The sequence below is a fragment of the Halomonas sp. MMH1-48 genome, from assembly GCF_022348105.1.
Classification (GTDB): domain Bacteria; phylum Pseudomonadota; class Gammaproteobacteria; order Pseudomonadales; family Halomonadaceae; genus Vreelandella; species Vreelandella piezotolerans.
The window spans coordinates 1-113,236 of record NZ_JAKRFL010000006.1; the positions used below are offsets into that span (position 1 = coordinate 1).

Annotated in this window: 101 protein-coding genes and 9 tRNA genes (1 of these 110 cut by a window edge); 56 read left to right on the top strand and 54 right to left on the bottom strand. The window is 58.6% G+C overall.

The window, feature by feature from the left end; all coding sequences use genetic code 11:
- Window positions 1-73: 73 nt before the first annotated feature.
- Window positions 74-1,996 (bottom strand): chemotaxis protein CheB, encoded by a 1,923-nt coding sequence (locus tag MHM37_RS07375; protein WP_239296265.1) that lies wholly within the window; start codon window positions 1,994-1,996, stop codon window positions 74-76.
- A 243-nt stretch (window positions 1,997-2,239) separates the two neighbouring features.
- On the opposite strand from MHM37_RS07375, the gene MHM37_RS07380 reads away from it, so the two are divergent.
- Together MHM37_RS07380 and MHM37_RS07385 are read left to right on the top strand one after the other, a co-directional pair.
- Window positions 2,240-6,214: an EAL domain-containing protein gene (locus MHM37_RS07380; RefSeq protein ID WP_239296264.1), complete on the top strand. Its 3,975-nt coding sequence runs from the start codon at window positions 2,240-2,242 to the stop codon at window positions 6,212-6,214.
- 173 nt (window positions 6,215-6,387) lie between these two features.
- A complete protein-coding gene (locus MHM37_RS07385; RefSeq protein ID WP_168444442.1) occupies window positions 6,388-6,558 on the top strand; it encodes a hypothetical protein in 171 nt (56 codons plus the stop codon).
- A gap of 60 nt (window positions 6,559-6,618) precedes the next feature.
- On the opposite strand, the gene MHM37_RS07390 is transcribed toward MHM37_RS07385, so the two are convergent.
- The 8 genes from MHM37_RS07390 to grxD form a co-directional block, all read right to left on the bottom strand.
- On the bottom strand, window positions 6,619-7,077 hold the full coding sequence (locus MHM37_RS07390) for a YcgN family cysteine cluster protein (protein ID WP_239296263.1): 459 nt from the start codon (window positions 7,075-7,077) through the stop codon (window positions 6,619-6,621).
- A gap of 31 nt (window positions 7,078-7,108) precedes the next feature.
- Entirely contained in the window at window positions 7,109-7,687 is a 579-nt protein-coding gene (locus tag MHM37_RS07395; RefSeq protein ID WP_239296262.1) for an ACP phosphodiesterase, read from the bottom strand.
- A 25-nt stretch (window positions 7,688-7,712) separates the two neighbouring features.
- Window positions 7,713-8,006 carry a YcgL domain-containing protein gene (locus tag MHM37_RS07400; RefSeq protein WP_153842435.1) on the bottom strand — a complete coding sequence of 98 codons (294 nt, stop codon included), beginning with the start codon at window positions 8,004-8,006 and terminating at the stop codon, window positions 7,713-7,715.
- Window positions 8,003-9,136, bottom strand: coding sequence for a ribonuclease D (rnd, locus tag MHM37_RS07405; RefSeq protein ID WP_239296261.1), 1,134 nt, complete (start codon window positions 9,134-9,136; stop codon window positions 8,003-8,005). The genes MHM37_RS07400 and rnd overlap by 4 nt, the downstream gene beginning before the upstream one ends.
- 47 nt (window positions 9,137-9,183) lie before the next feature.
- Window positions 9,184-9,795 (bottom strand): recombination mediator RecR, encoded by a 612-nt coding sequence (gene recR / locus MHM37_RS07410; RefSeq protein WP_139525617.1) that lies wholly within the window; start codon window positions 9,793-9,795, stop codon window positions 9,184-9,186.
- 3 nt (window positions 9,796-9,798) lie between these two features.
- Window positions 9,799-10,125 (bottom strand): YbaB/EbfC family nucleoid-associated protein, encoded by a 327-nt coding sequence (locus MHM37_RS07415; RefSeq protein WP_139525616.1) that lies wholly within the window; start codon window positions 10,123-10,125, stop codon window positions 9,799-9,801.
- A 48-nt stretch (window positions 10,126-10,173) separates the two neighbouring features.
- Window positions 10,174-12,081 (bottom strand): DNA polymerase III subunit gamma/tau, encoded by a 1,908-nt coding sequence (gene dnaX, locus MHM37_RS07420; RefSeq protein ID WP_239296260.1) that lies wholly within the window; start codon window positions 12,079-12,081, stop codon window positions 10,174-10,176.
- A gap of 160 nt (window positions 12,082-12,241) precedes the next feature.
- The gene (gene grxD, locus MHM37_RS07425) at window positions 12,242-12,592 is read right to left on the bottom strand and encodes a Grx4 family monothiol glutaredoxin (protein ID WP_139525614.1); all 351 of its coding nucleotides are present in this window, start codon (window positions 12,590-12,592) and stop codon (window positions 12,242-12,244) included.
- A 218-nt stretch (window positions 12,593-12,810) separates the two neighbouring features.
- Here grxD and argF point away from each other — a divergent pair, with 218 nt between their 5' ends.
- On the top strand, window positions 12,811-13,731 hold the full coding sequence (gene argF, locus MHM37_RS07430) for an ornithine carbamoyltransferase (RefSeq protein ID WP_139525613.1): 921 nt from the start codon (window positions 12,811-12,813) through the stop codon (window positions 13,729-13,731).
- Window positions 13,732-13,850: 119 nt separating this feature from the next.
- Here argF and MHM37_RS07435 read toward each other — a convergent pair.
- Window positions 13,851-13,926, bottom strand: a tRNA-Ala gene (locus tag MHM37_RS07435).
- A gap of 174 nt (window positions 13,927-14,100) precedes the next feature.
- Between MHM37_RS07435 and uvrY the strand changes: the two genes are divergently transcribed.
- The 7 genes from uvrY (at window position 14,101) to nadB (ending at window position 19,431) form a co-directional block, all read left to right on the top strand.
- Window positions 14,101-14,751, top strand: a complete 651-nt coding sequence (uvrY, locus tag MHM37_RS07440; protein WP_139525612.1) for a UvrY/SirA/GacA family response regulator transcription factor — start codon at window positions 14,101-14,103, stop codon at window positions 14,749-14,751.
- A gap of 46 nt (window positions 14,752-14,797) precedes the next feature.
- Complete coding sequence (gene uvrC, locus MHM37_RS07445) at window positions 14,798-16,612, top strand: excinuclease ABC subunit UvrC (RefSeq protein WP_239296259.1); 1,815 nt, start codon at window positions 14,798-14,800, stop codon at window positions 16,610-16,612.
- 98 nt (window positions 16,613-16,710) lie between these two features.
- Window positions 16,711-17,259: a CDP-diacylglycerol--glycerol-3-phosphate 3-phosphatidyltransferase gene (pgsA, locus tag MHM37_RS07450; protein WP_239296258.1), complete on the top strand. Its 549-nt coding sequence runs from the start codon at window positions 16,711-16,713 to the stop codon at window positions 17,257-17,259.
- Window positions 17,260-17,357: 98 nt separating this feature from the next.
- Window positions 17,358-17,432, top strand: a tRNA-Gly gene (locus tag MHM37_RS07455).
- Window positions 17,433-17,463: 31 nt separating this feature from the next.
- Window positions 17,464-17,537: transfer RNA gene (locus tag MHM37_RS07460), tRNA-Cys, on the top strand.
- A 39-nt stretch (window positions 17,538-17,576) separates the two neighbouring features.
- Window positions 17,577-17,663: transfer RNA gene (locus MHM37_RS07465), tRNA-Leu, on the top strand.
- 181 nt (window positions 17,664-17,844) lie between these two features.
- Complete coding sequence (nadB, locus tag MHM37_RS07470; protein WP_239296257.1) at window positions 17,845-19,431, top strand: L-aspartate oxidase; 1,587 nt, start codon at window positions 17,845-17,847, stop codon at window positions 19,429-19,431.
- Window positions 19,432-19,435: 4 nt separating this feature from the next.
- Here nadB and MHM37_RS07475 read toward each other — a convergent pair whose 3' ends face one another.
- Both MHM37_RS07475 and MHM37_RS07480 read right to left on the bottom strand, forming a co-directional pair.
- Window positions 19,436-19,834, bottom strand: coding sequence for a hypothetical protein (locus MHM37_RS07475; RefSeq protein ID WP_231125524.1), 399 nt, complete (start codon window positions 19,832-19,834; stop codon window positions 19,436-19,438).
- Window positions 19,794-20,087: a succinate dehydrogenase assembly factor 2 gene (locus MHM37_RS07480; RefSeq protein WP_139525608.1), complete on the bottom strand. Its 294-nt coding sequence runs from the start codon at window positions 20,085-20,087 to the stop codon at window positions 19,794-19,796. The genes MHM37_RS07475 and MHM37_RS07480 overlap by 41 nt, the downstream gene beginning before the upstream one ends.
- Window positions 20,088-20,305: 218 nt before the next feature.
- On the opposite strand from MHM37_RS07480, the gene MHM37_RS07485 reads away from it, so the two are divergent.
- The 3 genes from MHM37_RS07485 (at window position 20,306) to lapB (ending at window position 22,197) form a co-directional block, all read left to right on the top strand.
- Window positions 20,306-20,602: an integration host factor subunit beta gene (locus tag MHM37_RS07485; protein ID WP_139525607.1), complete on the top strand. Its 297-nt coding sequence runs from the start codon at window positions 20,306-20,308 to the stop codon at window positions 20,600-20,602.
- 95 nt (window positions 20,603-20,697) lie between these two features.
- Window positions 20,698-21,003 carry a LapA family protein gene (locus MHM37_RS07490; RefSeq protein ID WP_139525606.1) on the top strand — a complete coding sequence of 102 codons (306 nt, stop codon included), beginning with the start codon at window positions 20,698-20,700 and terminating at the stop codon, window positions 21,001-21,003.
- Window positions 21,004-22,197, top strand: a complete 1,194-nt coding sequence (gene lapB, locus MHM37_RS07495; protein WP_239296256.1) for a lipopolysaccharide assembly protein LapB — start codon at window positions 21,004-21,006, stop codon at window positions 22,195-22,197. It begins immediately after the preceding gene.
- Here lapB and pyrF read toward each other — a convergent pair whose 3' ends face one another.
- Window positions 22,198-22,899, bottom strand: coding sequence for an orotidine-5'-phosphate decarboxylase (gene pyrF, locus MHM37_RS07500; RefSeq protein ID WP_239296255.1), 702 nt, complete (start codon window positions 22,897-22,899; stop codon window positions 22,198-22,200). It abuts the gene before it with no gap.
- Window positions 22,900-23,173: 274 nt separating this feature from the next.
- Here pyrF and MHM37_RS07505 point away from each other — a divergent pair, with 274 nt between their 5' ends.
- The gene (locus MHM37_RS07505; protein ID WP_139525603.1) at window positions 23,174-23,458 is read left to right on the top strand and encodes a ComEA family DNA-binding protein; all 285 of its coding nucleotides are present in this window, start codon (window positions 23,174-23,176) and stop codon (window positions 23,456-23,458) included.
- A 66-nt stretch (window positions 23,459-23,524) separates the two neighbouring features.
- On the opposite strand, the gene prpF is transcribed toward MHM37_RS07505, so the two are convergent.
- From prpF to MHM37_RS07530, 5 genes are all read right to left on the bottom strand, one after another.
- A complete protein-coding gene (gene prpF / locus MHM37_RS07510) occupies window positions 23,525-24,703 on the bottom strand; it encodes a 2-methylaconitate cis-trans isomerase PrpF (protein ID WP_239296254.1) in 1,179 nt (392 codons plus the stop codon).
- A gap of 79 nt (window positions 24,704-24,782) precedes the next feature.
- The gene (gene acnD, locus MHM37_RS07515) at window positions 24,783-27,422 is read right to left on the bottom strand and encodes a Fe/S-dependent 2-methylisocitrate dehydratase AcnD (protein WP_239296253.1); all 2,640 of its coding nucleotides are present in this window, start codon (window positions 27,420-27,422) and stop codon (window positions 24,783-24,785) included.
- Between the two features lie 31 nt (window positions 27,423-27,453).
- On the bottom strand, window positions 27,454-28,581 hold the full coding sequence (prpC, locus tag MHM37_RS07520; protein WP_139525600.1) for a 2-methylcitrate synthase: 1,128 nt from the start codon (window positions 28,579-28,581) through the stop codon (window positions 27,454-27,456).
- 55 nt (window positions 28,582-28,636) lie between these two features.
- A complete protein-coding gene (gene prpB / locus MHM37_RS07525) occupies window positions 28,637-29,536 on the bottom strand; it encodes a methylisocitrate lyase (protein WP_139525599.1) in 900 nt (299 codons plus the stop codon).
- Between the two features lie 12 nt (window positions 29,537-29,548).
- Entirely contained in the window at window positions 29,549-30,334 is a 786-nt protein-coding gene (locus MHM37_RS07530) for a GntR family transcriptional regulator (protein ID WP_139525598.1), read from the bottom strand.
- A gap of 252 nt (window positions 30,335-30,586) precedes the next feature.
- Between MHM37_RS07530 and pabB the strand changes: the two genes are divergently transcribed.
- Together pabB and MHM37_RS07540 are read left to right on the top strand one after the other, a co-directional pair.
- Entirely contained in the window at window positions 30,587-31,945 is a 1,359-nt protein-coding gene (gene pabB, locus MHM37_RS07535; RefSeq protein ID WP_139525597.1) for an aminodeoxychorismate synthase component I, read from the top strand.
- A gap of 118 nt (window positions 31,946-32,063) precedes the next feature.
- Window positions 32,064-32,684 carry a phosphoadenosine phosphosulfate reductase family protein gene (locus MHM37_RS07540; protein ID WP_139525596.1) on the top strand — a complete coding sequence of 207 codons (621 nt, stop codon included), beginning with the start codon at window positions 32,064-32,066 and terminating at the stop codon, window positions 32,682-32,684.
- A 93-nt stretch (window positions 32,685-32,777) separates the two neighbouring features.
- On the opposite strand, the gene cysB is transcribed toward MHM37_RS07540, so the two are convergent.
- Entirely contained in the window at window positions 32,778-33,752 is a 975-nt protein-coding gene (cysB, locus tag MHM37_RS07545; protein ID WP_139525595.1) for an HTH-type transcriptional regulator CysB, read from the bottom strand.
- A gap of 276 nt (window positions 33,753-34,028) precedes the next feature.
- Here cysB and trxA point away from each other — a divergent pair, with 276 nt between their 5' ends.
- The gene (gene trxA / locus MHM37_RS07550) at window positions 34,029-34,412 is read left to right on the top strand and encodes a thioredoxin (protein WP_009722702.1); all 384 of its coding nucleotides are present in this window, start codon (window positions 34,029-34,031) and stop codon (window positions 34,410-34,412) included.
- Window positions 34,413-34,474: 62 nt separating this feature from the next.
- On the opposite strand, the gene MHM37_RS07555 is transcribed toward trxA, so the two are convergent.
- A complete protein-coding gene (locus MHM37_RS07555) occupies window positions 34,475-35,596 on the bottom strand; it encodes an AI-2E family transporter (protein ID WP_239296252.1) in 1,122 nt (373 codons plus the stop codon).
- Between the two features lie 194 nt (window positions 35,597-35,790).
- Between MHM37_RS07555 and MHM37_RS07560 the strand changes: the two genes are divergently transcribed.
- Window positions 35,791-36,621 carry an SIMPL domain-containing protein gene (locus MHM37_RS07560; protein WP_139525593.1) on the top strand — a complete coding sequence of 277 codons (831 nt, stop codon included), beginning with the start codon at window positions 35,791-35,793 and terminating at the stop codon, window positions 36,619-36,621.
- Here the strand turns inward: MHM37_RS07560 and serS are convergent.
- The gene (gene serS, locus MHM37_RS07565) at window positions 36,563-37,840 is read right to left on the bottom strand and encodes a serine--tRNA ligase (RefSeq protein WP_239296251.1); all 1,278 of its coding nucleotides are present in this window, start codon (window positions 37,838-37,840) and stop codon (window positions 36,563-36,565) included. The two genes, MHM37_RS07560 and serS, sit on opposite strands and share 59 nt — an antisense overlap.
- A gap of 243 nt (window positions 37,841-38,083) precedes the next feature.
- Here serS and MHM37_RS07570 point away from each other — a divergent pair, with 243 nt between their 5' ends.
- The 3 genes from MHM37_RS07570 to MHM37_RS07580 all read left to right on the top strand — a co-directional run bounded on the left by MHM37_RS07570 (window position 38,084) and on the right by MHM37_RS07580 (window position 43,230).
- A complete protein-coding gene (locus MHM37_RS07570; RefSeq protein ID WP_153842425.1) occupies window positions 38,084-39,337 on the top strand; it encodes a dicarboxylate/amino acid:cation symporter in 1,254 nt (417 codons plus the stop codon).
- A gap of 111 nt (window positions 39,338-39,448) precedes the next feature.
- Entirely contained in the window at window positions 39,449-40,039 is a 591-nt protein-coding gene (locus MHM37_RS07575; RefSeq protein ID WP_239296250.1) for a DUF4202 domain-containing protein, read from the top strand.
- A gap of 89 nt (window positions 40,040-40,128) precedes the next feature.
- Window positions 40,129-43,230 (top strand): FAD-binding and (Fe-S)-binding domain-containing protein, encoded by a 3,102-nt coding sequence (locus MHM37_RS07580; RefSeq protein WP_239296248.1) that lies wholly within the window; start codon window positions 40,129-40,131, stop codon window positions 43,228-43,230.
- A 43-nt stretch (window positions 43,231-43,273) separates the two neighbouring features.
- Here MHM37_RS07580 and trpC read toward each other — a convergent pair whose 3' ends face one another.
- The 5 genes from trpC to MHM37_RS07605 form a co-directional block, all read right to left on the bottom strand.
- Window positions 43,274-44,077 carry an indole-3-glycerol phosphate synthase TrpC gene (trpC, locus tag MHM37_RS07585; protein WP_239296246.1) on the bottom strand — a complete coding sequence of 268 codons (804 nt, stop codon included), beginning with the start codon at window positions 44,075-44,077 and terminating at the stop codon, window positions 43,274-43,276.
- An 8-nt stretch (window positions 44,078-44,085) separates the two neighbouring features.
- Entirely contained in the window at window positions 44,086-45,105 is a 1,020-nt protein-coding gene (gene trpD, locus MHM37_RS07590) for an anthranilate phosphoribosyltransferase (RefSeq protein ID WP_139525587.1), read from the bottom strand.
- Between the two features lie 36 nt (window positions 45,106-45,141).
- Window positions 45,142-45,747, bottom strand: a complete 606-nt coding sequence (locus MHM37_RS07595; RefSeq protein WP_239285861.1) for an aminodeoxychorismate/anthranilate synthase component II — start codon at window positions 45,745-45,747, stop codon at window positions 45,142-45,144.
- 98 nt (window positions 45,748-45,845) lie between these two features.
- On the bottom strand, window positions 45,846-48,662 hold the full coding sequence (fdhF, locus tag MHM37_RS07600; protein WP_239296244.1) for a formate dehydrogenase subunit alpha: 2,817 nt from the start codon (window positions 48,660-48,662) through the stop codon (window positions 45,846-45,848).
- Window positions 48,659-50,398, bottom strand: coding sequence for an NADH-ubiquinone oxidoreductase-F iron-sulfur binding region domain-containing protein (locus tag MHM37_RS07605; RefSeq protein WP_239296242.1), 1,740 nt, complete (start codon window positions 50,396-50,398; stop codon window positions 48,659-48,661). Before MHM37_RS07605 ends, fdhF begins: the two co-directional genes overlap by 4 nt.
- Window positions 50,399-50,686: 288 nt before the next feature.
- Between MHM37_RS07605 and MHM37_RS07610 the strand changes: the two genes are divergently transcribed.
- Window positions 50,687-51,604 (top strand): zinc ABC transporter substrate-binding protein, encoded by a 918-nt coding sequence (locus tag MHM37_RS07610; RefSeq protein WP_239296241.1) that lies wholly within the window; start codon window positions 50,687-50,689, stop codon window positions 51,602-51,604.
- 12 nt (window positions 51,605-51,616) lie between these two features.
- On the opposite strand, the gene MHM37_RS07615 is transcribed toward MHM37_RS07610, so the two are convergent.
- Window positions 51,617-52,285 (bottom strand): phosphoglycolate phosphatase, encoded by a 669-nt coding sequence (locus MHM37_RS07615; RefSeq protein ID WP_239296240.1) that lies wholly within the window; start codon window positions 52,283-52,285, stop codon window positions 51,617-51,619.
- A 135-nt stretch (window positions 52,286-52,420) separates the two neighbouring features.
- Here MHM37_RS07615 and MHM37_RS07620 point away from each other — a divergent pair, with 135 nt between their 5' ends.
- Complete coding sequence (locus MHM37_RS07620) at window positions 52,421-53,719, top strand: NAD(P)/FAD-dependent oxidoreductase (protein ID WP_139525581.1); 1,299 nt, start codon at window positions 52,421-52,423, stop codon at window positions 53,717-53,719.
- Window positions 53,720-53,776: 57 nt separating this feature from the next.
- Here MHM37_RS07620 and rpe read toward each other — a convergent pair whose 3' ends face one another.
- A complete protein-coding gene (rpe, locus tag MHM37_RS07625; protein ID WP_139525580.1) occupies window positions 53,777-54,475 on the bottom strand; it encodes a ribulose-phosphate 3-epimerase in 699 nt (232 codons plus the stop codon).
- A gap of 253 nt (window positions 54,476-54,728) precedes the next feature.
- Between rpe and cysP the strand changes: the two genes are divergently transcribed.
- The 5 genes from cysP (at window position 54,729) to MHM37_RS07650 (ending at window position 59,222) form a co-directional block, all read left to right on the top strand.
- Window positions 54,729-55,766, top strand: a complete 1,038-nt coding sequence (gene cysP, locus MHM37_RS07630) for a thiosulfate ABC transporter substrate-binding protein CysP (RefSeq protein WP_153842416.1) — start codon at window positions 54,729-54,731, stop codon at window positions 55,764-55,766.
- Between the two features lie 9 nt (window positions 55,767-55,775).
- Window positions 55,776-56,630: a sulfate ABC transporter permease subunit CysT gene (gene cysT / locus MHM37_RS07635; protein WP_139525578.1), complete on the top strand. Its 855-nt coding sequence runs from the start codon at window positions 55,776-55,778 to the stop codon at window positions 56,628-56,630.
- Window positions 56,630-57,457, top strand: coding sequence for a sulfate ABC transporter permease subunit CysW (cysW, locus tag MHM37_RS07640; protein WP_139525577.1), 828 nt, complete (start codon window positions 56,630-56,632; stop codon window positions 57,455-57,457). The genes cysT and cysW overlap by 1 nt, the downstream gene beginning before the upstream one ends.
- Complete coding sequence (locus MHM37_RS07645; protein WP_219863243.1) at window positions 57,454-58,548, top strand: TOBE-like domain-containing protein; 1,095 nt, start codon at window positions 57,454-57,456, stop codon at window positions 58,546-58,548. The genes cysW and MHM37_RS07645 overlap by 4 nt, the downstream gene beginning before the upstream one ends.
- A gap of 80 nt (window positions 58,549-58,628) precedes the next feature.
- Window positions 58,629-59,222 carry a YajG family lipoprotein gene (locus MHM37_RS07650; protein WP_139525575.1) on the top strand — a complete coding sequence of 198 codons (594 nt, stop codon included), beginning with the start codon at window positions 58,629-58,631 and terminating at the stop codon, window positions 59,220-59,222.
- Between the two features lie 8 nt (window positions 59,223-59,230).
- On the opposite strand, the gene MHM37_RS07655 is transcribed toward MHM37_RS07650, so the two are convergent.
- The 3 genes from MHM37_RS07655 to MHM37_RS07665 form a co-directional block, all read right to left on the bottom strand.
- Window positions 59,231-59,863, bottom strand: coding sequence for a thiopurine S-methyltransferase (locus tag MHM37_RS07655; protein WP_139525574.1), 633 nt, complete (start codon window positions 59,861-59,863; stop codon window positions 59,231-59,233).
- A 31-nt stretch (window positions 59,864-59,894) separates the two neighbouring features.
- Window positions 59,895-60,530, bottom strand: coding sequence for a TIGR04211 family SH3 domain-containing protein (locus MHM37_RS07660; RefSeq protein ID WP_139525573.1), 636 nt, complete (start codon window positions 60,528-60,530; stop codon window positions 59,895-59,897).
- 85 nt (window positions 60,531-60,615) lie between these two features.
- Window positions 60,616-60,945 (bottom strand): DUF1820 family protein, encoded by a 330-nt coding sequence (locus MHM37_RS07665; protein WP_009100748.1) that lies wholly within the window; start codon window positions 60,943-60,945, stop codon window positions 60,616-60,618.
- Window positions 60,946-61,153: 208 nt separating this feature from the next.
- Between MHM37_RS07665 and MHM37_RS07670 the strand changes: the two genes are divergently transcribed.
- The 3 genes from MHM37_RS07670 to MHM37_RS07680 are packed head-to-tail and all read left to right on the top strand — an operon-like array spanning window position 61,154 to window position 65,218.
- Window positions 61,154-62,377 (top strand): carboxylate--amine ligase, encoded by a 1,224-nt coding sequence (locus MHM37_RS07670; RefSeq protein WP_139525572.1) that lies wholly within the window; start codon window positions 61,154-61,156, stop codon window positions 62,375-62,377.
- A 30-nt stretch (window positions 62,378-62,407) separates the two neighbouring features.
- Window positions 62,408-64,432: a hypothetical protein gene (locus tag MHM37_RS07675; protein ID WP_139525571.1), complete on the top strand. Its 2,025-nt coding sequence runs from the start codon at window positions 62,408-62,410 to the stop codon at window positions 64,430-64,432.
- A 33-nt stretch (window positions 64,433-64,465) separates the two neighbouring features.
- On the top strand, window positions 64,466-65,218 hold the full coding sequence (locus MHM37_RS07680; RefSeq protein WP_239296239.1) for a TlyA family RNA methyltransferase: 753 nt from the start codon (window positions 64,466-64,468) through the stop codon (window positions 65,216-65,218).
- Window positions 65,219-65,221: 3 nt separating this feature from the next.
- Here MHM37_RS07680 and mscK read toward each other — a convergent pair whose 3' ends face one another.
- Window positions 65,222-68,557 carry a mechanosensitive channel MscK gene (mscK, locus tag MHM37_RS07685; RefSeq protein WP_139525569.1) on the bottom strand — a complete coding sequence of 1,112 codons (3,336 nt, stop codon included), beginning with the start codon at window positions 68,555-68,557 and terminating at the stop codon, window positions 65,222-65,224.
- 177 nt (window positions 68,558-68,734) lie between these two features.
- On the opposite strand from mscK, the gene MHM37_RS07690 reads away from it, so the two are divergent.
- The 4 genes from MHM37_RS07690 to MHM37_RS07705 all read left to right on the top strand — a co-directional run bounded on the left by MHM37_RS07690 (window position 68,735) and on the right by MHM37_RS07705 (window position 70,852).
- Window positions 68,735-69,766 carry a phospholipase A gene (locus MHM37_RS07690; protein WP_139525568.1) on the top strand — a complete coding sequence of 344 codons (1,032 nt, stop codon included), beginning with the start codon at window positions 68,735-68,737 and terminating at the stop codon, window positions 69,764-69,766.
- A 75-nt stretch (window positions 69,767-69,841) separates the two neighbouring features.
- Window positions 69,842-70,174, top strand: coding sequence for a DUF883 family protein (locus MHM37_RS07695; protein WP_139525567.1), 333 nt, complete (start codon window positions 69,842-69,844; stop codon window positions 70,172-70,174).
- Window positions 70,174-70,569 (top strand): phage holin family protein, encoded by a 396-nt coding sequence (locus MHM37_RS07700; RefSeq protein ID WP_153842412.1) that lies wholly within the window; start codon window positions 70,174-70,176, stop codon window positions 70,567-70,569. Before MHM37_RS07695 ends, MHM37_RS07700 begins: the two co-directional genes overlap by 1 nt.
- Window positions 70,553-70,852, top strand: a complete 300-nt coding sequence (locus MHM37_RS07705; protein WP_219863233.1) for a YqjK family protein — start codon at window positions 70,553-70,555, stop codon at window positions 70,850-70,852. The genes MHM37_RS07700 and MHM37_RS07705 overlap by 17 nt, the downstream gene beginning before the upstream one ends.
- Window positions 70,853-70,947: 95 nt before the next feature.
- Here MHM37_RS07705 and MHM37_RS07710 read toward each other — a convergent pair whose 3' ends face one another.
- The gene (locus MHM37_RS07710) at window positions 70,948-72,132 is read right to left on the bottom strand and encodes an NAD(P)/FAD-dependent oxidoreductase (protein WP_219863231.1); all 1,185 of its coding nucleotides are present in this window, start codon (window positions 72,130-72,132) and stop codon (window positions 70,948-70,950) included.
- Between the two features lie 196 nt (window positions 72,133-72,328).
- Here MHM37_RS07710 and MHM37_RS07715 point away from each other — a divergent pair, with 196 nt between their 5' ends.
- Together MHM37_RS07715 and MHM37_RS07720 are read left to right on the top strand one after the other, a co-directional pair.
- Window positions 72,329-73,393, top strand: a complete 1,065-nt coding sequence (locus tag MHM37_RS07715; protein WP_153842410.1) for an efflux RND transporter periplasmic adaptor subunit — start codon at window positions 72,329-72,331, stop codon at window positions 73,391-73,393.
- Window positions 73,393-76,533, top strand: a complete 3,141-nt coding sequence (locus tag MHM37_RS07720) for an efflux RND transporter permease subunit (protein ID WP_239296238.1) — start codon at window positions 73,393-73,395, stop codon at window positions 76,531-76,533. Before MHM37_RS07715 ends, MHM37_RS07720 begins: the two co-directional genes overlap by 1 nt.
- 74 nt (window positions 76,534-76,607) lie before the next feature.
- On the opposite strand, the gene MHM37_RS07725 is transcribed toward MHM37_RS07720, so the two are convergent.
- Complete coding sequence (locus tag MHM37_RS07725; RefSeq protein ID WP_139525562.1) at window positions 76,608-77,021, bottom strand: DUF3617 family protein; 414 nt, start codon at window positions 77,019-77,021, stop codon at window positions 76,608-76,610.
- A gap of 160 nt (window positions 77,022-77,181) precedes the next feature.
- Here MHM37_RS07725 and MHM37_RS07730 point away from each other — a divergent pair, with 160 nt between their 5' ends.
- A complete protein-coding gene (locus tag MHM37_RS07730; RefSeq protein ID WP_139525561.1) occupies window positions 77,182-77,391 on the top strand; it encodes a CPXCG motif-containing cysteine-rich protein in 210 nt (69 codons plus the stop codon).
- A gap of 17 nt (window positions 77,392-77,408) precedes the next feature.
- Here MHM37_RS07730 and MHM37_RS07735 read toward each other — a convergent pair whose 3' ends face one another.
- The 4 genes from MHM37_RS07735 to MHM37_RS07750 all read right to left on the bottom strand — a co-directional run bounded on the left by MHM37_RS07735 (window position 77,409) and on the right by MHM37_RS07750 (window position 81,571).
- Window positions 77,409-78,251, bottom strand: a complete 843-nt coding sequence (locus MHM37_RS07735; RefSeq protein WP_139525560.1) for an ABC transporter permease subunit — start codon at window positions 78,249-78,251, stop codon at window positions 77,409-77,411.
- Window positions 78,248-79,159: an ABC transporter permease subunit gene (locus tag MHM37_RS07740; protein ID WP_239296268.1), complete on the bottom strand. Its 912-nt coding sequence runs from the start codon at window positions 79,157-79,159 to the stop codon at window positions 78,248-78,250. The genes MHM37_RS07735 and MHM37_RS07740 overlap by 4 nt, the downstream gene beginning before the upstream one ends.
- A 31-nt stretch (window positions 79,160-79,190) precedes the next feature.
- Window positions 79,191-80,372, bottom strand: coding sequence for a polyamine ABC transporter ATP-binding protein (gene potA, locus MHM37_RS07745; RefSeq protein WP_239296237.1), 1,182 nt, complete (start codon window positions 80,370-80,372; stop codon window positions 79,191-79,193).
- Window positions 80,373-80,467: 95 nt separating this feature from the next.
- Complete coding sequence (locus MHM37_RS07750) at window positions 80,468-81,571, bottom strand: polyamine ABC transporter substrate-binding protein (RefSeq protein WP_139525557.1); 1,104 nt, start codon at window positions 81,569-81,571, stop codon at window positions 80,468-80,470.
- Between the two features lie 351 nt (window positions 81,572-81,922).
- On the opposite strand from MHM37_RS07750, the gene ahpC reads away from it, so the two are divergent.
- Together ahpC and ahpF are read left to right on the top strand one after the other, a co-directional pair.
- Window positions 81,923-82,486, top strand: a complete 564-nt coding sequence (gene ahpC, locus MHM37_RS07755; protein WP_139525556.1) for an alkyl hydroperoxide reductase subunit C — start codon at window positions 81,923-81,925, stop codon at window positions 82,484-82,486.
- Window positions 82,487-82,665: 179 nt separating this feature from the next.
- Window positions 82,666-84,222 (top strand): alkyl hydroperoxide reductase subunit F, encoded by a 1,557-nt coding sequence (gene ahpF / locus MHM37_RS07760; RefSeq protein ID WP_139525555.1) that lies wholly within the window; start codon window positions 82,666-82,668, stop codon window positions 84,220-84,222.
- A 100-nt stretch (window positions 84,223-84,322) separates the two neighbouring features.
- Here ahpF and moeB read toward each other — a convergent pair whose 3' ends face one another.
- From moeB to hemA, 5 genes are read right to left on the bottom strand one after another with little or no spacing between them, the layout of a single operon-like run.
- Window positions 84,323-85,078 carry a molybdopterin-synthase adenylyltransferase MoeB gene (gene moeB / locus MHM37_RS07765; protein WP_239296236.1) on the bottom strand — a complete coding sequence of 252 codons (756 nt, stop codon included), beginning with the start codon at window positions 85,076-85,078 and terminating at the stop codon, window positions 84,323-84,325.
- A 4-nt stretch (window positions 85,079-85,082) separates the two neighbouring features.
- On the bottom strand, window positions 85,083-85,583 hold the full coding sequence (locus MHM37_RS07770; protein WP_139525553.1) for an Lrp/AsnC ligand binding domain-containing protein: 501 nt from the start codon (window positions 85,581-85,583) through the stop codon (window positions 85,083-85,085).
- Window positions 85,584-85,613: 30 nt separating this feature from the next.
- Window positions 85,614-86,462 (bottom strand): peptide chain release factor N(5)-glutamine methyltransferase, encoded by an 849-nt coding sequence (prmC, locus tag MHM37_RS07775; protein WP_239296235.1) that lies wholly within the window; start codon window positions 86,460-86,462, stop codon window positions 85,614-85,616.
- A complete protein-coding gene (gene prfA, locus MHM37_RS07780; RefSeq protein WP_239296234.1) occupies window positions 86,462-87,550 on the bottom strand; it encodes a peptide chain release factor 1 in 1,089 nt (362 codons plus the stop codon). The genes prmC and prfA overlap by 1 nt, the downstream gene beginning before the upstream one ends.
- The gene (gene hemA / locus MHM37_RS07785; RefSeq protein WP_239296233.1) at window positions 87,547-88,857 is read right to left on the bottom strand and encodes a glutamyl-tRNA reductase; all 1,311 of its coding nucleotides are present in this window, start codon (window positions 88,855-88,857) and stop codon (window positions 87,547-87,549) included. Before hemA ends, prfA begins: the two co-directional genes overlap by 4 nt.
- A gap of 228 nt (window positions 88,858-89,085) precedes the next feature.
- Here hemA and MHM37_RS07790 point away from each other — a divergent pair, with 228 nt between their 5' ends.
- The 9 genes from MHM37_RS07790 to MHM37_RS07830 all read left to right on the top strand — a co-directional run bounded on the left by MHM37_RS07790 (window position 89,086) and on the right by MHM37_RS07830 (window position 96,504).
- Window positions 89,086-90,897: a tetratricopeptide repeat protein gene (locus MHM37_RS07790; RefSeq protein ID WP_239296231.1), complete on the top strand. Its 1,812-nt coding sequence runs from the start codon at window positions 89,086-89,088 to the stop codon at window positions 90,895-90,897.
- A gap of 86 nt (window positions 90,898-90,983) precedes the next feature.
- A complete protein-coding gene (lolB, locus tag MHM37_RS07795; protein WP_153842401.1) occupies window positions 90,984-91,634 on the top strand; it encodes a lipoprotein insertase outer membrane protein LolB in 651 nt (216 codons plus the stop codon).
- Between the two features lie 58 nt (window positions 91,635-91,692).
- The gene (gene ispE / locus MHM37_RS07800) at window positions 91,693-92,553 is read left to right on the top strand and encodes a 4-(cytidine 5'-diphospho)-2-C-methyl-D-erythritol kinase (protein ID WP_153842400.1); all 861 of its coding nucleotides are present in this window, start codon (window positions 91,693-91,695) and stop codon (window positions 92,551-92,553) included.
- Window positions 92,554-92,583: 30 nt separating this feature from the next.
- A tRNA-Gln gene (locus MHM37_RS07805) sits at window positions 92,584-92,658 on the top strand.
- Between the two features lie 59 nt (window positions 92,659-92,717).
- Window positions 92,718-93,659, top strand: coding sequence for a ribose-phosphate pyrophosphokinase (locus tag MHM37_RS07810; RefSeq protein WP_026001771.1), 942 nt, complete (start codon window positions 92,718-92,720; stop codon window positions 93,657-93,659).
- Window positions 93,660-93,755: 96 nt separating this feature from the next.
- The gene (locus MHM37_RS07815) at window positions 93,756-94,397 is read left to right on the top strand and encodes a 50S ribosomal protein L25/general stress protein Ctc (protein ID WP_139525546.1); all 642 of its coding nucleotides are present in this window, start codon (window positions 93,756-93,758) and stop codon (window positions 94,395-94,397) included.
- Between the two features lie 188 nt (window positions 94,398-94,585).
- Window positions 94,586-95,167, top strand: coding sequence for an aminoacyl-tRNA hydrolase (pth, locus tag MHM37_RS07820; protein WP_239296229.1), 582 nt, complete (start codon window positions 94,586-94,588; stop codon window positions 95,165-95,167).
- Between the two features lie 104 nt (window positions 95,168-95,271).
- On the top strand, window positions 95,272-96,363 hold the full coding sequence (ychF, locus tag MHM37_RS07825) for a redox-regulated ATPase YchF (protein ID WP_139525544.1): 1,092 nt from the start codon (window positions 95,272-95,274) through the stop codon (window positions 96,361-96,363).
- Window positions 96,364-96,427: 64 nt separating this feature from the next.
- Window positions 96,428-96,504: transfer RNA gene (locus tag MHM37_RS07830), tRNA-Met, on the top strand.
- A 79-nt stretch (window positions 96,505-96,583) separates the two neighbouring features.
- On the opposite strand, the gene MHM37_RS07835 is transcribed toward MHM37_RS07830, so the two are convergent.
- Entirely contained in the window at window positions 96,584-97,888 is a 1,305-nt protein-coding gene (locus MHM37_RS07835) for a M18 family aminopeptidase (RefSeq protein WP_239296228.1), read from the bottom strand.
- Between the two features lie 138 nt (window positions 97,889-98,026).
- Between MHM37_RS07835 and MHM37_RS07840 the strand changes: the two genes are divergently transcribed.
- On the top strand, window positions 98,027-100,120 hold the full coding sequence (locus MHM37_RS07840) for a carboxy terminal-processing peptidase (protein ID WP_239296227.1): 2,094 nt from the start codon (window positions 98,027-98,029) through the stop codon (window positions 100,118-100,120).
- A gap of 74 nt (window positions 100,121-100,194) precedes the next feature.
- On the opposite strand, the gene MHM37_RS07845 is transcribed toward MHM37_RS07840, so the two are convergent.
- The 4 genes from MHM37_RS07845 to MHM37_RS07860 all read right to left on the bottom strand — a co-directional run bounded on the left by MHM37_RS07845 (window position 100,195) and on the right by MHM37_RS07860 (window position 101,072).
- On the bottom strand, window positions 100,195-100,575 hold the full coding sequence (locus tag MHM37_RS07845) for a metalloregulator ArsR/SmtB family transcription factor (RefSeq protein WP_239296226.1): 381 nt from the start codon (window positions 100,573-100,575) through the stop codon (window positions 100,195-100,197).
- A 143-nt stretch (window positions 100,576-100,718) separates the two neighbouring features.
- Window positions 100,719-100,794, bottom strand: a tRNA-Asn gene (locus MHM37_RS07850).
- A gap of 38 nt (window positions 100,795-100,832) precedes the next feature.
- A tRNA-Asn gene (locus tag MHM37_RS07855) sits at window positions 100,833-100,908 on the bottom strand.
- An 88-nt stretch (window positions 100,909-100,996) separates the two neighbouring features.
- A tRNA-Asn gene (locus tag MHM37_RS07860) sits at window positions 100,997-101,072 on the bottom strand.
- 188 nt (window positions 101,073-101,260) lie between these two features.
- On the opposite strand from MHM37_RS07860, the gene miaB reads away from it, so the two are divergent.
- The 5 genes from miaB (at window position 101,261) to lnt (ending at window position 106,741) form a co-directional block, all read left to right on the top strand.
- Window positions 101,261-102,604 carry a tRNA (N6-isopentenyl adenosine(37)-C2)-methylthiotransferase MiaB gene (gene miaB / locus MHM37_RS07865; RefSeq protein WP_239296225.1) on the top strand — a complete coding sequence of 448 codons (1,344 nt, stop codon included), beginning with the start codon at window positions 101,261-101,263 and terminating at the stop codon, window positions 102,602-102,604.
- Window positions 102,605-102,690: 86 nt separating this feature from the next.
- Window positions 102,691-103,779: a PhoH family protein gene (locus MHM37_RS07870; RefSeq protein WP_139525540.1), complete on the top strand. Its 1,089-nt coding sequence runs from the start codon at window positions 102,691-102,693 to the stop codon at window positions 103,777-103,779.
- Window positions 103,776-104,240 (top strand): rRNA maturation RNase YbeY, encoded by a 465-nt coding sequence (gene ybeY, locus MHM37_RS07875; protein ID WP_139525539.1) that lies wholly within the window; start codon window positions 103,776-103,778, stop codon window positions 104,238-104,240. The genes MHM37_RS07870 and ybeY overlap by 4 nt, the downstream gene beginning before the upstream one ends.
- A gap of 110 nt (window positions 104,241-104,350) precedes the next feature.
- Window positions 104,351-105,235: a transporter associated domain-containing protein gene (locus MHM37_RS07880; RefSeq protein WP_139525538.1), complete on the top strand. Its 885-nt coding sequence runs from the start codon at window positions 104,351-104,353 to the stop codon at window positions 105,233-105,235.
- Between the two features lie 48 nt (window positions 105,236-105,283).
- Window positions 105,284-106,741, top strand: coding sequence for an apolipoprotein N-acyltransferase (gene lnt / locus MHM37_RS07885; protein WP_239296224.1), 1,458 nt, complete (start codon window positions 105,284-105,286; stop codon window positions 106,739-106,741).
- Window positions 106,742-106,831: 90 nt separating this feature from the next.
- Here the strand turns inward: lnt and phaC are convergent, their stop codons facing one another.
- The 5 genes from phaC to prmB form a co-directional block, all read right to left on the bottom strand.
- Window positions 106,832-108,685, bottom strand: a complete 1,854-nt coding sequence (gene phaC / locus MHM37_RS07890; RefSeq protein ID WP_239296223.1) for a class I poly(R)-hydroxyalkanoic acid synthase — start codon at window positions 108,683-108,685, stop codon at window positions 106,832-106,834.
- A 104-nt stretch (window positions 108,686-108,789) separates the two neighbouring features.
- On the bottom strand, window positions 108,790-109,200 hold the full coding sequence (locus MHM37_RS07895; protein WP_139525535.1) for a phasin family protein: 411 nt from the start codon (window positions 109,198-109,200) through the stop codon (window positions 108,790-108,792).
- A gap of 150 nt (window positions 109,201-109,350) precedes the next feature.
- Window positions 109,351-109,722 carry a hypothetical protein gene (locus MHM37_RS07900; RefSeq protein WP_239296222.1) on the bottom strand — a complete coding sequence of 124 codons (372 nt, stop codon included), beginning with the start codon at window positions 109,720-109,722 and terminating at the stop codon, window positions 109,351-109,353.
- Between the two features lie 60 nt (window positions 109,723-109,782).
- Window positions 109,783-110,874, bottom strand: a complete 1,092-nt coding sequence (aroC, locus tag MHM37_RS07905) for a chorismate synthase (RefSeq protein ID WP_239296221.1) — start codon at window positions 110,872-110,874, stop codon at window positions 109,783-109,785.
- Window positions 110,875-110,887: 13 nt separating this feature from the next.
- A complete protein-coding gene (gene prmB / locus MHM37_RS07910) occupies window positions 110,888-111,847 on the bottom strand; it encodes a 50S ribosomal protein L3 N(5)-glutamine methyltransferase (protein ID WP_239296220.1) in 960 nt (319 codons plus the stop codon).
- A gap of 150 nt (window positions 111,848-111,997) precedes the next feature.
- Between prmB and MHM37_RS07915 the strand changes: the two genes are divergently transcribed.
- Window positions 111,998-112,561: a Smr/MutS family protein gene (locus MHM37_RS07915; RefSeq protein WP_153842392.1), complete on the top strand. Its 564-nt coding sequence runs from the start codon at window positions 111,998-112,000 to the stop codon at window positions 112,559-112,561.
- A 17-nt stretch (window positions 112,562-112,578) separates the two neighbouring features.
- Here the strand turns inward: MHM37_RS07915 and MHM37_RS07920 are convergent, their stop codons facing one another.
- Window positions 112,579-113,236: the 3' portion of a patatin-like phospholipase family protein gene (locus tag MHM37_RS07920; RefSeq protein WP_176558202.1), read on the bottom strand. Its footprint extends 359 nt past the window's final position; only the last 658 of its 1,017 coding nucleotides appear in the window; its start codon lies beyond the right edge, outside the window; its stop codon occupies window positions 112,579-112,581.

Genomic DNA, 113,236 nt, shown 5'->3' on the forward strand with positions numbered 1-113,236 from the left:
CCACTCGGAACTGGACACCGCGCCGGACGGTCTGGCTGAACCCGGACCGGGAAGACCCGCTGGTTCAACGCGATCAGCGATTAGAAGCCGCCTGATTCCAGGTTCCAACAAGCTTGACAGGCATCGCGGCGCCATCGAGTAAAGGTGGCTCCATGAGCTGGTCGAGCGGCATTCGAGTTGGCTTTTCGATATCCGCCAGCGGTGCCAAAACGATCAAGATACGCCGCTCGTCTCCTTGGTCGGTAAGCCCACGAACGCTGAGCTGCCACCACTCATCGTCAAGCCGCCGACGTCGCCCTAGCTGTGGCGTTCGCTGTTTGTTGAACTGGTGTAACAAGGACATCAGTTCACCGCAAAAAGGGTCGATCATGACATCCTGAATGCCCACCTGCGTGCGTCCGGCAGGAAAGCGTAAGAAACGTTTTACCTCCCCGGCGGTATGCTGAACGTTACCCTGAGCATCGCATAAGGCCACGGTGATCCCCATGTGCGCAACTAGGGCATCCAATAGCTGCTGCAGGTCTCGATCTTGGCGCTTCACGGGAGACATGATGCTTCTGGACGTCGGCGCGTTATTCATGATCTCGTGACTTTCGCCCTGTTTGGCAAATAGTCGTTCGCGACGGTCGACTGGAGTAAACAGTGGCTCACAGTGTCCAATGCTCTCGGAACGCCCTAAAAACAGAGTGCCTTTTACCCTGAGACCAAAATGGAAGCGCTGCAGGACTTTAGACTGAAGCTCACTATCGAAGTAGATCAAGACGTTCCGGCAGGTAATCAGACTCAAGCGCAAAAAGGGTGGGTCGTCGACCAAATTGTGCTTTGCAAACACAATCATATCCCGCAAGGTTTTGTTCACTTCATAAAAGTGTTCGAGGCGTGTGAAATAGCGGGCCAATAGGTCGGGCGATAGCGCCTCTAATGCAGCGCTTAGGTAACGACCACGCCGGGCTATCTCTAGTGCATATTCGTCAATGTCCGTGGCAAAAATCTGCACCACCACGCTGCTATCGAGCATGCGCTTCGCTTCAGCGATCAACAGCGCAAGGGAGTATGCCTCCTCGCCGGTCGCACAGCCCGCTACCCAGATACGCAGCGGGCCCGCATCGGCCTCTTCTACCATGGAATGAATCACTCGTTTGAGCGCGTCAAACGCCGTGGTATCTCGAAAAAAAGCCGTTACGGAGATCAATATATCGCGTCCAAGCTGTTCAAGCTCAGAGGGGTCGCGCTCCAACAATGCAACGTACTGCTGAATGTCCGCGACGTGAGTGGCCACCATACGACGGCGGATCCGGCGACTCAACGTGCCCAGTTTGTAGCCGGAAAAATCCAGATGGCGACGCTCTTTTAACAACGAAAGCACCCGCGGAGGCACCGCTATTTGGTTTCCTTCGAGGCTCGCGCACTCTAGGCGCGCCAACTCAGACAGCCGAGCAGCCATCTCGTCGACGTCGAGAATATAGTCGATGACCCCGGCATCAATCGCCGATTGGGGCATCCCATCGTACTTGGCGCTACTTGGCGTTTGCACCATGGTGATGCCACCGGCGGCTAAGATCGCCCGCAACCCGGCAGTGCCGTCCGATCCCGTCCCAGATAGCACGATGCCGACGGCAGATTCATGTGCATCACTGGCTAATGATGAGAAAAAATCGTTGATTGAGGGCTTAGGCACGATATGGGGCAACGCGGGCGTCGTGTGAAACGCACCTTCTTTGATCGTCGCGTTGGTGTTGGCGGGCACGACATAGATGACCCCTGGCTCAGGGCGCTGTAGATGTTCGAGCCTCACCACCTGCAGCCGTGTTTCTCGGCTGAGGATTTCCACCAGCATACTCTTGTGATTAGGAGACACATGCTGCAGCACAACAAACGCCATAGGCAACGCAGGGTCGAGCGGTCGGATCAGGTTGGAAATGGCTTCGAGCCCGCCAGCCGAGGCTCCGACCCCTACCACAATGGGCGGTACAGGCGCAGAAGTTGCAGCGGTCATGAGGTGTCCTTGCAAATCGAGAGGTCTTTCCCCAGTCTACACAGCTCTATGGTAAAGCTATATGTCCCCAACCGATAAACTATAAACGCAGTCGCTATTTAGCGTTGATAGGCGCACCTTGTAGAGCCGACTTTCGACGGATGGCGCCTTGCCAGCCTAGGGGATCGCTGAGAGTATTGGCCTGTACTGTGCAATCGCTATATCGATATCGATTCCCACCCTGTTTTAGGTGGCCGCTGCCTAATGGATGTCAATAACCGTGAGTTAGCGTTACAGACGGGCCTACTCATGCTGTTAACCACCACGGTCATTATCGGTGGTGCCAGCTTGATATTTGGTACTGTGCCTCGCCTGCCCCAGCCGCAAGCACTGGCGATACTTCCCGATAGTTCGCTCGTCATCCTACTCTCGGGATTGGGCTTGAGCGCCGTCATGGCAAACGCCCCTCGCTGGCGACGTATCGCGGGCATTACCCTGTTGTTGTTGGCGCTTTATACGGCTATCCATAACACCTTTGCTGGCAGCTCGGGCGTCTCTTGGCTCACCGGGCAGCCCAGGCTACCCAGCCAAGCCGCGCCTATTTCTCTGCTCGCGGCGTTCTGTTTATGGGTCGGACCCAAAGGTGCCTGGCAACGTCGCATATGGCAGAGCGGGGGGATGGTGCTGTGGGGCATCGGTGCAATAACGCTCCTCCACAATTTAGGTGTCGCACTGCCTAACTGGCTGCCTCGCGCCAGTGCTCCGTTACCCGCTTTTTTGTGTTTCTCGTTTGGCTTGGCCATGATCATGGTGAGTCGGCACGTCCCACACTTGGCGGCCTCGTTGAGCAAAGCCGCTGTTGCTGCAGGCATCGTGGGTGTAGCGCTGAGCATGAGCGCTTGGTTTTTATTGAGTTGGAGTCAGCATGCCACCATCCGCACAGAAGCAGAGAACACGCTCGCCAGTGTCACCACCAGTGTCGAACGTACACTGAACTCACGTGCCGTCATCCTTGAACGTCTCGCTGAACGCTGGCAAAACCTGCCCGAAGAGGAGACCTTTCGCCAACAGGAAGTGGCTCGCTACTGGCGTGATTATCCCAGCATCCGCGCCCTGGCCTACTTCCTCCCCTCAGCGCGAGACGTCTGGCGACATGCTCAGCAGGAAAACGAACTTTTATGGCTGGATGACCAGCTCGTCAGTCAGCCGGTATTACGCTGGCTGAATCAGCCACGAACCGTTCAGTGGCTCTTTCCTGATCCACAGCGCCCTGATATGGCTCTTTTGGCAGTGGCCCCCTCGGTCGAGGAGCGGGCTCAGCTCGTGGCCGTCATCGATATAGCCTATCTCATTACTCAAGAGACCCAAATTGCGGATCAAGCTTTCTCGCTTTCGATCAGCCATGCAGGCGGTTCCATCCTCTCAGCCGACACCGCGACAGATGAGCAAGAAGCACGACCACAGGACGCCCCCCTTAGCGAACAGCGCCTTGGGCTGCCAGGTGATGCGGCGCTAAACTTGAGCCTTTGGCCGCGCCCTTCACCTACGTTCGATGTCGCTCAATTCCTTGCTGCCAGTATCGGCATAGCGGGTTTGCTACTCACCTATCAACTGGTGCTTAGCTTCGCCTTGATCGCGGCAAGAGCTCAGCGGACACGGGAGCTTGCCAAAGCCAAAGAGGCACTGGAGGATCAGCACCGCATTCAAGCCATGATTGCTCGCGACGAGCCCTGCAGCGCCACCCTTCTGCAAATTTGCCGTCTCTTGGAACAACAAAGCCCACACTGCCACGCGGCCATATGGCGGCTAGACAACACAGCGACCTACCGAGTGGAAGTACTCTCCAGCAGTCTACCGTTTGCCCTCCAAGACTCGCTATCCTTCAGCGAGAGCCTCGTCACGCTGGCCAGAGAACTACATCAGCAAGGGCAATCGACGACGCGTCTTACCCCAGATACCAACATGTCGCTGACGTTTACCCAAATGGCGGCCGAGAATGGGTATGTTTGCGCCGACGTACATATCATAAGCGGCTCAGAGGCACTGCCTTTGGGCGTGGTGGTACTGCTGTCGCAGCAGATGCCCGCATCGGCAGCCAACCACACCGCCGATACCGAACCAACGCTGCTACCTAGCGCTCTGCGATTAATGCGTTTGGCTATCGAGCGTTATCACCACCAGCAAACCCTACAAGACAGCGAACAGCGCTTTCGCTCACTGTTTACTCAAAATCCAGACGGCGTGTTTTCGCTCGATATCGACGGCCACTTCCTCAGCGTGAACCAATCACTCCTGACGCTGATGGGCATGAGCGAAGCCGATATCATCGGTCAACACCTTGACAGTTTCGTGCCCACCGAGCAGCGCGAATCGATCGACGAAGTCTTTGGCCAGGCGCTCACCGGCGTGGCACAGCGTATAGAAATCGAGCTTCCTAGCCAAACGGGGCAACTGCACTTCGTCGATATCTCGTTTCTACCGACAGTGGTCATGGAAACGGTGGTAGGCGTGTACGGCGTGGTAAAAGAGATGACCGCCCTGCGTTTCAACGAGGCGCAAATGCGTATCTTTCAGCGCAGCCTGGAGGCGAGCAGTAATGGCGTGTTGATTTGTGAGGCTCGCGGCGACGACTTCCCGATCATTTACGTTAACCCCGCCTTCGTTGCGATCACCGGCTATGAACTCGACGATGCCCAGCAACAAAATTATGACTTTTTAAAGGGACCAGATACTGACCCCAAACAGGTACAAGAGATCCAAGACGCGCTCACCCGTCAGCAAGACATCAGCTTGACGATTCGTCACTATCGTAAAGATGGACGCGCATTCTGGAACAACGTGTTCATATCCCCCGTGCGTGCGCAAGATGGCAAAGCGACCCACTTTGTGGGCATTATCAACGATATTTCAGAACGAAAAGATCACGAAAACGAGCTGGCATTTCATGCCACGCACGATGCGCTTACTGGACTTGGCAACCGGGCGCTGTTCGAAGATCGTTTACGCCATGACGTCGACTTAGCCAAGCGACACCATCAGCAGCTCGCCGTGCTGTTCATCGATTTGGACGAATTCAAGCCGATCAATGACACCTTGGGCCATGCCATCGGCGATCAAGTATTGATCCACGTGGCACGTCGTTTGGAGGACGTGATTCGCCCTTCGGATACGCTTTGTCGCTTTGGCGGCGACGAATTCGTGCTTCTGCTGCCTGATTTGGACGCTCCCCATCAAGCACAAGAGGTGGCCGAACGCTTGCTCTTAGAACTCGCCCAGCCCTATCGCATCGACCGGCACGAACTCTATCTCTCGGCGAGTATCGGTATCGCGCTCGGCGATGAGGGCCTCGATAATCCGGCGGCTCTGCTTCAACAGGCAGACATGGCGATGTACAAAGCCAAACAGCAAGGGCGAAATACCCAGCAAATCTTTACACACGATATCAATCAGAAGTTGACACAGCGCGTCACGTTGAGAAACGACCTTCAAGAAGCTATCAGCCAAGAGCAATTCGAACTGCATTATCAACCACTGCTGGGTCGAGAGGGCGATGTACGCGGTTTCGAGGCGCTTCTTCGTTGGAATCATCCTGTCAAAGGCCCCATTTCACCTGCGCTATTCATTCCCATCGCCGAGGAGACGGGACAAATCATCGGCTTGAGTCAGTGGGTCATGGAGCGTGCCGCCCAAGACTTCATGAAACTGCCACCAGATCTACCAAGCGACTGCCGCATGGCGATCAACCTATCTCCCATGCAATTTCATCGCCCTAGCTTTTTGAGCTCGCTACGCAACACCCTCGACGCCGCAGGTCTCCCGCCCACCGCACTGGAGCTGGAACTGACCGAAGGTATTTTAATGAACGACACCGACGCCGCCATCGATACGCTGCACGCGCTACGAAACATGGGGATCAGTATTGCGATCGATGACTTTGGCACGGGGTTTTCGAGTCTTAGCTACCTACGCCACTTACCCATCGATAAAATCAAGATCGATCGCAGCTTCATTATCAATATTGGTGACAACGGCAAAGATGCAGCCGTCGTGCAGGGAATCATTGCACTCGCTCATCATTTAGAGCTCACCGTGGTTGCCGAGGGTGTCGAAACCCGCCAACAGGAGCGACATTTACTGTCGCTGGAGTGCGACGTGCTACAGGGGTATTTGTTCGCCAAACCCATGCCATTCAATACCCTCATTGGTTGGCTAGCCAAGCATAGGACTCCCCAAGGGTGAGTCTTGACACCAGCAAACCAGCAGCGCCGAGGCGCTGCTTTTTTATGAGTACGTGTTGGCGTCGAGTTTATTTATGAAAACATTTTCCATAAAACTTCACAGGGCGCTTTTTTTACGTCATACTAGCCATAAGTTTCATATACCAACGTCTAACCAACATGACGAGGCACACCATGAATTATCAAGATAAGTTTCTGACCATCTGGGACGCACCGGTCACATCAGCGGCGCAAGAAAAAGCCAAGCAAAGCGTTCAGCAGCGTGCCAACAGGCCTCAATCTTCGGCGCTGAAAGAAGCGTTCCTAACGATTTGGGACAGCACGAAAAGCAAAACCGCCAGCTAACCCAGAGGGCAGCTAGCGGCCGAATTGCCAAGGAAGGCAAACACCACAACGAGCATCACATCATGTCATCGGGATCACGGCAATAATGTGCTCTTCGAGATATTTCTCTGGCACGTCATCCTGCGACACGGCAAACCCACGCACACTCACGCCTTTGCGGTGCACCCGCTCGGCATCGTTACTCAACAATGGGTGCCAACCCGCCAGCTTTCGCCCTTCCGCTACGCGCCGATAACCACAGGTTTGCGGCAACCAAGTAAACTCTTTGACCAGCGCAGGCGTTAGCTGCGTACAATCCGGCACGCTGTCAAAGCGGTTCTCATAATCACTGCACTGACAGCTATGGGTATCCAGCAGCCTACAAGCTACGTTCAGAATGGCGAGCTCTTTCGTCTCGTCATCGTGCAGCTTGAGCAAACAGCACTGGCCGCAACCATCACACAGCGCTTCCCACTCGGGCTGATTGAGCTCTTCCAGCGGGTAGCGCTCCCAAAAGCGCTCGCGAAGCGCGGTATTCATCTCTTATCACCTCAGCAAACCGTTACGTCTATTAGTGACTACTCTCAGCGCCATCGCTGGTTAGCTCTGCGCGGCACTCGCTCCACAGTCGACTGAAATCGCGTTCCAGTGCAGCGTAATCTTCACGCAGCCAGGGAACGAGCTCGGCCAAGCGGTTAGTGCCTGACAGCCGCTGCCCAATGCCCGATACCGCACGGCAGGTAAAGTCGAAATCCGCATAGCGGCGGAGCCAGTCTTGCTCGACCAGGACCGGCATCATCGTCGACAGCCGCTGGGGTGCAGGCCAAGCACTCAGTAGACGATAGCAGCGCTCGACCAAGGCGTGCTGCTCTGTGCCTGCATGCTGGCGGGCAATGAAGTGATCCCAGACGATATCCAGCGCAATGCCCGCGTAGCGTCGCTGCGTCTTCGGGGCACGCCGTTTGGCCAACAAAACACTCGGGTGCTGATCTACCCAGGCATCCACCCGGCGATGATGGCGAATACCGCCTGCAACACTCGGCGACCACCCAGAGAGATCGCTGCCTTTTACGCCATCGGCAATCAAATTGCCGTACAAAAAGCCATCGTCGCCTGGCTGTGCCAGCCAGGCGTGGGCCAGAAAGTTCATAATGCCCTACGCTGCCTTCGTTCGTTCACGAGCGGTCAGCTGACTGTGCTCGATGAATGTCGAGTAAGTAAGGCTCTTTGGCAGGCGGCATTTGCAAATAAAACCCCTGTTCATCGATGGCCGTCATTACGTCGGCTGCTTTGACTCGGGCAAGCGTCTTGTCCGCCGTCAGGATCATGGTCAGCACGGGCAATGGCTTACCAAACGTAGCCATCAGCGCGTCAGGCACACTCTCCAGACCTTGACGCTTGTCCACATAAAGATACATTTCGTCTTTGCGCGAACTTTTAAAGATCTCGCAAAGTAACTTTTCACTCATAAAGATGACTCCTCGAGCGCTTGGTGAATCGCCTGGGTAAGGCAGCGGGCCCGCCAGCCGCTAAGCTCCGTCAGCGGCTGGTGCGCGAGCCGCTGCATGACCAGCGCCTCGATATCCCGTCGGCGCAGTAACATTTCAGGCGCGATGTTCAGCTCAGACGCCGTTTCCGTCACCACGCCTTTGATGATTTTGAATCGGCGTTTGAAAGCAGGTTGCATCGGGTCAGGCCAGGGTGTTGGCAACGCGTTATCGGGACAGTGAAGCGCCTGTTTGACGAGCGCCAACAGGGCATCGCCCTCTTTTTTGACCAGCGACGGTTTGACGCCGTCTATCTCGGCGAGCTCATAGCGGTTTTTAGGCATCTTCTCGGCGATGGCAAACAGCAGCTTATCGCTCACCAGCCAGTTACGCGGCAGATCGCGGCGACGCGTTTCACCCTCACGCCAGATGGTCATCAGCCGATACGCCTCGAGTTGGCGTGGTGAAAGCCGCCACAACTGACGCTGGCGAGTATACCACTGACCATCGTTCTCCTCGCTGCGCCCTGCCTGCTCAATCAAATGGGTGCACTCGCTGTCTAGCCACTCCCGTCGTCCTAGACCGTCCAGTTTCTCAGATTGAAGTTGCCATACCTGGAGTAGATAGATGACGTCCAGCGCCGCATATTCACACTGAGACGGCGTCAACGGCCGCTCCAACCAGTTGGAGCGCGTTTCTTCTTTTGGCAGCGTCTCACCTACCCAATGCTCGACCAGCTTTTGATAGCCCATGCCGGGGTTTTCCCCCAAAAAGGCCTGCGCGACTTGGGTATCCACCAGCGGTGTAGGGAGAACGCCCGCCCAATGCTGGAAAACCTCCAGATCTTCGCTGCAAGCATGCAGCAGTTTCACCGCATCGTTTTGCAGCAGCGCTTTGAACGAGGCCGTGCAGGGCGTACAGAGCGGATCGACCAAATAAGCGACGTCATCACTGGCAAACTGAATCAACGCTGGGACGGGGAAGAAGGTGTTTTCGCGGAAAAACTCGGTATCGAGGGCAATGACACTAGCACCGGCCACCGCTTCACAGGCGGCATCCAATGCCTCGGCATTATCAATCCATTGATATAAAAAAGAGCTTGAAGAGGACAAAGCAGTTTTCCGGGTTGGCACAACCGCATCAGCGCTTGCGTTTCTTGTCAGTATTCGTCGCTAGCGAAAGGCTGGCGACCGTTAAAGGCGCGACTCAGTGTGCCACCATCGACATACTCCAGCTCACCGCCCATGGGCACCCCGTAAGCAAGACGCGAGAAAGCGACGCCATAATGTGCTAACTGAGACGCAATGAAGTGGGCGGTCGCTTCACCTTCTACCGTGGGATTGGTCGCCAACACCACTTCACGAACGCTGCCCTCGGCCACGATACTCTCGAGCACATCGAGCCCAATAGCGTCTGGCCCAATACCGTCGAGCGGCGAGAGATGGCCATGTAGCACGAAATAGCGCCCTTGAAAGCCACCGGCCTCTTCGATCGCTAGCTGATCAGCAGGGGACTCGACGACACAAAGTAGCGCATCGTCTCTGCGCGGACTCTCACACAGCGCACATATCTCGGCTTCAGTCAGTGTTCGACAGCGCTGGCAATAACCGACCTCATCGATCGCTTGCTGGATCACGGCGGCCAAACGCTTCCCCCCCGGGCGCTCACGCTCCAAGAGATGCATGGCCATACGTTGAGCCGTTTTCGGCCCAACGCCGGGCAGCACGCGAAAGGCGTCCATCAATTGCTCGACAAGCGGAGAAAAACGCATGGTTTAGAAGGGCATCTTAAAGCCAGGCGGTAAATTCAGGCCGGCCGTTGCTTCTTCCATCTTCGCTTTAGAGTTGGCTTCTACTTTGCGAACGGCATCGTTCACTGCGGCGGCCAGTAAATCTTCCAGAAGCTCCTTGTCTTCTTCCAGCACGCTAGGATCAATCGTCACATCAATGACATCGTGACGGCCGTTCATGGTGATTTTGACCATCCCAGCGCCTGCCTCACCATGTACCTCCGCCTGAGCGACTTCTTCTTGTACACGCTGCATTTTTTCCTGCATTTCTTGGGCTTGCTTCATGATGTTGCCCATTCCGCCTTTGAACATGCGGTGTTCTCCTCAATCATTGAAACGGATAAAGATAGCCGGTGGCCATTAAGAGCGTGCCGCTGGCGTCGGTTTGACGGACGACTCAATGAGCGTAGCCCCAAACGCCTGCTGTAGCTTCTGGATATTGGGGTCGTGATGCAATAGATCAACTGCCTGTGCGTGGTGCTCCTGCAGCAGGCGTTCTTCTTGCTGGCGAGGCGTTTCCAGCGCCGTGTCTAGCTCGGCGACGCTGAACTGAAGCTTTCTTGTCAACCCCAACGCCTTGAGCGCACGCTCGATTCGTCCATTGTGCACATCGGCTTGCATGGCCGACTGACTGGGGTCGAGCCGCAGTATCACGGTCTGCCCATCATCGCTCTCCAACTGGCAATGTGCCGCCAAATTGCGCGTCAAGCCTCCCAAGCCCAACGCGTCAAAATGGGCTAACCACGTCTTATGGTCCCAACGACCAAGCTCGGTCACGGGTTCGGGTGTGACTTCAGACGTAGCAGCAACCAAAGAGGCGTCATGTGGCTCTGGCTCTGGCTCTGGCTCTGGCTCTGGCTCTGGCGCGAGCGTAGCCGTATGTTCCACTTCTTCAAGCGACCAGGGCGGGGGCTCCGACTCGTCTCGTTCGGCGCCAGGCGGCAAAGACGAGGCCGAGGCCACATCATCCTCATGAGCCGCTGAGGCCTGCACCTCAGCAGGCGCCAAGGACGAGTCCCCGGCGACTTCGGATGCAGGCTCAGACTTTTTTGCGCTAGATCCGTCGACAGAAGTAGCGGTCTCGGTTGATGCCTCGGCGGGTGCGCTCGTATCGGAGGCGGGCTCGCGGCGTAGCGGTAACGGCGTTACCGGCGGTTTCGGCACGCCCTGGGGGCGGAAGGCCAGCATACGCAACAAGGTCATTTCCAAGGCGCTGCGCAAATCCGGGGCATGCACCATGTCGCCACGTCCCTGAATACCAATCTGGTAGTAGAGCTGAATGTCTTCGGCGGTAAAACGGCTGGCCAACTGCTGGATCTGCGCACGATCACCGTGACTGTTATCCACAGCATCGGGCACCATCTGCGCCACGGCCAAGCGATGAAGAGTGGCCGTCAGCTCGTCTAACACGGCGGCAAAATCCGGCCCCTGTTCGGCCAACTGCGCCACTTCCGCCAACAGCTTCTGCACGTCCACATCTGCCAAGGCATCGACGAGCGCGAGCACATGGCGATGATCCAGCGTACCCAGCATGGCCGCCACATCGGCGTGCCGAACGGCGCCTTGGCCGAACGCAATCGCTTGATCGGTCAGACTCATAGCGTCACGCATGGAGCCTTCGGCGGCTTTGCCCAGCAGCCAAAGCGCGCTCTCGTCGTAATCGACGCCCTCTTGCCCCAGCACGTAGGTCAAATGCTCGACGACACGCTCAGGCGGCATGTGCTTGAGCGTAAACTGCAGACAACGTGACAAAACGGTGGCCGGGAGTTTCTGCGGGTCGGTCGTCGCCAGCAGAAACTTGACGTGGGGCGGGGGTTCTTCCAGCGTTTTCAGCAGCGCGTTGAAACTGCTGGTGGACAGCATATGTACCTCGTCGATGAGATACACTTTATAGCGCCCTTGTGTAGGCGCGTACTGGACATTATCGAGCAGCTCGCGGGTGTCTTCCACTTTGGTACGCGAGGCAGCATCGACTTCGATCAGGTCGACGAAGCGCCCCTCGTCGATGGCTTGGCAGCTATCACACTGACCACAGGGGGTCGAGGTAATGCCTTCGTCGCCGCGCCCATTCGCCGTGCAGTTGAGGCACTTTGCCAAGATGCGCGCCAGGGTGGTTTTGCCGACGCCTCGCGTGCCGGTAAAGAGGTAGGCATGATGCAAACGGCCCTGATCAAGAGCATTGACCAGGGCGCGTTGAACATGGGCCTGGCCCACGAGCTCGTGGAATGTACGTGGCCGCCACTTGCGGGCCAGAACCTGATAGCTCATTGAGCAACACTTCCTTTGGCGGGCTGACAATCGGTGCGACGCGGCCCATCGTGAACCGCGTTTGCTAAGAGTAAGCGCTTAGTGCTTGCGCACCATTCTAGCGGCTGCACCGCAGCCCGCCAACCGCCGGGCGGTCTTCAAACGGCTTGTGGCATCACGCTCAAGCGTTTTCACCACCTTCGGCGGCTGCAGCGCGCTGGGCGGCTTCTTTGACGAGTTTTTCCAGCTCGCCGTTTTGATGCATTTCGACCACGATATCGCAACCGCCAACCAGTTCGCCCTCTACCCACAGTTGCGGAAATGTCGGCCAGTTGGCAATTTTGGGAAGTTCTGCACGGATATCCGGATTGTCCAGAACGTTGACGAAGGCAAAGCGCTCACCGCAGCTCATCAGCGCCTGAACCGTCTGCGCGGAGAAACCACACTGGGGCAACTGAGGTGTGCCTTTCATGTAGATCAGAATCGGGTTTTCGCTGATTTGACGCTGAATGTTTTCGGCAGTCGTGCTCATGATGTGCTCCTAACGAGTGTTGTGTTCCGCGCCAGTCTACGCCATCCGCTCACTGGCTTTAACCCCATGACCGGCAGAGTAAGGTAGGCGCGGCTGCCGCCAATACCCGAGCAAACGACTCGGTCTTAACGCGTGGCCGCCATTCTACGCATGCTGCTCGCGTTGCGCATCCCCTGCCGCATCGCTAGGATGGTGTTTTTGTGTGGAGAGCAGTCATCATGGCGACACGCCATTTCCTTACTTTACTGGATTTATCCCCAGACGAGCTGGCGTATTTGATCCAGCGTGCCATCAAGATCAAAACGGATTTGAAAGCCAACGGTCCGGTTTATACACCGCTGCCCAACCGCACGCTGGCAATGATTTTCGAAAAATCCTCCACGCGTACTCGTGTCTCTTTCGAGACGGGTATGGCGCAGTTTGGTGGCCACGCGCTCTTCCTCTCTCCCCGCGATACCCAGCTGGGCCGCGGCGAGCCCATCGAAGATACCGCTCGCGTGCTCTCTGAAATGGTCGACGCCGTGATGATTCGCACCTTCTCCCACGAAGGATTGGAAACCTACGCCAGTGCCAGCAGCGTGCCGGTGATCAATGCGCTCAGCGACGACTATCACCCCTGCCAACTGCTGGCAGACGTCATGACCTGGACCGAGCTTCGCGGCAGCGTGAAAGGCCGTACCGCCGTATGGGTGGGCGATGGCAACAATATGTGTCACTCCTGGATCAATGCCGCTCGCCAGTTCGGCTTCCATTTGAGGGTATGTTGTCCGAGAGGATACGAGCCTCGCGCTGACATCATGGAAGCGGCTGGCAACTGCGTCACGCTACTCCACGACCCCAAAGAAGCGGCCAAAGACGCTGACTTGATCACCACCGACGTGTGGGCATCGATGGGCCAGGAAGCAGAGCAAGCAAAGCGCGAGGCAGATTTCGCCGACTTTCAAGTCACCGAAGCCATGCTCGATACCGCCAAGCCCGACGCCCTCTTCCTGCACTGTCTACCAGCTCACCGCGGCGAAGAGATTAGCCATACACTGCTGGACGACCCGCGCGCCGTGGTTTGGCAAGAGGCAGGCAACCGCCTGCACGCCCAGAAGGCACTGATCGAATTCCTGCTGCTCGGGCAAATCGAAGGCTAAGCTCTTCGAAGCCTAAGCTCTGGTGCTTTCCACCCACATCCGGGTGGAAAGCAGAGGAGCAAAGCTCGAGAGCAGGCATACAAAAACGCCGCGTTATAAATAACGCGGCGTTTAAAATTTGGTGGAGCCTAGCGGGATCGAACCGCTGACCTCAACACTGCCAGTGTTGCGCTCTCCCAGCTGAGCTAAGGCCCCAATCACTGCAGCAACCTGCAGCGGAGCGAATACTAAGCGACAAGCAGTGCAAGGTCAAGGTTTAAAGTAAACAAGCATCAACTAATTCTCCTTTGCCAAGAGCTGTGGCACTCTATAGTTTCGCAGCACGCGTATCGCCCGAGCCAACGATGACTACCTGCAGGAGCCAGACCCTTGATCAACGTTTTAATTGCCGATGATCACCACCTGGTGAGAACCAGTATCGCCCACCTGCTCAACGAAGAGTGCGATATCAAGATCGTGGGTGAGGTTGACGATGGCGAAAGCGCCGTGACTCAGTGTCGCCAGTTAAAGCCTGATATCGTGCTCATGGATATCCGCATGCCGGGAATCGGCGGGCTCGAAGCCACACGCCGTATCCACCGCACCTTGGCCGATGTCAAAGTGATTATTCTTACCGCGCATTTGGAGGATAGCGTGCTGCGACGGATGCTCGAGGCCGGCGCATCAGGCTTTCTTAGCAAAGGGGCAGACGCCGTTGAAATGACCGAAGCCATTCGGCAGGTCTTCCACGGACGCCGTTATGTCAGCCAAGAGATTGCCCAGCGGCTTGCCTTGGCGCACTTCACTGACGAGGATAACCCCTTTAGCCACCTCTCCCACCGTGAACTACAAATAGCGCTGATGATCGTCAACTGCCAGCGTGTACAAGACATTTCCGATCGCCTGCACCTGAGCCCAAAGACCGTCAACACGTACCGTTACCGCCTGTTTGACAAGCTGCAAGTCGCCACGGACGTCGAACTCACTCACCTTGCCTTACGCCACGGGCTCGTCGAGGGCTTTGACGCGATCCTGGGATAGACCTACCATCGCCTCTTCTGACGTTTGAGAGCGCCGATGCCCAGCCATGACTTTTGATGCCAAGCAGTTTCTAAGCTCCGTCAGCTCGTCGCCGGGCGTTTACCGCATGCTCGACGAGGAGCAAAATACGCTCTATGTAGGGAAAGCAAAACGCCTGAAAGCTCGGCTGGCAAGTTATTTCCGTGGCCAACTCAATGCGAAAACTCAGGCGATGGTGGCGCGCATTGCCGACATTCAAATCACTGTGACCCGCAGTGAAACCGAGGCCCTGTTACTCGAACAAACGCTGATCAAGGAACTTCGCCCGCCCTATAACATTCTGCTGCGCGACGATAAGTCGTATCCTTTCGTCTTCGTCACTGACCGCCACCCCTACCCGGCTCTGGAGTACAAGCGTGCACGCCAGCGTCGCGATGACGGCCGCTACCTAGGCCCTTACCCCAGCAGCGGCGCGGTCAAGGAGAGCCTCACGCTGATGCAGAAAATATTCCGCATCCGCAACTGCGAAGACAGCGTCTTTGCCCACCGTTCTCGTCCTTGCTTGCAGTATCAAATCCAGCGCTGCAGCGCCCCATGCGTGGACTATATTTCCGAGGAAGAGTACCGGCGAGATGTGGAGCACGCCGTCATGTGCTTGGAAGGCAAGAGTGAGCACGTCACGCAGCTATTGACTCAAGAGATGGAAATCGCCAGCCAGGCGCTCGACTTCGAAGAAGCCGCTCGTCTGCGCGATCAAATTCAGCAGCTGCGTCAGCTTCAGCAGCGCCAATTCGTCGATAACGAGAGTGGCGATGCCGATGTGTTTGCGCTGGCCCAGCGACCGGGTGCACTCGGCATCTCTATCCTAAGCGTGAGAGATGGACGCTTACTAGGCGCGCGCCATCACATGCCAAAAAACGATCTCGACCTACCGCCGGAGATGCTGTTGACCGAAGTCGTCAGCCAGTACTACTTTGGACAGCCCCATAATGTTCCTGGGGAAGTGATTACGAGCCACCCCCTAGAGGATAGTGCGCTGATTGCCGATGCGCTCTCGCAACTGGCAGGCAAAAAAATCAGGGTCGCCAGCCAGGTACGCGGACATCGCGCCCAGTGGCAGCACTTGGCCATGACCAACGCCGAGCAGCAGCTCGCCTCACAGCTTGCCAACAAGTCTCAACTGACCCAGCGTTTCGAGGCCCTACAAAGAGCGCTCGGCCTTAGCAGCCTGCCAGAACGGCTGGAGTGCTTTGACATCAGTCATAGTCAAGGCGAGGCGACGGTAGCGTCATGCGTCGTTTTTGATCATCAAGGCCCGCGTAAGAGCGACTATCGCCATTTTCGCATCGAAGGCGTTGCCGCCGGGGATGATTACGCTGCCATGCAGCAAGCGCTCACTCGGCGGCTGAAGCGAGTAAAAAGCGGTGAAGCGGTGGCTCCAGACATCTTGATTGTGGATGGCGGCAAAGGGCAGCTCAATATGGCGCGTGGCGTATTGAACGACTTAGCCGTCACCAACATCGTGCTGCTGGGCGTCGCCAAGGGCACTACCCGTAGAGCGGGTCTAGAAACGCTATTCTTAGAGACCAGCGATAACCCGTTACCGATGGACCCTGCTTCCCCAGCGCTGCACCTGATACAGCACATTCGCGACGAGTCGCACCGCTTTGCCATTGCCGGGCACCGCGCCGCCAGAGACAAAGCGCGGCGCACCTCTACTCTGCAAGACATCCCCGGCATTGGGCCAAAACGGCGGCGCGAACTATTGCGCTTCTTCGGGGGGCTACAGGGCGTACAAAAGGCAAGCCGCGATGAGCTGGCCAGAGTGCCTGGCATCAACGCCGCGCTGGCTGAGACGATTTATACGTCATTGAACGGATAAACGCGTTCTTAACATGGATGCAATGCGCTAAGGGGGATAGAATGACCCCACGCTTCACTCCGACTTTCATGATTCTCCGGCAAGGATCGCGCCCTGCGATGAATATACCCAACATACTCACACTGGCAAGAATCGTTTTCATTCCGCTACTGGTCGTACTGTTCTATCTACCCTTTAGCTGGAGCATGCCAGTCGCTGCGGGCTTGTTTGCCCTTGCTTCCGTGACGGATTGGTTAGACGGCTACCTCGCCCGTCGCTGGAATCAATCCACTCCCTTTGGCGCTTTCCTAGACCCTGTTGCAGATAAGCTCATGGTCGCCGTGGCACTCGCCCTGCTGATCGAACGCTTTGACACGCTGGTCTTGACGCTCCCAGCCTTGGTCATCATTGGGCGTGAAATCGTCATTTCGGCGCTTCGAGAGTGGATGGCAGAGATGGGCAAACGCGGCATGGTCGCTGTGTCCTGGATTGGCAAACTCAAAACCACGCTGCAAATGATGGCCATTCTGGTACTTCTGGCCTTCCCCCCAGGACATTTTATTGCCCTTTTAGGCGTGGGGGTGCTTTACATCGCCGCCGCCCTGACACTGCTCTCCATGGTCCAATACCTCAAAGCTGCTTGGCCTCACCTTAGCCGCTCCATGTAAAGGGCATTGCCTCAGTTTTACAATAGCTCTTTGAACCCATTGGTAAATTGATTGTTTGACAAGCGCGTGGTGATGCGTATAATTCGCCCTCGAGTCGAGCGGGAATAGCTCAGTGGTAGAGCATCGCCTTGCCAAGGCGAGGGTCGGGAGTTCGAATCTCCTTTCCCGCTCCAATTTGATTGACCCCAATGAAACGACTTGCTTGGCTGGATGGCAGAGTGGTTATGCAGCGGACTGCAACTCCGTGTACGCCGGTTCGATTCCGACTCCAGCCTCCATTTTCAGTGTAACGATGGCTTTCATAGCATCGATACACTGCCCGGATGGCGAAATTGGTAGACGCAAGAGACTTAAAATCTCTCGGAGGTAACTCCGTGCCGGTTCAAGTCCGGCTCCGGGCACCATTGATAAACCATTAATTTAGATTGAAAGTAACGCTGCGAGATAGAGGCTATCTACGCGGCTTTTTTGTATCTGCCCCTCCCCTCCAACTCCCTGTTTTTTTGACCAAACACATCGCCTAGTCCGAAACGTCACGCTATCATGCCCTCCTGACTATTGTCGTAAAGAGAGGAAGCGGGCCAAATGAGCACGCCAGCATCTGACATATTGATTATTGGCGGCGGTGTCGCTGGTCTAACCTTGGCGTTGGAAGTTGCTGATCATTTGTCCGTTACCCTGGTTCGTCCTAAACAGGATGATCAAGGGGCCAGTCGCTGGGCTCAAGGCGGCATCGCAGCGGTGCTTTCCCCAGATGATTGCCTGGATGATCATGTACGGGACACGCTGATTGCAGGCGACGGTCTGTGCGACGAAGAAGCCGTTCGCTTTACCGTATCTCACGGACCTGAGGCCATTCAGTGGCTCATCGACAGGGGCGTGCCTTTCACCCTCGACCCCGACCCTCAGGCTCGCTACCCCTACCACCTCACCCGAGAAGGCGGGCACAATGCGCGGCGCATCATTCACGCCGACGATGCAACAGGCCGCGCCGTCGTCGATACCCTGGTCAGCAGCGTCACCGCGCACCCACGCATTACCCAACGCAGCGATCTCACCATCGTCAACCTGTTGCAAGATGCCAAGGGCCGTTGCATTGGCGCCCAGGGCGTCGACAGTAGCCAGCGGCGACAATTGCTTTTCGCCCAACACACGGTACTGGCGACCGGCGGAGCGAGTGGGCTCTATCGCCACACCACCACCCCTTCGCCCAGCAGCGGCGAAGGGATGATAATGGCAGCCGAGCTGGGCGCCTCGCTCTGCAACCTCGAGTTTCAGCAGTTTCACCCCACCTGCCTTTACGACCCGCACGGCCCGGCTTTCCTCATTAGCGAAGCAGTACGAGGTGAAGGGGGACATTTGCTCGACGAGACGGGCCACCGTTTCATGCCCGACCTGGACCCGCGCGCCGAACTTGCCCCGCGAGACGTGGTGGCACGCGCCATCGACGCGCACATTCAGCAAGGCACACTGGGGCACGTTTGGCTAGACATTCGTCACCTCGGGCAGGCAGCCATACGCCATCACTTCCCCACGATTTTGACGCATTGCGCCTCACGGGGAATCGACATTACGCGCCAGCCGATCCCCGTTGTTCCCGCCGCACACTATAGCTGCGGCGGTGTCGCAACGGATCACGTGGGCGCCACACAGGTCGCCAACCTCTACGCGATCGGAGAAACCGCCTACACCGGCCTTCACGGAGCCAACCGTATGGCCAGCAACTCGCTCCTGGAGTGCTTGGTGTATGCTAGAAGCTGTGCGCAGCACATCCTTGCGTCCCCTAAGCACGCGCGCGAGACGGTCACGCAAGAAACCGTAACCCCCCCTCCCTTAACCCCAGACGCCCCTTTTGACGCTAAGCAGCTCGACCGGTATCGCCACACGATGCGTAGCATCATGAGCCAACATGTTTCCATCGTTCGGAGCGATCAAGGCCTAGAAGCTGCCCGCAGAGCGTTAGCCGCTCTGAGCGATGAATGGGAGTCGAACGAATCCGCCAAGGCACATCCAGAGAGCATTCGCTTCCAGCAGGCCCTGGCATTGGCCAAAATGACGGTGATGGCCGCCGCAAAGCGCCACGAATCACGGGGATTGCACTACTCGAAGGATTGGCCGCGCCCCGCACTGGATACTCAGCCATCGTGGATAAAGCTAGATGACCTAGTCTAAAGGATCAGCGGCCCGGCCGATGAAAGCAGCGACGCAATGCGCGCTGACTGGCATTCGGCAATGAGTCGGGCCACACCCACATTCGCCGCGCACCAATACGCAGACCGACCAGCCAAGGCCCAAGGTAGTCACAGCTTACACCTAACCTCACGCCCGGCTCACCCGTGCTCTGCAGCCAGTAACCTTCCCACTGACTGCCGTTTTGCACCAGATGAAGCTCACCACACCGTTGTGTACGATAAGCCCTAACGATCAGCCACACGCTGATCACGAGCATACCTGACGATACCCAGACGCTTAATGCCCGAGCGGTGAGTAGCGCCAAACCCAGCACCAAAGCAACTTGAACACCAACGGCTAATTTAGAGCGTACGATAGGCAGCGTTATCGGTGGTTTCAGCATGCTCGACGATCATCTGGACGAGATGGCGAAGCTCAGGGTCTTCGGGCCATTCTCGATGCATCAACCACACGAACAGATCTTGATCCTCTTCTTCGATCAAGCGCTGGTAAGTGCGCTGTTCCTGTTCGCTTAGCGCGTCGAATCGCTGCTCCAAAAAGGGAATCAACAGCAGATCCAGCTCCCACATACCGCGCCGGGAGTGCCAATAAAGCCGCTTTCGTAGAACGGCAGCAGGGGAAGTGTCGTCGCTCAACGGTCGCTTCTCCGAGTCAGTGAAATGAAAGGCCAGTATACCGAAGCTGCAGGGTCGCGCCAGCGCCGAGCATCGCCTATGCTGTTAATCAGCTTTGTACTTACCTAGTACCTTGTTTTATCTGAATTGTTTTATGCGTTTATGCGCAGTATGCTGATTTCGATGTTATCGAGGTCGCATGTGCGTCACGGCCTTTAAAGTTCGCAGGGAGCCAACCGATGACCAAATCTGAATTAATCGAACAAATTGCGATGCGTCAACCGGAGCTATCCGCCAAAGAAGTCGAGACGGCGGTGCGTATTATCTTGGACGATATGACCGATGCGCTTGCCAACGGAGGGCGAGTGGAGATACGTGGTTTTGGCAGTTTCTCGCTTCACTATCGCGAGCCGCGCACAGGGCGCAATCCTAAAACCGGTGACCCGGTGGACCTGGATGGCAAGTACGTCCCGCATTTCAAACCGGGCAAGGAGTTGCGCGAGCAAGTCGACGCCAGTCGTGCGCTCGGCTACTGACCGCGAAAGTAGCGGTATCCGACCTTCTGCGGGATGACGCCGTGCCGAGACTCAGACACAATAGCACCATGAATGTCACTGACTAGGAAACTCTCATGCGTTGGATCAAAGGGCTGATTCTGGCCGTCATTTTATTGGTAGTGCTGCTGGTCGGCATTTTGTTCGCCGTCAATAATCAGCAGGCCATCCCCTTGAACCTGATCTGGGCCGAACTGCCTCCGGTCTCGCTATCGGTGTGGTTGCTGGCCACGTTGGCGGTTGGCGTCATCGTCGGCATGCTGGCCATGCTCGGTGTGTACGTCCGTCTAAAAGCGCAGCTCGCCCGTAGCGAGCGCCACAACAAACAGCAGCGTAAAGAGCTAGACCGTTTACGTACGCAGGGGTTTAAGGAACTTGCCTAAATGCAGGATGCGGTGCTGCTAGGCGTTCTCTTGGCAGCCATAGCCATTGGCTTTGGCCTGGGTTTTCGTTACGCCCACCGCCGCGCCCAGCGACCCTCCCGCGCTCCGGGCCTCTCCAGAGAATACTTCGTCGGGCTGAACTACTTATTGAACGAGCAGCCTGACGAAGCCATCAAAACGTTCATCCATGCACTAGATGTCAACAGCGAGACCGTTGAGACACACATTGCCTTGGGGAAGCTGTTTCGCTCGCGGGGTGAAGCGGACAAAGCCGTCGGCATCCACCAAAACCTGCTCGCCCGCCCCGCCCTCTCTACCACGACCAATGAAACCATTCAGCTCGAACTCGCACGGGATTTCATCGCCCTGGGCGTGCATGATAGAGCGCAGCGTTTGCTGCGGGCACTGCTGGAGCACTCCAGCCAAGAGGACCTGCGCCTGGAGGCTAAACGACTATTGATCGACCTGCTCGAGCGTGAAAAAGAGTGGCAGGATGCCTTAGAAATCGTTCAACCGCTCATGAAACAGCAGCCCGCCATGCGCCGACCTGCCTCTCACTGGCTATGCGAGCTTGCTCAGCAAGAGATCGACCAATCCAGCCGTGCTCTAGCACGTAAACATCTCAAAAAAGCGCTACAGCTAGACGAGCGTTGTGTACGTGCGACGCTGATGCTTGCCGATTTGGACATGGATAATGGCCAATACGCCAAAGCCATCGAACGTCTCGGCCATATTCCCCAACAGGATATCGCTCACATCCCGACCATGTTACCAGCCTTGCAACGCGCCTATGCACGGCACGACGACCTAGCTGGTTTGGAAACCCACCTCTACCAACTATTAGGCGAAGCCCCCTACACTAGCGTCATCGTGGCACTAGGCACACTGGTACATCAACGAGAGGGCGTCGACAGCGCTATCGAGCGCACCGGCGAATGGCTAGCAGAAGCCCCTAGCTTGGGGGGACTGGATTATCTGGTAGATCTTTACTTGGAGAGCGAGCGCCTCATGGGTAAAGAGACGCCCGATACACGCTTGATGCTGCTCAAACATCACACCAAGGCCCTGATGAGCGGGAGGCCCCGCCAACGCTGTCGCCGCTGCGGCTTTAGCAGCGACAGTTTGGCATGGCAGTGCCCAAGCTGTCGCCGCTGGGGAACGATCAAACCGATTACCGGCGTAGAGGGCGAGTGATCACACGCCCGAAAGCTCGGCCTCGATGGCTGCCAACGCTGCCATGGGATCCTCGGCCTGGGTCACCGGACGACCAATCACCAAATGCGTACTGCCCGCGCGCATCGCATCAGCGGGTGTCATGATGCGCTGTTGATCGTTCGCTGCAGCAAAGCTTGGCCGTATGCCTGGGGTGACTTTCAAAAACGCCTCGCCACACTTCGCACGAATCTGGGCCGCCTCCTGGGCCGAACAGACGACGCCGTTCAAACCACTTTGCTGCGTCAAAGCCGCCAAGTGCATGACATGCTCAGCAGGGCTTGCCGTTAAGCCCACCTCCGCCAAATCCTCTTTGCCCATACTGGTTAACACTGTGACGGCGATCAAGTGAGTCGCGAGTCGATGATCGGATAACTGTTTGGCGGCTGTTTCCATCATTTTACGCCCGCCCGATGCGTGTACGTTCACCATCCAAACCCCCTGTTCCGCTGCCGCCTGAACGGCACTGGCCACCGTGTTGGGAATATCATGGAATTTAAGATCCAGAAATACCTGGAAGCCACGGCCGTGAAGCGCTTCCAACACCGCAGGGCCACTGCGCGTAAAGAGTTCTTTACCGACTTTGACACGACAGCGAGCCGGGTCGAGCTGGTCGGCCATGCAGAGCGCCGCATCGAGCGAGGGGTAATCGAGGGCAATAATCAGTGGGGAATCGGTGGACACGCGCTTACTCCGTGTTCGTGAACGCTGTTGAAAAATCACGTCTTGGACGCAGGGGCAAGCGCCTAGTGTACCAGCCTCGCCATATAAGCTGTGTAAGCGATTCGCCATTACCCTGTAGCGAAAGACTTACAAAAGTTATCGTTGATCGCTTACAGCACTTACGTTTTGAAAAGTTTAAGTTCATTAAGGCGGCGACCATGAAGGTGACCGCGACTACTCGCCATCACGTTGAGCACGTGGCTGGCACCTAAGCACCAAATAAGGGACATGAACCATGCACACAGCCGTCAAACGCTTTGTCGTTGCACTTCTCATCAGTCTGAGCCTAGGACTTTCCAGTGCAGCATTTGCCCAAACCGTGGCTCCCATCAACGTCAACAGCGCCGATGAAGAACTGTTAGCTGAATTACCAGGCATCGGCCCAAGCCGCGCCGCCGCCATCATCGAAGAGCGCGAAACCAACGGCGCCTTTACGAATGCCGATGACCTCACTCGGGTGAGCGGCATTGGCCCTGCCACGGTAGACCGTATGCGCGATCAGGTCACGTTCGAAGAGTAACGTGAGCCATCACCGCGCTCTGCCGCCGCTTGACGATAGCCAGCGGCGGCAGACTACCTCTACCGATCAGAACGTATCGCTGGGGATACGGACCTCACCCTCCATCAATACCCTGGCACTGCGGCTCATCAACGCCTGATCGATTTGCCAACGGCCATCAACCAAGCTGGCTTTTGCTCCCACTCGAAGGGTACCTGACGGATGCCCAAACGTGACCGCCTCGCGCTCGATGCCTCCTGCGGCCAGGTTCACTAACGTGCCTTGAATGGCCGCGGCTGCGCCAATCGCCACCGCCGCTGTGCCCATCATGGCATGGTGCAGTTTACCCATCGATAGGGCTCGTACGACCAGGTCGACATCCTCCACACGAACGGCTTTACCGCTTGACGCGGTATAGCTCGAGGCCGGCGCGACAAAGGCGACTTTCGGGGTGTGCTGGCGGCTAGCCGCCTCCTCCACACGCTGAATGAGCCCCATTTTAACCGCCGCGTGGGCACGAATCGTCTCGAACATCGCCAGCGCCTTGGCGTCCCCGTTGATCGCGTCTTGCAGTTCGCATCCGGTGTAACCCAACGCCTCGGCATTGACGAACACGGTCGGGATCCCCGCGTTAATCAGCGTCGCCTTCAGGACACCAAGGCCCGGCACCTCTAGGTCATCGACCACGCTGCCGGTGGGGAAAATCGCTCCCTCTCCGTCCGCCGGGTCCATAAACGCGACGGGAATTTCTGCGGCAGGAAAGGTGACGCCATCCAGCTCGAAATCACCGGTCTCTTGCACCTCACCCTCCGCCATGGGTACTTGGGCAACGATGGTTTTCTGAATATTGACCTGCCAAATACGCACTTCCGCGATGCCGTTTCGAGGCACCTTGGCGGGATCGACCAAGCCGTTGGCGATAGCGTAAGGCCCTACCGCCGCGGATAGATTTCCGCAGTTACCGCTCCAGTCCACGAAGGGTTTATCGATCGAGACTTGGCCGAATAGGTAATCCACATCGTGATCGGGCGAGTCACTCTTCGAGAGAATCACCGTTTTGCTGGTGCTGGACGTAGCTCCTCCCATGCCATCAATCTGTTTTTCATAAGGATCGGGGCTACCGATCACGCGCAGTAGCAGCTTATCGCGCGCTTCACCCGGCACCTGAGCGGCAGTGGGCAGGTCACTCAAAGTGAAAAACACCCCTTTACTGGTGCCGCCCCGCATATAGGTGGCGGGAATACGCATTTGTGCTTGATGAGCCATGACGCACCTCTTAAACAATAGCCTGGCTACGGCCAGGCTATTCGCTATTCATCACCCCCTTACCATCGCGCTGAGACGACTAGGCAACGGAGGATTCCAAAAAGTCCTGAGCAAAACGCTGCAGCACGCCACCGGCAGAATAGATGGTCACTTCTTCGGCCGTATCCAATCGGCAAACCACTGGCACGCGCTCGGTGCTGCCACTCGTGCGGTGAATGACTAGGGTGAGCATGGCGCGCGGTTCGGGCGTGCCTTCCACATCGAAGACTTCCGTGCCGTCCAACTCTAGGGTTTTCCGCGTGGTCCCTTCCTCGAACTGCAGCGGCATAACACCCATACCGATCAAGTTCGTGCGGTGAATACGCTCAAAGCCCTCGGCGACGATGGCCTCTACCCCCGCAAGGGCAACACCTTTTGCCGCCCAGTCACGGGAGGAGCCCTGCCCGTAATCCGCCCCAGCAATGATGATGAGCGGCTGCTTACGTGCCATATAGGTTTCGATGGCTTCCCACATGCGAGTCACCTTGCCTTCCGGCTCGATCCGCGCCAGCGACCCCTGCAGCACCTTGCCCTGCTCATCGTGGACCATTTCGTTGAACAGTTTTGGATTCGCCAGGGTGGCCCGCTGGGCGGTCAGGTGGTCGCCACGGTGGGTGGCGTAGGAGTTGAAGTCCTCCTCCGGCAGGCCCATCTTGTGCAGATACTCCCCCGCCGCACTATCGAGCATGATGGCATTGGAGGGAGACAGGTGATCGGTGGTGATGTTGTCCGGCAAAATCGCTAGCGGACGCATGCCCTTTAGTCCACGCTCTTTTGCCATGTTGCCTTCCCAATAGGGCGGGCGGCGGATGTAGGTGCTTTGGGGCCGCCATTCGTACAGCGGGCTTACCTGGGTACGCGCGCTCTTGTCCAGGTCGAACATCGGGATATAGGTTTGGCGGAACTGCTCGGGCTTCACCGCCGACTTTACGATGGCGTCGATTTCGCTATCGTCGGGCCAGATGTCTTTGAGCGTGACCGGATTCCCCTGAGGATCGTGCCCCAACACATCTTTTTCGATATCGAAGCGGATCGTGCCCGCAATGGCATACGCCACCACCAGCGGCGGCGAGGCCAAGAACGCCTGTTTGGCGTAGGGATGGATACGTCCATCGAAGTTACGGTTACCGGACAGCACCGCCGTGGCGTACAGGTCGCGGTCGATGATCTCCTGCTGAATGCTGGGCTCCAGCGCCCCGGACATGCCGTTACACGTCGTACAGGCATAGGCCACGACGCCGAAGCCGAGGGTTTCCAGCTCGTCCATCAAGTGCGCCTCTTCCAGGTACATCTTGACGGTTTTCGAGCCGGGCGCCAGCGACGACTTCACCCACGGCTTGCGCGTCAGCCCCAATCGGTTGGCGTTGCGGGCAATCAACCCTGCCGCAACCATATTGCGCGGATTGGAGGTATTGGTGCAGCTGGTGATGGCGGCAATGATGACGGCGCCATCCGGCATTTTCCCGGCCTGTTCATCGGCTCGGGCTTTATCCAAATCGATGGCGATGCCGCGCTTGGCGAGCTCCGAGGTCGGCAAATGGGCGTGGGGGTTCGAGGGGCCCGCCAACGTGCGTGCCACGCGGGAGAGATCGAAGCGGAGTACCCGCTCGTACTCGGCCGTCGTCAAACTATCGGCCCATAGGCCGGTCTGCTTGGCGTACGCTTCGACCAGCGCCACCTGTTCGTCTTCCCGCCCGGTGAGCTTGAGGTACTCGATGGTTTGATCATCGATGTAGAACATCGCCGCCGTGGCACCGTACTCCGGTGTCATATTGGAGATGGTGGCACGGTCGCCCACGGTCAGCGCATCGGCCCCTTCGCCATAAAACTCCAGATAAGCGCCCACCACCCGCTCTTTACGCAGAAACTCGGTAATCGCCAGCACCATGTCGGTGCCGGTGACGCCCGGCTGTAGCTTACCGGTGAGCTCGACACCGACGATGTCCGGCAGGCGCATCATGGAGGCGCGCCCCAGCATGACGCTTTCGGCTTCTAAGCCACCCACACCCACGGAGATCACGCCTAACGCGTCGACCATGGGCGTATGGCTATCGGTGCCCACGCAGGTATCGGGATAAGCAATACGCAACCCTTGTTCATCTGGGCGGCACTGCACCACCGGCGACATCTTCTCCAGATTGATCTGGTGCATGATGCCGTTGCCGGGAGGAATCACGTCGACGTTCTCGAACGCCAGCTTGGTCCAGTTGATGAAATGGAAGCGATCATCGTTGCGACGATCTTCCACTTGACGGTTTTTCTCGAAGGCATCCTTCTCGAACCCCGCGTGCTCCACCGCCAAGGAGTGATCGACGATGAGCTGGGTAGGCACCACGGGATTCACTTTGGCGGGGTCGCCCCCTTTTTCGGCAATGGCGTCACGCAGCCCCGCCAGATCCACCAGCGCCGTCTGGCCGAGAATGTCGTGGCACACCACCCGCGCCGGATACCAGGGAAAGTCCAGCTCCTGCTTGCGCTCGATGAGCTGTTTTAGCGCATCGCTAAGCAGCTCAGGGTCGCAGCGACGCACCAACTGTTCGGCCAATACCCGTGAGGTATAGGGCAGCGTGGCATAGGCGCCGGGCTGTATGTCCTCGACCGCCTGACGTGCATCGAAGAACTCTACCGGCTCGCCCTCTACCAGAACGCCCGGTAGCGGCTTGCGATAATTCGTGTTCATAACGCCTCTCACTTAGTCACCACGCAACCGATCAGTCGCGCGCTTCGATGGGTACCCATTCGCTCTTCTCAGGGCCGATATAGTCTGCGCTGGGGCGAATAATGCGGTTATTGGCGCGCTGCTCGAATACGTGCGCAGCCCAGCCGGTCACCCGCGACATGACGAAAATGGGCGTGAACAGCTTGGTGGGAATATCCATGAAGTGGTAGGCGCTGGCATGGAAGAAATCGGCGTTGCAGAACAGCTTCTTCTCCCGCCACATCACCTCTTCACAGCGGACGGAGACCGGATAGAGCACGCTGTCGCCAACGTCGTCGGCCAGCTTCTTCGACCACTCTTTGATGATGGCATTACGCGGATCCGACTCCCGATAGATCGCATGGCCAAAGCCCATGATCTTCTCTTTACGCTCCAACATACCCAGCATTTCCCGCTCGGCTTCTTCGGGAGACGTCCATTGCTCGATCATCGCCATGGCCGCTTCGTTGGCTCCGCCGTGCAACGGGCCGCGCAGCGAACCGATCGCACCGGTCACGCAGGAATGCATATCGGACAGCGTCGACGCGCACACTCGGGCAGTGAAGGTAGAGGCGTTGAACTCGTGCTCGGCATACAGAATCAGCGAGACGTTCATCACCCGGGCATGCAGTTCGGAGGCGGGCTCGCCGCGTAGCATATGCAGAAAATGGCCGCCTACCGAGGCGTCATCGGTGTCGGTGTCGATACGCACGCCATCATGACTGAAGCGGTACCAGTAGCAAATGATCGAGGGCAGTACGGCCAACAGGCGATCCGCGACATCCTGCTGCTCGTCGAAGCTCTCCTCGGTTTCCAGGTTGCCCAGCATGGAGGCACCCGTGCGCATCACGTCCATCGGGTGGGCGTCTTTGGGAATCTGCTCCAGCACGGTTTTCAGCGCATCGGGGAGACTACGAAGGCCTTTCAGTTTGGCAATGTAGTGATCGAGTTCGGCTTGGTTGGGCAGCTTGCCTTTCAACAACAGGTAAGCGACCTCCTCGAACTTGGCTTTTTCTGCCAGTTCTTTGATATCGAAGCCGCGGTAGGTTAGGCCTGATCCGGTTTTACCCACCGTACACAGGGCCGTCGTCCCCGCACTTTGTCCTCGTAACCCTGCACCTGCTAACGGTTTATCGCTCATGTGTTGTCTCCTGACGTACGTATTTATAAGAATTGTTGGTCAATAGGGGTAACGTTTAGGCGTCTTTTTGCTCGGCAAACAGCGCGTCGAGCTTCTGCTCGAAATCGTGATAATTCAAAAAGTCATACAGCTCATTGCGGGTTTGCATGGTGTCGATGACCTCACGCTGATGGCCATGCGTCATGATGCTCTGGTACACCTTCAAGGCAGCGGCGTTCATGGCGCGGAAAGCCGAGAGCGGGTAGAGCACCATGCGGCAGCCCACATCGCCCAGCTCCTGCTGACTAAACAGCGGCGTCGCGCCGAATTCGGTAATGTTGGCCAGAATGGGGGCGTTCACTCGCTGGCAGAATGCCTTGTAGTCGTCCAGCGTATGCACTGCCTCGGCAAAAATAGCGTCTGCACCTGCTTCTACGCAGGCATTTGCCCGCTCGATGGCGGCGTCCAGGCCCTCTTTTTGGAATGCGTCGGTGCGAGCAATGAGATAAAAATCAGAGTCCAACTTGGCATCCGCAGCGGCTTTGATGCGGTCGACCATCTCTTGCTGCGACACGATGGCTTTGTTGGGGCGATGGCCACAGCGTTTTTGCGCTACCTGATCTTCCAGGTGAACGGCGGCCACGCCCGCACGCTGCATCTCTTTGACCGTGCGGGCAATGTTGAACGCACCGCCCCAGCCGGTATCGATATCCACTAGCAGTGGTAAGTCCGTCGCTCCGCAAATCCGGTGAGCGTCTTCCACCACATCGTTCATGGTCGTCATGCCCAAATCTGGCAAACCAAACGAGGCGTTCGCCACGCCGCCACCGGACAGATAAATAGCGTGATGCCCCACCCGTTCGGCCATCATGGCCGTATAGGCGTTGATGGTACCTAGAATGGGTAGCGGCTGGTTGGCATTCAGCGCGGCACGAAAGCGTGCTCCAGGGGTTGACGAGGGTGATGATGACGGCATGGGCGTAAGCTCCTAATCAGACGTTGTTGTGGCTTGTTGTTCGTTCTTTGTAGACGCCGGTACGCTTGCTGCAGGCGATTGCTCAAGAATCGCGGCGTAGCGGTCGGCGACATTGGCGCGGGAGGCGCTGACATGACGGCGCATTAGCAGTTCGGCCAGCTCGGCATCGCCCGCCTCAATGGCGTCGACGATACGATGGTGCTCGACGAATGCCCGCTGAGGCCGTGTGCCGCTGGCACTAAACTGCGTGCGATAAAGACGCACGAGGTAATAAAGGTCGTCGCACAGCAAGTTCATGAGCATTTTGTTGTGACTGCCCTGAACGATGCGATAGTGGAAATCCAGGTCGCCTTCACGCTGGTAGTAAGCTTCACCACGCTTCAGGTCACCCTGCCTTTCATGGAGCGCCAACACGTCGCGCAGTCCTTGAATCTCCTCGGCCGACATGTGCTCCGCCGCCAACCGAGCCGCCATGCTCTCCAGAGCTTCACGCACGTCGAAAAGCTCCAGCAGCTCTTTCATGGAGAGTTTGACCACCCGTGCGCCCACATGGGGCACTCGCTCGATCAAGCGGTGCGCCTCCAAACGACGCATGGCTTCTCGCAGCGGCCCACGTGAGATACCGTAAGTTTTAGAGAGCCCAGGCTCGGTAATTTTGCTGCCCGGTGCCAATTCGCCACGTACGATATCGCTCTGTAACTGATGAAACACGCGCTCCGCGAGCGTACGCACCTCTGGCGACACCGGTTCAGCAGAGCCGTCATGGGAGGTCGAGGAAGTAGTTGCAAGTAACGTCATGGGGAATTGTCGACAATTAGGGAATAAAAGAACTTTAGCCCGCCGCATTTCCCTCGTCAACCATGCAAAAAGGCCGTTTTTGTCCACCTTTCGTTGCAAGTCCTTTCTTCACCGCCCGACCAATGTCAACAATCAGCGATGCCATATCCTGAATGGAGTTTGCTGCGTGAGAAAGGCGTCGACGGCCATACTGGTGTCATAAGGTTACGGCCTCTAAAATACGTCGCCCCCCACTGGCTTGGCGTTTGCTTCATGACAACGGCGTTGACGATTTCAGCCCTGCCCTACTCTACTGACCCTTTGGCGCTCTTCGCCAAATTGCGGCACCGCCCCGGCGCAGTGCTGCTTGATAGCGGCCGCCCAAAAGCGACGACCGGCCGTTTCGACATCGTCAGCAGCGATCCGCTGGCAACGCTGACAATGACCCCAGAGGGCGACACTCGACTGTCGTCTGACATGCTCACTCTTCCCGCCTCACTTGCCGAGGACGTAACCGCGCAACAGCAGTGGTTGATCGAACAGCTACCCGCGGTCAACGTAAAGAGCGAATTGCCTTTTCTGGGCGGGCTGATGGGCTACTGGAGCTATGACCTGGGCCGCAATCGCGCCGATATCGCCAGTCAACACCCGGCTGCCACTCGTCTCCCGTTATTACGTGTGGGGCTATTTGATTGGTGCATCACACTAGATCATGTCAAAGAGCAAGCGTGGTTCGTTGGCAGCCCGGCGCGACGTGAACAAGTAGCGGCATGGCTGGCGGCGCCCGACACGCCAACAACGCCTTTCAAGCTCACTCAGCGATTTTCCCCGGAGTTGACTCAGGCGGCCTACACCGAGCGTTTCGATGCCGTTCAGCGCTACATTCGTGCTGGGGACTGTTATCAAATTAACCTCGCCCAACGTTTTACAGCGCATTACGAAGGCGATGAGTGGCAAGCGTATCTTCAGTTGCGTAAAGCAACCCCCACGCCATTTTCTGGTTTTATGGCCTGGGGTCATCAGGCTGTGCTATCGCTCTCTCCCGAGCGCTTCATTCAAAGCCGTGACGGCTTAGTGGAAACACGCCCCATCAAAGGCACACGGCCACGAGGCAAAACGCCCGACCAGGACCGTGCCCTGGCGAATGATTTGCTCAGCAGCACCAAAGACCGTGCAGAGAACGTGATGATCGTGGATTTGCTGCGCAATGATTTGGGTCGCGTTTGTGTCCCCGGCTCCATTCGCGTGCCGCAGCTATGCCAGTTAGAGAGCTATCCCAACGTCCATCACTTAGTCAGCGTGGTGCAAGGCCAACTGGCGTCCCAACACTCACCGCTTTCATTGCTCACGGCAGCGTTTCCCGGCGGCTCGATTACCGGCGCACCCAAAATACGGGCAATGCAAATAATCGATGAACTGGAGCCCTGCCAGCGCAGCGTCTATTGCGGCAGCTTGGGCTATATCGACGTGCGCGGCAGCATGGATACGTCGATTGCCATACGCACAATGGTGGCTGACGATGGCGCTCTCCACGTGTGGGGCGGCGGCGGGTTGGTGGCAGATTCACAAGCCGAGGAAGAGTACACCGAGACATTGGACAAGATTCGTCATTTGATTGGCGCCTTGGAATAAACAAACTACTTTTTTAAATCCAAAAGAAATATAAAAGCCTAACCAAACGGTATTGGGGAGAAGTCCTTCGCTTTTGGTAGCCTAGAGACATTGCACGCTTTTTCACATAGGAGGCCGCATGTCCTCAACGCTCGAACAGATCAATCGCGATTTCGCCAACGACCCGCAAGGGCTTATCGAGTGGGCGTTCAGCCAGGGTGAGCGCCCTATTTGCACTACCAATTTTCGCCCCTTCGAAGCCGTCATTTTGCACATGGTGACGCAGGTGCGTCCGGATATTCCCATCGTATGGATGGATAGCGGCTATAACACCGAGGCGACCTATCAGTTCGCAGACGCACTCATTCAGCGTTTGAATTTGAACATCGTCAGCTTCCTACCCCAACGCACCCGCGCCCATCGTGAAGCCTTGGATGGGCCAATGCCTGGCATCGATGACCCGCGGCACAACGCCTTTACGCAAGAAGTGAAGCTAGAGCCTTTCGAACGGGCGCTTCGCGAGATGAAGCCTGACGTATGGTTCACAGCCCTGCGCGCCGAAGACACGCCAGAGCGAGCGAAAATGCAGGTCGTCAGCCGTAATAGCGACGGCTTACTGAAAGTGGCGCCGCTGCTTCAGTGGACGGCCAAAGATATGTACTACTACCTGGAAGCACATGATCTACCCAACAACTTCGACTACTTCGACCCCACCAAGGTGGAAGAGAAGCGCGAGTGCGGCCTACATCTTCAGCACTAAGATCAGCACGGATCAAAGCGCCACGTAACATAAAGTTCGTCATGCCTCCCTTCACCTGCTTCGGCCTAACTTCCGAAGCAGGTTTTTTTGGGATCAATACTCTGGCAGCTCGACGCCTTCGAACAGCGTCTGTTCGAAGCGCGGCCCGGCCATTAGCGCCTCATCCACTCGGTCACGGGTCAAATGCGGTGCAAAACGCGCTAGAAAATCGTACATGTAGCCACGCATGAAGGTCCCGCGCCGAATACCGATTTTCGTCGTCGAACTGGCAAACAGATGGCGGGCATCCAGGGCGACCAAATCACTATCCAGTGCCGGGTCGACCGCCATGTGCGCGACGATACCCACGCCCATTCCCAAGCGCACGTAGGTTTTGATCACGTCCGCGTCGGCCGCCGTTAGGACGACATTGGGCGTCAAGCCCTTGGCTTTGAACGCATCGTCGAGCTGAGAGCGTCCGGTAAAACCAAACACGTACGTCACTAGCGGGTGTTCGGCCAATGCGTCCAGGGTCAAGGGTCCGTCGAGGGTGGCCAGCGGGTGCTCCTTAGGCACCAGCACACAGCGATTCCAACGATAGCAGGGCAGCAACACTAGGTCGGTGAATAACTCCAATGACTCCGTGGCAATGGCAAAGTCCGCCTGCCCTTCGCTGACCATTTGAGCAATTTGTTTGGGCGTGCCCTGCTGCATGTGCAGCGCCACTTCAGGATACTTCAGCGTGAATTCGCTGATGATCGGTGGCAGCGCATAGCGCGCTTGTGTATGTGTGGTGGCAATCGCAAGGCTACCGCGACGCTCATCGCTGTGCTCTTGCGCTACTTGCTTGATGTTTTCGGTGAGTTTGAGTACCTGCCCCGCCAATTCGATGATCGACTGTCCGGCAGGCGTGACACGGGTGAGGTGTTTTCCGCTCCGAGCAAAAATCTCGACACCGAGCTCATCTTCCAGCAGGCGAATCTGTTTGGAAATGCCCGGCTGGGAAGTAAATAAACTTTGAGCTGTCGCCGAGACATTGAGGTTGTGTCGATTGACTTCCCAAATATAGCGAAGTTGCTGTAGCTTCATATCCTCACCTTATTGTCTATGCCGTAAGCACGTCATAGCGCATCCTCGTGCTGCGACTCCGTGCTTGGCCAAGCACCCGATAACCGTGCTTCAATGAGCACATTTTTGAATAAAAAAACGCCTCATAATTCCCTTATAGTATAAAAAATAGCGCCTATGAACATCTATTAATTTTTTCTATTTAAGGCTGAATCGTATCAGGAATTTGCCAGCACCCTTCTCGCCCGCTAACATCTGGCAACTTGGCGCGGTGAAAGTGCGCTAATATATCGCGTAATGACCGTTGCTCCATTTGAGGCAACGAAACAGCAAGAGCAACGCAAACGGGAGAAGCAAATGGCTAATAATGTTGATGTCACCAACGCCAATTTCGAGCAAGAAGTCCTCAACGCCGAACAGCCTGTCCTGCTGAAATTCTGGGCCCCCTGGTGCGGCCCATGTAAAGTCATGGCGCCTGTTGTCGATGAAGTGGCCGCCGAGCGTGGCGACAACTTGAAAGTCGTCAGCGTGAACGTTGACGATGCCCCGGAAATCGCTGCCGAGCAAGGTGTTCGCGGCGTCCCCACCGTCATGTTGTTCAAGTCGGGCACCAAGGTCGCTTCTCTAGTAGGTGCGCAGTCCAAGTCTCAGTTGACGCAGTTCATCGACCAGAACGCTTAAGCCGTTCACGTTACCGCTGGCATGGCCAGCGGTAACGACGCTTCCTCTTCTCCTTCTCCGCCTTATTCACGCTTCGACCATACACCTCGTCGCCAGGGTGGACGACGCGCATCGCCAGGTCGCCTTACCTGCACGTTCCGTTGCCTGCCAGGTCCTAACAAGTGAGCGATCCAGCGCGTTTGTGGATGGCTATCCAACGCGATTTTCAGCGTCATAGTGAGCACCACCGACAGCAACATACCCGCCGCACCAAAGATCCAACCCCACACCACTAGCGAGAGAAACGCCACGAACGTGGATAATCCCAGCGCTTGGCCCATCACTCGTGGCTCGATCAAGTTTCCCAAAATGAAGTTGATGACAAGATACGCTGAAGCCAATAAGAATGCCTGAAGTAAACCGCCATCCTGAGAGACCAAGAGCAACAGCACCGGCGGAATGGCCGCGAGCGCGGAACCGATATTGGGAATGAAGTTGAGCGCAAAGGCCAGCACTCCCCAGAGCAGCGGAAATTCCACGCCCACCATGAGGCATGAGAGCCACACCAGCACGCCGGTCGCCAAACTAATCACGGTCTTCACCGCCAAATAGCGCTTTAACGTCACACTGAACTCGCTGAACCGTTTGAGGCTCGGCGCCGGATTCTCTAGCGCGCGCGACACTTTATCGCGGAAGTGCAGTGTTTCGAACAGCATGAAGATCACCAGCAGTGCAACGATACTGCCCTGCATGAACAGCGAACCCAGCTCGCCCAGAAGCGTAGCGACCCAAGAACCGTCATCTTCCATGGCGAACATCGAACTGAGCTGATCAGGATCGATGGCCAGCCCGTGGGAGGCCAGCGTATTGAGAAGATCCCAATAGTGCTCGTAAAGCCTTGACTCGATATCCGGCAGCGCCTCGATGAACGTACTGAAACTGTTCACGACCAGTAAACCGATCAGGGAAAGAAAGCCCATCAACACCAGTAGCGTAATCAGCGCCGACATTCGTCGACTCAGGCCGCAGTGATGCAGCCACTGAACGGGAGAGGTACACACCACGGCGATGAATACCGCCAGCAGCAGCGGCACCAATAAATCGGCACCTATTTTCATACCCGCGATGATCACGACTAGCGCAGCAATCGCCAGGGTGGCGTTGAGGGGAATACTTCGATAATCCTCATCCGACAACATCGACATAGCCCTTTCCTTAGCATGTTATCCATACATGATGGTCGTTTAGATGACGTTGCACAAACCATGCAAACATTCAGCAACCGCTTTTCGTTTTCGCTTAGCCTGTGAACTTTATGTCCACGCCCCCTTCAAAGCAGCGACATCTCACGCTATTTAGCGCACACAACGTATTGGCTCTCTCAGCAAGGAAGTGACCGATGAAAACAGCAACACACTCGTTGAAACGGCTTCGTCATGGCGTGCTGGCCGGCGCGTTACTAGCCCTTTTGGCAGCCCCTAGTGCACAAGCGGCACCACCCGCGCCCCCCAGCCTCAGCGTCCAGGCACAGTCGTGGGTAGAGGTCGAACCCGACAAGGCCACGCTCTCTGCTCGCCTTTGGGAAAACACGCCGGCAGTGTCCACCCTCGAAGAGACGGACAGCGCCGCGCTTGGCAGCGCTCGTGAACGCCTCGAAGAGCGTGCCAGTGAACTCATCACCGCCATGGAATCACTGGGCATCGAGCAGCGTGCGATCCACGCCGGCTCATTGAACGTTTACCCTGAGCACGTTGCAGGACCGCACAACGAAAATGGCGAGCAGGAACCGCTGATGCGCACCCGTTTGGAGCGTCCCTTCAGCGTCGAGCTAACTAATATAGACCAATTAGGCGATGTGCTGGACGCGCTGATTGGCGCTGGCGTCAATGCGTTGGATGGCGTGCAGTTCGATCTACAAGACCGGGAAGCAGCTACCGACGAGGCATTGACCAAGGCGCTGGAAAAAGCCCGCCATAAAGCCGACCTCATGGCGAGCACCCTCAACGTCACGCTTGGCCCCGTTCAGCGTATCGAAGAGACGCAATCGCCCATTTTCCAGCCCCGGATGATGGCCATGCGCGCCGAAAGTGACACAGTCGGCGGCGGTGCCGCCAGCGACTACCGCCCCGGCACCATTCGCATCGATGCCGGGGTAAACGTCGAGTGGGCGCTTAGAGGACAAGACGCTCGAGGCCGCCCAGGTAGGGTTGCAGGGGAGCCGGAACAGTAATCGATCCATCTGCCTGCTGGTGGTTTTCGAGCACCGCCAGCAGGCAGCGCCCTACCGCAAGGCCAGAGCCGTTGAGCGTATGCAGTAACTGCGGCTTTTTGACATCTGGATGACGGTAACGCGCTTGCATCCGGCGCGCCTGGAAGTCCTCGCAGTTAGAGACAGACGAGATTTCCCGGTAGGTGTTTTGGCTTGGCAGCCACACTTCCAGATCGTAGGTTTTCGCTGCGCCGAATCCCATGTCGCCGGTACATAACGTCACTACGCGATACGGCAACTCGAGTGCCTGCAGAATGGCTTCTGCATGCCCACGCATCTCTTCCAACGCGTCGTAGCTCTTCTCCGGCTCCACGATCTGTACCATTTCGACTTTGTCGAACTGGTGTTGACGAATCATGCCGCGCGTATCGCGTCCATAAGCGCCAGCTTCCGAACGGAAACATGGTGTATGCGCCGTGAGCTTCATCGGCAGTGCGGCCAGCTCGACGATCTCATCACGCACGAAGTTGGTCAGCGGCACTTCAGAGGTGGGAATTAAGTGGTACTCCCGCTCATCGTTCAGCTTGAAGAGATCCTCGCCAAACTTGGGCAGCTGACCCGTGCCCATCAGCGAATCGCGGTTGACCATGTAAGGCACATAGCACTCTTCATAGCCGTGCTGCTGGGTTTGCGTATCGAGCATAAACTGCGCCAACGCACGATGCAGTCGCGCAACGGGCCCGCGCATCACTGCAAAGCGCGCGCCGGTCAGCTTGGCCGCCAGCTCGAAATCGAGATAACCAGACTTCTTGCCCAAATCCACGTGATCCAGCACGTCGAAATCGAACTTTCGCGGCGTCCCCCAGCGGTGCAGCTCGACATTATCGTCTTCGCTCTTGCCTTCCGGCACGCTTTCATGGGGCAGGTTAGGGATACCGCTGATGGCCTCGTCCCACTCCTCCTGCACGTCAGCCAATTTTTTTTTGGCTTTATCCAGGCGGTCGCCTAAATCGCTGACTTCATCCAGCAGCGGTTGAATATCTTCACCGCTGGCCTTGGCCTTACCAATCGCCTTAGAGCGCATATTGCGCTCGTTCTGCAGTTGCTCGGTCTGAGTTTGCAGTTCACGACGACGCGACTCTAGCGCCTTAAGCGCTGCAGTATCGAGTTCGAAGCCCCGGCGGGCCAGTCGTTGCGCAGTCGCATCAAGATCACCGCGCAGCAGTTTCGGATCGAGCATGGATTATCCCTTGGCCTGAATTCAGTGGAACACGGCACATCGACGCCGTGGCAAAGGGGCCTATTGTAGGCAAAAGCGAGACAAGGGGCTATGGGGCATGGCCACCACCACCCCTAGGTAAAGCGCCGGTATGCGCTATGAACAATTTACATACCCATCCCCGATCATTAGGCAAAAGTGATAGAGTGCCCGCCCTTCGTCAGCAAGAACCACTAACAACGGATCTAAAAAAGGAGAAACAACGTGCAGGAAACCGCACCGAAAGGAGCATGGGGATGGTGGCGTCGCATTGCCCTGTGGAAAAAAATACTGGCGGGCTTGGCCCTCGGGGTAGTGGCAGGAGCGCTGCTCGGTGAAACCGCCAGCATCTTCAAACCGCTGGGCGATATCTTCATCAACGCCATCATGATGCTGATCGTACCGCTGGTCTTTTCTACCCTGGTGGTCGGCATTACTTCAATGCGCGACCCGCAAAAGATGGGCCGAATCGGCGCTCGTACGATAACGCTTTATTTGGTGACCACCGCCTTCGCGATCACCATTGGCCTCGTGCTCTCGACGCTTTTGCAGCCTGGGGTAGGCGTGGGGCTGAGCTTCGATGCCGAGGTATCGGCCAACGAAGCGCCCTCTCTGGTCTCCATCCTGGTCAACCTCGTGCCGCGCAACCCGCTGGATGCCTTGGCGAACGGCAACATCATGCAGATCATCGTGTTTGCCATTGGGCTGGGAATCTCGCTGACGCTGATCGGCGAGAAAGGCGAACCGGTCATGAAGGTTTTCGATAGCTTCGCAGAGGCCATGTACAAACTCACCGGCTTGGTGATGGCGTTCGCCCCGTTCGGGGTCTTTGGCTTGATTGCCCACGTCTCGGGTCAGTACGGCCTGGAGATCCTGCTGCCGCTCGCCAAGCTAATTGGCGTGGTCTATGTAGCCAGCATTCTGCATGTTCTGGTGATTTACTCAGGTTTTATCTCCCTGCTGGGTCGTTTGAATCCCGTGCGCTACCTGAAAGGCAGCCTGGACGCCATTGTCGTCGCTTTCTCCTCTGCTTCCTCTGCGGGCACCCTGCCCGTATCGATTCGCTGTGCGCAGAAAAACCTGGGCGTATCGGAAGGGGTATCGGGCTTCGTCCTGCCCGTGGGCGCCACCATCAACATGGACGGCACTGCGCTCTACCAAGGTGTGGTGGTGCTGTTCATTGCCCAGATGACCGGCACCGACCTGAGCATGATGGATTACGCCATGATCGTTGCTACCGGCACACTGGCTTCGATTGGCACGGCGGGCGTGCCCGGTGCGGGGCTGATCATGCTCTCCATCGTCATGGCGCAAATTGGCCTGCCTCTGGAAGCCATTGCCGTGGTAGCGGGGATCGACCGCATTCTAGACATGGCACGCACCAGCGTGAACGTGGCCGGTGATTTGATGGTCACCACGCTGGTGGGTAAGAGCGAAGGTGAGCTCAACGAAGAGATTTACAATACCAGCCGTTCTTGACATCGGCTTTCTGACCCTAGCGCGCCCGCTGCCCTCGGTAGCGGGCGTTTTTTATCGTGGCCGACAAGCTGCTAGGATACTTGCATTCCACTCTCCCCAAGCGAGCCCGCCATGTCGTCCGCTTTTGACAAGACCCTTGCCGCCCTCGACGCGCTGCACGCCCAAGATCCCCAGACGACCACCCTCTCGGATGGCACTGCCCAGCCCCAAGAGCTGGCCTATGCCCAGCGCATGAGCCGATGGTTGGAGCGACTCCAGGCGACGCCCAGCGACCTATTGGGCATTGCCGTGCGCGCGCAGCATCTGCAGCGTTGGCAGCTGCCGCGTAGCGATTATCCGGAAGGCCGTATTGGCTATTTGACTTGGCGACGCGACCAGAGCGCTCGAGCAGGCGATACCACGGCAGCGATCATGGAAGAAGCGGGCTACTCCCAAGAGGAGGCCAAGCGCGTCACCAGCATGATCCGCAAGCAGGGCCTGGGGCGCGATAGCGATGTGCAAGCCCTGGAAGACTGTGCCTGTTTGGTGTTCTTGGAAAACTACTTTGCGGACTTCTCCCGCAAGGTAGAGCACGATCACATGGTGCGCATCGTGCAAAAGACCTGGGGTAAGATGTCGCCGCAGGCGCACGCACTGGCCCTGACGCTGCCCATGAACGACACCTGTTCAGCACTCGTCAAAGAGGCTCTCGGCAGCGACTGAGTCCGGCTATCGAGATGCACCGCTACGGTAGCTGCGGTAAAGTAACGCTTATCCCTTATCCGCTTCCAGCAGTGACGGCTCAACCTCCTATGATTGCATCCCTGGACTCTCGCACGGCCCCTTTCGAACGCCTTGGCAGCCACTACGTGCGTTTTCTCGACGCTCTGCGTGCCCGCGGTTTCGAAGGTGACATCGCGCCGGATTACGCCCACCGCACCGTGCTGGCGACGGATAACTCGATTTATCAGCGCCTGCCCCAGGCGGCGGTGTTTCCCAAGCATGCCGAGGACCTGGAGCGTCTCGCCAAGCTGGCCTGCGAGCTGCCCCACCGGGATATCGTGCTGACGCCCCGGGGTGGCGGCACCGGCACCAACGGCCAGTCGCTGACTGACGGGATCGTGGTGGATGTCTCCCGCCACATGAACCAAATTCTTGAGATCGATGTGGAAGCCCGCCGGGTGCGGGTACAGGCGGGCGTGGTCAAAGACCAGCTCAACGCCGCGCTGAAACCCCACGGGCTGTTTTTCGCCCCGGAGCTCTCGACCTCGAATCGCGCCACCATTGGCGGCATGATTTCCACCGATGCCAGCGGCCAAGGGAGCTGCCAGTACGGCAAAACCCGCCACCACGTGCTGGAGCTGGATACGGTTCTGCTCGGCGGGCAGCATTTACACAGCCGCCCGCTGAGCGCCGATGAGGAGCAGCAGGCGCTGGCTCAAGAGGGTGTGCTCGGCAAGGTACACCGCACTGCCGCGACGATCATCGACCAGCAGCGTGAATTGATCGAGGCGACCTTCCCGCCGCTCAACCGCTGCCTCACCGGCTACGACTTGGCCCACCTTCGCGAAGATGGGCGGCTCAACCTGAACAGCCTGCTGTGCGGTTCGGAGGGCTCGCTGGGCTTCTTGAACGAAGCCGTGCTCAACGTACTGCCAATCCCCAAGCACTCTACGCTCGTCAACGTGCGCTATCCAAGCTTCATGGATGCCCTGCGGGATGCCAAGGCGCTGATGGCCAGCAGCGCCAAGCCTACCTCCATAGAAACGGTAGACGACACCGTCCTACAGCTGGCGATGGACGACTTCGTTTGGGACAGCGTGGCGGAATTTTTTCCCGCAGGCAGCACGCCCATTCAAGGCATCAACCTGATCGAGTTCAACGATGATGACCCCGAACGGCTCGCGGCGCGTGTAGCGGCCTTTACCCAGCACCTGAGCCAGGATGCCACTGTGGAGCGGCTGGGTTACACCCTGGCGGAAGGCCGTCCGCAGATCCAAAAAGTCTACGCCATGCGCAAACGCTCGGTGGGCCTGCTGGGTAACGTTCAGGGGGAGAAACGCCCGCTGCCGTTCGTGGAGGACACCGCCGTCCCGCCGGAGCACCTGGCGGATTTCATTACCGAGTTCCGCGCCGCGCTGGATGCACGCAAGCTCTCCTACGGCATGTTCGGCCATGTGGATGCGGGGGTGCTGCACGTACGCCCGGCGCTGGACATGAAAGACCCGGCCCAGGAAGCGCTGATTCGCGAGATCTCCGATGAAGTCGCCGCCCTCACCCAGAAGTACGGGGGGCTACTGTGGGGCGAACACGGCAAAGGGGTGCGCTCCGAATACGGCCCTAAGTTCTTCGGCGAACTTTACCCCTACCTGCAGCAGGTCAAGGCGGCCTTCGATCCGCACAACCAGCTCAACCCCGGCAAGATCGCGTCACCTTCCGAAAGCGCCACGCTGATTGCGAAAGAGAGCGACCCGGAACTGCTCACCATCGACGGCGTGCCCATGCGCGGCCAACTCGACCGCACCATCGACGAGCGGGCCTGGCAGGCCTACGACGCGGCGGTGTACTGCAACGGCAACGGCGCTTGCTACAACTACGATGTGGACGACCCCATGTGCCCCTCGTGGAAGGCCACCCGCGACCGCCGCCACTCACCCAAAGGCCGCGCCAGCTTGATGCGTGAGTGGTTACGCCTGCAGTCGCAAGCGGGCATCGACGTGGTGGAAGAGTCGCGTAAGAAAAAGCAGGAGCGCACCTGGGGCTTCATCAAAAGCTTCCCCAAGCGGGTGATGAACACCCTTAGCCGCCAGCAGCAACACGACTACTCCCATGAGGTGTACGACGCCATGGCGGGCTGCTTGGCGTGCAAATCCTGCGCGGGCCAGTGCCCGATCAAAGTCAACGTGCCGCAGTTCCGCTCGCAGTTTTTAGAGGTGTATCACGGCCGCTACCTGCGCCCGCTGCGCGACTACGTGATTGGCGGCACCGAATTCATGTTGCCTGCGTTGACCAAGATCGCTCCGCTCTATAACGCCGCCCTTGGCCAGCGTTGGGTCGAGCAGCTGATGCAAAAAGGGCTCGGTATTAGCGACTCCCCCGCGCTCTCTCGCGCCAGCGTGAAAAAACAGCTGCGTGCCTGGGGCGTGGCGGAAGCCACGCCCACATCGCTTGCGCTCCTCACCGAGCAGCAGCGAGCCAACAGCGTCGTGATCGTGCAAGACGCTTTCACCACTTATTTCGAAGCCAAGCTGGTGATGGACGTGGTAGAGCTGCTATCGCGGCTGAACCTGCGCGTGTTTGTGATGCCGTTTTCCGCCAACGGCAAGCCGCTGCACGTACAGGGCTTTTTAGGTGCCTTCGAGCGCACGGCAGAAAAGCAAGCCAAACGCCTTCGCGCACTCAGCGAGTTCGAGGTGCCCATGGTGGGCATCGACCCTGCCATGACGCTCACCTACCGCCAGGAGTACGTCAAAGCGTTGGGCCCTGAGCAAGTGCCGAACGTACTGATGCTTCAGGAGTGGCTGGCGACCCGCGTCAACACCCTCGCCACCAACAAGCTCACGCTCGAAGACCCAGGCTTTAAGCTACTCTCCCACTGCACCGAAAAAACCAATGCACCGGGCAGCCCGAAAGCGTGGCAGCAGGTGTTTGCCGCCTTTGGATTGCAGTTGGAGCTGGCCACCACGGGCTGCTGCGGTATGTCCGGCACCTACGGCCATGAGACCCGTAACGTCGCCACCTCCAAAACGATCTACGCTCAGTCGTGGCAGCCCCAGGTCGAAGCCGAAGAGAAAAGCGGCAAGCTACTGGCCACCGGCTACTCCTGCCGCAGCCAAGTAAAGCGCTACTCGGCGCAAACCCTGCCCCACCCGCTGCAAGCCCTGCTCTCATGCATCAAACAGGCCAGCCGCTAACGCGACTGGCCTGCTGGGGCTTGCTTGTATCCGTGTGAAGCGTTTAGAAAAACAGCCGCTTGAGGGCCAAACCAGGGTCCTCTTCGCGCATGAACGCCTCCCCTACCAGGAAACCATTGACTTCGTGGTCACGCATCAGCTCTACGTCATCACGCGTGTGAATACCTGATTCGGTGATCACGGTGACGCCATCAGGAATACGCGGCAGCAGGTCCAGGGTGGTATTCAAACTGGTCTCGAACGTGTGCAGATTACGGTTATTGATACCCACTAGCTTTAGGTCCAAGGCGAGCGCCCGCTCTAGCTCCTCTGCATCGTGAATTTCCACCAACACGTCCATGCCCAATGCGTTGGCCTGCTGGTGCAGGTCGCGCAGCTGAGCGTCATTGAGCGCCGCCACAATCAATAGGATGCAGTCCGCACCGATGGCGCGCGCTTCTGTGACCTGATAGCCGTGGGTAATGAAGTCTTTACGGATCACCGGCAGGTCACAGGCATCACGAGCGGCGATGAGGTAATCCTCATGGCCCTGGAAGAAGTCGGCATCGGTGAGCACCGAAAGACACGCCGCCCCGCCCTGGGCGTAGCTTTTGGCGATATCCGCTGGGTGAAACGCTTCCCGCATCACGCCTTTAGAGGGCGAGGCTTTTTTCACCTCGGCAATCACGGCCGCATCGCCTGCCGCAATACGCTGATTCAATGCCTCAATAAAGCCACGGGGCGCGCTCTGCTTTTCCGCCAGCGCAAGCAGATCCGCTTCAGATACCGCCTGCTGACGCTCAGCGACTTCCTGGTCTTTACGGGCCAAAATGCGCGTTAAAATAGTCGGCGTTGCCTGGTCACTCATTGGAAGTTTTACCCTTTAAAGACGCTAGTGAAGTGCGAAAGCTCTCTGAGCTTCTCAAGCGGTAGTTTGGAGGCCTGGGCATCCTGGGCCACCATCACGCCCTCTTTCAAGCTATCGGCCACGCCCGCGCAGTAAAGCGCCGCCCCGGCGTTGAGCGCCACCATATCTGCCGCTGCGCCTTCACCGCTAAGCGCGGCTTTCACCAAACGCAGGCTATCTTCCGCGCTGGACGCTTTGAGGTTGGCCAGGCTTTGGCGCTCGACGCCCAGGGATTCCGGCGTAATGGTGTACTGGGTAATTTCGCCCTCTTTTAGCTCCGCCACCAGCGAGGGTGCCGCGAGGGAGATCTCATCCAGGCCATCCTCAGAATGCACCACCATGACATGGCGGCTACCCAGCTTGCGCAATACTTCGGCCATCAGCGGCACCAGCTCGGCCGAGTAGACGCCTAACACCTGGTTGGGCGCCCCGGCCGGATTGGTGAGCGGGCCCAGAATATTGAACAACGTACGTACGCCCATTTCGCGCCGCGGTCCAATGGCGTAACGCATGGCCGGGTGGTGGTTAGGTGCGAACATGAAGCCAACGCCCACCTGCTCGATGCAGCGGGCTACTTGGTCGGGCTTCAGGTCAAGATAGATGCCTGCGATATCGAACAGATCCGCGCTACCCGAGGAAGAGGAAACGCTGCGATTGCCATGTTTAGCAACGTGAGCCCCCGCCGCCGCCGCCACGAAACTGGACGCGGTCGATACATTGAACAGGTTGGCACCATCGCCGCCGGTACCGACGATATCCACCACGTTCTCGGTGTGCAGCTCGACGCGCTTCATGAGCTCACGCATCACCTGGGCAGCGGCGCTGATCTCTTCAGCGCTTTCCCCTTTCATGGCCAACCCCACCAGTAGACCGCCAATTTGCGCGTCGGAGGCTTCGCCAGTCATGATCTGGCGCATCAGCGCGTGCATCGCATCGAAAGAGAGGTCTTCGCGGCGCATCACCGCGTTAATTGCGTCTCGCATTTGCATGAGCAGGAAAGCCCCTAAAGCGTATGAATGTGGCGATCAGCCGCGTTGTAAAAAATTGGCCAATAACGCATGGCCCTGGCGCGTGAGTATCGACTCAGGATGAAACTGTACGCCTTCCACATCAAGGGTACGATGACGAAACCCCATGATCAGCCCAGGCGTCACGTCATCTTCGGCGGTCCAGGCGGTCACTTCTAGGCAGTCGGGCAGGCTCTCATGCTCAACCACCAATGAGTGATAGCGCGTCACTTCCAGCGGGTTTTCCAGCCCGCTGAACACGCCCTGCCCACGGTGTACAACGGCCGAGGTTTTGCCGTGCATCACCTGGGGCGCCTGCACGACCTTGCCGCCATAGACCTGGCCAATGGCCTGGTGCCCCAGGCAAACGCCCAATATAGGCAGTTTGCCCGCAAAGTGCTCGATGGCTGCCAACGAAATGCCTGCCTCGTTGGGCGTGCAAGGGCCGGGCGAAATTACCAGATGGGTCGGTGCCAAGGCGCACATCTGGGCTAAGGTAATTTCATCGTTGCGGTAGGTCATCACCTCGGCATTCAGCTCACCCAGATACTGGACGATGTTAAACGTAAAGCTATCGTAGTTGTCTAGCATCAACACCCGTTGCACTGCCTGTGCTTGCGACATCGCCCCGCTTACTCCATCAGATAATTAACACTCACTGGCAGGATGATACCCCAACCCAGACGCTCCTTGCAGGGGCAGCGTGCAGGGGCGGAGCTCGCTTAGTGCGGCTGCGGCACTGCTGCGCGCTCCAGCCGACAGGCGGCGTACTTGAACTCGGGTATTTTGCCGTAAGGATCCAAGGCCGGGTTGGTGAGCAGATTGGCGGCGGCCTCAGCGTAGGCAAATGGCACGAAGACCATACCATTGGGGATTTTGTCGTCCACTCTGGCGGTCAGCGTGATCGCGCCCCTCCGCGTAATGATGGTGAGCTTCTCGCCCGGCGACACCCCCAAGCGATGGAGTTCACCCGCTGAAAGACAGGCGACCGCTTCTGGTTCTAGCGCGTCGAGCACCTGGGCGCGCCGCGTCATGGAGCCCGTATGCCAATGCTCTAACTGACGACCCGTGGTCAATACCGTGGGGTACTCGTGATCCACCGGCTCATCCGGGGGAAGCGGACGCGCAGGGGCGAATTTGGCCAGCCCGCCAGCGCGCGGAAAGGCGTCGCTAAACACCACATCCTGACCCGGTTCATCCTCGGCTGGGCAGGGGTATGTGACAGAGCTCTCCCGCGCTAGCCGCTCCCAGCTAATATGGTTGAATGAGTGCATCCCCTGCTGCATTTCAGCAAACACGTCTTGCGGGTGCTGATAGCGCCAGTTCAGCCCAAAGCGGTTAGCGATCTCCTGGATGATCCACCAGTCTGGCTTGGCGTCTCCTGGCAACGGTAAGGCAGCACGCCCAAGCTGTACTTGGCGGTTGGTGTTGGTCACGGTGCCCTCTTTTTCGGGCCATGCAGAGGCAGGCAAAATGACATCGGCAAACTGGGCGGTTTCAGTGACGAACAGATCCTGCACCACCAAATGCTCGAGCTTACCCAGCGCGGCGCGGGCATGGGTAAGGTCCGGATCAGACATCGCCGGATTTTCACCCAAGATGTACATGCCACGCACCTCGCCTGCATGAATCGCATTCATCACTTCCACCACCGTCAGTCCAGGCTCATTGCTCAGCGGCGTGTTCCATAGCGCTTCAAACGCGGCGCGTAGCTGGCTATCGCCTACTGGCTGGTAGTCCGGCAGCACCATGGGAATCAGCCCCGCATCCGACGCCCCCTGCACGTTATTTTGACCCCGCAGCGGGTGCAGGCCCGTGCCGGGGCGACCGGTATGGCCGCAGGCCAGTGCCAGCGAAATCAGGCAGCGGGCGTTGTCGGTGCCATGGGTATGCTGGGAAATACCCATACCCCAGAAAATCATCGCTTTTTCGGCGTTGGCGTAGCGCCGCGCCACTTCACGAATGGTGTCGGGGGAGACGCCGCATAGTGCGCTCATGGCTTCCGGTGTACTGTGAGCGACGCTCAGCTTGAGCGCGCCAAAGCCCTCAGTGTGGGCGTCGATGTAGGCTTGGTCATACAGGCCTTCCGCAATGATCACATGGAGCAGCGCGTTGAACAGCGATACATCCGCCCCTGGTGTAAAACGCACGCTCATGCTGGCGTATGCGTCCAGCGCCTGCCCGCGAGGGTCGAGAATAATGATCTCGGTGCCCTGCTTGGCTGCCTGCTTGAAGAATGTCGCCGCCACGGGGTGATTCACTGCCGGATTGCAGCCGGTAAGGATCACCACATCAGCCTCCAGCGCCTGCATAAACGAAGCGGTCACCGCGCCAGAGCCTAAGCACTCCATCAGCGCCGCGACGGAGCTGGCATGGCAAAGCCGCGTGCAGTGGTCCACGTTATTACTGCCAAAGCCGGTACGCACCAACTTCTGGAACAGCCACGCCTCTTCGTTAGAGCATTTGGCGCTGCCAAAGCCCGCCAACGCTTTGGGGCCTTGCGCCTGTTTAATCGTCATTAGGCCGCCCGCCGCGATTCCCAGCGCTTCGTCCCAATTGGCCTCACGGAAATGGCTGAAAGGATTGGCAGGATCAAAGGTAGGGTCGAGCGCTTTGGGAATCCCAGGCAAGCGTATCAGTGGCTTGGTCAGGCGTGCCGGGTGGCTCACGTAATCAAACCCAAACCGGCCTTTCACGCACAGGCGGTTCTGGTTAGCGGGGCCGTTGCGCCCTTCCACATAAGCCAGGGCATCGTCGTTAATATGGTATGTCAGCTGGCAGCCCACCCCGCAATAGGGGCACACGGAATCTACCTGCCGCTGGCTTTGAGAATCGCCCTGACCTTGGGCATTGACCACGGTGGCAGGCATCAGCGCGCCGGTGGGGCACGCTTGCACGCACTCGCCGCAGCCCACACAGGTGCTCTGGCCCATCGGGTCGGCAAAATCAAATACCACGGTGGCGGCTGCGCCTCGCTGCGCCATGCCGATGACATCGTTACTCTGCACCTCGCGGCAGGCGCGCACGCACAGGTTGCAGGTAATGCAAGCGTCCAAGTTGACGTGCATCGCCGGGTGACTGGTATCCGGCTGGCTCACCTTCGGTGCCGCCGCCGCATGGCTGACGGCGACTGAGCGGCGTGCTGGCAGCCACGACTTAACGGCCGCTTCGTCGACCGCCAGTTGGTCGGCTACTTCCCAGAAGTGGCTGGAGCGGTCTGGGCTTTGGGCGCGGCTGGGCTGGTCGGCCATCAGCAGTTCCAATACCGTTTCACGCGCTTGTGTGGCACGGGGCGAGTGGGCGCTGCGCACCACCATGCCGGGTTTGGCCTCGCGGATACAGCTTGCCGCCAGCACGCGCTCGCCTTCCACTTCCACCATACAGGCACGGCAATTGCCATCGGCACGGTAGCCGGGGGCGTCTTTGAAACAGAGGTGAGGAATGGTCTCGCCAGCGCGCTTGGCCACCTGCCAAAGAGTTTCTCCGTGGTAGGCAGTGACGTCTTGATCATCCAATACAATAGTGAACGAAGCGGTCATGGTGCACTCCCTTCAGCGGCATCACTGACGATAATCTGCTGCTGGGCGAGCGCAGGGCGGAAATCCTTGAGTAGTCCTAAGACAGGATTCGGTGCCGCTTGCCCCAGGCCGCAAATCGAGGCGTCCTGCATCACTTGCGCCAGCCGAGTGAGCGCTTGCACATCCCATGTGGGTTGCTCCAGCAGGCTGAGCATTTTCTCGCTGCCTACCCGGCAAGGCGTGCACTGCCCGCAGGATTCATCGGCAAAAAAAGCCAGCAGATTGGTGGCCACCGCCTGAAGGTTATCCTGATCAGACAGCACGATTATCGCCGCTGACCCAATAAAACTGCCGTGCGCCTGAAGCGTATCAAAATCCAGCGGCACATCGGCTTTGCTGGCCGGCAGAATGCCACCCGAGGCCCCGCCGGGCAGGTAAGCGGCCAGCGTATGTCCTTCTGCCATGCCGCCCGCATACTCTTCAACCAACTCGCGCAGCGTGATGCCTGCTGGTGCCAAGTACACACCGGGCTTGTTCACTCGACCAGAGATAGAAAAACTGCGTAGGCCCCGCCGTCCGTGGCGCCCATGTCCGGTAAACCATTCCGCCCCTTTGTTCCAAATGGCGGGAATCCAGTAAACGGTTTCGACGTTATTGACCAGCGTGGGACGACCAAATAGCCCCTCCTGGGCCACGTAAGGCGGTCGGTGGCGCGGCTTGCCGGGCTTGCCCTCAAGGGATTCGATCAGCGCCGACTCTTCGCCACAAATATAAGCGCCCGCTCCCCGGCGCATGAGGATGAAGCCCCGCGCGACGATGCCCGCCTGCTCAAGCTCTGCAATCGCCTCATGGAGCACGCGGTGTAGGCCGGGGTACTCGTCGCGCAGATAGATATAGAGCGCCTCGGCCTCGATCGCCCAAGCGCTCACCAGTGCGCCCTCAAGAAACTGATGCGGCGCGCGCTCTAAATAGTAGCGGTCTTTGAACGTCCCCGGCTCGCCTTCGTCAGCGTTGATGACGCAGTAGCGTGGCCCGGCGGCTTGACGCACGGCCTGCCACTTTTTGAAGGTAGGGAAGCCCGCGCCTCCTAAGCCTCGCAGGCCCGAGGTTTCAAGCGTCTGCAGCACCTCATCAATGTTGACCTTACCGCTTCGGGCATTGGCCAGTAACTGGTAACCGCCCATCTGCTGATAGTCGCCAAGCCGCTGCCATAGGATCGCTTCAGGATGAAAGTGCCCCGTGTCCACGACAGCTTCTACACCGTCTGCGGTGGCATACAGCACATGGTGGTGGCCAACTTCAGCCACCGGCGCGGTATCGCAGCGACCCATACAGGGCGCACGGATCACTCGCACGCAGTCAGGGTCAACGCGGGCTTCCAACGCTTTGTGTAGCGCACTGGCCCCTGCTAATTGGCACGAGAGAGAATCACAGACGCGAATCGTCGTATCCGGGGGAGGCGCTTGTTGGTCATGCACGACATCGAAGTGGGCGTAGAACGTCGCCGTCTCGTACACCGCCGCCATAGGCAGGTTCATATAGGCTGCCAGGGCGCGCAGTTCCACGAGCGATAGATGGCCGTGGGCGTCCTGAAGGGTGTGCAGGTGCTCTATCAGCAGGTCGCGGCGTTTCAAGCTGGGCGTTTGGCGCTCATCGCCCAATAAATCGCGAAGTGCCGCCAGCGCCACGGGGGCGATATCGCGCCCATTGGGGTAGCCGCGACGGCGGCGAGAAGACGTTACAGATTGAGAAGTCATGACGCGCCATCCAGAGCTAGGCCAAAGAACGTTACAAACACCGCCGTCAAAGCCGCTATGCTCAGTGAAGCGTACAAACGTTGCGACAGCGACTCGATGGGCAGCCCGCCAAGAGCGATGCCAGCGTTGAGGGCTTTTCATAGCATAGAGGGTAAGCGTCAGCGGGGAAACCATCGCGTCTGTTGGTGGTGCAGCTCACTATGGCCGCTCTCTACACCAAGCAAGACTGGCAACGGGGCGCGACTCTCTTTATTATCTCCCGTCATTTTAATGGGTTAGGAGCGTGGCATGGATAAGCGAATATCTTGGATCATCACGCTCTTGTTAGTAGCAACATTCATCTCTTCGCCGTCATTCGCCGCATCGTCTGCCAAGATCATCGCCTCGTTTTCGGTGATCGAGGATTTGGTCAAACGCGTTGCCGGTGACGACATTTCCATTACGACGATCGTACCGATCGGTGAAGATGTGCATCGCTGGGAACTCACCCCGCCTAACGTACTCGCCGTCGAAGAGGCCGATATCGTGTTTTACAACGGCCATGGATTAGAGCCGTGGATTCGTCATTTAAAAGCGATGGCCAGCGATAGGCTGACGCTAGTCGCACTCGCCGAGATGGCCGACTATCCGACCCTGACACTACAGCAGGGGCAGTACGAGGGAAGCCCTGACCCACATATGTGGATGGCTCCGCACGGTGCAGCGGCCTATATCGATGTCATCATGCACACCCTCAGCGCCCGCTTTCCCGAGCGTGCCGACGCATTTCGAACGCGCGCTGAAGAGGCCAAGGACGCGCTTTCGTTACTCGACCAGCAGGTCATCGAACGCTTGGAGGGCATCCCCCACACCAATCGACTGATCACCATGAGTGAAGCCGGACTAAGCTACTTTGCCCACGCTTACGGATTCGAGTTCGCGGCCATTTGGGGGCTGAATAGCGAAACGATGGGCAGCGCTCACGACATGGCCAGCATGAGTGAGCGTCTGGTTGACAAGCGCCCGCCAGCGCTATTTTTTGAGAGCACGACACCCGACATTCACATGGACGCCCTAGCCCGGGAGACCGGTTTGACGCTGGCAGGCCCACTCTACGTTGATACGTTGAGTGAGGCCGACGGGCCCGCTTATAACTACCCCGCTTTGCTACACCACACTACCGAGCTTTTGCATGAAGCCCTGGGGGGCGCAAGAGCCGAGGAGTAGCCGTTAGCTGAGTTAGCCGAGTAGATCGCGGAGGGAGGAGACGAGCAGATCAGGCTGGCTCTGCGCGATAGGCTCGCCGTGGTTATAGCCGTACGGCAACGCCACAGTGGCAAAGCCAGCCGCCTTACCCGCCGCAATATCGTGGCGAGAATCACCTACCATCACGCTGGCTGACGGAGCAATGTCTAACGCTTGCGCCACATGAATCAATGGCACCGGACTTGGCTTTTTCTCGCTGAGCGAATCGCCCCCCACGGTAAGCGTAAACAGTGCTAGCAAACCGAAGTGATCTAAAATAGGCGCAATGAACCGCTCGGGTTTGTTGGTGATCAGGGCCAGGGCAAAACCTGCTTCACGCAGTGCGTGAAGCGCTTCCGATACGCCAGGGTAAAGCGTCGTCCACGCGTTGGGTGCAGCTCCGTAGTGGCGCATGAACGCTTCATAGCCGTTCTGCTGCAGCGCCGCCTCGGGTCGCTCACCTAGCGCCCAGGTCAGCGCTCGCTCCACCAGCACCTGAGCGCCGTTGCCCACCCAGTCGCGAACCTGCGCTTCACTCGGCTGGGCCAGCCCAATGTCGTGCAGCGCCCGCTGCACGCCAACGGCCAAATCCGGCACCGAGTCGATCAACGTACCGTCTAGATCAAAGGCAATTAACCGTTTTTCTTGCAAAATGGTATGCACGCGCCGGCCTCACTGATGCGTCTAAGCGACTGGTTCACGATAATGTCGATTAATTCCATCATCTTACCCGTTTAGACCTTCGTCATACAGCGTAGAAAGTTCTATGCTGTGGCTATATTTGCCAAGGAGAGAGTAATGGCCATTCCCCGAATTGTGATTGTGGGCGGAGGTGCAGGCGGGCTAGCCCTTGCCACACGCCTTGGGCATACGCTGGGCAAGAAAAAGCGCGCTGAGATCGTCCTACTCGACCGCAATGCCACCCACGTATGGAAACCGCTGTTGCACGAGCTAGCTACCGGGGTACTCAACTCCAGCATGGATGAAGTGGATTATCGCGGTCACTCCTCGGCCCACTACTACCGCTACCAGCGCGGCTCGCTGAATGGCTTGGATCGTGACAAGAAGGTCATTCACCTAGCGCCCATCGAAGACGAAGATGGCATGGAAGTGCTTCCCGCCCGCCAGCTCACCTACGATTACTTGGTACTTGCGCTAGGCAGTGTATCCAACGATTTTGGCACCCAAGGCGTTGCAGAGCACTGCCACTTCATCGACTCTCCCCAGCAGGCCAAAGCCTTCCAGCGGGACATGATCAACACGTTTCTGCGCTATACTGACCCCAGTCTGCGCCAACACACTCAGCTCACCATTGGCATCGTCGGGGGCGGAGCGACGGGCGTTGAACTGTCCGCCGAACTCCTCGACGCATCTCGGCTGCTCAATGCCTACGGCGTCACAGCGGTGGATCACCAAACGATCAGCGTGCATTTGATCGAGGCAGCACCGCGTCTGCTGCCCGGCTTATCCGAACGTATCAGCCAGACCGTTCAGCAGGAACTCGAGAGCCTGGGTGTCACCGTGCATGTCGGCACGGCAATTCAAGAAGCTCAGGAGTATCAGTTGGTCACAGGGGACGGGGAAATAATAGAAACCGACCTGAATGTGTGGGCGGCAGGCATCAAGGCTCCCTCGTTTTTGGCCGAGCTGGGTTTGAGCACGAATAAGCGCCACCAGATCAACGTCAAACAGACACTACAAAGCGTGGACGACTCGCATATTTTTGCGATGGGCGACTGTGCTTGCTGCCCCCAAGGCGACGAAGCCACGGTACCGCCTCGCGCTCAGGCTGCGCATCAGCAGGCAAAGCTACTAGCGAAGAATTTAGAACACTGTCTAGCTAAAAAGCCGCTGCAAGACTTTACCTATCACGACCATGGCTCATTGGTATCGCTGGCCCGCTACGATGCCGTCGGGAACTTGATGCGCAGCTCGGCCTCGCGAGGTCTGTTTTTGGAGGGATGGCTCGCGCGCCAAGCCTACGCGTCGCTCTATCGCATGCATCAGCTCTCGATTCACGGCGCGCCGAAAACCGGGCTTGCTTGGCTAGTGGATAAATTGAACCGCTACCTCAAACCACGTATGAAACTTCACTAAGGACATGTAAAGGGCGGAAGATCAGCCGCCCTTTTGTGTTTTAGCGCGCTTTCCGTCTCAGCGCACCTTAGCGAGCTGCGTTCGCATCTGCTGAATCACGCTGTCGTAGCCATGCGGGTCGCTTGCCTGATGGGCGTTAAAAATCGCCGAACCAGCAACAAAGGTATCGGCACCAGCGGCGGCGATGTCTGCAATATTGTCGACTTTCACGCCGCCATCGATTTCAAGGCGAATCGGCAAGTCCGCCGCATCGATACGCGCCCGTGCCTCGCGCAGTTTGTCCAACGTACCGGGAATGAATGACTGGCCGCCAAACCCAGGATTGACGCTCATCAGCAGCACCATATCCACTTTATCCATCACATAATCGAGGTATGACAACGGTGTGGCCGGGTTGAACACCAACCCTGCTTTGCAGCCGCCATCACGAATGAGCTGCAAAGAGCGATCGATATGTTCGGAGGCTTCGGGGTGAAAAGTGATGTAGCTAGCCCCAGCCTCGATGAAATCGCTGATCATACGATCCACTGGCTTCACCATCAGATGAACATCGATGGGTGCGGTCACACCATGGTCGCGAAGGGCCTTGCATACCATCGGCCCAATGGTCAGGTTTGGCACGTAATGGTTATCCATCACATCAAAATGCACCACATCGGCGCCAGCCGCCAGAACGTTATCGACCTCCTCGCCCAACCGCGCAAAATTGGCGGAGAGTATCGACGGGGCAATCAAAAATTCCTGGGCAGCGCTCATGGCGGGGTCCTCGGATAAACAGTACGTGATGATGAGATAAGAAAGACATTCAAGCGCATATCTTACCAGAGCTGCTCACGAAGCCCTATGCCCAGAACGCACGACCAACCAGCCTGAAAGACGGGCCATGCTCGCTCGATACGTCAACACATATTTCCAAATAGAATATAAAACACGATTGTAATTCCACAATCCAAGGTTTAACCTTAACAGCATTGCGAGCATCATCGCCCATCGTTTCTAGGAGTTTGCAATGACGTCATCCACTGCATTCCGTACTACCCTTCGCCGCAGCCTGCTGGCCGTCGCCCTAGGTACTGCCGTTTCTGGCATGACCTTCTCCAGCGCTGCCGTTGCTCAGGAACGCGAGCTACTGAACTCTTCCTACGACATCGCCCGTGAGCTGTTTGCCGCCATCAACCCAGAGTTCCAGGCATGGTGGGAAGAGGCGCATGACGAAGAAGTCGCCATCAGTCAGTCGCACGGCGGCTCCTCTGCTCAGGCGCGTGCCATCATGCAGGGGCTACGTGCCGACGTCGTGACGTTCAACCAAGTGACCGATGTTCAGGTACTGGCCGATGCGGGTCTGGTAGCAGAAGATTGGCAGGATGCGTTCCCGAACAACGCCTCGCCCTACTACTCCACCACGGCGTTTTTGGTGCGTAAAGGCAACCCTAAGGGCATCGAAAGCTGGGATGACTTAGCCCAGGAAGACGTTCAGATCGTTTTCCCTAACCCGAAAACCTCGGGTAACGGCCGCTACACCTACTTAGCCGCTTGGGGCTTCGCCGAAAACGAATTCGACGGTGACGAAGAGCAGATACAGGACTTCATGCGCACTTTCCTGCGTAACGTTGCCGTCTTCGACACCGGCGGCCGTGGTGCCACGACCAGCTTCATCGAGCGCGGCATTGGTGATGTATTGATCAGCTTCGAGTCAGAAGTGAACAATATCCGCAGCGAGTACGGCAGCGATGACTACGAAGTGGTCGTTCCGCCAGTCAGCATTCTGGCCGAATTCCCGGTGGCAGTCGTGGGTGAGAACGCCGAGCGTAACGGGAACAGCGACCTCGCCCAGGGCTACCTGGAGTACCTCTACACCGAAGAAGCGCAGCGCCAGCTAGCAGGTTTCAACTACCGCGTTCATAACGAGACGGTGGTCGACGAGTTTGCCGACCAGTTCCCCGACACCGAGCTATTCGAAGTCGAGAACGTGTTCGGCAGCTGGGAAGAAGCGATGGAGACCCACTTCGAAGGCGGTGCTCTTCTCGATCAACTGCAGCGTCGTTAACGGTATCTCATGAGCCAGTTAGCATTTTGGCGATCCGGCAGCACGCGCGTGCTGCCGGGTTTTGGTCTATCCATGGGCATCAGCGTGCTGTTCATCTCGCTGGTACTGCTTCTGCCGATGACGGGGCTGTTCGGTCAGCTTTCCGAACTGAGCTTGGCCGAGTATGTTGCGATCATCACCGAGGGCCGCGTGGTGGCCAGCTACATGGTCACCATCGGCGCGGCAGCGGTCGCCGCGCTGGTGAATGCGGTATTTGGCCTGCTTTTGGCTTGGGTACTGGTACGCTATGAGTTCCCCGGCAAACGCCTGCTCGATGCGCTGATGGATCTCCCTTTTGCCCTGCCCACCGCAGTGGCAGGCATTACCCTCGCCACGCTTTATGCGGGCAACGGTTGGGTGGGCAGTATCATCGAGCCGATGGGGTTTCAGGTCGCTTATACTTGGGTGGGAATTGCCCTAGCGATGGCCTTCACCAGTATCCCTTTCGTGGTGCGCACGGTTCAGCCGGTGCTGGAAGATTTACCCGCCGAAGTGGACGAAGCCGCGATGTCCCTGGGTGCCACCGATGGCGTGGCATTTCGCCGCGTCATCATGCCGCATCTATGGCCCGCGCTCGTCACCGGCACCGGGCTTGCCTTCGTGCGCTCACTGGGCGAGTTCGGCGCGATCATCTTCATTGCGGGTAACATGCCCTACGAAACCGAAATTACCGCGCTGATGATCTTCGTCAAGCTGCAGGAGTATGACTATGCGGGGGCATCCGCCATTGCCTCGGTGGTGCTGTTCGTCTCGCTAGCACTGCTGCTCGCCATCAACATCTGGCAGGGGCGTTTCGTGCGCCGCCTGCATGGAGGAAAAGGATAATGCGCCGGATTGGTGACGCGCCCACCGTGCGGCGCTTGTTGATTGGCGCAGCCTTGCTGCTGTCCGCGCTATTTCTGCTGCTGCCGCTGGTGGCTATTTTTGCTCAAGCGTTCTCTCAAGGTGTGGCAGTGTTTTGGGGGAACGTGAGCAATACGTTCACTCTGCACGCCATTGGTCTCACGCTGATCATCGCGCTGATGACCATCCCCATCTGCTTGGTCTTCGGTGTCGCCTTGGCGTGGCTGGTGACGCGCTTTAGCTTTCCGGGACGGCGCATTCTGCAAACGCTGATCGACATTCCGTTTGCCGTCTCTCCCGTCGTCGCTGGCTTGATCTATCTCCTACTGTACGGCCGCAACGGCTGGATCGGAGGCTGGCTCGATAGCCACGACATTCAGCTGATGTTCGCCTGGCCGGGCATTTTGATGGTGACCGTCTTCGTCACCTGCCCATTCGTGGCGCGGGAATTGATTCCGCTCATGCAGGCGCAAGGGTCACGCGAGGAAGAAGCCGCCGTGACGTTAGGTGCTTCTGGTTGGACGACGTTTTGGCGGGTCACACTGCCCAACATCCGCTGGGCACTACTGTACGGCATCATCCTGACCAATGCCCGTGCGGTGGGTGAATTTGGCGCGGTGTCGGTTGTCTCAGGAGCCATTCGCGGGCAAACCAATACGCTACCGCTACACCTAGAGCAGCTTTATCAGGACTACAACGCCGTCGGGGCGTTTGCCAGCGCTGCGCTGTTGGCGCTGATTGCCCTGTTCACGCTTGCGGCCAAGGCAGGCCTTGAATGGCGCGCATCGCGCCGGGAGGCATTCTCATGAGTATTCGCTTACAGAATATCGCCAAACACTTTGCCAACACCCAGGCGCTCGAACCGATCAATTTGGATATTCACGAAGGTGAACTGGTGGGCTTGCTAGGCCCCTCCGGCTCGGGCAAAACCACTCTGCTACGCATCATAGCCGGCCTGGAAAGCGCCGACCGCTCGCCGCAGCCGGGTAAAATACTGTTCGGCGACCGTGACGTTACCCACGTGCACGTTCGCGATCGTCGTATCGGCTTCGTCTTCCAGCACTACGCCCTGTTTCGCCATATGAGCGTCTATGACAACGTGGCGTTTGGTCTCACGGTGATGCCGAAAAAGCGTCGTCCTTCCAGCGGCGACATTCGTGCACGGGTGTTTAGACTCCTGGAAATGGTTCAGCTTCAGCACTTGGCAAATCGGCTCCCTGCACAGCTTTCCGGTGGCCAGCAGCAGCGCGTATCGTTGGCGCGCGCACTCGCCGTAGAGCCAGACGTACTGTTGCTCGATGAGCCGTTTGGGGCATTGGATGCTAAAGTGCGTCAAGATCTGCGCCGCTGGCTGCGTCGCCTGCACGACGAGCTGAACTTCACCAGCGTGTTCGTCACCCACGATCAGGAAGAAGCACTGGAGCTCTCAGACCGTGTGGTCGTCATGAGCAACGGCCGCATCGAGCAGATCGACACGCCGGATACGCTCTACCGCGCGCCGAAGAACCGCTTCGTGTTCGAGTTCTTGGGGGATGTGAACCACCTAGAAGGGCGCGTTCGCAATGGCGTACTGACCTGCGGCGATGCCCACCTGAACGTGGACTTGTCCGACGGCGATGAAGAGCTGTTGCTCCGCCCCCATGAGGTGCGCCTTGCAGAGGAGCCCAGTGCGGAGTGCCACCTACCGGTGACCGTTACCGCCATCTCCCCGGTCGGTGCCGAAGTGCGCGTAGAGCTAGAGGCCGACTGGCTAGCCACTCCGTGGCAAGCCACCGTTCGCCATGCCGATTTCGAGCGCCTGCATATGCGCCGCGGCCAGCGGTTGTTTGCCCATCCGCGCCAGTGGCACCGTTTCAAAGAAGAGGCCAAAACACCCGAGCAACAGACCCGCGTGGCCTAGCCATGGCTGGCGTCTCGCGTAAACTCAGGTCTATACTGCGGCCTTTGTCTCGTTCAACCAGGATGATTGCGGAGAGTAATATGCGTCGGCGTCACTTTTTACGCGCGTCGGGTGCGCTGCTGGCCACCTTACTGGTAGCAGGCTGCGCAAGCCCTCAGTATCTACAGCTCAACCCCACCCGTAGCGCCAACGTGCCACAAACCGGCTCGGGTCAACAAGTTACCGTCGTGGCCGTCGACGCCCGGCCGAGTGAAGTCATTGGTACGCGGACGGGCGGCAACATGTCCACCGCGCAGATTACCGTCAGCAGTCACGAATTGATCCCGCGCCTGCAGGCCGAAGCCGAACGCGCCGCCAGCGATATGGGGTTCACTCCCACCCGCGAAACCGCGCAGGGTCGTCCCAGTTTGACGCTAGAGCTTGCCAGCTTGGATTACGGACGTGGCGACAGTGGCCAGCCGCTGATCGATGAAGCGCGCATCGAAGGGGTGTTCCGTGCGATCGCACACAACCAGGGCACGACTTATACCGGCACGTATACGTCACGCCGTACCCAAGGCTACGCCATCAAGCCCGGCGAGGATGCCAATACACGTATGCTCAACGATCTGCTTAGCGATGGACTGAATCGGGCGTTCAGTGACCCAGAGCTGGGCAGGCTGCTAGCCCGATAAGCGCTCGTTTATACCCGTGGCCCGCGACGTTCTAACGCCCATAGGCTCTCGCTGCGGCCACGAGCATCAGCCTCTAGACGAGCCAGCCGCTCGACATGGAAGTTGGGCGTCATCAAGCGCTCGATTTCGTCATCCGGCACGCTAAAAGGCGGCCCCGCTTCGCCATCGCCATGGGTAAGCCCCACCAACAGCCCTTTTGCTCCCGGCGGGGTCAATTGCGCCAAATGAAAGGCATAACGCTCTCGCGTTGCCGGTGGCAATGCAATCAAAGAGGCCCGGTCGTAGAACGCGCCCACTTCTGCCGCTTGCTGAATATGCAGATGAAAAAAGTCACCGCACCACAGCTCGATACTGCCCTGCCGAGACACCTCGAACCCCGCTTGGGTATAGCGCGAAACACCGCTGCGTCGCTGAGCCAAAAACTGCTCGATGGCCTCCGGTGCAAGCTCGATGCCGAGCACTGGGTGCCCGCGATCCGCCAGCCAGCGCATGTCTAGGCTCTTCCCACATAGTGGCACCAGCACTTTGGTCCCATCGGCCACGCCTAATTCCGGCCAGTGCTTGACCAGCGCAGGATGAGTCTCCTCGAGATGAAAGCCGATGCGCCCCTCTTGCCAGCGCTGCCGCCAGGGATTCTCCATGAGCCACCTCGTTATTGCTTGGAAAGCACGTTTAGAACCAGCGATCGCGCTTTTTACGACGGCGCGGTAAATGCGGCACGATCAAGCCTACCAACAGACCGGCCCCTGCCACACCGCCACCGTACATGAAGTAGCGCATCAGCAAGTCCTCCTCCTGGGTATCCAAGCGGGCCTGCAGGGCGCGCACCTGCTGGCGAGACTGCTCCGCTTGATTGTCCAACTCGGCGTTTCGGGCTTCCAGGTCGGCGATGCGCTGCTCGCGAATATCCAGAGTTTCCGTCATGGAGGAAACCCGCTGCTCCCAGGTATCGTTGATTCCGTCTAGCTCTTGCGTCAGCTCTTCAACCTGGGCTTGCAGCTCGGGAAGCTGCTGACGCGCGCTGGGCGTTTGCTGCAGCTCATTGCTGAGCACCCAAACGGTGTCGCCGCTGTTACTGCGTACCCGTGTGTAATCGCCGCTGGTTTCCAGCACCTCGACCTGCTCGCCGGCGTTCAGCGTTCCCACAATGCGATAACCATCTGTCGGCCCGCTACGCACATAGGTGCTCAGTTCATCGCTCACCCAAGCTTGGCTATCGGATTGAGCTAGCGCTGCTTGGCTGCTCACGGTTAACAGCACGCCCACAGCGGCGGCATAACAGTTACTGCGAATTTTTTCTACTTGCATGACGTCATGTCCTGGTCAAAAAAACGCGCGTGGCCGACGAAGCCGCCGCGCGTGTCGCTCAAAGCGTTGCGCATGTCTTAGGCGCTTACCCTTCCCCGCGGGGCGGTAACGGGAAGGGACGAGGAAACTCTGCGACGCGAGCATCACTTTTCACGGCTTTCAACGGGCCTTCACGCTCTACCTCATCGATCCGCACAATGGCATTCAACGGCAGGTAGCTACGCTTCACTCCCTCGAAGGTTCGCTGCAGTTTTTCCGCTCCTGGATCCACCACCACCCGCGACGCATCGTCAAAGACAAACTCCTCGACTTCAATAAAGCCCCAGAGTTCGCTTTGAAAGATCTCTCTGACGTATAAATCCCAAATTTCACCCTGCTGGTGAACCACTACACGGTAGATCGGCTTGGCCGCCATCTTGGCCTAATCCTCTTGCCACTTGAACGTATCGTTACTGGGCAAGCCTACCATATTCGCGCTGGGCTCTTTAGCAGACATCGCTAACGTGGGCGAATTCCCGCTATTTTCGCTTCAGAAGCTGCTAATTAGCCCAGAATGGTTCGGGTCGTGTATGGTGAAGAGAGCAGTTGGCAAGACCATTCATCACCCCAGAGGAGTCAACACCATGCAAAAGGATCCCAATAAGGGCTATATCGCCCTCTTAGGCTGGAGCCTCAATGCGATCGAAGCGGCGGAAAACTTTGACCGCCGATATATCGTGGTGGCACCCGACTGGGCGGAGGAGTACTGCCAAAAGCACGACATTCCCTACGTCCCTTGGAACTTCGAGCGCCTCAATGACCGCTCCATGGAGATCGCCGAAACGCTCAAGGAAAAAGGCGTCGACGTGGCGATCCCCCTATTCGAAGAGACCGTGGAGTGGGCGGGGGCCATCAACTCGGTGCTGCTCGACAATCCGCGTCTTTACGGCCAGTCGCTGCTACTGCGTGATAAGGCACTCATGAAACGCCGCGCACAGCTTGGTGGCATTCGGGTGGGCATTTTCGAAGAAGCCCACGACAAAGAGGATGTCATCCGCTTTCTCAAGCGCGTCAACCAGACGCTGTTGAAGCTCGATGGCGACCCCAACGACCCCATCCACCTCAAGGCCTTCGACAAAGCGGGTTGTTTGGGCCACCGGGTCATTCGTACCCCTGACGAAGTCGATACGATCCCCGAGGAGGAGTTTCCAGTCCTGATGGAGTCACACCTGGATGGCTGGGAGTTCGCGGTAGAAGCGTGGATTCACGATGGCAAAATCGCCTTTTTGAACATTTCCGAGTACGTCACGCTGGGCTACTCGGTCTTCGTGCCTGCTTCCCCAGAATTGGAGAAGTATCGCGCGCAAATCACCGCGCAGATCGAAAAACTGATCAAAGCCTTCGATATCGAATTCGGTCTGATTCACCCCGAATACTTCGTCACCAGCGACGGTGAGATGTACTTTGGTGAGGTCGCCTACCGTCCGCCGGGCTTCAAAGTCTTCGAACTGTTGGAGCGGGTTTACGGCTTTAACGCCTATCAGGCGTCCATGCTGGTCTTCGACCCGAAAAGCACCAAAGAAGAAGTGGCTGAGTTCTTCCCGAAAGAGATCGTCGATGCCGACGGCTTTGCAGGCTGCTTCGGCGTCTATCCACGCCGCCGCGTCGTGAGCCGCCTAGAGATTCCAGAAGAGACGGAAGATCACCCCTACTTCGAGTCTCACGAGCTGACCCCACCGCTGGAAGAGACCGTCACGAAACGCACCGCCTTTGGCACTCACTGGGGGTTGATCTACTTTAAGGGTGACGATGCACATACGATTCGCGATCTCCTCAAACGCCAAGAAGATCTCGACTTCTATGTATAATCCCCGCTTACGCTGGGATAAGGAGTCACCGTGACGACCAAGCACGAGGCTACTGCCACACAAGATGGCAAGCTTGCTGGACTACTGAGCAAATTCGATGATGCATTGCGCCTGCTTTCGCAGGCGCCAACCTTTTCTAAACCGTCAAAGCTCCCCCGCGTGCTCGACACTGCACGCCGCGTGCTCCTTCAAGCAGGCGGATGTGCCGCTCTGGAGCATCGCTCGATGGATATCGAGTCTGCCGGGGTCTTTGAAGGTTCCGATTGGGCAACTCCTCAGTTTTTGGTACCTACTTTGACGACCTTCTCGCTGAAAAGCGCCGATGCCAACGTGGTCGTCATCGAAGCGCTCAGCGAATTACGGCTTCTCGCCGTCGCCAAGGGCGATTATGCCCACCCGCTCGTTTCTCAAGAGCATGCCCATCACTACCTTACCCAGGTCATGGCGATCAATCTGTGGCTGCTCTTCAACGCACCCAGCGAAGCCGAGCGAGAGACCCAAGGGCGCTTAGCCAACATTTCTCGTCAGCTGTTTCACCATCTGGCCGAGCGTATCGGCTATGAGTACGTCATCGATCAGTTGATCGATGAGATCTGGCGCATTCTCAAGCAGCGCCCGATTCAGGTCGATGCCATTAAACAGATGATCACCCAGATTGCACTCTGCCAAGCCAATCCAGACATCGATCTAGGGGCCAGCGGCCATGGCGCGGATCGACTCGTCAGCTCGCTATATGGCCCGACACAAGCCTGCCGGGAAGATCCCGGCATCGATATCTACCGAGGGCGTCTGGAGCGAATGGATAACGCCACGCTTCAGGCAGAATCCATTGGTTTTGCCCGCGCCATGCACGATACCGGCCTGGTATCTCCTTACCATGCGGTGCTATTACGCTACCTGCTAGAAGAGGGCGACCACCTGCTCTCCGAAGCCCTTGGGCTCTCCTCCACCGGCCGCGACTGTTTGCTCTGCTACCGAGAGCTGGTGCATGCACTGATTCGCAGCGGTGTTTACCCGGCCACCGCGCAGGCGGTGTACGGTCTGGCACTTTTACTAGAACGCGGCATCCTCTATCAACCGCCTGTCGCACCCGCCATGTGGCGTCAGCTCAACCTTCAACTCTCCGAGTGGGCCGAGGCGCGTTTGACCCTGGCGTATGGCGAGGTAGCCTCACCCCGTGCACGGCTCATCGAGGGTGTATTGTGCATGCTAGGGCTACCGCTGGGTGTCGGTCAGGGTAACAACCCTACCTGCCAATCGGCGCGGGCACTCTCCATGTGGGCCTATAACGACCCGGACTATCTGCTGCAGATGGTGACTTGGGCGGCGCGGGACGATGAAATCATCATGCACTTCGAAGGCCAGCCGATTTCCTCCAACGAGAGTATCTCGGGCGTGGCTACCGAGCTGCCGATGGATCTCGATCCGGTGTCACTGATCGTAGTGCCCCATCTGGACCGAATTTATGCCGAGATGGGACGTCGCTGCTTAGGTCGCGAGGGCGATCCACACCGTTGGGTCAACCCTGAATTTCATGGCTGGTGGTCTGGCCGTGGCTTCAGCATCAATGTCGATGTCGCGACCGGCCAGTTGGCCGAGGTCGATAGTTTCGTCCGCCATTTTTATGCCAGCTATCATCCGTACTACAACGGCAACCAGCCGTTGATTCATCCCCAGCCTGCGGGTATTGCCGTGACCGACAGCGCCGCACGGTTTATTGGCTGGCACGCCATTACGATTTTGCGCGCCTCGCTAGACCCCAACGACATCATGCGGGTCTACTTCTACAATCCCAACAACGACAGTGGCCAAGATTGGGGCGACGGGGTCAAGGTCAGCACGTCCGGCAACGGCGAGCGCTTTGGCGAGGCATCCCTGCCCTTCGAGCAGTTCACCTCGCGACTCTATATTTACCACTACGACCCCTTAGAGCGCGGCGAACTGGCGACGGTATCCACCGAGGAGCTCGACCGCGTGAAGGGATATCTGCATCGTAGTTGGGGAGCGACTCGTCTCCCTTCCGCCGCGCTACAGGCTGACCAGGGGCCCCAATAACCCGGGCGCTTTACCATCACAGACATGACCACCATGATACGACTCGACCAACTGTTGGTCAGCCAAGGGCTGGCCAGTTCTCGTACCCGTGCCCAACGACTGATCAAAAACGGGCGCGTTTTTTTGAGCAACGGTAAGCCGCTGAGCAAACCATCGGAGAAATGGCCCTCCGATACGCCGCTACGCATCGACGCAGACCCAGAGGAGCGCTACGCCTCTCGGGCGGGGCTCAAGCTGGAGAGCGTGCTACTGACGTTAAATATGCGCCTCGACGAGCGAGGCGTGCTGGATATTGGTCAATCGACGGGGGGCTTTACCGACTGCGCCCTGCAGTTCGGCGCGCGCCACGTCATTGGTGTGGAAGTGTGCCACGACCAACTCGCCAGCCACCTGCGCAGCGACCCTCGTGTGACGTGCCTAGAAGGACTCAACGCCCGCTATATGAGCGGTGCAGCGGCGCTATTGAACACCCTCGCCGAACGGCCCATTGATCTTGCGGTCATGGATGTTTCGTTTATTTCCCAGACCCTGATCTTGCCTGAGGTTGCCGCACTGCTGCCACCCAGCGGGCAGCTCCTCTCCCTGGTCAAGCCGCAGTTCGAACTCGACCCAGGCGCGCTGGATAAGCGCGGCATCGTGCGCGACCCGCAGCGCTATCAAGAGGTAGAACACCACATACGCGACGCCTGCGAGCAGTGCGGCCTCGTCATCAGTCACTGGCAAGAGAGCCCGATTACCGGCAGCGACGGCAATCGGGAGTTTCTACTATTTGCCAGCAAGCGGTAGCGATCAGCTCAAGGTAGCGGGCGGGAGAGTCGAATCCGACTGCACGTTCACCGGCTCTCCCTGCTCACGATGTAGCCATACGTCCAACTGCTCGAAGGCGATTTTCACTCCAGCCTCCTTGAACAGCTCGTCCACCCGGCAGTTCACCTCGTCGGCAGCAAACAAGCGGTCCAGTAGGTCATTGACAAAAATACGCAGTTCGAAATTCAGGCTGTGTGGCCCATAGCTCAAGCAGAACACCTGCGGCTCCGGGTCATCCAATACGCGTGCGTTCTCATCGGCAGCTTGACGTAACAGTCTATGCACGAGTGGTAAATCCGAACCGTGGGAGACGCCGTAGGTGAGCACCACGCGGGTCACGTTGTCGGAGAGCGACCAGTTGATCAGTTGGTCGGTCACGAACGTTTTGTTGGGAATGATGATCTCTTTGCGGTCGAAGTCGGTCACCGTGGTCGCCCGAATGCGAATCCGGCTGACCGTGCCGTGAAGGTTCCCTAGCGTAATGGTGTCGCCGATACGAATGGGGCGCTCGAACAGAATGATCAATCCCGAAATGAAGTTGGCAAAGATCTCTTGCAAGCCAAACCCCAAACCCACACTCAGCGCCGCCACCAGCCACTGCAGCTTGTCCCAAGAGACCCCCAAGGTCGCCAGCGACATGACGATCCCGGTGCCTACGATGGTGTAAGAGAGCAGTGAGCTAATCGCATAAGCGCTGCCCTGCTTGAGCGCCAAGCGAGAGAGCACCATGACTTCGAGCAGTCCTGGCAGGTTACTCGCCATGATGAACGTGACAGCCACCACCAGCAGCGCCGTAAAAAAATCCGAAATGGAGAGAGCATCATCGACCAGATCGCCTTCGCCCGCGTCCCAAAGCGATACCTGGTCCAAGTAACCCAACACCGAGAGCAGGTCCGACCACACCAAATAGAGCAGCGCACTGAAACCAATCAGCAGAATCAGCTTGGAGAGCCGCAGCGACTGAGCGTTGATCTTTTCCATATCCAGCGGCGGCTCTTCGACTACCTCGAGCCCGCCTTCGGCACCCTCTTGCACCTGGGCGCGCCGTCTGGCCAGCGCTCGGCGGTAGGCCAAGCGGCGGGCGGCAACGGCCAAACTACGCACCACCGTCGCCTCCACTACCACCCAAAGCCCTAATAGGTAGAGCGTAATGGCAAAACGCGCTACCAGCCTGAGCGCCGTGTACTCGTAGCCCCAGGCAACCAGGCCCATCAGCACCAGTGGAACGGCGGCCATGGCGAGCCCCAAGATCAGCCTGAAAAGCCGCACACCAAAGATTGGGACATGGGCCAGGATGAGCTGCGTCAGCGACCACGCCATGGCAAGCAGCCCCCCCATGAACAGTGCCATGGCGACAGGGCGCTGGGCCAAGGGGGTCTCCATCTGTTCAGACATGGCCGCAATGGCCACGACCGGTACCAGCGCCATGCCCAGCCCAATCAACAAGCGACGCAGCCGCGCGTTGTACGCCGGTGACCAGGTAAAGTGACGCTCGGCGACGCCGTCGGGCACCAGCAGTCGCCGCCCAAGGGCTACCACGAACCAGCTCAAACCAAGCTGCAGCAGCGCCGGTGCCAGTCCAAGGGCCAGACCGCCTTCCGCCGTACGTAGGGCTACGCCCGTGCCAGCCAACGCCAGCGGGCCTGGTACCGCCAGCAGTGCATTGAGCAAAACGGCCTTGGGGGTATGCAGCTGGGTATCGCTCTTCAAACGGCCAATTTGTGAATGAATCAGCGCCAAACGCGCTTTGATATGCCCGCGCAAAGCGATTAAAACCACGCTCAACAGCAGCAGTGGCGCGCCCACCAACATGTCCCATGAGAGCCCTTTCCAACGAGTAGGCAACACCGCGCGCCACTCCCCTTCCCGCCACTCCTGCTGAAGATGCTGGGGCAGTTGGCGCAGCCAGTTCACATCTAGAGGACGACTGTTGGCCACCCAAAACAGCTGCTCATCGATGGTAGTGCGTAAATCTTGTGTCGTGCTGAGCAGCTGCTGCTGATTGAGCTGTAGCTCGATAGCCGAGCTCAATAGGTTGCCGTATGCTTGTTCGAGCTGCTCGACCAGCTCGCGTCGGGATTGATACAAGCGGGTCAGAGAATCCACCAGCCCTGGCGTGACATCGACGCCAGCCTCTTCCAGGCGCTGAGCTGCCAGTCGCTCGCCCTGCCGGAGTTGATCGCGCTGGCGGATGAGATCGAACTGCTTCAAACGCAGATCGGCGATCTCATCTTGCAAATCCCGGCGCGGCACCACAACGGGTAGCGATTGACGCTGTTCGCGAAGAATACGCGACAACAGTTGGCTGCCGCGAATCGCCTCCATCTGCTCGTTGAGGCTGCGCTGGAGCTGGCGAACATGCTCCAACTGGCGCTGCGCCTCGATGTTTTCGCGCACGATGCCATTGGCACGGTCCGTCGCCCGCAATAGCTCCAGGCTAAGCGTTTGGTTGATCTGCTGTGCATTCAGCACGACAGGGTGCCCCTCGGCGATCAATGGATCGTTCTTGGCGGCGTCGGCAATGGCCTGTTCAGACTGAAGACGTCGCTGGCGGTCGATCACGCCCTGGAGCAGGTTGAGCTGCTGCTCTTGCTGGTCGATTTGCAAGGCAATCAGGTCACGACGCTGCTGAGCCAGCTCGCGCAGGCGACTGTTAGCGCTCAACTCCCGCTGGTTCAGGGTGACCTCTTGCTCGGCCACCGCTCGCTCTAAGCGCCACTGAATGAGCTGCGCATCCTCACGGGCCGAAAGCTGGCGGTCGGCGAGCAGCGCGGCTCGGGTATCGTGCTCACGACGCAGTGTTTCAGCCCGCTGCAGCGCCTCGGAAATGGCCTGTTGCGCCCGCTCGGGCAGCGTTTGCGCCGCAAGGAGTTGGGAATTCACCTCGGCCATTTGGCTCTGGAGCTGCTGCAGTTCGATCACGGCATCCGCTTGTTCGGCTTCCAAAGCCTCTAAAGGCATATCGCTAAGGTTATCGACCGACAGCTGCAGACTCTCCTCTTGCGCAGCGTTGAGCTCACGCTCCAGGCGTAGCAACTGCTCAGGCGCCTGACTGACCCGCTGCTCGAGTGCCTGCTGACGCTCTTCGATCGCTTGGAGCCGCTCATATGCCTGCAATGCAGCGGTCAACGCCGCTTGGTCACGCTGCTGCTCAGCGGTAGGCTCAGTTTCAAGAGATTCAATGACTGCCAAGCGTTCGGAGAGCTCAGCTTGAGGAGGAACGCCCTCGATCGAGGTGCTTTGAGCGATGGCGGTTTCCGCCAACAGCACTACCACAAACAGGCAGCCGATGGCGGCTTTCAGGGCATTTCTAACCACGTGACGGATGCCTCATAGACATATCGGCCCGCGATGTCGGGCGAGATAGCCATTGTCATGGGTAAGACAGCTCGACGCAATATTGTCAGCACGTCGCCATACGGAGTTGACTTACACAAGCGGCATGTATAGAAACAATGCTGGCATCTCTCTACTCTTAATTTGCGAGCCACGTTGATGGTTACCCGAAAACTGCTGTTCACCGGTTTGGCGACATTTGTGAGCGCGACCGTGCTCAGTCAAAGCGCCATAGCCGATTCCCGAGAAGACATTGAAGCGCGCATTCAAGCGCTCAATACCGAACTCTACCAGTTGCGCCAGCAGCTTCAGCAAATCGAAGCACCCGAAGATGCCGCCCAGGGTATCGAACCAGCGCCGCTGCCAGTCGAAGTAGCGCTCGAAGACCTGAGCGAACGGCGACAGTTGGAACAAGAGTCGTCACGTAACCCCTTCGCCATCACGACGCATCGCACCAACTATCTGTTCCCCATTAGCTACAACACGAATCAAAACGTCGAGAATTTCCGCAGCATCACAGACGACGTTCAACCGGATAGTGGTGAGGTCAAATTTCAATTCAGTGCCAAGTTCAATTTGGCCGAAAATGTCTTCGGTGACATAGGCGACGTTTACTTTGCGTATACCCAGCGTAGCTGGTGGCAGGCGTACAACACCGATGCCTCCTCGCCGTTTCGCGAAACCAACTATGAGCCCGAAGTGTTTATCGACTTCGACAACGCCTGGAGTGCCTTGGGATGGGTGAACACCCGCAACCGCGTGTCGTTCATCCATCAATCAAATGGCCGCTCCGATCCGCTCTCGCGCAGTTGGAACCGAGTGTACTTGGAAAGCACCTTCCAAAGCGGCGATTGGGCGCTCACCCTGGCGCCCCACTGGCGCGTGCCCGAGTCGGATAGCGATGATGACAACCCCGATATCGAGCGCTTCGTCGGCTATGGCGACATTCGCCTCGCCAAGCGCCTGCAAAACAACCATGAATTTGCCGGTCAACTGCGTGGCAACCCTAGCGCCGGCAACTACGGCACGCAGATCGATTACAGCTGGCCCGCGTTCAACGGCGTGCGCACCCATGTGCAGTATTACTACGGTTACGGCGAGAGCATGATCGATTACAACCACCGCGTGCATCGCCTGAGCCTTGGTTTTAGCCTCAACCCACTGTTCAGCGCCACTGGGCTGAACCGTTAAGCCAGTAAGGTTGTCTATATGATGATGACTGCTATGCTGAAGTCGTAACTCATTCACTCGTCAAAGGAAGACATCATGGCAAAACGTAATACAGACACCTCTGCCCGTGCTGACCAGCTCAAAGAGGATCTGCGTCACCTCAGCGAAACCGTCGAAGAGCTGATGAACGCCACCTCCAAGGATGCTAGCGGCGAAATGCGCGACCTGCGTGAGCGTGCCGAACGACGTTTGAAGGATACCCGTGCCCGCCTAGAAGCCCGCGGTGAACGTTTTTACGAAGATACCCGCGAGACACTTTCAGAGCAGGTCGATTGCTGTGATCGTTACGTCCGTGAGAACCCCTGGACCAGCATCGGCCTTGGTGCCGCAGCGGGCCTTGTCGTTGGTATGCTCCTCGGACGTCGCTAATGGCTTTGGGTCCTACCCAACGTGTCTTTTCCGCCGCCAAACGCCTGCTAAAAACACTGGTTGCCAACAGTGAGACCCGCCTGCGTTTGGCGGTTTTGGAACTAGAGGAAGAGCGCGCCCGCTTATTAGTCTTACTGCTGCTTGCTGGTGCCAGCCTGCTATTACTGCTTCTTGGCATTGCTACGCTAACGGCTCTTGTCATTGTGCTTTTTTGGGACACGTATCGTCTCACGGCCATCAGCGTGAGTGCTGGTGTACTGATTGCACTCAGCGTACTACTCGCCGTAATAGCACTTCGTCAAGCCAAGCGTCATACGCTGCTCAAAGAAACGTTAAAGCAGCTTGCGGCGGACCGGGCCTTGCTAGAGGTGAATGAGGATGACCCGTCACGATAGCGTCGTTAAACCACTCAGTCGAGCAGAGCGCAAGGCGGCGCTGCTCGCCGAACTGGAGCAGCAGCGTATCGACATACTGGTCGATAGCGACACGTTGCTACATGCCTCTTCCCCGCTGGAACGTCATTGGAAAAGCATCAAACTGCCGCTTTACGCCATTGGCGGCATTGCTGCGTTACGCATTGCACGTCATCCAGGCGGTGCCATGGTGCTAGGTCGTAAGGCACTGGCAGGTTACATGCTCTTTCGAAAGTTGAAGCTCCTTGCCAAAGTGGCGACATAATCGTCCGTTGACCGCTACGCCTGCGATAAGGATGATCCGACAAGCCGCTGCGGCTCACTTACCGCAGCGGCTTGTTTAATGCGTGTCGATGACACTTAACACGCTTGTCCACAGGCAACACCGCTAGCCCATGCCCACTGAAAGTTATAGCCGCCTAGTTGCCCCGTCACATCCAGCACCTCACCAATGAAGCGCAGCTGCGGTAGGTCTTTGACTTCGAAAGTTTTCGATGAGATAGCATGGGTACTTACCCCGCCCATCGTCACCTCCGCCGTGCGCCACCCTTCCGTACCCGCCGGTTTTAGCTGCCAGTGGTTGAGCCGCTGAGCCCACACATCAAGCGCTTCATTGCTGTACTGGGCCAGCGGACTAGCCAGCTCTGCGTTGGGGTACCACTCTTGCAATGCTTGGGCAAAGCGCTTGGGAAAACGCTCGCCAAGCCAGGTAGACAATAGGCGCTTAGGGGTTTCCTGCCGCGCATGACGCAAGGCCTCCGCGACGTTTTCACCCGGCATGAGGTCAATGGTAATCGCGCTACCAGACTCCCACACGCTGGAGATCTGCAGCATGGAGGGGCCAGACAGCCCTCGGTGGGTAAACAGCATCGGCTCGACAAAGCGCGTCTCCTTGCAACTCACCGCCGAGGGCAGGCTGACGCCAGAAAGCGCTGCGACCCGCTCTTTCCAGCTATCGCTCAGGGTAAACGGCACCAAGCCGGGGCGAGTGGGCAGCACCTCCAGGCCGAACTGGCGCGCAATGTCGTAGCCAAATCCCGTCGCCCCCATGGTGGGAATGGAGAGCCCCCCTGTAGCCACCACGACCACGCCTGCATCGATGGTCCCCATGGAGGTGGTCAGGCGCATGCCCTCCCCTTGGCGCTCCACGCGCGAGATGGAGGTTTTCAGTGCCACCTCTGCCCCAGCCCACTCACACTCGGTCATCAGCACCCGAACGATCTCTTTAGCGGAATCGGCGCAAAACAATTGTCCAGGCGCTTTTTCTACATACTCGACGCCATGGGCTTCCACGAGCGATACGAAGTGTTCTGGACGGTAACGTTTTAATGCGGAGATACAAAAATAAGGATTTTCAGAGTAAAAATGCCCGGGCGCCGTATCAAGATTGGTAAAGTTACAGCGGCCTCCCCCCGACATTAGGATTTTTTTACCCGCTTTGTTGGCATGGTCGAGCACTAAGACACGTCGCCCGGCATAGCCTGCCTGCGCCGCGCACATCAAACCAGCGGCGCCCGCGCCAATGACCACGACGTCGAAGACCATTACAAAGGCTCCCAAAAAGAATAGGCGGGTATTTTAACAGGTAAAAAGCACTACATTGCTGTACATTATCATCCTTAAAGTACAAGAAGAGCACAATATTTCGCTTGGCGGTACGGCACCGCTGCGCCTAGGGGCTGACACCGGCCTGGACGGTGGAGCGTAAAGCACCCAGTCCGTGAATGATATCGAGACACTTATGCCTGCATCGAAACGCACCTTTTGTGGCCTCTTACTACTGCTTGGTTGGGCCACTCTTGCCAGCGCGCAAACACCCCCACCCGTCATTGGGTATCAAGTAGCGTCCGACACCTGGTCGGACCCGCTGGAAGCGCTGGGCACTTTGAGCGCCGACGAGAGCGTGACATTATCCGCTACTGTCACCGACACCATCGCGGAGATCAACTTTGACGATGGTGAACAGGTCGAGCGTGGCCGCTTACTCATTCGTCTGGAAGATGCCGAAGAGCAGGCACTATTGAGAGCAGCGCAAGCACTCACCGATGAGCGGCGCAATGCATCCGGCCGCGCCTCGCAGCTGCAGCAGCGTAACTTAGCGGCCAGAGCCGACGTCGAAGATACGCAATCCCAGCTCCGCCAAGCGCAAGCCGATGCCCAAGCGCTAGAAGCGCGACTCGAGAATTATCGTATCCTTGCACCGTTTAGCGGCAGGGTCGGCTTTCGTGATGTCAGTGTCGGCACGCTCGTCACCCCAGGTATGGCGCTGGTGACCCTCGACAAGCTCGACGTCATGAAGCTCGACTTCACCTTGCCTGAGGTGTTTTTGGGCCGACTCTCTGCCGGGCTGAGCCTAACGGCCACCACCGCAGCGTATCCAGACGAGGTGTTTCGCGGGGAAATTGCTAGTATCGGCACGCGCATCGATCCCACCTCCCGCAGCGTGAACGTTCGCGCCGAGCTTGCCAACCCCGACTTGAAATTGCGCCCCGGCATGCTGATGGAGGTCATCGTGCAACAGCGCGTGCGCGAGACGCTCGTGCTCCCTGAAGCCGCCCTTCAGCCCAGTGGCAACCGCCATTTCGTCATGGTAATTCAACAGCAGGAGGCCCCGCGCTTAGAACGCCGTGAGGTCGCTATTGGCGAGCGACGCAGTGGCGAGGTCGAAATCCTCGAAGGCCTTCGTGAAGGCGACTTGGTCGTGATCCACGGCCTACAGCTCGCCCGAGAAGGCCAAGAGGTCAGGCTACTGGGCATTGCCGACGAAACGACGGATATTCGCTCGCTGCTGGAGGCTGATCGCTAATGCGTTTATCCGATATTTCCGTCCAGCGGCCCGTGCTCGCCATGGTGATTGCGGCGCTAATCATCGCCTTTGGACTGCTGGCGCTCAATCGCTTACCGCTTCAAGAGTATCCCACGGTCGACCCGCCCATCGTTAGTATCGATACACGCTACCCCGGCGCCTCAGCAAGCGTGGTAGAAACACGTATTACCCAAGTGCTGGAAGACCGTATTGCCGGGGTCGAAGGTATCGAACTGATCACCTCTCAAAGTGAAGATGGCCGCTCGCGTATCGAAATCGAGTTCGCCATCACCGTGGATATCAACGCCGCGGCAAACGATATACGCGACCGCATCTCCGGCGCGCTGCGCAACCTCCCAGACGACGCCGACAACCCAGAAGTCACCAAAGCCGATAGCAGCGAAGAGATCGTCGTATGGCTGAGCCTGTCGGGGGCGGACTACTCGATTGCCGAACTCACCGACTACGCCAACCGCTTTCTCGTTGATAGCCTGTCGGTGCAACCCGGCGTTGCCCGCGTGCGTGTCGGCGGCGGCCAAGATTACGCCATGCGCGTGTGGCTCGACCGTAACGCACTGGCGGCTCGCGGCCTAACCGTGGGCGATGTAGAAGACGCATTACGCGCCGAGAACGTCGAGCTACCCGCTGGCTCGATCGAGTCCGATGACCGTCAGTTCATCGTCCGTCTGCCGCGCAGCTTCGCCACCGCCGATGATTTTCAGCGCCTAGCGCTCACTCAAAGCAACAACGGTTATTTGGTACGTCTTGCCGATGTCGCCCGCGTGGAAGTCGGGTCAGTAGAAGATCGCTCGGTGTTCCGAGCCAACGGTGTGCCCATGGTGGGGCTGGGGATGATCATGCAGTCCACCGCCAACGTGATCGAGCTGTCTGAGGCGGTGCAACAGGAGCTGGAGCGGCTGCAGGGCACGCTGCCTGCGGGCATGTCGCTTGCCCTCAATTACGATGCCTCAGTGTTTGTCTCTGGTGCCATCGAGCAGGTCGTCATGACGCTCTTTATTGCCATGGGCCTTGTTGTCATCGTGATTTTTCTGTTCCTAGGCAATCTACGTACGACCCTGGTCCCCGCCGTCACGGTACCGATTGCCGTGATTGGCGCGTTCACGGCGCTGGCCGCAATGAACTTCTCCATCAACCTGCTCACCCTGCTTGCCCTGGTGCTGGCCATCGGGCTGATCGTGGACGACGCCATCGTGGTACTCGAGAACATCAATCGACGCATGCATGACTATGGCGAAACCCCGCTAGTGGCCGCCTTTCGTGGCACGCGACAAATCGCCTTTGCAGTGATCGCCACCACCCTGGTGCTGGTCGCCGTCTTTGTACCACTGAGCATGCTGCAAGGCGACATCGGCCGACTGTTCTCGGAATTTGCCCTGACCATGGCGGCGGCGGTGATCGTCTCTACCCTACTCGCGCTGACGCTAACGCCGATGATGGCCTCCAAGATTCTCAAGCCCGGCATGCACGACAGTCGTATTGGCCAAGGCGTACAGTGGTTGCTGGACGGCACTAAGCGCCGCTATCAATGCGCTCTTGAAACCGTATTGGCAGCCAAATGGCTGGTGGTGGCGCTGTTTGCTTTACTGATCACGGGTACGGCGTGGCTCGCATCGGCGCTGCCCAACGAGTACACCCCCCAGGAGGATCGCGGTAACTTCATCGTGCTGGTGAATGGGCCCGAAGGCGCCACATTCGACTACATGATGGACTACATGGACGAAATCGAGGCGCGGCTAACCCCCTTCGTAGAGAGCGGCGAGCTGGAACGCGTGGTCGTGCGCGCCCCGCGTGGATTCGGCAATATCGAAAACTTTAACAGTGGGTTCATCATCGTCAATATGGCTGACTGGGGCAGCCGCCGCAGTGCCTGGGAGATCATGGCTGACGTGCGCCAACAGCTTGGCTCGCTGCCTGGCGTCCAAGCCTTTCCGGTGATGCGCCAAGGCTTTGGCCAGCGTACACAAAAGCCCGTTCAGTTCGTCTTGGGCGGCGGCACCTATGAAGATCTTGCCCGCTGGCGTGATCGGTTGATCAACCACGTACGGGAAAACAACCCGCGCCTGACCGCCATCGAGAGCAACTACGACGAAACCCAGCCCCAGCTAAGGGTGGATATCAATTACGAACGCGCCGCATCGTTGGGCGTTACGGTGACCGAAATAGGCCGCACACTAGAAGTCCTGCTAGGTGGGCGTAACGTGACGCGCTATGTAGATGACGGTGAAGAGTACGACGTCATCGTGGAAGGCGACCGCAGCCGCCAAAACAGCCCGCGAGCGCTGGATAACATTCAGGTGCGCTCGGCGCGCACGGGCGAACTGATCCCGCTGGCCAGTCTCGTGACACTGTCCGATTTTGCCGGGGCTAGCACGCTGAACCGATTTGACCGGGTACGCGCCATCACGATCGAAGCAAACCTCGCTGACGGCTATCCCCTTGGCGAAGCGCTGGCCTACCTCCAAGACGCCGCGGATACGCTTCTACCGGAAGAGGTACAAACCAACGTGGCCGGGCCTTCCCGGGATTTCCAGCAGGCCAGCGGCGCAACGACATTTCTGCTGATCCTCGGCGCGGTGGTGGTCTTCTTGGTGCTGGCGGCTCAATTCGAGAGCCTGATTCACCCCTTCGTCATCATGCTGACGGTGCCACTCGCCATGAGCGGTGCGCTGCTCGCGCTGCTGCTCAGCGGCCAGTCGCTGAATATTTATAGCCAAGTCGGCCTAGTACTGCTGATCGGTTTGGCGGCCAAGAACGGTATTTTGATCGTCGAGTTCGCCAACCAACTGCGCGATGAGGGCCAGGGGTTTCGCTCGGCGCTGATCGAAGCCTCGGTGACGCGTTTGCGGCCCATCTTGATGACCGCCGTAACCACCATGGCCGGTGCCATTCCGCTGATCATCTCCAGCGGCCCGGGGGCCGAGTCACGCCTGGTGATCGGCACGGTCATCATGGCAGGCGTCGGGGCTGCCACCCTCTTCACGCTGTTCGTCGTGCCGGTGGCCTACGACCTGCTGGCCCGCTACTCCGGCTCGCCTGGGGCGGTCAAGCGCCAGCTCGAAAAGGAGATCGCCAATGCCCCGATGGCGCCACACACGCCGCTGGAAACGCCAGAGCGATGAATCGACGGGCAGTAGAGACACCAAGGGCGCCCAGTGGGCGCCCTTGGTGGTTTAGGCTATCGTAACGGGAGTGCTTATTCGCAGTTACCGATACGCTCGCCTTCGATCGTCGTGTTCATGGTCAGTTCGCCCATGGGCGACTGCGTCAGAATATCCACGGTGCCTTCGATCTGCTCACCCATGAAGCGCATTTCGCCATCGATGGTGGCTTCGCCACCCTCTGCGCGGCATACCATGCTGTAGGAGAGGCCATCGGCATTCATCTCTTGGTCCAGCAGCTCGCAGCCCTCTTCCTCTTCGATGAAACCGAACTCAGCGCCTTCCAGTTCTGCCTGGGTAATGCACTGACGCTCGGTTTCGGTTTGATCGGGAATCTGCATATCGCCACTGACGCTAGTTACGCTGACGAACTCCCACTCGCCGGGCGTCAAATTCGGTGTATCTGCCTGGGCGACCATTGGGAAGGCCGCTAGGGCCGCAACTGCCATGTATCGTTTCATCATCGCTCTCATCTCGCTAGGTGATTCGGGAAAACCCGCTGATATCCTACCTGATTCGCGCAGCAGGCGCCTGCCTGTAAAGCGCACTGCTACACTGAGTCATCATGTCCATGCTTCAGCCAGTGTAACGTTAAAAAGGGCAAACACCATGCAAGACGACGCGTTGATCCATCACGATTTTCACTGCCCTTATTGTGACACCCCGCTCACCTTCGTGATCGACATCTCACAGGGCAGCCATGATACCTGGGAAGATTGTCATCAGTGCTGTGCGCCCATCCAACTTCAAGTCATCGTTTCACCGATGACCGGCGAGCTAGAAGCCGTCATCACCGGCCGTGATGACGACGTGCTCTAGCGGCGCTCGAACTCTATTCAAGCCCCTTCGGCCTGCTGCATGGCCGCCTGACGCTTGGCCTCGCTGCGGCGCATGAAATACCACGCCAGCAGCGTCGCCAACGACACCGTCAAAATGATCAACGTCGCCAACGCGTTGATCTTCGGCGACACGCCCATCCGTACCGATGAGAACACCACCATCGGCAGCGTGTTCGCACCCGGGCCCGAAACAAAGCTGGCAATGACCAAGTCATCCAGCGAGAGGGTAAACGCCAGCAACCAGCCAGCGGCCAGCGCCGGGGAGATCACCGGGAGCGTCACGAAGAAGAACGTCTTGACCGGGGGCGAGCCCAAATCCATCGCCGCTTCCTCGATAGAGCGGTCCACTTCCCGCAGGCGAGCGGCGACCACCACCGCCACGTAGGCACTACAAAACGTAGTGTGGGCGATCCAAATGGTCGCCATGCCACGGTCAGCAGGCCAACCTATTAGCTGCGCCATTTGCACGAACAGCAGCAGCAGCGACAGACCGGTGATAACTTCCGGCATTACCAGCGGCGCGGTCACCATGCTCGAGAGTGCCGTTTTACCTCGAAAATGTCCGTAGCGGGTCATGACGAAGGCCGCTACCGTTCCCAGGCACACCGCCATGCTGGCGGCAAAGAAGGCAATCTTCAAACTGGTCCACACCGCCGACAAAATCTGCTGGTCGCGGAACAGCTCACCGTACCACTGGGTGGAGAACCCGGCCCACACCGTCACCAGGCGTGATTCGTTGAACGAATACACCACCAGAACGACCATGGGTAGGTACAAAAACAGCAGCCCCAGCACCAGCATCACGGTGGTAAAACTTGGGCGCCGATGCGATCTGATCATTCTTCAAGCTCCCGTGACTGGTAGCGGTGGAACCACACGATAGGGACGAGCAATAGCAGCAGCATGACCATGGCGAGCGCCGAGGCCACGGGCCAATCCCGATTGAGGAAGAACTCTTCCCACAACACCTTACCAATCATCAACGTATCGGGGCCGCCCAGCAGTTCGGGAATCACGAATTCACCGACCGCTGGAATGAACACCAGCATCGAGCCCGCAATGATGCCCCCCATCGAGAGCGGCAGCGTGACCTTCAAGAAGGTGTTGAATTTACGTGACCCAAGGTCCGATGCCGCTTCCAGGAGCGAATTATCCAAACGCGTCAGGTGGGCGTACAGCGGCAGCACCATGAACGGCAGGTAAGCGTAGACGATGCCTACGATCACCGAGAATTGCGTGTTCATCATCCGCAGCGGGGCATCGATGAGACCAAGCCCCATCAGCAGGTTATTGATCAACCCGCTATTGCTGAGAATGCCCATCCAAGCGTAAACCCGAATCAGAAACGACGTCCACGACGGCAGCATCACCAACAGCAGCAGAACCAGCTGCCAGCGCCCTGGCGCACGCGCCATGGCATACGCCATCGGGTAGCCAATCAGCAAACATACCGCCGTGGCAATGAACGCGGTTTTGATCGACCCCCAGTAGGCGGCCACATAGAGCGAATCGGACAACAGAAACAGATAGTTGCCTAAATTCAGAAAAACGTTGAGCGTTTGGTCGGCATACTCCACCAGCGGCCCATAGGGCGGTATGGCGATGGCCGATTCGGATAAGCTGATTTTCAGCACCAGCGCAAACGGGAGCAGGAAAAACAGCGTCAGCCACACCAGCGGAAGTGCAATCACGGCACGACGGCCTAGCTGCATCCGCTTGATCACGCCTGACACGCGAGATGGCGTCATCATAGGCAATCTCCTCTCATCCACCTGGGCATTAGCGGTTCAGCACGATAGCGCTGTGATCTTCCCAGTAAACGTACACGCTATCCTCCCAGGTGGGGCGGTCGCCGCGACGCTCGGTATTGGCCATGCTGACCTTGATCATCTGCCCGGAGGCGGTGCGCACGTAGTAGAGCGAGTAGCCACCCAAATAGGCGATATCGTCCACTTTGCCCGCTTCCCAGTTGTACTCACACGTTGGCTGTTCGCGGGTGAGCCAGATTTTCTCAGGGCGCAACGCTGCCCACACCCGGCGATCGACCGCTTGGGTCGTAATACCGTGATCGATATAGATAGGCCGAGAAAGCGCGGGGGATTCGATGCGGCAGTGATCGGCGGCGTCTTCGATGATCTCCCCTTCGAACAGATTCACCGTGCCGACGAATTCAGCCACCATTCTGCTCGCGGGGCTTTCGTAGATATCCACCGGTGAGCCCACCTGCTCGATCCAGCCGTCGGCCATGATCGCCACGCGGTCGGCCATGGTCATGGCTTCTTCCTGGTCGTGGGTCACCATGATGCAGGTGACGCCGACCTGCTCGATGATCTCGACCACCTCCAGCTGCATTTCGGTGCGCAGCTTTTTGTCCAACGCGCCCATGGGCTCATCGAGCAGCAGAAGCTTGGGTCGCTTGGCGAGAGAGCGTGCCAAGGCCACCCGCTGACGCTGACCGCCTGAAAGCTGATGGGGCTTGCGCTTGGCGAAACGCTCCATGTGCACCAGTTTGAGCATCTGAGCCACGCGCGTCTCGATGTCGGCTTTCGGCAACTTGTCCTGCTTCAAGCCGAAGGCAATGTTTTGGGCCACGGTCATGTGCGGAAACAGCGCATACGACTGGAACATCATGTTGATGGGCCGTTTATGTGGTGGCATCTCGGTGATGTTCTCGCCACTCAGCAAAATGCGCCCCTCGCTGGGCGTCTCGAACCCCGCCAGCATGCGCAGTAGCGTCGACTTACCCGAGCCAGAGCCGCCGAGCAAGGCAAAAATTTCGCCGCGCTTCACCTGCAAATTCACGTCATCTACGGCAAGCGCATCATCGAACCGCTTGCTCAAACGCTTGACCTCTAAAACGATATCTTCGGCAAAACGAGGCGTCTTGCCCTGGGCGCGAGCCTGAGGAGGTACGGCAGACGAAGCAGAGGGAACGTCGTTCGACAGGGGCGTAGTGACCATTCGCCACTCCCATCAAAAGGCCCGAAAGACCGGGCGATAAAAGACAAACAGCGAGCCGGGCAGCTGCCCGGCTCGCCGTCAGACGATGATTGGCATTAACGTCCAGATTTGACGCGGTTCCAGGTGCGCGTTCGAGCACGCAGCAGCTCCTGGGGTTTTTCGACTTGGACGTAAAGGTTCTTCATTACGTCGGTCTCAGGGTAAATGGCCGGGTCGTTGATCAGCTCATCAGAGAGATACTCGTTAGCAGCCAAGTTGGGGTTGGCGTAACGCACGTACTCGCTGATCTCGGCAGCGATTTCCGGGTCGAGAATGAAATTGATGAACGCGTGGGCATTCTCAGGATTCGGCGCATCGGCCGGCACCGCCATCATGTCGAACCAAAGCGCAGCGCCCTCTTTCGGGATGCTATAGCCAATGGTGAAATCACGACCCGCCTCTTCGGCACGCGCAGCGGCCTGGAAGATATCGCCGGAGTAACCCGCCGCCACGCAAATGTCGCCATTAGCGAGGTCAGAAACGTAGCGCGAGGAGTGGAAGTAAGTGATGTTGTCGCGAACGTTGGCAATCAGCTCACCAGCCGCTTCGATGTCTTCGACGGTCTCGTTCAGCGGATCCAAGCCAAGGTACACCATGGCAGGCGACAGCATTTCATCGCCCGAATCCATCATCGATAGACCACAGCCCGCTTCACTCAGCTTAGTGGTAATCTCTGGATCGAACAGCAGTGCCCAGCTATCCAACGGAGCGTCGTCACCGAGAATGTCGGTCACTCGCTCGACGTTATAACCGATGCCGTTGGTGCCCCACATATAAGGAACGGAGTATTCGCTGCCTGGGTCGATGGTTTCGAGATTGGCCATCAGCTCCGGGTCGAGGTTGTCCAAGTTCGGCAGCAGCTCATGGTTCAGCGGCTGGAAAACGCCCGCTTTGAGTTGGCGGGTAAAGTAGTACGTTGACGGCACCACCACGTCGTAGCCAGAACGGCCCGACAAGAGCGCTGCGTCGAGAATTTCGTTACTGTCATACACATCGTACGTCACTTCGATACCGGTACGCTCGGTGAACTTCTCCAGCGTTTCCGGGGCGATATAGTCAGACCAGTTATATACCCGCACTTCCTCAGCGTGGGCAGCGGCAGCCGCTACGGCAAAAGAGATGGCCGTAACGGCCGCTGAAAGTTTTTGGATGTTCCCCATCTACCTGCTCCTAAATGTAAAGTTCACGTCACCACAGCCCACGTTCGGCAACCGACTGCTCTTTGAAGGAAGGCCTGTACGCCAACCCAACGCAGTTGAAAACAGCTTAGGCGATTATCGCAACCGTGCGAATTTTGCGGTGCAGTGCCGCCTACCGCAAGAGCCACCGAAAAATTCTTGTATTAAGCGCCAACTGCCCCCACAACAAGTGTCGCGAAAGGTAGCCAAATCGTTCAATAGCCCACTTCTATTGGAAAGATTCATTTTTCCAATTTTAGCTATTAGTCGTAGCCCGCTACCATTAGCAACAACTTTTTTTACTGCCATCCACCCTTTATGGAGACGTTCTAAATGTCTTTGATTAACACTGAAGTAAAACCGTTTAAAGCCACCGCCTACCTGAACGGCGAATTTATCGATGTTACTGAAGCGGACCTCAAAGGTCAGTGGTCCATTTTCTTCTTCTATCCGGCTGACTTCACCTTCGTCTGCCCGACCGAGCTTGGCGATCTGGCCGACAACTACGAAGCCTTCAAGAAGCTGGGCGTCGAAATCTACAGCGTATCTACCGACACCCACTTTACCCACAAAGCATGGCACGACAGCTCTGAAACCATCGGCAAGCTTCAGTACCCAATGATCGCTGACCCGACCCTGCAAATTTCTCGCAACTTCGAAGTACTGATCGAAGAAGCGGGTCTGGCTGAGCGCGGCACCTTCGTCGTTGACCCCGATGGCAAAATCCAGATCGTCGAAATCAACGCAGGCAACATTGGCCGTAACGCCGAAGAGCTGCTGCGTAAAGTGAAGGCAGCTCAATACGTTCGTGAAAACCCGAACGAAGTGTGCCCGGCCAAATGGAAAGAAGGCGAAGAGACACTTGCCCCGTCTCTGGATCTCGTAGGCAAAATCTAACTCGCCTACCGCTGCCCTACCGGCAGCATGGCACCCGGGCACTTGGCCCGGGTGTTCCGTTTAAGCACCCGTATCACCGCATCCCTGTTTTCCCTAGCGCCATTGGCTGCCCGACTGACTCGGCAGCGAGCGTTTTAGGTCGAGAACGACTTATTGCTGACTGCGAGGAAGCCACTGTCATGCTGGACGCCAATTTAAAAAATCAGTTGAAAGCTTACCTGGAAAAAGTGACTCAACCGTTCGAGATCGTTGCGTCCCTCGATGACGGTGCCAAGTCACGTGAATTACTGGGCCTGCTGGAAGACATCAGCAGCCTCACCGATAAAATTACCCTGCACACCGATGGGCAAGATAGCCGTACCCCGTCGTTTGCGATTAACCGCCCCGGTGAAGAGACCGGCGTGGTCTTTGCTGGCATCCCCATGGGCCACGAGTTCACTTCGCTGGTACTGGCGCTGCTGCAAGTGGGTGGCCACCCACCGAAGACCTCTCAAGCGCTGCTGGACCAAATCAAGGATCTCGACGGCGAAATGCTGTTCGAGACCTACTACTCGCTCTCCTGCCAGAACTGCCCAGATGTGGTCCAGGCACTGAACCTGATGGCAATCTTTAATCCGAAGGTGCGCCACGTCGCCATCGACGGTGCGCTGTTCCAGGATGAAGTCGAATCGCGCGAAATCATGTCCGTGCCCAGCATCTACTTGAACGGCAAGCCGTTTGACCAGGGACGCATGACCCTCGAACAGATTCTCGCCAAGGTCGATACCGGCGCTGCAGAACGCGAAGCGAAGAAGCTGAGCGAAAAAGCTGCGTTCGATACGCTCGTCATCGGCGGCGGCCCAGCAGGTGCGTCGGCAGCGATCTACTCCGCCCGTAAAGGCATCAACACCGGCGTTGCCGCTGAGCGCTTCGGCGGTCAAGTCGCCGATACCATGGGCATCGAGAACTTCATCTCCGTCACCCATACCGAAGGTCCCAAGCTGGTCAGCGCGCTCGAAGAGCACGTCAAAGAGTACGACGTCGACGTCATGAATCTGCAGCGCGCTACATCGTTCAAAGCAGCGGAGGCCGATGGCGGCCTGCACGAGGTCACCTTCGAATCTGGCGCGAAGCTGAAGAGCAAGACCCTGGTACTGGCGACCGGCGCCCGCTGGCGCGAAATGAACGTGCCTGGCGAACAGGAGTACCGCAACAAAGGCGTTGCCTACTGCCCCCACTGTGACGGCCCGCTGTTCAAAGGAAAGCGGGTGGCGGTCATCGGTGGCGGTAACTCGGGCGTCGAAGCCGCGATCGACCTGGCCGGCATCGTCGGTCACGTGACGCTGGTGGAGTTCATGGGCGAAATGCGCGCCGATGCCGTCTTGCAGAAGAAGCTGAAGAGCCTGCCCAACGTCGACATCGTGCTGAACGCTCAGACCACCGAGGTCACTGGCGACGGCAGCCGTGTCAACGGCCTGACTTACAAAGACCGCAATACCGATGAAGTGAAGAGCATCGCACTGGAAGGCATTTTCGTACAAATCGGCTTGGTGCCCAACACCGAGTGGTTGAAAGGCTCGCCCATCGAAATGTCCCCGCGTGGCGAGATCATCGTCGATGCCCACGGCATGACCTCGGTGCCCGGCGTGTTCGCCGCAGGCGATGTGACCACTGTGCCTTACAAGCAGATCATCATTGCCATGGGTGAAGGCGCCAAAGCGTCCTTGGGTGCCTTCGACTACCTGATTCGTCATTAAGCAAATGACTGGCTAAGAGGGCGGCCGTACCGCCCTACTGAGTTCGTTCCCTTTGACGTGAAGACCGTGACGTCACGCCCGCCTCCCTGCGGGCGTTCTTTTATGCGTGGGCGCTACACACTGGGCAGGCAGGATCTCTCGGCACTTGGAAATGGCGCCACTGGCCGCTCAAGCCATCGAAGGTGGACAAGCCCTGATGTGACCTGCCCGCGCCACTAATCAGTTTGAATGCTTCGACCGCCTGGAAACAGCCGATCAGCCCCACCAGCGGGGCCATGACCCCGCTCTCCGCACAACTCAACGTTTCGTCGTCACTATCGCCTGGCGGGTAGAGGCAGGCATAGCAGGGGCAGGCATCATCACGGGGATCAAACACCGCCAACTGGCCCGAAAAGCGAATCGCTGCACCGGAAATCAGCGGCACGCCCGCCCGCTGAGAGGCGGCATTGATGGCATAGCGACTGGAGAATCGGTCGGTGCAGTCCAGCACTACGTCGGCCGAGGCCACCAAGTCCATGAGCGCCTCGCCTTCGGCATGTTGCTCGATCGCCACGACATGGCACTCCGGGTTGAGCGCCTGCATACGCTCCTTCGCTGAGCGCGCTTTGTTGACCCCCAGACTGGCTTGCTGGTGGGCAATTTGACGCTGTAAATTCGTCAGCTCCACCTGATCCGCATCGACGATGGTGATCCTGCCAACGCCCGCCGCCGCCAGATAGAGCGCTACCGGCGAGCCGAGCCCGCCGGCACCAATGATCAGGGCATGAGCAGCACGCAGGCGCTCCTGGCCGCCAATATCGACCTCGGGCAGCATGATTTGGCGGCTATAGCGCAGCAGCGCCTGATCGTCCATCATCGCGTTACTTATCCTCAAATTCCTCGATATCGGGGATGTGCAGGCTAAAGCTCTCCTTCACCTCTTCCATCACCACGTAGCTTTTCGACTCTTTCACGCCGGGAAGGGTCAGCACCACATCGCCCAATAGCTGACGATACGCGGCCATTTCGGGAATGCGGCACTTCAAAATATAGTCGAACTGCCCAGAGACTAAGTGACACTCCTGAATCTGCGGCAGCTTCTCGACCGCACGGCGGAACTCGTCGAACACCGTCGGCGATTGGGTTTCAAGACTAATTTCGACGAACACCAGCAAATTCGCCTTGAGCGCCCGGGGATCGAGAATGGCTTGGTAGCCGCGGATGATGCCCGCTCGCTCCAGGCGTTTGACACGCTCCAAACAAGGGGTTGTGGATAACCCAACTTCCGAAGCAAGGTCTACATAGGAGATACGTGCGTTTTCCTGCAGACAGCGCAGAATCTTCAGGTCGATACGGTCCAGCGTTCTATTTTTTGGTTTCATGGCAGGATCCAATACTGATGAATCAGGCAGTTATTCGAGATGCCCCAGGGTAACCCGTTCATGGCCGCCGATGTCTTGTACGCTTTCAACGTTTTGATAGCCCGCCTGCATCAATGCTTGGCGAACGCAGGCAGCCTGCTGGTAACCGTGCTCTAGCGCCAGCCAGCCGCCGGGAGAAAGAAACGCTTGGGCAGCGATGATCAGATGCATCAAGTCCGCCATGCCATCGCCCTCGGCCACCAGCGCCGAACGGGGCTCGAAGCGCACGTCACCCTCGGACAAATGCGGGTCGTCGGCGGCGATGTAAGGCGGGTTACTCACGATGATATCGAATGCATCGCCGTCAGGCGGCACTCCCAGCGAAGCAAACCAGTCGCTCAGCAAAAAAGTTGCGTTAGCGATGTGCAGTGTCTGAGCATTGTGAGTGGCAAGCGACACTGTCTCCGGCCGAACATCGACCCCAATGACTTGCCACATCGGCCGCTCACTGGCAAAGGCCAGCGCGATAGCCCCGGTGCCCGTCCCCAAATCGAGCAGCCTGCCGCTGGGCGCTTTGGCACGCGCCAGCACGACGTCCACTAGCGTTTCGGTATCGGGACGGGGGATCAGCGTAGAGGGCGAGGTGGCTAGCGGCAGGCCCCAAAACTCGCGCTCTCCGGTCAAGTAAGCCACCGGCTGTCCCTGAGCACGCGCGGCGACCAAGGCGTCAAAGCGAGCATGCTCCCAGGTGGGGCATTCGCTATCGCCCCAAGTGTATAGCCACGTGCGGCTGCGGCTTGCAGCGAATGCCATCAACACCTCAGCATCGATCCGTGGCGATGGCGAACCGGCGCGCTGCAACCGCTGGGCAGCGCTCTTCAGAAGGGCGTCGAACGTCATCAAGCGTCCTGCAGCGCCGAGAGCTGTTCTGCTTGGTACTCGTGAATCAGCGGCTCGATGACGTCGTCCAATTGCTCGCCGCTCACTACTTCGGTCAGCTTGTAGAGCGTCAGGTTGATCCGGTGGTCGGTAATGCGCCCTTGGGGGAAGTTGTACGTCCGGATTCGCTCGCTGCGATCCCCCGACCCTACCAACGAGCGGCGAGCATCGGCCTGCTCCTGGCGCTGTGAATCCACGGCGTTGCGTTTGAGCTTGGCGGCCAGCAGCGACATCGCTTTGGCACGGTTCTTGTGCTGGCTACGCTCTTCCTGGCATTCCACCACCACGCCGGTGGGCAGGTGGGTAATACGGATCGCGGAGTCGGTGGTATTGACGTGCTGACCACCGGCACCGCTGGAGCGGTAGGTATCAACCCGCAAATCGGCCGGATTGATATCGATATCCCCCACCTCGTCCACCTCGGGCATCACCGCGACGGTGCACGCTGACGTGTGGATACGCCCCTGCGATTCGGTTGCCGGTACGCGCTGCACCCGGTGAGCGCCCGACTCGAACTTGAGCCGCGCGTAGACGCCTTCACCCTTCACCCGGGAGATGACTTCTTTATAACCGCCCTGCTCGCCGTGGCTGGCACTGACGACTTCGACACGCCAGCCACGCTTTTCCGCATAGCGGGAGTACATGCGAAACAGATCGCCCGCAAAAATAGCGGCTTCGTCCCCGCCAGTACCTGCACGCACTTCCAAAAAGACGCCGCGCCCATCGTCGGGATCTTTCGGGATCAGCAGGCGCTTGAGCTCCACGTCGAGCGTTTCCAACTGCTCGCGGCCTTCGATGATCTCCATCTCGGCCAGCTCGCGCAGGTCGGGGTCGCTGTCGCGGCTGAGCTGCTCGGCGTCGGCAATGCTCTGTTCCACGTCGAGATAACGCTTCCACGCGGCGACCAGCTCTTCGAGTTCGGCGTACTCACGGGAGTAGTCGCGAAAGCGCTGTTGATTGTTGATCACCTCAGGATCCGACAGCAGCATGGCCAGCTCTTCGAACCGATCGGAAAAGCTGTCTAAACGTTGGCGCAAAGTCTCTTTCATGCGGGCGTATCATCCTTCTGGCGTTTTGCCGAGGGCGCAGGCTGCTCGAAGGCGGGCTTCGGTGGTAGCAGCAGGCGCGGCACGGCGCTGAGCAAATCGTGGTTTTCCTGGGCAGCCGCTTCGCGAATAGTCAGCGTCGGCTGATGCATGAACCGGTTAGCGAGCTGGTGCGCCAAACGCTCGACCACTTTGGCGGGGTCTTCGCCTTTGGCCAGACGCTCCAACGCTTGGTCGCGGGCTTGGTCGCGCAGCGATTCACCGTGACGCCGAAAATCGCGAATCACTTCGCCGCCGTTGCGTACCCGCCGCTCCTGCTGCCAGCTCCCCACGCCGTGTTCGATCAGCGACTCGGCTTGGTCGGCCGCAACCTGGCGATGGCGCCGGTTCTCCTCGATCACCTCTTCCAGGTCATCGACGGTATACAGGAACACGTCCGCCAGCTCCCCCACTTCCGGCTCGATATCCCGGGGCACGGCAATATCCACCATGAAGACCGGGCGATGGCGGCGCTTCTTCAGCGCCCGCTCGACCATGCCCTTACCCAGAATCGGCAGCGGCGAGGCGGTGGACGAGATGACGATATCGGCACGCTCCAAGGCGTCGGGAATTTCCGGCAGGGTAATCGCCGTGCCTCCGAGCGAAGAGGAGACCCGTTCGGCACGTTCACGGGTACGGTTGGCAACGGTGAGCTGACGCACCCCGGCCTCGTGCAGGTGGCGAGCCACTAATTCGATGGTCTCCCCCGCACCTATCAATAGCGCATTGGCGCGACTGAAATCATCGAAAATGCGGCTGGCCATGCTAACGGCGGCATAGGCCACCGACACCGGGTTCTTGCCGATTCCGGTTTCGGTGCGTACCTGTTTGGCCACGGCAAAGGTGTGCTGAAAAAGCCGCTCCAGCTCGCCACCCAGCCCCTTGGCCTGGCGCGCCTGCTGGTAAGCCTCTTTCAACTGACCCAGAATCTGTGGCTCGCCCAACACCATGGAGTCCAGCCCAACGGCCACGCGCATCAAGTGACGCGCGGCATCGTTATCGTGGTAGTGGTAGGCACAGCGGGTAAGCTCTTCCACACGCAAATTATGAAAACGGCCCAGCCAGTCCAATACGGTTTGCTCACCGGCGGCATCCGTCACACAGTAAAGCTCCGTGCGATTACACGTCGAAAGTACCGCTGCTTCGCTGATGTGAGGCAGGCTGCGCAGCTCGGCCAGCGCGCTTTCTAGCTGCGTTGGCGTAAAAGCCACCTTCTCGCGCACCGCAACGGTAGCAGTACGATGATTGATTCCCAGGGCAAGAAGCGTCATGGGTTATGCGTCTTCGCTAGTGGATCGGTCGTCACGTCACTGTCGGTCATTGTTTCTTGGCTTGCTGATACAAGTCTAAGAGAGCAGCTTTGTAAGTGAATTGCGCTGACTCGGCTCTTTTTCAAGGAGAGTCATTCTATCACAGCCGAGCATCTTCTGGCGCACACCACTTTGCCGCAGGCAGCCAAGCCGCTATGCTGAACACTCGGCCACTTGATCGAGATACGCATGCCCCATCGCGCAACACTTCTGGGTATTCCCCTTTCGTTTTCGGGTTTTCCACTGTACCCCCTGGCCGCCATGCTGATGTTGAGCGGCTGTCAGCTCTCGCCCTCGCTGCTGGGTAACGACGCGCCATCTCGTGTCGATGATCCCATGGCATCGGCGCCCCCCATCACACGCGGCTTGGATGCCGCAGGCTTGAGCACCCTGCTGGCCGCCGAGCTGGCCGGGCAGCGAGGCGACTACCGCTATGCTGGGCAAGGCTATCTCGACGCCGCGCAGCGCTATACCTCGCCGGGGCTTGCCGAACGCGCCACGTTTGCTGCTCGGTTTGGTAACGACGCGGCGTTGATGGAAAGCGCCGCGCTTCGCTGGCGTGAGCTCGATCCACAAGCAGAGACGCCCAACCGCCTGTTAGCGTCGCTGTCGCTTCAGCGGGGCGATTGGCTCGACAGCCTAGAGCAACGACTCGCCATCGCCAGGGCTGGCGGTAACGGTGAGATCGCCACCTTTGCCGAAATCGCTGTAGCGGAAGAGGCACCGCTACGCCTGCTAGCCCAGCAGTTACGACGCTACCTCGGCGAGCCCGACGCCGCCCAGCGCGAGTTTCATAGCGATGTGCTGCTAGGTACCGCCTTGATCGAAGCCGCCCTAGGAGAAACGCAAACGGCGCAGCGCTACTTGAACGAGGTGGAGCAACAAGCCCCCGAGTCATCCGCGCTATGGCTTGCCAAAGCCCGTCTAGCACTTGAAACCGGCGACCACCGTGGCGCACAGCGAGCCGCCCAGCAGGGCTTGAACCTTGCCCCGGACGACGTGCGATTCATCCTCATGCTGGCTCAGGCAGAAATCCGGCTCAACAACATTACCGCCGCCGAGGAGCAAACCAACGCGCTTCTCGATAGTCATGGCGGCAACCAGGAACTACGTATTGCTCTCGCACAGCTTTATTTAGAAGAACAGCTTTATTTAGAAGAGGGACACAGCGAGCCCGCCTATCGGCTGCTGCAACCATTGATTGGTCAAGAGAACGTCCCAAACCTCGTCTACTTCCTGATGGGTGCCATTGCGCAGTCTCAAGATGAAGTCGACAATGCCCTTCTTTACTATCGACAAGTGCAGGAGGGCAACGAGTTTCTTCCCGCCAGAGCCGCAGCGGCCAACATGCTGATCGACGACGACCGCCTGCTGGACGCCCGCGCCTTTCTGCGCATCGAGCGTATGCGCCACGATGCTTACTTTGGCGACTTGGTACGGCTAGAAGTACAGCTGCTCGACGAGCTCTCACGTCAAGAGGACGCCACGGCGTTACTGAATCGTGAACTCACCCGCACGCCGGATGACACCAGCCTTCTTTACATGCGTGCCATGCGCGCCTGGGAGAGAGGTGATTTGGCCGGCATGGAGCAGGATTTACGTCAGATCCTGCGCACCGAGCCCAACAATGCCGATGCGCTGAACGCGCTGGGCTACACTCTGGCCGATCTCAATATTGCTGGCAGGCTAGAGGAGGCCCGCGACCTGATCGAGCGCGCCTACGAGGCCGACCCTAATAACCCCGCAGTACTCGATAGTATGGGGTGGGTATACTTCCGACTTGGCCAGCCCAATGACGCACTCGCGTGGCTGGAGAGTGCCTACGCCCAAATGCCCGACCAAGAAATTGCCGCGCACCTCGCCGAGGTTCTGCACTCGCTGGGACGTAGCGATGAAGCGCGAGAGCTCATCGAGCGAATTCTTCAGCGCGCGGCGTATCACCCGCAAATCGATGATTTGCTAGAACGCCATCCTGAACTTAGGCCCGTACGCGCGCCCTAAGGCTTACGCTTGGCGGGCGCACTAGCGCCCGCGCGCTCTCTTAATCGACAGCCACCTTTGTAAATAGCAATGACATGGAGCCAGTTATGTTGACCTCTTTTTTGCACCGCGCCCCCTCTAGCACGCCCTCTTGCTACCGCGCTGCACGCTTATGGGTAGCGGCTCTGGCCATCGCCACCCTGGCAGGCTGTGCCAGCCAATCGCCGGTCGATGAGAGCGGCCGCCAAGCAGGGCAATGGGAACGCCAGCAGGCCGAGGTCGAAGCGTTCGACACCTGGACCCTGGTAGGTAAAGCGGGACTGCGTACCCCCCAGGAGAACACCAGCGCCAACCTGGACTGGAACCAAACACCCTACTATTTCCGCATGCTGATCAGCGGTCCCTTCGGCGGTGGCCGTAGCGTACTGGAAGGCCGTGAAGGCCGCTTCTCGCTGACCACCAGCGAAGGCCGTTTCGAAGCCGAAACGCCAGAAGCCTTGATGGAAGAGCAGCTTGGCTGGTCGCTGCCGGTGCGCGCCATGCCCGACTGGGTGCGCGGCCTGCCCGGCGATCACGCCAGCTACCAGCTAGAAACCGACGAGCTGGGTTTTCCGAGCTTCTTGCAGCAGGATGGCTGGGAGATCGATTACCGCGACTGGGAGCAGGCAGAAGGCATGTGGCTGCCGCGCCGTCTAGTGATGAACTATGGCGACGTGCGTATTACCCTGGTCGTCAATCAGTGGCAGGCGTCACAGTAGTCTTCTCGGGCTGGCCTAGCGCCAGCCCTTTTCATACGCTTAGCAGTAGAGAGACGGCATGTCCGCAACACCCCAAACGCTTACCCTACCCGCTCCCGCCAAGCTGAACCGTATGCTGCACATCGTAGGGCGCCGCCCAGATGGCTACCACGAACTGCAGACGCTGTTTCAATTCATCGACCTATGCGACTACCTGAGTTTCACGCTGCGCCAAGATGGCATCATCGAACTGACCACACCGATAGCGGGAGTGGCCCACGATGACAACCTGATCGTACGGGCAGCCACCTTACTGCAGCAGGCCAGCGGCACCCACTTAGGCGCGACGATTTCCATCGAGAAGCGCCTACCAATGGGCGGCGGCTTGGGTGGGGGCAGCTCCAACGCCGCCACCGCACTCAAAGGGCTCGACCGGCTCTGGCAGCTTGGACTGGGCGATACGCACCTGGCCGAGCTCGGTTTGGCGCTGGGTGCCGACGTGCCGGTTTTCGTTCGGGGCCGCAGCGCCTGGGCAGAAGGCGTCGGCGAAAAGTTGACGCCCGTGACTCTCGACACCCCATGGTTCGTGGTCATTCACCCCGGCATTAGCGTCTCGACCCCGGCGATCTTCCAAGACTCGGAATTGACACGCGACAGCCTCCCCATTACTATGGCGCGCGCACTGCAGGGGGGAGTAGCCGAGTGGCGTAATGACTGCGAGGCGACCGTCAAAAAACGCTACCCGCACATCGCGGAAGCACTTGACTGGCTCGCGCAGCATGCACCTAGTCGACTGACAGGCACAGGCGCCTGTTTGTTTGCCGCTTTCGAGTCGAAAGAGGCAGCGCAAACGGTGGCTGAATTGGCTAATCGGCGCTGGCAAGCGTGGGTAGCGCGCGGACTCAACACCTCTCCCCTACAAGATGCTCTGGGCTGCTGAAAGCGCCCGGTCATCGCATTAGGTTATTGCTGGGGTATCGCCAAGTGGTAAGGCACCGGTTTTTGGTATCGGCATTCCCAGGTTCGAATCCTGGTACCCCAGCCAACGCTAATGTTGATCTGCGTTTTCTCCCCTGATCCCCAACACTGCAAAGGTGGCTGCGCGTGTCAAAATTGATGGTTTTCACCGGGAACGCCAATCCCGAACTCGCTCAAAAGATTGCCGAGAGCTTAGACAGCCGGATGGGTAACGCCACGGTGGGTCAATTTAGCGACGGCGAAATCGCGGTCGAGATCAATGAGAACGTGCGTGGTAAGGATGTCTTCATCCTGCAATCCACCTGTGCCCCGACGAACGACAACCTGATGGAACTGATCCTGATGGTCGACGCTCTGCGTCGCGCCTCAGCGACCCGTATTACGGCAGTGGTTCCCTATTTTGGCTATGCCCGCCAGGACCGTCGTGTACGCTCCGCCCGTGTTCCCATCTCCGCCAAAGTCGTGGCGGACATGATGGTGAAAGCAGGCGTCGACCGCGTCATGACCATGGACCTGCACGCTGACCAAATCCAAGGTTTCTTCGACGTTCCGGTCGATAACGTATACGGCTCACCGATCCTGCTGGACGACATCGAGCGTCAGAACTACGACGATCTCGTGGTCGTCTCTCCTGACGTTGGCGGCGTGGTACGCGCCCGTGCCATCGCCAAGCAGCTCAACGCCGATCTGGCGATCATCGACAAGCGTCGCCCCCAGGCGAACCAAGCCCAGGTGATGCACATCATCGGTGAAATCGAAGGACGCACCTGCGTGGTCGTCGATGACATGATCGACACCGCCGGCACGCTGTGTAAAGCCGGTGAAGCCCTGAAAGACCACGGCGCTGCGCGCGTTGTCGCGTACGCCACGCATCCGATCTTGTCCGGCCCCGCGGTCGACAACATTACCAACTCTGTACTGGACGAGGTTGTCGTGACCGACACCATTCCGCTCGCCGACCACGCGCGTCGCAGCGGAAAAATTCGCCAGTTGAGCGTTGCTGGCCTGATTGCGGAAGCCATTCGCCGCGTCAGCAACGAAGAATCCGTCAGCGCGATGTTTCACTAACGCCTGACGTTATGAGCCCCCACTTGGGGCCCTGGAAACGTCGTCGTCTGGTCGCGGGCGGCGGCGTTTCCTTACTTAAACCAAGAGGCAAATTCCATGTCTGATTTTATCCTGCAAGCCAGCGTTCGTAACGACCTGGGGAAAGGTGCGAGCCGCCGCCTGCGTCGTGCGAACCAACAAGTACCGGCCGTTGTATACGGCGGTGAGAAAGGTGCTCAGTCGATCTCCGTAGAAAAAACGGCGTTCTACAAAGCGATCGAAGACGAGTCCTTCTTCTCCTCTGTCATCAAGCTGGTGATCGACGGTAAAGAAGAGCAAGTTGTCGTTCGTGACCTGCAGCGTCACCCGTTCAAGCCGCTGCTGACCCACGCTGACTTCCTGCGTGTTGACGCTACTCACGAAATCACCATTAACGTGCCGCTGCACGTGGTGAACGAAGAGAAGTGTGTCGGCATCAAAGACCAAGGCGGCGAACTGCACGTACTGGCCAACGAAGTGGCCATTAGCTGCTTGCCGAAAGATCTTCCGGACTTCCTGGAAGTGGACATCAGCAAGGTCGAGCTGGGCACGACTCTGCACCTGTCTGACCTGACCCTGCCGGCCGGCGTCACCTCCGTTGACCTGTCCCATGGTGAAGAGCACGACAACGCCATTCTGAGCATCACCAAAGTGAAAGTACGCGGCGATGACGAAGAAGAAGGCGAAGGTGAAGGCGACGCAGAAGACAGCGCCGAGTAAGCCTGGTTAAAAGTGCTGCCAGCCAGCGCTGCCTGGGCCATGCTCGCATGGCCCAGGGATGTTAAAATCAAGCGCTTCGGCGCTTGATTTTTTTTTGCGGCATGAGGCTCGATAGCCTCAGGCAGCCGCCTGCCAAGGCAGTTCCGTCACACGTCGTCATATCTTCCAGAACCGTTGGAGGTGGGAAAATGAGCCAGGTAACGGCCATTATAGGACTGGGCAACCCAGGCGCTGAATACGACGCCACCCGACACAACGCGGGCTTTTGGCTCGTCGACGCCATTGCACGCAGCGCCCACACCGAATTGCGTCCTGAAAAAAAGTTTTTAGGTCTCTACGCCAAAGCCCGTGTGGGTGACCATGAGCTGCATTTGCTCAACCCCACCACGTTCATGAACCGTAGCGGTGCGGCGGTCGCCGCGCTTACCCAATTCTTCAAATTGACCCCGGAGAACCTGCTGGTCGCCCACGACGAACTCGACCTTCCCCCGGGGCAGTCACGTTATAAAACCGGCGGCGGACACGGCGGCCACAACGGGCTGCGCGATATCATCAGCGCCCTGGGCAACCAGAAGCAGTTTCACCGCCTGCGCATTGGAATTGGCCACCCGGGCGAAGCGAAGCAGGTGGTCAATTACGTGCTGGGCCGCCCGGGCAAGGCCGAACAAGAAGCCATCGAGCGCTCGCTGGACGAGTGTCTGGCCACGCTGCCCCTCGCGCTTTCCGGCGACTGGGCTAAAGCCATGAACCGCCTGCATAGCGTAAAATAGCGGCACGTTGTCGGACTCTATCACCCCGCGTTACGAACGCACTCTTTTCACACCGGGCAGACGCAGCAACGGTTGCGCCGCCCTAGCGGTCAGGAAGTTATTTTATGGGCTTTAACTGCGGTATCGTCGGCCTACCCAACGTAGGCAAATCCACGCTCTTCAATGCGTTGACCAAGTCGGGCATTGATGCCGAGAACTTTCCGTTCTGCACCATCGAACCCAACGTCGGTATCGTGCCGATGCCCGACCCACGTCTGGACAAGCTGGCGGCCATTGTGAAGCCTGAAAAAGTGCTGCCCACCACTATGGAGTTCGTGGACATCGCGGGTCTTGTAGCAGGCGCCTCCAAGGGAGAGGGCCTGGGCAACAAGTTCCTCGCCAACATTCGCGAAACCCAAGCGATTGCCCACGTGGTGCGCTGTTTCGATAACGACAACGTCATCCACGTCGCCAATCAGGTCGATCCCCGCGCCGACATCGAGACCATCAACCTCGAGCTCGCCCTGGCCGACCTGGACACCGTCGAGAAAGCCAGTCAGCGCTTGGTGCGCGTGGTGAAAGGTGGTGACAAAGACGCCATTGCCACCAAAGCCGTGCTGGACAAGATCCAGCCGCATCTGGCCGAAGGCCAGCCGCTGCGCAGTTTTGGGCTGGACGAGGACGAGAAGCGTCAGGTAAAAAGTTTCGGCTTCTTGACCCTCAAGCCCACCATGTACATTGCCAACGTCAATGAAGACGGCTTCGAGAACAACCCCTACCTGGACATCGTCAAAGAGATCGCCGCCGAAGAAGGTGCAGTCGTCGTGCCGGTGTGCAACCAGTTAGAAGCCGAAATTGCCGAGCTGGATGACGAAGAGCGCAGCATGTTCCTGGCCGACATGGGCATGGAAGAGCCGGGACTCGACCGCGTGATTCGCGCGGGCTACGCCCTGCTGGGCCTGCAAACCTACTTCACCGCCGGTGTGAAAGAAGTGCGCGCCTGGACCGTGAAACAGGGCGCTAGCGCGCCGGAAGCCGCCGGTGTGATTCACACCGATTTTCAGAAAGGCTTCATTCGCGCCGAGGTCATCGCCTATGACGACTACGTCGCGCTAGGCGGCGAACAAGGTGCCAAAGACAACGGCAAATGGCGCTTGGAAGGCAAAGAGTACATCGTCAAAGATGGCGACGTGATCCACTTCCGCTTCAATGTATAAGCGAGAAAAGAAACAAATGCTTGACGGGCGGCGTGCCTCTGGGTAATATTCGCCCCCGTTGAACGGCTACGTAGCTCAGCTGGTTAGAGCACATCACTCATAATGATGGGGTCCCCTGTTCAAATCAGGGCGTAGCCACCAACACCGAATACCGCTAGCAATAGCCAGGCCCGCTGACTCAGTCAGCGGGCCTTTTTCGTTTTTAAAATGCTGATCAATATTACGCAAGCGCCGGGCGGTTCAAGAAGACCGTCAGCGCCCGGGTCAGGTAATCCACGTCTCGCGTACCGGACGTTTCACGAATCGAGTGCATCGCCCACTGGGGCAACCCGACGTCGATGGTCGGCACGCCCACTTCCGTGGCGGTAATCGGCCCTATGGTGCTACCACAGCCCATATCCGCCCGTGTGACGAACGACTGTACGGGCACATCTGCTTCGCGACACACGTCCCGGAACAGCGCGCCGGTGACGCTATTGGTGGCGTAGCGTTGGCTGGCGTTCACCTTGATCACCGGGCCGCCGTTAATGGCCGGACCGTGACGTTCATCGTGTTTGTCGCGGAAGTTTGGATGCAGCGCGTGGGCGTTATCGCAGGAAATCATCAGCGACGATTGAATCAGCTGAATCAACGACTCCTCGCTGCCACCGCCCACCTGGGCATTCAAGCGTTTCAGCACGTCGCTCAAGAACGGCCCCTGGGCACCGCACGCGCTGGCACTGCCCACCTCCTCATGGTCATTCGCCACTAGCAGCGCGCCCTGGCTACCATCGCTTTCCAGCAGCGCTTCCAGGCCCACGAAGCACGACAGCAGGTTATCCAGCCGCGCGCTGGCCAGCAGCTCCTTGCGCAGGCCGATCAGTGACGGCGGCTGAACGTCGTAAAAGCCCAGCTCGAACTCCACCACCTCCACCGCACGCAGACCGTGCTGCTCTTCCAACCACTGCCCCAGCAGTTCGTGCAGCTTGGCGGTATCGCTCTGCATCAGCACCGGCGCCATCTGCGTTTGCGGATTGATCGAGCGCCCCGCATTTACATCGCGGTCCATATGGATCGCCAAGCTCGGAATCATTGCAATCGGACGCGCCACGTTGAGCAGCACGCTCTCCAAGCGGCCGTCGGCATGGCGCACGTGAACGCGGCCCGCCAAGCCCAAATCGCGGTCGAACCAGGGGGCCAGCAGCACGCCGCCGTACACCTGCACGCCCAATTGCAGCCAACCCGCCGAATATTGGGTGGCGTTGGGCTTCAAGCGCAGCCCTGGGCTATCGGTGTGAGCACCCAGCATGCGCAGGCTGGCCAGCTTACCAGCGGGCAGCTGAAACGCGATCACCGACGAGTCGTTGCGCGTCACGTAGTAGCGCTTTCCTGGCGACAACTGCCAGTTCGCGGTCTCTTCCAGGCGCGCAAAGCCCGCCTGCTCCAAACGCTCGACCATGCGTTGGGTCGCATGCCATGGCGTGGGCGAGTGCTGCAAAAAATCGCACAGCCGCGTTAAACGTTCCGCGTTGAAAGCCTCGGACATGGAATTCCTCATAACAGTAATGATTGAGTCTCACAGGGGAAATGACCTGCTACAATGCTCCCTCGGCCTACGCAACTCATAGGCTGACTGCGGGTCTAGGGAAGAATGAGTGTACACAAATCCGGGAGAGCTTGACTGATGAGCTTGTTTGCAACGCTTTCGCGCTCGGTCGCCCTTGCCGTAATGCTGGTGATCACCAGCCCGGCAGCGCTGGCGCAACTTGCGCCGACCGACGAACAACGCCAAGCGGCGGTGGAAATTGCGGAAGCCCTCCGCTATGGCCATTATGCCGATATTGATTTCGACGAACAGTGGTCACAGGAAGCTTTCCAGCGCTATCTGGACATTCTTGATGGTCAGCGCAGCTACTTACTGAACCGTGACATCGAACCCTATCGCCACCTCGAAGACGACATGGCCGACGCGCTGTTCGACGGCGACCTAGACGATGCGTTTGCGCTTTACAACCGTCTCAGCGAGCGGCACACAAACCGCTTGGAATGGCTGCTCGCCGAATTGGACGACGGTTTATCGTTGGAGTTCGATAGCAACGAACGCTTGGAAGTCGACCGCGAAGACGCTCCCTGGGCCAGCCGCGAAAGCGAGCTGGATGAGCTATGGCGCAAACGGCTGAAAAACGACGCCCTGACCCTCGCCCTCACCGACCAAGACGCAGAGCAGATCGAAGACAACCTGCGCCAACGTTATGAAGGCCAGCTTTCGCGGTTACGCCAAACGGAATCGGAAGATGTCTTTGGGCTGCTGATGGCCGCTGTCTCCGGCACCATCGACCCGCATACCGGCTACCTATCTCCTCGCCAAGGCGAATCTTTTGACATTCAAATGAGCCTCTCGCTGGAGGGCATAGGCGCGCTACTGCAATCCGACGGCGAGTACGTCAAGGTCTCTAGCCTCGTACCCGGCGGCCCCGCGGAGCGCGCAGGTGTATTAGAACCCGCCGACCGCATCATCGCCGTGGGCCAGGAAGAGGGAGAAATGGTCAACGTGGTGGGCATGCGCCTGGATAACGTCGTCGACCTGATTCGCGGCCCGAAAGGCTCCGTGGTCCGCCTGGACGTGGTGCCGGCCCAGGCGGTGGATATGACCCGCTCGCAAATCGTCGAAATCACCCGCGATACGGTGAGCCTTGAAGATCAAGCCGCCCACAGCGAAGTGATCGAAGTGATGCGTGACGGCGAGCCACACCGCATCGGCGTCATCAATGTGCCCACCTTCTACGTGGACTTCGACGCCTGGCAAGCCGGTGAAGAGGAGTACCGCAGCACCACCCGCGACGTCGCCCGAGAAATCGACAACCTCAAAAAAGAGGGTGTGGAAGGCATCGTGCTGGACCTGCGCAATAACGGCGGTGGCGCGCTACAGGAAGCCAATTCGCTGATCGGCCTATTCATCGACCGCGGCCCCACCGTGCAGGTACGCGACGCCCAGGGCCGCATTCAGCTCTACGGCGACACCGAAGCGGGCACCGTGTACGACGGTCCACTCACCGTACTGGTGAACCGCCTTTCGGCTTCGGCCTCGGAAATCTTTGCCGGCGCCATTCAGGACTACGGCCGTGGCGTTGTAGTGGGCGCCTCCACCTTTGGCAAAGGCACCGTGCAAACCCTCAACGAGCTGAGCCATGGCCAAATCAAACTGACCCGCGCCAAGTTCTACCGTATCTCTGGCGACAGCACCCAGAACCGCGGCGTGGAGCCAGACATCACGTTTCCCAGCTTGATCGACCCCGAGCGCATTGGTGAAAGCAGCCTGGATAACGCATTGGCTTGGGACACCGTGCAAAACGTTCAGTATCGCCGCTACGGCGAGCCGGAGCGCGTACTGCCTACGCTGATTGCTCGCCACGAAGAGCGCGCCAAAGAGAATCCCAACTTCCGCTATCTGGAACGCCAGTCCACGCTGGCTCGCCAGCTGCGTGAACAGCACACCAGCGTGAGCCTAAACCGCGAGCAGCGTCAGAGAGAGCTAGAGGCCCAAGAAGCCGAGCAACTCTCTCTGGAGAACCAGCGCCGCCGCGCCCTGGGCCTGCCGGAACTGGAAGAGTGGATGGACGCGCGTAGCGACGGCACCGCCGCCACCGAAGACGCCGAGACCGAGAACGACAGCGACGACGAAGAGATGCCCGTGGACCGCGCACACGTGCTCGAAGCCGCCGAAGTGCTCCTCGACTACGTTCATCTGCAAGAGAGCCAGCGCATGGCCAAGCGTTAACCACGCTTACCCCACACTGGAAGCGACAACGCCAGCCTTCGGGCTGGCGTTTTTTTGTATGTCATCGATGGCTGTTAACAGAGCGCCGCACGCCGCGCCGGGCGATCTCCCATGCGCGCCAAGCGTTGCGTCAGCGCTTCCAACGGCACTGCACTCCCCTGCGCACCCGATGCGATGATCGACTGCGCCCAGGCCGGCAGCTGCGGCGCCAAACGGTAGTAGACCCACTGCCCCTCCCGCTGATCGACCAGCAAGCCACACTGTCGCAGCTGTGCCAAATGGCGCGACACCTTGGGCTGAGACTCCTCAAGCGCATAGGTCATCTCACACACGCACAGCGACTGCTCGCGGGCAATCAGCAGCACCAGCATCAGCCGCGTCTCATCGCTCAAACACTTGAACACCTGCAGCGCCTGCAGGCTAGCCGCTTCTCCCACGACAACTTCCCACGCCATGAATTGGAAACATAGTGTACGCCATACGATAGGCAGGCGTTAAGAAGGGACGGACAGCTAACAAATGCACACGTAAAAACACCCAAGATGCCAGTTGGCAACGGGCGATAGAATCATCCAGATAGGAAAGGTGATACGCTAAATGGCTCCCCGAGCAGGACTCGAACCTGCGACCCAATGATTAACAGTCATTTGCTCTACCAACTGAGCTATCGGGGAACGTTTACCTTATCGGTAATAATAGCAGAACAGCGATGTGGCTCCTCGAGCAGGACTCGAACCTGCGACCCAATGATTAACAGTCATTTGCTCTACCAACTGAGCTATCGAGGAACATCGTTTGCTGTTGCGTCTGAGCTGGAACCGACGACTTATCAGTGTTTGCGTAGATTGACCTAAGCCACTGTGCCGATAAGTGTTTTGGCTCCTCGAGCAGGACTCGAACCTGCGACCCAATGATTAACAGTCATTTGCTCTACCAACTGAGCTATCGAGGAACTGCTCAAACACGGTGCGTAGTATACTGATTGAATCGCGCGGGTCAAGTATCGATTATGGGGGAGTGCTAGCCCCTGGTTGGCTGTGTCCGTATAATGCAGCCATTCGACGGCAGCGCTGCACGCTGTCTCACCGTTATTTCATTCATCCCTCGTCCCCTTCGACGACCCATAGATGACAGGTACCGATGGCGAAGAAGCTCTTCATCAAAACGCACGGCTGCCAAATGAACGAGTACGACTCCTCGCGTATGGCGGACCTACTCGGCGAATCTCACCAGCTAGAACTCACCGATAACGAGAAGGAAGCAGACGTCATTCTTCTCAACACCTGCTCCATTCGTGAAAAGGCGCAGGACAAGGTGTACCACCAGCTAGGCCGCTGGAAAAAGCTCAAAGACGCCAATCCAGACCTGGTCATTGGTGTGGGCGGCTGCGTAGCCAGCCAAGAGGGTGAAGCGCTGCGCAAACGCGCCCCTTACGTGGACATGATCTTTGGCCCGCAAACGCTACACCGCGTGCCGAAGATGCTCGACGCCCGCAACAATAATCAGATTGCGGCGGTGGACGTCACTTTCCCGGAAATCGAGAAGTTCGACCACTTGCCCCAGCCCAAGTCCGATGGCGCGACGGCGTTCGTGTCGGTCATGGAAGGCTGCTCCAAGTACTGTACGTTCTGCGTGGTGCCCTACACCCGTGGCGAAGAGGTCTCGCGACCCTTCGAGGCGGTGATGGACGAAGTGATCCACCTGGCCGACCAGGGCGTGCGCGAGATCAACCTGCTGGGCCAGAACGTCAACGCCTACCGGGGGGAGAACGACGATGGCGACGAGATCGACCTGGCCGAGCTGATTGCCTGCGTGGCCGCCGTCCACGGTATCGACCGCATTCGCTTCACTACCTCGCACCCAGTGGAATTCACTGACAGCCTGGTCGACGCCTTTGCCGAGATTCCCGAGCTGGTCAGCCACCTGCACCTACCGGTGCAGTCCGGCTCCGACCGAATTCTCAGCGCCATGAAGCGCGGGCACACGGCAGAAGAGTACATCGAGAAGATGGAGCGCATCCGCGCGAACCGCCCGGATATTAGCTTCTCCTCCGACTTCATCATCGGCTTCCCCGGTGAAACGGAAGAAGATTTCGAAGCGACGATGGATCTGATTCATCGCATCGGCTTCGACCACTCGTTCAGCTTCGTCTACTCGGCGCGCCCCGGCACGCCGGCATCGGGCTTGGCCGACGACACGCCAGAAAGCGTCAAGAAGCAGCGCCTGGCCATTCTGCAGGAGCGCATCCTGCAGCAAGCGGCGCAAATCAGCCGCCGTATGGTGGGCTCTACCCAGCGCATCCTGGTCACCGGGTTCTCGCCCAAGGACCCCGGCCAGCTCTCCGGGCGCACCGAGAACAACCGAGTCGTCAATTTCCGTGCCGCCAACCCCACCGAACTGATCGGCTACTTCGTCGATGTCGAGATCACCGAAGCGCTGCCCAACTCGCTGCGTGGCGAGCTTGCTTCGGGCGAGCGTTATTGATCGCTCGCCTATCCTATGTAATTGCCCCGGTCCCGCCGGGGCAGTAAGCTGAGACTCACACACATCAACTAACGGGTTTCTTACTCTTGAGCCAGCCATCACCTCAGGCCAATCGCATCATTACCCTAAGCCTTGAACCCAATGATCCGCAGCGCCTTGCCAGCCTCTGCGGCCAGCAGGACGAGCACCTAAAGCTGATCGAGAGCCGCCTGGACGTGACGTTGCGCAACCGTGGCAACGTTTTTCAGCTGGCCGGTGCCGCGAATCGTATCAAAGCGGCTGCCAACGTGCTGGAACACCTCTACCGTGAAACCGCTGCCGACGAGCTATCGGCGGATACCGTGCATCTATTCCTGCAAGAGTCAGGCCTGGAAGCACTGGAGGAGGAAGAGGACGGCGAAGGCGGTAGCGATGAAGTGATCATGCGCACCCCGCGTGCCATGATCAAACCCCGCGGCCTGAACCAGCAGCGCTACGTGCAGAGCATCCGCGAGCACGACATCAACTTCGGCATCGGACCAGCGGGTACCGGCAAAACGTACCTTGCCGTAGCGGCTGCCGTGGAAGCGCTCAACCAGCAAGAGGTGCGCCGCATCCTTCTGGTCCGCCCAGCGGTGGAAGCGGGCGAAAAGCTCGGCTTCCTACCGGGGGACTTGGCGCAAAAGATCGACCCGTACCTGCGCCCGCTATACGACGCGCTGTACGAAATGATCGGCTTCGAGCAGGTGGCGAAACTGATCGAGCGTCAGGTGATCGAGATTGCCCCGCTGGCTTACATGCGTGGCCGCACGCTCAACAACTCGTACATCATTTTGGACGAGAGCCAGAACACCACGCCGGAGCAGATGAAGATGTTTCTGACGCGGATCGGCTTTGGCTCCACGGCGGTCATCACCGGCGACATTACCCAGGTCGACCTGCCCCGGGGGCAGCGCTCGGGGCTGTCGCAGGTGCTGGACGTGCTCAAGGATACCCCCGGCATCGGCGTGACCCACTTTGCCGCGAAGGACGTAGTGCGTCACCCGCTGGTGCAGCGCATCATCGAAGCCTACGACGAGTTCGAGTCTCAGCAGGAAGTGGCCGAGCGTGCCCGGCGTGAAGCCCGCCAGCAGGAGCGCGAAGCGCGTATGCAGGCCATGGAGCGCAACAGCAGTCCGAGAGAGAACGACCGATGAGCACTATCGTGATCGACCGGCAGGCGGCCATCGATGAGCCGCTGCTCCCTTCGCTCGAACAGCTCACCCACTGGGTGGGCTGTGTCTTTTCTCGTCATCCGGACGACGAGCGTCAAGAATTGACCATTCGTTTCGTCGACGAAGAGGAGAGTCAGGCGCTCAACCGCGACTATCGCGGTAAAGACAAGCCCACCAACGTGCTCTCGTTTCCGTTCGAGAACCCACCTGGCATCACTCTTCCGCTGCTGGGTGACCTGATCATTTGTCACGCCGTGGTCGCCCGCGAAGCCGACGAACAGCAGAAGCCGCTTGCCCACCACTATGCACACATGGTCGTACACGGCACCCTTCACTTGATGGGCTACGATCATATCGACGACCAGGAAGCCGAAGAGATGGAGCAATTAGAGCGTGAGCTGTTGGCTTCCCTCGATATTGCTGATCCTTATCACGCGTCCTAAATCCAGCGAACGTTTAGAGTGGTGTCAACGGCCACTCAGTGATACAACGATGGCGTGTACGTACGATCATCCTAGCAACACCTTTTTTGGTAACTGAGAGATTTGACGCAATGAGCGAAGACCGATCGAGCAACCCCAATCAAAAATCATGGCTCGAGAAACTCTTTGGCGCCCTTTCCGGAGACAACGACGAACCCAGCTCACGAGACGAGCTGATGACGTTTTTACGCCACACCGCTGGCAAACTGAAGCTCGATCAAGACGCCATCATGATTATTGAGGGGGCGCTCGATATCAGCGATCAGCAGGTGCGTGAAATCTTGATCCCACGCTCTCAGGTCACGGCCATTACCCTCGATCAAACGCGGGAAGATTACCTGCCGCTAATCCAAGAAACCGGCCACTCCCGCTACCCCGTGGTGGGCGAAAATCTGGACGACGTGAAAGGTATCCTGCTGGTCAAGGATCTACTGCCCCTGCTGTCACAATCGCAAGAGAGCCGCGACGCCTTCAAGCTGGAAGACGTGCTGCGCCCAGCGATGTTCATTCCCGAATCCAAACGTCTGAATACGCTGCTCAAGGAGTTTCGCGAGACCCATAACCATATGGCGATCGTGGTGGACGAGTACGGCGGCACGGCGGGGATCATCACCATCGAAGACATTCTCGAACAGATCGTCGGGGATATCGAAGACGAGCATGATACCGATGAAGAGGACGATATCCGTACGCTGGAGAACGGCCACTTCGCCATTCGCGCCCTCACTCCCATCGAAGACTTCAACGAGCGTTTCGGCACCGAATTCTCCGACGACGAATTCGACACGGTGGGTGGACTGGTCATGCAGCAGTTCGGTCACCTTCCCGGCCGCGGCGAACACACGACACTAGGCGGCTGGCGCTTCGTCATCTTGAACGCCGATAATCGCCGTATTCGCCTGCTCGAAGCCTACCGCGATAGCGACGCCGCTGACGACGAGCATCAGGACGACTAGATGGCCGTCCTCCCACTGTCTTTACTACCCTGCAGATAGGATATCGCCATGGGGTTCACACCCACGTTGATGCTACAGCTGCTCGCCGCTCTGGTGGCGGGCGGCTTTACCACGCTGACCGCCTCCCCCTTCGAACTCTGGTGGCTAGGCCCGGTGGCCATGGGCCTGCTGTACGTGGGCCTGCACACGCTGACTCCGCGCCAGGCGGCGCTGAAAGGCTGGCTTTATGGCGTGGCGTTATTTGCCAGCGGCACCTCTTGGGTGTACGTCTCGATTCACGATTACGGCTATACCGGGGTGCCGCTGGCGGTGTTTTTGACGGCGCTCTTCATTGGGGTGCTGGCGCTCTTCTTTGCGGGCACGTTCTGGCTCTACCGCCGCTTCATCGGCCCCCGCTGGGCGCTGCTCACCTTTGCTGGTGCGTGGGTGCTGGGCGAGGTGCTGCGCACTTACTTGTTCACCGGCTTCCCTTGGCTGCTGGTCGGCGCGAGCTACGTGGACTCCCCACTGGCCAACTGGGCCCCAGTAGGAGGTGTCTACCTACTCTCGCTGCTGGTGGTGCTCACCGGCACGCTGGGAGCGGAACTATTGCGCCGCCAGTGGTGGGTCGCCCTGCCGCTGGCCGCCATCTGGCTGGCCCCGCTGGCACTACCCAGCCAGTGGACCACACCGGTCAGCGAGCCTACCCGCGTGGCGCTGCTACAGGGAAACTTGCCGCAGCTGCTGAAGTGGACCCCCGAAGGCCAGCGTACCGCGGCCAATACCTACAGCGAGCTGACGCGCGCAGTGGCGGATGAGACGGATCTGATCGTGTGGCCGGAAACGGCATTGCCCATGATCGATAGCCAAGCACGGCCCGTGCTGGAGCGAGTGCAGTCCAACCTGCCGCCTGAAACGGCTCTCATCACCGGCATCGTGCAGTTGGATGAGAACGACCGCTACTTCAACAGCGTGATTGGCGTTGGCAACGTGGAAGGCAGCTACCAAAAAGAGCACCTGGTGCCGTTTGGTGAGTACCTGCCGCTGGAGAGCCTGCTGCGCGGCGCCATCAACTTCTTCGACTTGCCCATGTCCAGCTTTACCAAGGGCGCCTCCGAGCAGGTGCCAATGCAAGCAGCAGGAGTGGCGATCGGTAACGCCATTTGCTACGAGATCATCTACCCAGCGCTGGTCGCAAAGCGGGCGGCAGATAGCGGCGTGATCGTGACCGTCTCCAACGATACCTGGTTCGGCGCCTCCATCGGCCCGCACCAGCACCTGCAAATGGCGCGCCTGCGCGCCTTGGAGAACGGCCGTTACGTGGTACGCGCCACCAGCAACGGCATCACCGCCATCATCGACCCACGTGGCGACGTAGTGGAGCGCGCGCCGCAGTTCGAGACCACCTATCTCACCGGCGAGTTTTACGCCATGGAGGGGCTGACGCCGTTCACCCGCCTGGGCAGCCTGCCCGTTTGGTTGCTGGCGGGGCTACTGCTGCTACCGGGCCTCGTGCGTCGGCGGTAACGGTTGCGGCGCAGCGGCCATCAAAAAGCCCCCTGACACGTTCGTGGCAGGGGGCTTCGTTTTAGGCGGGCTTCTAACAGCCCTCGCCGATCAGGTGCTGCTAGGAATTTCTCCGAGCACTTCTGGAATGGTCATGCGCACGTAGCGGCCCGGCGCGGCTTCGATCACCTTCAGCTCGCCCGCACCCGGCTGGCGGGCGGGCACCATCTTTTTCGGGTCCGCATCGGCGTAGCCGTTCTCCGTCACCCACGCTTGCCAATGGGGCCACCAGGAGCCTTCGTGGAAGGTCGCGCCCTCCTGCCAGGCGTCGTGGGTCTCGGGCAGCGTGTCGTTGGTCCAGTAGCCATACTTGTTCTTATGAGGCGGGTTCACGATACCGGCAATATGCCCGGAACCGCCCAGCACGAAGGTCGTCGGGCCTTTGGGCAGCAGCGTACCGTAGTAGGTGCTGTTCCACTTGGCGATGTGATCCTCTTTGGTGGAGACGAAATAGCTGGGCGCCGAAATTTTGCGCAGGTCGATGTTGACGCCGTCCAGCTCGATGCCGCCCGGCTCCACCAAACGGTTCTCCAGGTACATATGACGCAAATACCATGCGTGAGTGCCAGCCGGCAGGTTGGTGCCGTCGGTGTTCCAGTAGAGCAGGTCGAAGGCTGCCGGAATCTCACCCTTCAGATAGTTGTTGATGTAGAACGACCAGAACAGGTCGTTCTCGCGCAACAGATTGAAGGTATAGGCCATGGATCGGCCATCCAAATAGCCCTGCACCTGCATGGTTTGCTCAATGCCCTGCACTACGCGCTCGTTCAAGAACACGCCGATATCGCCCGGGTCTCGAAAATCCTGCAGTGTGGCCATGTAGGTGACCGATTTCACCTTGCGGCCACGGCGGGTGCTGGTGAGGTAAGCCACCGTCGAGGCGGTCAGCGTGCCGCCCACGCAGTAGCTCAGCAGGTTGACCGACTTCTCTCCGCACGCCTTTTCGATGGCCTCCATGGCGCTGATCGGGCCCATCTGCATGTAATCGGCCCAGGTAATGTCACGCTGCTCGGGACCTGGGTTACGCCAGGAGATCAGAAACACCGTGTGGCCTTGGTCGACCATCCACTTTACGAGCGAGTTATCTTCACGCAGGTCGAGGATGTAATACTTGTTGATCCAGGGCGGCACGATCAATAGCGGCGTCTTGAACGTTTTTTCGGTGGTCGGCGTGTATTGAATGAGCTGGATCAGCTCGTTTTCATACACTACGGCGCCAGGCGTTACCGCGATGTTCTCGCCCACGCAAAAGGCGCTGCGGTCGGTCATGCGTACGTTGATACCCTCTGCCGAGTTGGCAAGGTCTTCACGCAGCCGTGCCAACCCGTCGACCAAATTCTGGCCTTTGGTTTCCAGGGTACGGCGCATCACTTCTGGGTTGGTCGAGACGAAGTTGGTGGGCGACATCGCGTTCACCAACTGGCGGGCGTAAAACGCCAGATTACGCTTATGAACGGGGTCCAACCCGTCGAGGTCGTTAATCAGCTCGTCGACCATCTGCGAAAACAGCAGATACTGCTGCATGATCGCCATGTAGTAGGGATCGGTGGTCCAGGCATCGTCCTTGAAGCGCCGGTCATGTTTGGGCGGGGTCACGAGCGGGGTGACCTGCTCTCCGGCCATGGCGCGCACTCCCTGCTGCCATAAAAGCCACTGGTCTTGCATCAGCCGCGACTGGGTTTGCCACAGCAAATTTGGGTTGCTCATCAGCGAGCGGGCGGCGGCTTCGAAGCTCTCGCGCATATCGCTGTAGACGGAGTCGGCGGCTTCGCTGGGCGCCATGCGTGTCAGTAAGTCGCCTAACAGAGCGTTGTACTGCTCACCAATGTCGTCGAGCTGCGCCTTCCATGCCTCCATCTCTTCTTGAGAGTAGTGTTGAGACGGCATTTTCCACCCTGACTGCATACCCCTTCCCCCTCACCTGCTGGGCGGCATCCGCCCCGGCAACGCTTTCAAGAACACGACAAACGAAGGCGGCGCCTCGATGGCGCCGCACGGCTCGTTCACGATCAGCTTTTGCGAGACGACTGGCTCGTCGCTTTGGCGGGCTGCTCGCCTTTGGCGGCGGCGCTGGCCTGTTCGGTCATTTTTTGCCCGGCTTCGCTAAACAGCTTCTCCATTTCGGATTTGAACTGCAGGCTCATCTCGCTCATCGCTCGCGCGTCTTCCTGCATTTGTTGGGAGAGCTCGTTCATCATTTCTGCTTGTTGGGTGCCGAAATCGCGCAGGCTCTCGGCGTCGCTGATCTCCGTGGCACTGCGGATGCGCTCGGTGCCCATTTGGGTATAGCGCTTCATCGCTTCGAGCTGATACTGGGTCATTTTTTCCATGTTGTTGAGCATCAGCGAGTTCATCTTGCGCATCGGCTCGAACATTTGGCGGGTCTGGGCGTTGAAGGCGTCCATCATTTTGTCTTGCATGGTGATTGCTCCTATCTCTCGTTCCTTGGCATGAGCCGGGAGTGGCTCATCACATCGCAAATTGCTGCACCGCAAAAAGAGTAATACGCGCCATGCTGCTTTGCAATATACTCCCGCTGCAGTGCTCCCCATCGATAGCGCCTAACTCGCCTACCCCTTGGCCCGAGAGCGAGAAGAGGCCGTGGCTTTCGCCTTGGCCGTTTTCTCATTGGCCGCCGACGAAGGTTCGCTATCCGTTTGGCTGGCACTACCGCTGTGGGCGCTACCGGCCTGGCGCAGCATATCCAGCATCATCTGCTGATAGGTGCCAAAATTGGCCAGCCCCTGTGAAAGCCCCTGCTGCATCATGGGTTGCTGCAAAAAGGGGCGCATCAAGCTCATGGGGTCATAGCCCTCTACCCCTGATTCCATCTGCCGTTGAATGTTGTTCAGCAGGTTCTGCTGGAACGCTTCCACATCGGGCAGCCCCAGCGACTGCCGAAACTCGTCCGGCGTCAGGTCAAACTCAACGTTAATTTTCATAGGGAACTCCTTAACCGTCTTCCTTGAGTGTAGCAGCGAACTTCTCGGCGTACCTTGGCGTTATCGCTGACCCAAACGCGGTGTATCAACGCTAACGTCGGCGTTTTGGCCACGATGGCGAAGCCAGTGATCGAGCAGCGTCATGGCCATCATGGCTTCCGCGATGGGCGTTGCCCGAATGCCCACGCAGGGGTCGTGACGCCCTTTGGTGATCACCTCGACCGGCTCGCCGTATACATCGATGGAGTGTCCGGGCGTGGTAATGCTGGACGTCGGCTTCAGCGCCAGCCGCGCGACGATGGGCTGGCCGCTGGAAATGCCGCCCAGCACGCCGCCTGCGTGGTTGGAGAGAAAGCCTTCCGGCGTCATCTCGTCGCGGTGTTCGCTTCCGCGCTGGGCAACGCAGCCAAAGCCCGCGCCGATTTCGATCCCTTTTACCGCGTTGATACTCATCAAACCGTGCGCTAGATCAGCATCCAGGCGGTCGAAGACCGGCTCGCCCAGACCCACGGGAACGCCCTCAGCAATCACGGTGATTTCCGCACCCACGGAGTCCTGATCCCGGCGAAGCTGATCCATGTAGGTTTCCAGCTCAGGGACCTTATCGGGGTCGGGGCAGAAAAAGGCGTTCTGATCGACGGCGTCCCAGGTTTTGAAGTCGATCTTGATCGGGCCGAGCTGGCTCATGTAGCCACGAATCTGAATACCCTGTGCCGCCAGCACCTTCTTGGCAATGGCACCGGCCGCCACGCGCATGGCGGTTTCACGGGCACTGGAGCGGCCGCCCCCTCGGTAGTCCCGGTGGCCATACTTGTGGTGATAAGTGTAGTCCGCGTGGGCGGGGCGGAACTGGTCCTTGATCTTGGAGTAGTCCTTGGAGCGCTGGTCGGTGTTTTCGATCAGCAGGCCAATGGAGGTGCCGGTGGTCTTGCCGTCGAACACGCCGGAAAGAATGCGCACCTGATCCGGCTCTTTGCGCTGGGTGGTGTGGCGCGAGCTGCCAGGGCGACGGCGATCCAGGTCGCCTTGCAGATCCTCTTCGCTAATCGCGATACCGGGAGGGCAGCCATCGATGATGGCTCCCAACGCGGGACCGTGGCTTTCGCCAAAAGTAGTGACGGTAAACAGTTTGCCAAACGTATTGCCAGACATGGGCGTTAATTCCTCACGCAAAAGACGCCGCATGGGCGTCGAGTTCAGCGGCGCTCAGGGCGAACACGCCCTGGCCGCCACGCTCGAATTCAAGCCAGATGAACGGCACCTCGGGGAAGGCGGCCTCCACGTGGCGGTCAGAGTTGCCGACTTCGACGATCAGCCAGCCCTCTTCCGTTAAGTGTTGCCGCGCCTCGCGCAGAATGCGCCGCACGATATCCAGGCCGTCGCTGCCGGCGCCCAGCGCCAGCGACGGCTCGTGGCGGAACTCGGCGGGCATGGTGGCCAGATCGCGCTCATCGACGTAGGGCGGATTGGAGACGATCAGATCGAAGCGCTGGCCTTCCAGGCCGTCGAACACGTCCGACGCCACGGCACGTACCCGGTCGCCGACATCATGGCGGGTGATGTTCTGCCGCGCCACGGCCAAGGCATCCTGGCTGATATCCGCCAGCGCCACTTCACAGGTGGGCAGCACCAGCGCCGTGGCAATGCCGATACAGCCAGAGCCGGTGCATAAATCCAGCACCCGGGCGGGCGGCTCTTCGGGGAACCAAGCGGCAAAGCCATCTTCGATCAGCTCGGCGATCGGCGAGCGGGGGATCAACACGCGCTCATCGACGTTGAAGGGATAGCCAACAAAGAAGGCTTCGCCCAGCAGGTACGGCAGCGGGCGGCGCGTGGTGACGCGCTCACGAGCGAGGCGAATGATCCGCTCGCGCTCGACGGGCAGCAGCCGCGCATCCAGCACGGCGGGGTCGACGTTCCAGGGCAGGTGCAGCGCACCCAGGCAGAGCGCTACCGCCTCGTCCCAGGGCGACTGCGTACCGTGCCCATAGTGCAACCCCGCCAAATAGAACTCACTGGAAACCCAGCGCAAATAGTCTCTCAGCGTGAAAAGCTCGCTGATCAACGCAGATTCCGGCTGCGCTAACGTCGAGGGGAAGGACTCATCGGTGAGATGCGTGGTCACAAGGGCTCCTGGCGTCAAAAATTCGTTAGGGGGATTGTACCTTTGACGCCGCCCGGTTCACAGCAGCGCTAGGCTCGCTATACTGTCTCGCCTTAGCGTTTTTATTCATCGCCGTGTTTTTCACCACTACCTTGTTGATTCGAGCCGACCATGACGCGACACCTGCCCAACGATGACGATATCAGTGCCTTTCGCCAAGCGCTGCAGGCGGCAGGGGTGCGCCGTATTGCCACTAACCAAGCCGATCCCGGCAAGCCCAAGCGCCCGTCAGAGGCCAGCGAAGCGCGCCGCCGCGCGGCGGTGGAGAGCAACACGTTGCAAACCAGTGGGCGCACTTCCGATGGCCGGGTAGAGGCCGTGCGGCCCTCGGAGTATCTTGAGTTCAGCGTCCCCGACCTCCCCTGGCGTACCTTTAGCCAGCTCAAACGGGGCCAAACGGCATGGCAGGCGGGGTTGGATCTGCACGGCTACACCTTGGAAGAGGCGCGTTTGGAGCTGGAGAGTTTCTTGCGCGACGCCGCCGCTCAGGGGCTGCGCTGCGTGCTGGTGGTGCATGGCAAGGCGTGGGGCACCACGTCCGACTTCCCTGTGCTGAAAAGCCACACCAACGCCTGGCTGAGAGAGTGGCCCGGCGTGCTGGCGTTCTGCTCTGCCACCGATATCGATGGCGGCACCGGGGCGGTGTATATCTTGCTGCGTAAGCGTGGCCAGTAGGGTTATTTCTAACGTGTTTACTCCGCCGCATCCGAGGCGATGCTCGGCATGCGTCGCTCCAATGCCTCATCGGCCAAGTGGCGGCCTAACCGAATCAACTCGTTGGCACGGTGGAATTCATAAGTGCTGCAAACCGTTTTGGGAATCTCGATCAGTACGTCGGGCGGATAGCCCGCCACTTTGTACTTCGCTAGTGCCGCCTGAGTAATATCGAACGACTCCAGAATCATATCCAGCTTGCCCCACTCACGCTTGCCACGCAGGTCCACGGTTTCGTCATCGTCGCTCTCGTCGACACCACCGCCCAAACCGCCCCACAGCCGCCGGGTGGTGGCGCGCACCTCTTCTATCCAGCCACCAATATTGGCGTCCCGATCACGCACTAGGGCGGTGCGTTCGTCATCGTGTGCCTCTTTGGGTAGCAGCTCATCCAGCGTGACGGGCTGCGGGCTGTGGGCGGTAACGTTCACCGCCACCACGAAATCCGCCTCATGGGCCGCCAGAATCGGCATCATGGGGAGCGGATTGAGCAGCCCGCCATCCACCAGCACCTGCTCACCAACGTGTACCGGCGTGATCACTCCCGGCACGGCAATCGAAGCGCGGATGGCGCGCAGTAGCGGGCCGTTTTGAAACCAGACTTCTCGCTGGCGCACCAAGTCCGTCGCCACGGTG

What these genes read in the sequence shown, in the direction of transcription:
- MHM37_RS07655 (WP_139525574.1), bottom strand. Translation starts at nt 59,863, where the DNA reads ATGGAGAATCCCTGGCGGCAGCGCTGGCAAGAGGGGCGCATCGGCTTT.
- MHM37_RS07575 (WP_239296250.1), top strand. Translation starts at nt 39,449, where the DNA reads ATGTCGTCCGCTTTTGACAAGACCCTTGCCGCCCTCGACGCGCTGCAC.
- MHM37_RS07415 (WP_139525616.1), bottom strand. Translation starts at nt 10,125, where the DNA reads ATGTTCAAAGGCGGAATGGGCAACATCATGAAGCAAGCCCAAGAAATG.
- argF (WP_139525613.1), top strand. Translation starts at nt 12,811, where the DNA reads ATGGCGACACGCCATTTCCTTACTTTACTGGATTTATCCCCAGACGAG.
- miaB (WP_239296225.1), top strand. Translation starts at nt 101,261, where the DNA reads ATGGCGAAGAAGCTCTTCATCAAAACGCACGGCTGCCAAATGAACGAG.
- MHM37_RS07725 (WP_139525562.1), bottom strand. Translation starts at nt 77,021, where the DNA reads ATGGCAGTTGCGGCCCTAGCGGCCTTCCCAATGGTCGCCCAGGCAGAT.
- ahpC (WP_139525556.1), top strand. Translation starts at nt 81,923, where the DNA reads ATGTCTTTGATTAACACTGAAGTAAAACCGTTTAAAGCCACCGCCTAC.
- MHM37_RS07555 (WP_239296252.1), bottom strand. Translation starts at nt 35,596, where the DNA reads ATGTCGATGTTGTCGGATGAGGATTATCGAAGTATTCCCCTCAACGCC.
- MHM37_RS07900 (WP_239296222.1), bottom strand. Translation starts at nt 109,722, where the DNA reads ATGAAAATTAACGTTGAGTTTGACCTGACGCCGGACGAGTTTCGGCAG.
- ybeY (WP_139525539.1), top strand. Translation starts at nt 103,776, where the DNA reads ATGAGCACTATCGTGATCGACCGGCAGGCGGCCATCGATGAGCCGCTG.
- MHM37_RS07385 (WP_168444442.1), top strand. Translation starts at nt 6,388, where the DNA reads ATGAATTATCAAGATAAGTTTCTGACCATCTGGGACGCACCGGTCACA.
- moeB (WP_239296236.1), bottom strand. Translation starts at nt 85,078, where the DNA reads ATGATGGACGATCAGGCGCTGCTGCGCTATAGCCGCCAAATCATGCTG.
- MHM37_RS07835 (WP_239296228.1), bottom strand. Translation starts at nt 97,888, where the DNA reads ATGTCCGAGGCTTTCAACGCGGAACGTTTAACGCGGCTGTGCGATTTT.
- lapB (WP_239296256.1), top strand. Translation starts at nt 21,004, where the DNA reads ATGCAGGATGCGGTGCTGCTAGGCGTTCTCTTGGCAGCCATAGCCATT.
- MHM37_RS07700 (WP_153842412.1), top strand. Translation starts at nt 70,174, where the DNA reads ATGGCTTTGGGTCCTACCCAACGTGTCTTTTCCGCCGCCAAACGCCTG.
- dnaX (WP_239296260.1), bottom strand. Translation starts at nt 12,081, where the DNA reads ATGAGCTATCAGGTTCTGGCCCGCAAGTGGCGGCCACGTACATTCCAC.
- MHM37_RS07730 (WP_139525561.1), top strand. Translation starts at nt 77,182, where the DNA reads ATGCAAGACGACGCGTTGATCCATCACGATTTTCACTGCCCTTATTGT.
- MHM37_RS07790 (WP_239296231.1), top strand. Translation starts at nt 89,086, where the DNA reads ATGCCCCATCGCGCAACACTTCTGGGTATTCCCCTTTCGTTTTCGGGT.
- grxD (WP_139525614.1), bottom strand. Translation starts at nt 12,592, where the DNA reads ATGAGCACGACTGCCGAAAACATTCAGCGTCAAATCAGCGAAAACCCG.
- cysP (WP_153842416.1), top strand. Translation starts at nt 54,729, where the DNA reads ATGACGTCATCCACTGCATTCCGTACTACCCTTCGCCGCAGCCTGCTG.
- MHM37_RS07845 (WP_239296226.1), bottom strand. Translation starts at nt 100,575, where the DNA reads ATGGCGTGGGAAGTTGTCGTGGGAGAAGCGGCTAGCCTGCAGGCGCTG.
- MHM37_RS07490 (WP_139525606.1), top strand. Translation starts at nt 20,698, where the DNA reads ATGCGTTGGATCAAAGGGCTGATTCTGGCCGTCATTTTATTGGTAGTG.
- pabB (WP_139525597.1), top strand. Translation starts at nt 30,587, where the DNA reads ATGACAACGGCGTTGACGATTTCAGCCCTGCCCTACTCTACTGACCCT.
- acnD (WP_239296253.1), bottom strand. Translation starts at nt 27,422, where the DNA reads ATGAACACGAATTATCGCAAGCCGCTACCGGGCGTTCTGGTAGAGGGC.
- MHM37_RS07880 (WP_139525538.1), top strand. Translation starts at nt 104,351, where the DNA reads ATGAGCGAAGACCGATCGAGCAACCCCAATCAAAAATCATGGCTCGAG.
- cysW (WP_139525577.1), top strand. Translation starts at nt 56,630, where the DNA reads ATGCGCCGGATTGGTGACGCGCCCACCGTGCGGCGCTTGTTGATTGGC.
- recR (WP_139525617.1), bottom strand. Translation starts at nt 9,795, where the DNA reads ATGCGTTTTTCTCCGCTTGTCGAGCAATTGATGGACGCCTTTCGCGTG.
- MHM37_RS07620 (WP_139525581.1), top strand. Translation starts at nt 52,421, where the DNA reads ATGGCCATTCCCCGAATTGTGATTGTGGGCGGAGGTGCAGGCGGGCTA.
- MHM37_RS07915 (WP_153842392.1), top strand. Translation starts at nt 111,998, where the DNA reads ATGACGCGACACCTGCCCAACGATGACGATATCAGTGCCTTTCGCCAA.
- pgsA (WP_239296258.1), top strand. Translation starts at nt 16,711, where the DNA reads ATGAATATACCCAACATACTCACACTGGCAAGAATCGTTTTCATTCCG.
- ychF (WP_139525544.1), top strand. Translation starts at nt 95,272, where the DNA reads ATGGGCTTTAACTGCGGTATCGTCGGCCTACCCAACGTAGGCAAATCC.
- MHM37_RS07690 (WP_139525568.1), top strand. Translation starts at nt 68,735, where the DNA reads ATGGTTACCCGAAAACTGCTGTTCACCGGTTTGGCGACATTTGTGAGC.
- trpC (WP_239296246.1), bottom strand. Translation starts at nt 44,077, where the DNA reads ATGAGTGACCAGGCAACGCCGACTATTTTAACGCGCATTTTGGCCCGT.
- trpD (WP_139525587.1), bottom strand. Translation starts at nt 45,105, where the DNA reads ATGCAAATGCGAGACGCAATTAACGCGGTGATGCGCCGCGAAGACCTC.
- aroC (WP_239296221.1), bottom strand. Translation starts at nt 110,874, where the DNA reads ATGTCTGGCAATACGTTTGGCAAACTGTTTACCGTCACTACTTTTGGC.
- MHM37_RS07840 (WP_239296227.1), top strand. Translation starts at nt 98,027, where the DNA reads ATGAGCTTGTTTGCAACGCTTTCGCGCTCGGTCGCCCTTGCCGTAATG.
- prmC (WP_239296235.1), bottom strand. Translation starts at nt 86,462, where the DNA reads ATGACGTTCGACGCCCTTCTGAAGAGCGCTGCCCAGCGGTTGCAGCGC.
- MHM37_RS07895 (WP_139525535.1), bottom strand. Translation starts at nt 109,200, where the DNA reads ATGCAAGACAAAATGATGGACGCCTTCAACGCCCAGACCCGCCAAATG.
- MHM37_RS07505 (WP_139525603.1), top strand. Translation starts at nt 23,174, where the DNA reads ATGCACACAGCCGTCAAACGCTTTGTCGTTGCACTTCTCATCAGTCTG.
- ahpF (WP_139525555.1), top strand. Translation starts at nt 82,666, where the DNA reads ATGCTGGACGCCAATTTAAAAAATCAGTTGAAAGCTTACCTGGAAAAA.
- MHM37_RS07770 (WP_139525553.1), bottom strand. Translation starts at nt 85,583, where the DNA reads ATGAAACCAAAAAATAGAACGCTGGACCGTATCGACCTGAAGATTCTG.
- uvrC (WP_239296259.1), top strand. Translation starts at nt 14,798, where the DNA reads ATGACTTTTGATGCCAAGCAGTTTCTAAGCTCCGTCAGCTCGTCGCCG.
- MHM37_RS07705 (WP_219863233.1), top strand. Translation starts at nt 70,553, where the DNA reads ATGACCCGTCACGATAGCGTCGTTAAACCACTCAGTCGAGCAGAGCGC.
- prpF (WP_239296254.1), bottom strand. Translation starts at nt 24,703, where the DNA reads ATGGCTCATCAAGCACAAATGCGTATTCCCGCCACCTATATGCGGGGC.
- MHM37_RS07660 (WP_139525573.1), bottom strand. Translation starts at nt 60,530, where the DNA reads ATGCAAGTAGAAAAAATTCGCAGTAACTGTTATGCCGCCGCTGTGGGC.
- MHM37_RS07485 (WP_139525607.1), top strand. Translation starts at nt 20,306, where the DNA reads ATGACCAAATCTGAATTAATCGAACAAATTGCGATGCGTCAACCGGAG.
- MHM37_RS07605 (WP_239296242.1), bottom strand. Translation starts at nt 50,398, where the DNA reads ATGACTTCTCAATCTGTAACGTCTTCTCGCCGCCGTCGCGGCTACCCC.
- MHM37_RS07560 (WP_139525593.1), top strand. Translation starts at nt 35,791, where the DNA reads ATGAAAACAGCAACACACTCGTTGAAACGGCTTCGTCATGGCGTGCTG.
- pth (WP_239296229.1), top strand. Translation starts at nt 94,586, where the DNA reads ATGAGCCAGGTAACGGCCATTATAGGACTGGGCAACCCAGGCGCTGAA.
- MHM37_RS07735 (WP_139525560.1), bottom strand. Translation starts at nt 78,251, where the DNA reads ATGATCAGATCGCATCGGCGCCCAAGTTTTACCACCGTGATGCTGGTG.
- MHM37_RS07400 (WP_153842435.1), bottom strand. Translation starts at nt 8,006, where the DNA reads ATGAGTGAAAAGTTACTTTGCGAGATCTTTAAAAGTTCGCGCAAAGAC.
- MHM37_RS07580 (WP_239296248.1), top strand. Translation starts at nt 40,129, where the DNA reads ATGATTGCATCCCTGGACTCTCGCACGGCCCCTTTCGAACGCCTTGGC.
- potA (WP_239296237.1), bottom strand. Translation starts at nt 80,372, where the DNA reads ATGGTCACTACGCCCCTGTCGAACGACGTTCCCTCTGCTTCGTCTGCC.
- MHM37_RS07375 (WP_239296265.1), bottom strand. Translation starts at nt 1,996, where the DNA reads ATGACCGCTGCAACTTCTGCGCCTGTACCGCCCATTGTGGTAGGGGTC.
- cysT (WP_139525578.1), top strand. Translation starts at nt 55,776, where the DNA reads ATGAGCCAGTTAGCATTTTGGCGATCCGGCAGCACGCGCGTGCTGCCG.
- MHM37_RS07610 (WP_239296241.1), top strand. Translation starts at nt 50,687, where the DNA reads ATGGATAAGCGAATATCTTGGATCATCACGCTCTTGTTAGTAGCAACA.
- MHM37_RS07670 (WP_139525572.1), top strand. Translation starts at nt 61,154, where the DNA reads ATGCAAAAGGATCCCAATAAGGGCTATATCGCCCTCTTAGGCTGGAGC.
- prpB (WP_139525599.1), bottom strand. Translation starts at nt 29,536, where the DNA reads ATGCCGTCATCATCACCCTCGTCAACCCCTGGAGCACGCTTTCGTGCC.
- MHM37_RS07720 (WP_239296238.1), top strand. Translation starts at nt 73,393, where the DNA reads ATGCGTTTATCCGATATTTCCGTCCAGCGGCCCGTGCTCGCCATGGTG.
- rpe (WP_139525580.1), bottom strand. Translation starts at nt 54,475, where the DNA reads ATGAGCGCTGCCCAGGAATTTTTGATTGCCCCGTCGATACTCTCCGCC.
- MHM37_RS07650 (WP_139525575.1), top strand. Translation starts at nt 58,629, where the DNA reads ATGCGTCGGCGTCACTTTTTACGCGCGTCGGGTGCGCTGCTGGCCACC.
- phaC (WP_239296223.1), bottom strand. Translation starts at nt 108,685, where the DNA reads ATGCAGTCAGGGTGGAAAATGCCGTCTCAACACTACTCTCAAGAAGAG.
- MHM37_RS07695 (WP_139525567.1), top strand. Translation starts at nt 69,842, where the DNA reads ATGGCAAAACGTAATACAGACACCTCTGCCCGTGCTGACCAGCTCAAA.
- lolB (WP_153842401.1), top strand. Translation starts at nt 90,984, where the DNA reads ATGTTGACCTCTTTTTTGCACCGCGCCCCCTCTAGCACGCCCTCTTGC.
- trxA (WP_009722702.1), top strand. Translation starts at nt 34,029, where the DNA reads ATGACCGTTGCTCCATTTGAGGCAACGAAACAGCAAGAGCAACGCAAA.
- MHM37_RS07710 (WP_219863231.1), bottom strand. Translation starts at nt 72,132, where the DNA reads ATGGTCTTCGACGTCGTGGTCATTGGCGCGGGCGCCGCTGGTTTGATG.
- serS (WP_239296251.1), bottom strand. Translation starts at nt 37,840, where the DNA reads ATGCTCGATCCGAAACTGCTGCGCGGTGATCTTGATGCGACTGCGCAA.
- MHM37_RS07715 (WP_153842410.1), top strand. Translation starts at nt 72,329, where the DNA reads ATGCCTGCATCGAAACGCACCTTTTGTGGCCTCTTACTACTGCTTGGT.
- MHM37_RS07540 (WP_139525596.1), top strand. Translation starts at nt 32,064, where the DNA reads ATGTCCTCAACGCTCGAACAGATCAATCGCGATTTCGCCAACGACCCG.
- prpC (WP_139525600.1), bottom strand. Translation starts at nt 28,581, where the DNA reads ATGAGCGATAAACCGTTAGCAGGTGCAGGGTTACGAGGACAAAGTGCG.
- lnt (WP_239296224.1), top strand. Translation starts at nt 105,284, where the DNA reads ATGGGGTTCACACCCACGTTGATGCTACAGCTGCTCGCCGCTCTGGTG.
- nadB (WP_239296257.1), top strand. Translation starts at nt 17,845, where the DNA reads ATGAGCACGCCAGCATCTGACATATTGATTATTGGCGGCGGTGTCGCT.
- MHM37_RS07475 (WP_231125524.1), bottom strand. Translation starts at nt 19,834, where the DNA reads ATGCTGAAACCACCGATAACGCTGCCTATCGTACGCTCTAAATTAGCC.
- fdhF (WP_239296244.1), bottom strand. Translation starts at nt 48,662, where the DNA reads ATGACCGCTTCGTTCACTATTGTATTGGATGATCAAGACGTCACTGCC.
- MHM37_RS07395 (WP_239296262.1), bottom strand. Translation starts at nt 7,687, where the DNA reads ATGAACTTTCTGGCCCACGCCTGGCTGGCACAGCCAGGCGACGATGGC.
- MHM37_RS07815 (WP_139525546.1), top strand. Translation starts at nt 93,756, where the DNA reads ATGTCTGATTTTATCCTGCAAGCCAGCGTTCGTAACGACCTGGGGAAA.
- cysB (WP_139525595.1), bottom strand. Translation starts at nt 33,752, where the DNA reads ATGAAGCTACAGCAACTTCGCTATATTTGGGAAGTCAATCGACACAAC.
- prfA (WP_239296234.1), bottom strand. Translation starts at nt 87,550, where the DNA reads ATGAAAGAGACTTTGCGCCAACGTTTAGACAGCTTTTCCGATCGGTTC.
- MHM37_RS07530 (WP_139525598.1), bottom strand. Translation starts at nt 30,334, where the DNA reads ATGACGTTACTTGCAACTACTTCCTCGACCTCCCATGACGGCTCTGCT.
- MHM37_RS07680 (WP_239296239.1), top strand. Translation starts at nt 64,466, where the DNA reads ATGATACGACTCGACCAACTGTTGGTCAGCCAAGGGCTGGCCAGTTCT.
- MHM37_RS07380 (WP_239296264.1), top strand. Translation starts at nt 2,240, where the DNA reads ATGGATGTCAATAACCGTGAGTTAGCGTTACAGACGGGCCTACTCATG.
- MHM37_RS07740 (WP_239296268.1), bottom strand. Translation starts at nt 79,159, where the DNA reads ATGACGCCATCTCGCGTGTCAGGCGTGATCAAGCGGATGCAGCTAGGC.
- MHM37_RS07595 (WP_239285861.1), bottom strand. Translation starts at nt 45,747, where the DNA reads ATGTCGCAAGCACAGGCAGTGCAACGGGTGTTGATGCTAGACAACTAC.
- hemA (WP_239296233.1), bottom strand. Translation starts at nt 88,857, where the DNA reads ATGACGCTTCTTGCCCTGGGAATCAATCATCGTACTGCTACCGTTGCG.
- MHM37_RS07750 (WP_139525557.1), bottom strand. Translation starts at nt 81,571, where the DNA reads ATGGGGAACATCCAAAAACTTTCAGCGGCCGTTACGGCCATCTCTTTT.
- MHM37_RS07665 (WP_009100748.1), bottom strand. Translation starts at nt 60,945, where the DNA reads ATGGCGGCCAAGCCGATCTACCGTGTAGTGGTTCACCAGCAGGGTGAA.
- MHM37_RS07645 (WP_219863243.1), top strand. Translation starts at nt 57,454, where the DNA reads ATGAGTATTCGCTTACAGAATATCGCCAAACACTTTGCCAACACCCAG.
- MHM37_RS07390 (WP_239296263.1), bottom strand. Translation starts at nt 7,077, where the DNA reads ATGAATACCGCGCTTCGCGAGCGCTTTTGGGAGCGCTACCCGCTGGAA.
- ispE (WP_153842400.1), top strand. Translation starts at nt 91,693, where the DNA reads ATGTCCGCAACACCCCAAACGCTTACCCTACCCGCTCCCGCCAAGCTG.